The sequence below is a fragment of the Sphingobium limneticum genome, assembly GCF_008710165.1.
Lineage (GTDB): Bacteria > Pseudomonadota > Alphaproteobacteria > Sphingomonadales > Sphingomonadaceae > Sphingobium > Sphingobium limneticum.
In genome coordinates, this window is record NZ_VYQA01000008.1 from 112466 (window position 1) to 224969 (window position 112504).

112 protein-coding genes, 2 tRNA genes and 1 riboswitch (2 of these 115 cut by a window edge) are annotated in these 112504 nt (G+C 64.1%); of the genes, 65 read left to right on the plus strand and 49 right to left on the minus strand.

Annotation, left to right across the window (positions count from 1 at the left end; genetic code table 11):
- On the plus strand, window positions 1-196 hold the 3' end of the coding sequence (locus F4U95_RS12345) for a hypothetical protein (RefSeq protein WP_150425885.1). Its footprint begins 302 nt before the window's first position; 196 of the gene's 498 nt are visible here — the last part of the coding sequence; its start codon lies off the left edge, out of view; it ends in the stop codon at window positions 194-196.
- Between the two features lie 29 nt (window positions 197-225).
- On the opposite strand, the gene ggt is transcribed toward F4U95_RS12345, so the two are convergent.
- Together ggt and F4U95_RS12355 are read right to left on the minus strand one after the other, a co-directional pair.
- The gene (gene ggt, locus F4U95_RS12350; RefSeq protein WP_150425886.1) at window positions 226-1929 is read right to left on the minus strand and encodes a gamma-glutamyltransferase; all 1704 of its coding nucleotides are present in this window, start codon (window positions 1927-1929) and stop codon (window positions 226-228) included.
- A 309-nt stretch (window positions 1930-2238) separates the two neighbouring features.
- Entirely contained in the window at window positions 2239-3291 is a 1053-nt protein-coding gene (locus F4U95_RS12355) for a quinone-dependent dihydroorotate dehydrogenase (RefSeq protein ID WP_150425887.1), read from the minus strand.
- Window positions 3292-3644: 353 nt separating this feature from the next.
- Here F4U95_RS12355 and F4U95_RS12360 point away from each other — a divergent pair, with 353 nt between their 5' ends.
- From F4U95_RS12360 to F4U95_RS24795, 11 genes are all read left to right on the plus strand, one after another.
- A complete protein-coding gene (locus tag F4U95_RS12360; RefSeq protein ID WP_150425888.1) occupies window positions 3645-4586 on the plus strand; it encodes an AraC family transcriptional regulator in 942 nt (313 codons plus the stop codon).
- A gap of 118 nt (window positions 4587-4704) precedes the next feature.
- Window positions 4705-5148, plus strand: a complete 444-nt coding sequence (locus F4U95_RS12365; protein ID WP_120251063.1) for an RrF2 family transcriptional regulator — start codon at window positions 4705-4707, stop codon at window positions 5146-5148.
- A complete protein-coding gene (sufB, locus tag F4U95_RS12370; protein WP_150425889.1) occupies window positions 5145-6629 on the plus strand; it encodes a Fe-S cluster assembly protein SufB in 1485 nt (494 codons plus the stop codon). Before F4U95_RS12365 ends, sufB begins: the two co-directional genes overlap by 4 nt.
- Before the next feature lie 110 nt (window positions 6630-6739).
- Window positions 6740-7195, plus strand: a complete 456-nt coding sequence (locus tag F4U95_RS12375; RefSeq protein WP_120251061.1) for a hypothetical protein — start codon at window positions 6740-6742, stop codon at window positions 7193-7195.
- A gap of 3 nt (window positions 7196-7198) precedes the next feature.
- Entirely contained in the window at window positions 7199-7942 is a 744-nt protein-coding gene (gene sufC, locus F4U95_RS12380; protein ID WP_150425890.1) for a Fe-S cluster assembly ATPase SufC, read from the plus strand.
- A gap of 100 nt (window positions 7943-8042) precedes the next feature.
- A complete protein-coding gene (locus F4U95_RS12385; RefSeq protein WP_150425891.1) occupies window positions 8043-8795 on the plus strand; it encodes a SufD family Fe-S cluster assembly protein in 753 nt (250 codons plus the stop codon).
- A complete protein-coding gene (locus F4U95_RS12390) occupies window positions 8792-9997 on the plus strand; it encodes an aminotransferase class V-fold PLP-dependent enzyme (protein ID WP_150425892.1) in 1206 nt (401 codons plus the stop codon). The genes F4U95_RS12385 and F4U95_RS12390 overlap by 4 nt, the downstream gene beginning before the upstream one ends.
- Window positions 9994-10443, plus strand: a complete 450-nt coding sequence (locus F4U95_RS12395; protein ID WP_120251058.1) for an SUF system Fe-S cluster assembly protein — start codon at window positions 9994-9996, stop codon at window positions 10441-10443. The genes F4U95_RS12390 and F4U95_RS12395 overlap by 4 nt, the downstream gene beginning before the upstream one ends.
- Complete coding sequence (locus tag F4U95_RS12400; RefSeq protein WP_150425893.1) at window positions 10443-10805, plus strand: HesB/IscA family protein; 363 nt, start codon at window positions 10443-10445, stop codon at window positions 10803-10805. The genes F4U95_RS12395 and F4U95_RS12400 overlap by 1 nt, the downstream gene beginning before the upstream one ends.
- A gap of 84 nt (window positions 10806-10889) precedes the next feature.
- Entirely contained in the window at window positions 10890-11684 is a 795-nt protein-coding gene (locus F4U95_RS12405) for a Rossmann-fold NAD(P)-binding domain-containing protein (protein ID WP_150425894.1), read from the plus strand.
- Window positions 11685-11763: 79 nt separating this feature from the next.
- Window positions 11764-11916: a hypothetical protein gene (locus tag F4U95_RS24795; protein ID WP_170267491.1), complete on the plus strand. Its 153-nt coding sequence runs from the start codon at window positions 11764-11766 to the stop codon at window positions 11914-11916.
- Here F4U95_RS24795 and F4U95_RS12410 read toward each other — a convergent pair.
- Window positions 11913-12824, minus strand: a complete 912-nt coding sequence (locus tag F4U95_RS12410) for a DMT family transporter (RefSeq protein WP_246171585.1) — start codon at window positions 12822-12824, stop codon at window positions 11913-11915. The two genes, F4U95_RS24795 and F4U95_RS12410, sit on opposite strands and share 4 nt — an antisense overlap.
- Window positions 12817-13836, minus strand: coding sequence for a threonine aldolase family protein (locus tag F4U95_RS12415; protein ID WP_150425895.1), 1020 nt, complete (start codon window positions 13834-13836; stop codon window positions 12817-12819). Before F4U95_RS12415 ends, F4U95_RS12410 begins: the two co-directional genes overlap by 8 nt.
- Window positions 13837-13996: 160 nt before the next feature.
- Here F4U95_RS12415 and F4U95_RS12420 point away from each other — a divergent pair, with 160 nt between their 5' ends.
- Window positions 13997-15088 carry a branched-chain amino acid aminotransferase gene (locus F4U95_RS12420; RefSeq protein WP_150425896.1) on the plus strand — a complete coding sequence of 364 codons (1092 nt, stop codon included), beginning with the start codon at window positions 13997-13999 and terminating at the stop codon, window positions 15086-15088.
- A gap of 98 nt (window positions 15089-15186) precedes the next feature.
- Window positions 15187-16395 (plus strand): UbiH/UbiF/VisC/COQ6 family ubiquinone biosynthesis hydroxylase, encoded by a 1209-nt coding sequence (locus tag F4U95_RS12425; RefSeq protein WP_150425897.1) that lies wholly within the window; start codon window positions 15187-15189, stop codon window positions 16393-16395.
- A gap of 428 nt (window positions 16396-16823) precedes the next feature.
- Here F4U95_RS12425 and F4U95_RS12430 read toward each other — a convergent pair whose 3' ends face one another.
- Together F4U95_RS12430 and acs are read right to left on the minus strand one after the other, a co-directional pair.
- Window positions 16824-17336, minus strand: coding sequence for a cytochrome b (locus F4U95_RS12430; RefSeq protein ID WP_150425898.1), 513 nt, complete (start codon window positions 17334-17336; stop codon window positions 16824-16826).
- A 105-nt stretch (window positions 17337-17441) separates the two neighbouring features.
- Window positions 17442-19385, minus strand: a complete 1944-nt coding sequence (gene acs / locus F4U95_RS12435) for an acetate--CoA ligase (protein ID WP_150425899.1) — start codon at window positions 19383-19385, stop codon at window positions 17442-17444.
- A 184-nt stretch (window positions 19386-19569) separates the two neighbouring features.
- Between acs and F4U95_RS12440 the strand changes: the two genes are divergently transcribed.
- Window positions 19570-20241 (plus strand): glutathione S-transferase family protein, encoded by a 672-nt coding sequence (locus F4U95_RS12440; RefSeq protein WP_120251049.1) that lies wholly within the window; start codon window positions 19570-19572, stop codon window positions 20239-20241.
- A gap of 137 nt (window positions 20242-20378) precedes the next feature.
- Here the strand turns inward: F4U95_RS12440 and F4U95_RS12445 are convergent, their stop codons facing one another.
- Both F4U95_RS12445 and F4U95_RS12450 read right to left on the minus strand, forming a co-directional pair.
- Complete coding sequence (locus tag F4U95_RS12445; RefSeq protein ID WP_120252204.1) at window positions 20379-21539, minus strand: GGDEF domain-containing protein; 1161 nt, start codon at window positions 21537-21539, stop codon at window positions 20379-20381.
- Between the two features lie 102 nt (window positions 21540-21641).
- On the minus strand, window positions 21642-22523 hold the full coding sequence (locus tag F4U95_RS12450) for a LysR substrate-binding domain-containing protein (RefSeq protein ID WP_120251048.1): 882 nt from the start codon (window positions 22521-22523) through the stop codon (window positions 21642-21644).
- A gap of 335 nt (window positions 22524-22858) precedes the next feature.
- Here F4U95_RS12450 and F4U95_RS12455 point away from each other — a divergent pair, with 335 nt between their 5' ends.
- The 4 genes from F4U95_RS12455 (at window position 22859) to F4U95_RS12470 (ending at window position 28649) form a co-directional block, all read left to right on the plus strand.
- Window positions 22859-25153: a CDC48 family AAA ATPase gene (locus F4U95_RS12455; RefSeq protein ID WP_150425900.1), complete on the plus strand. Its 2295-nt coding sequence runs from the start codon at window positions 22859-22861 to the stop codon at window positions 25151-25153.
- A gap of 135 nt (window positions 25154-25288) precedes the next feature.
- Window positions 25289-25936 (plus strand): class I SAM-dependent methyltransferase, encoded by a 648-nt coding sequence (locus tag F4U95_RS12460; protein ID WP_150425901.1) that lies wholly within the window; start codon window positions 25289-25291, stop codon window positions 25934-25936.
- A 115-nt stretch (window positions 25937-26051) separates the two neighbouring features.
- A complete protein-coding gene (locus F4U95_RS12465) occupies window positions 26052-27152 on the plus strand; it encodes a helix-turn-helix transcriptional regulator (RefSeq protein ID WP_150425902.1) in 1101 nt (366 codons plus the stop codon).
- A gap of 231 nt (window positions 27153-27383) precedes the next feature.
- Entirely contained in the window at window positions 27384-28649 is a 1266-nt protein-coding gene (locus F4U95_RS12470; protein ID WP_150425903.1) for a glutamate-5-semialdehyde dehydrogenase, read from the plus strand.
- Between the two features lie 276 nt (window positions 28650-28925).
- On the opposite strand, the gene kdsA is transcribed toward F4U95_RS12470, so the two are convergent.
- Together kdsA and F4U95_RS12480 are read right to left on the minus strand one after the other, a co-directional pair.
- Window positions 28926-29765 carry a 3-deoxy-8-phosphooctulonate synthase gene (kdsA, locus tag F4U95_RS12475; RefSeq protein ID WP_172598787.1) on the minus strand — a complete coding sequence of 280 codons (840 nt, stop codon included), beginning with the start codon at window positions 29763-29765 and terminating at the stop codon, window positions 28926-28928.
- An 8-nt stretch (window positions 29766-29773) separates the two neighbouring features.
- Entirely contained in the window at window positions 29774-30187 is a 414-nt protein-coding gene (locus F4U95_RS12480) for a hypothetical protein (RefSeq protein ID WP_246171588.1), read from the minus strand.
- On the opposite strand from F4U95_RS12480, the gene F4U95_RS12485 reads away from it, so the two are divergent.
- Entirely contained in the window at window positions 30089-31222 is a 1134-nt protein-coding gene (locus F4U95_RS12485) for a hypothetical protein (protein ID WP_150425905.1), read from the plus strand. The two genes, F4U95_RS12480 and F4U95_RS12485, sit on opposite strands and share 99 nt — an antisense overlap.
- The gene (locus F4U95_RS12490; protein WP_150425906.1) at window positions 31219-32586 is read left to right on the plus strand and encodes a cytochrome P450; all 1368 of its coding nucleotides are present in this window, start codon (window positions 31219-31221) and stop codon (window positions 32584-32586) included. The genes F4U95_RS12485 and F4U95_RS12490 overlap by 4 nt, the downstream gene beginning before the upstream one ends.
- Here F4U95_RS12490 and F4U95_RS12495 read toward each other — a convergent pair.
- The 5 genes from F4U95_RS12495 to F4U95_RS12515 all read right to left on the minus strand — a co-directional run bounded on the left by F4U95_RS12495 (window position 32583) and on the right by F4U95_RS12515 (window position 39743).
- Window positions 32583-32765, minus strand: coding sequence for a hypothetical protein (locus F4U95_RS12495; RefSeq protein WP_120251041.1), 183 nt, complete (start codon window positions 32763-32765; stop codon window positions 32583-32585). The two genes, F4U95_RS12490 and F4U95_RS12495, sit on opposite strands and share 4 nt — an antisense overlap.
- Window positions 32762-33658 (minus strand): transglutaminase family protein, encoded by an 897-nt coding sequence (locus tag F4U95_RS12500; RefSeq protein ID WP_120251040.1) that lies wholly within the window; start codon window positions 33656-33658, stop codon window positions 32762-32764. The genes F4U95_RS12495 and F4U95_RS12500 overlap by 4 nt, the downstream gene beginning before the upstream one ends.
- Window positions 33655-36000, minus strand: coding sequence for a circularly permuted type 2 ATP-grasp protein (locus F4U95_RS12505; RefSeq protein ID WP_425505058.1), 2346 nt, complete (start codon window positions 35998-36000; stop codon window positions 33655-33657). Before F4U95_RS12505 ends, F4U95_RS12500 begins: the two co-directional genes overlap by 4 nt.
- A gap of 205 nt (window positions 36001-36205) precedes the next feature.
- On the minus strand, window positions 36206-39565 hold the full coding sequence (locus F4U95_RS12510; RefSeq protein ID WP_150425908.1) for a transglutaminase family protein: 3360 nt from the start codon (window positions 39563-39565) through the stop codon (window positions 36206-36208).
- A gap of 91 nt (window positions 39566-39656) precedes the next feature.
- Window positions 39657-39743 (minus strand) — tRNA-Leu (locus tag F4U95_RS12515).
- A gap of 160 nt (window positions 39744-39903) precedes the next feature.
- Between F4U95_RS12515 and F4U95_RS12520 the strand changes: the two genes are divergently transcribed.
- A complete protein-coding gene (locus tag F4U95_RS12520) occupies window positions 39904-40392 on the plus strand; it encodes a hypothetical protein (RefSeq protein WP_150425909.1) in 489 nt (162 codons plus the stop codon).
- Window positions 40393-40406: 14 nt separating this feature from the next.
- Here F4U95_RS12520 and gltB read toward each other — a convergent pair whose 3' ends face one another.
- The 16 genes from gltB to F4U95_RS12600 form a co-directional block, all read right to left on the minus strand.
- A complete protein-coding gene (gene gltB / locus F4U95_RS12525) occupies window positions 40407-44945 on the minus strand; it encodes a glutamate synthase large subunit (protein ID WP_150425910.1) in 4539 nt (1512 codons plus the stop codon).
- Between the two features lie 58 nt (window positions 44946-45003).
- Window positions 45004-46455, minus strand: coding sequence for an NAD(P)-dependent oxidoreductase (locus F4U95_RS12530; protein WP_150425911.1), 1452 nt, complete (start codon window positions 46453-46455; stop codon window positions 45004-45006).
- 164 nt (window positions 46456-46619) lie between these two features.
- Window positions 46620-47429, minus strand: coding sequence for an undecaprenyl-diphosphate phosphatase (locus F4U95_RS12535; protein ID WP_120251035.1), 810 nt, complete (start codon window positions 47427-47429; stop codon window positions 46620-46622).
- A 103-nt stretch (window positions 47430-47532) separates the two neighbouring features.
- Complete coding sequence (locus F4U95_RS12540; RefSeq protein ID WP_150425912.1) at window positions 47533-48459, minus strand: complex I NDUFA9 subunit family protein; 927 nt, start codon at window positions 48457-48459, stop codon at window positions 47533-47535.
- Window positions 48460-48539: 80 nt separating this feature from the next.
- Window positions 48540-49118, minus strand: a complete 579-nt coding sequence (locus F4U95_RS12545) for a TMEM165/GDT1 family protein (protein WP_120252200.1) — start codon at window positions 49116-49118, stop codon at window positions 48540-48542.
- Window positions 49119-49217: 99 nt separating this feature from the next.
- Window positions 49218-49387, minus strand: a riboswitch (yybP-ykoY riboswitch).
- Window positions 49388-49434: 47 nt separating this feature from the next.
- A complete protein-coding gene (locus F4U95_RS12550; protein ID WP_150425913.1) occupies window positions 49435-49836 on the minus strand; it encodes a hypothetical protein in 402 nt (133 codons plus the stop codon).
- A gap of 89 nt (window positions 49837-49925) precedes the next feature.
- On the minus strand, window positions 49926-50474 hold the full coding sequence (locus F4U95_RS12555) for a hypothetical protein (RefSeq protein WP_120251032.1): 549 nt from the start codon (window positions 50472-50474) through the stop codon (window positions 49926-49928).
- Window positions 50475-50504: 30 nt separating this feature from the next.
- A complete protein-coding gene (locus F4U95_RS12560; RefSeq protein WP_150425914.1) occupies window positions 50505-51059 on the minus strand; it encodes a demethoxyubiquinone hydroxylase family protein in 555 nt (184 codons plus the stop codon).
- Window positions 51056-51550 (minus strand): disulfide bond formation protein B, encoded by a 495-nt coding sequence (locus F4U95_RS12565; protein ID WP_120251030.1) that lies wholly within the window; start codon window positions 51548-51550, stop codon window positions 51056-51058. Before F4U95_RS12565 ends, F4U95_RS12560 begins: the two co-directional genes overlap by 4 nt.
- A gap of 71 nt (window positions 51551-51621) precedes the next feature.
- Window positions 51622-52971, minus strand: coding sequence for a S41 family peptidase (locus F4U95_RS12570; RefSeq protein ID WP_120251029.1), 1350 nt, complete (start codon window positions 52969-52971; stop codon window positions 51622-51624).
- A gap of 104 nt (window positions 52972-53075) precedes the next feature.
- Entirely contained in the window at window positions 53076-54293 is a 1218-nt protein-coding gene (locus F4U95_RS12575; RefSeq protein ID WP_425505056.1) for a murein hydrolase activator EnvC family protein, read from the minus strand.
- A gap of 69 nt (window positions 54294-54362) precedes the next feature.
- Complete coding sequence (locus tag F4U95_RS12580) at window positions 54363-54785, minus strand: 23S rRNA (pseudouridine(1915)-N(3))-methyltransferase RlmH (protein WP_150425916.1); 423 nt, start codon at window positions 54783-54785, stop codon at window positions 54363-54365.
- A 169-nt stretch (window positions 54786-54954) separates the two neighbouring features.
- Window positions 54955-55344 carry a ribosome silencing factor gene (gene rsfS, locus F4U95_RS12585; protein WP_120251026.1) on the minus strand — a complete coding sequence of 130 codons (390 nt, stop codon included), beginning with the start codon at window positions 55342-55344 and terminating at the stop codon, window positions 54955-54957.
- Window positions 55345-55356: 12 nt separating this feature from the next.
- A complete protein-coding gene (locus F4U95_RS12590; RefSeq protein ID WP_246171586.1) occupies window positions 55357-55986 on the minus strand; it encodes a nicotinate-nucleotide adenylyltransferase in 630 nt (209 codons plus the stop codon).
- Window positions 55987-56455: 469 nt separating this feature from the next.
- Window positions 56456-57982: a DNA recombination protein RmuC gene (locus F4U95_RS12595; RefSeq protein WP_150425918.1), complete on the minus strand. Its 1527-nt coding sequence runs from the start codon at window positions 57980-57982 to the stop codon at window positions 56456-56458.
- 97 nt (window positions 57983-58079) lie between these two features.
- Window positions 58080-59255: an aminotransferase gene (locus tag F4U95_RS12600; protein WP_150425919.1), complete on the minus strand. Its 1176-nt coding sequence runs from the start codon at window positions 59253-59255 to the stop codon at window positions 58080-58082.
- A 116-nt stretch (window positions 59256-59371) separates the two neighbouring features.
- Between F4U95_RS12600 and F4U95_RS12605 the strand changes: the two genes are divergently transcribed.
- On the plus strand, window positions 59372-59638 hold the full coding sequence (locus F4U95_RS12605; protein WP_150425920.1) for a DUF6356 family protein: 267 nt from the start codon (window positions 59372-59374) through the stop codon (window positions 59636-59638).
- A gap of 175 nt (window positions 59639-59813) precedes the next feature.
- Here F4U95_RS12605 and guaA read toward each other — a convergent pair whose 3' ends face one another.
- The 8 genes from guaA to rpsM form a co-directional block, all read right to left on the minus strand.
- Window positions 59814-61373 (minus strand): glutamine-hydrolyzing GMP synthase, encoded by a 1560-nt coding sequence (guaA, locus tag F4U95_RS12610; RefSeq protein ID WP_150425921.1) that lies wholly within the window; start codon window positions 61371-61373, stop codon window positions 59814-59816.
- Window positions 61374-61458: 85 nt separating this feature from the next.
- Complete coding sequence (locus tag F4U95_RS12615; RefSeq protein WP_150425922.1) at window positions 61459-62682, minus strand: TCR/Tet family MFS transporter; 1224 nt, start codon at window positions 62680-62682, stop codon at window positions 61459-61461.
- A gap of 48 nt (window positions 62683-62730) precedes the next feature.
- Window positions 62731-63372, minus strand: coding sequence for a hypothetical protein (locus F4U95_RS12620; RefSeq protein ID WP_211363990.1), 642 nt, complete (start codon window positions 63370-63372; stop codon window positions 62731-62733).
- Window positions 63373-63622: 250 nt separating this feature from the next.
- The gene (locus tag F4U95_RS12625) at window positions 63623-65788 is read right to left on the minus strand and encodes a prolyl oligopeptidase family serine peptidase (RefSeq protein WP_150425923.1); all 2166 of its coding nucleotides are present in this window, start codon (window positions 65786-65788) and stop codon (window positions 63623-63625) included.
- Window positions 65789-65946: 158 nt separating this feature from the next.
- Window positions 65947-66366 (minus strand): 50S ribosomal protein L17, encoded by a 420-nt coding sequence (gene rplQ / locus F4U95_RS12630; protein ID WP_120251016.1) that lies wholly within the window; start codon window positions 66364-66366, stop codon window positions 65947-65949.
- Between the two features lie 123 nt (window positions 66367-66489).
- On the minus strand, window positions 66490-67551 hold the full coding sequence (locus tag F4U95_RS12635; protein WP_120251015.1) for a DNA-directed RNA polymerase subunit alpha: 1062 nt from the start codon (window positions 67549-67551) through the stop codon (window positions 66490-66492).
- Window positions 67552-67672: 121 nt separating this feature from the next.
- Window positions 67673-68062: a 30S ribosomal protein S11 gene (rpsK, locus tag F4U95_RS12640; RefSeq protein WP_004208752.1), complete on the minus strand. Its 390-nt coding sequence runs from the start codon at window positions 68060-68062 to the stop codon at window positions 67673-67675.
- A 76-nt stretch (window positions 68063-68138) separates the two neighbouring features.
- On the minus strand, window positions 68139-68507 hold the full coding sequence (rpsM, locus tag F4U95_RS12645; protein WP_120251014.1) for a 30S ribosomal protein S13: 369 nt from the start codon (window positions 68505-68507) through the stop codon (window positions 68139-68141).
- 278 nt (window positions 68508-68785) lie between these two features.
- On the opposite strand from rpsM, the gene F4U95_RS12650 reads away from it, so the two are divergent.
- On the plus strand, window positions 68786-69343 hold the full coding sequence (locus tag F4U95_RS12650; protein ID WP_150425924.1) for a hypothetical protein: 558 nt from the start codon (window positions 68786-68788) through the stop codon (window positions 69341-69343).
- A 590-nt stretch (window positions 69344-69933) separates the two neighbouring features.
- Here F4U95_RS12650 and F4U95_RS12655 read toward each other — a convergent pair.
- Both F4U95_RS12655 and scpC read right to left on the minus strand, forming a co-directional pair.
- Entirely contained in the window at window positions 69934-70407 is a 474-nt protein-coding gene (locus F4U95_RS12655) for a hypothetical protein (RefSeq protein ID WP_150425925.1), read from the minus strand.
- A gap of 242 nt (window positions 70408-70649) precedes the next feature.
- Window positions 70650-72164, minus strand: coding sequence for a succinyl-CoA:acetate CoA-transferase ScpC (gene scpC, locus F4U95_RS12660; protein ID WP_150425926.1), 1515 nt, complete (start codon window positions 72162-72164; stop codon window positions 70650-70652).
- 123 nt (window positions 72165-72287) lie between these two features.
- Between scpC and F4U95_RS12665 the strand changes: the two genes are divergently transcribed.
- Entirely contained in the window at window positions 72288-73160 is an 873-nt protein-coding gene (locus F4U95_RS12665) for a LysR family transcriptional regulator (RefSeq protein ID WP_150425927.1), read from the plus strand.
- Between the two features lie 79 nt (window positions 73161-73239).
- Window positions 73240-74064, plus strand: a complete 825-nt coding sequence (locus F4U95_RS12670; protein ID WP_150425928.1) for a hypothetical protein — start codon at window positions 73240-73242, stop codon at window positions 74062-74064.
- 42 nt (window positions 74065-74106) lie between these two features.
- Here F4U95_RS12670 and F4U95_RS12675 read toward each other — a convergent pair whose 3' ends face one another.
- The 3 genes from F4U95_RS12675 to F4U95_RS12685 all read right to left on the minus strand — a co-directional run bounded on the left by F4U95_RS12675 (window position 74107) and on the right by F4U95_RS12685 (window position 75196).
- Window positions 74107-74376: a 3TM-type holin gene (locus F4U95_RS12675; RefSeq protein ID WP_150425929.1), complete on the minus strand. Its 270-nt coding sequence runs from the start codon at window positions 74374-74376 to the stop codon at window positions 74107-74109.
- Between the two features lie 12 nt (window positions 74377-74388).
- Complete coding sequence (locus tag F4U95_RS12680; RefSeq protein ID WP_150425930.1) at window positions 74389-74928, minus strand: glycoside hydrolase family 108 protein; 540 nt, start codon at window positions 74926-74928, stop codon at window positions 74389-74391.
- Window positions 74929-75119: 191 nt separating this feature from the next.
- A tRNA-Pro gene (locus tag F4U95_RS12685) sits at window positions 75120-75196 on the minus strand.
- 184 nt (window positions 75197-75380) lie between these two features.
- Here F4U95_RS12685 and yajC point away from each other — a divergent pair.
- From yajC to F4U95_RS12710, 5 genes are all read left to right on the plus strand, one after another.
- Window positions 75381-75716, plus strand: coding sequence for a preprotein translocase subunit YajC (gene yajC / locus F4U95_RS12690; protein ID WP_120251006.1), 336 nt, complete (start codon window positions 75381-75383; stop codon window positions 75714-75716).
- An 8-nt stretch (window positions 75717-75724) separates the two neighbouring features.
- Window positions 75725-77323: a protein translocase subunit SecD gene (gene secD, locus F4U95_RS12695; protein WP_120251005.1), complete on the plus strand. Its 1599-nt coding sequence runs from the start codon at window positions 75725-75727 to the stop codon at window positions 77321-77323.
- Between the two features lie 21 nt (window positions 77324-77344).
- Complete coding sequence (gene secF / locus F4U95_RS12700; protein WP_120251004.1) at window positions 77345-78334, plus strand: protein translocase subunit SecF; 990 nt, start codon at window positions 77345-77347, stop codon at window positions 78332-78334.
- 47 nt (window positions 78335-78381) lie between these two features.
- Complete coding sequence (locus tag F4U95_RS12705; RefSeq protein ID WP_150425931.1) at window positions 78382-78726, plus strand: Mth938-like domain-containing protein; 345 nt, start codon at window positions 78382-78384, stop codon at window positions 78724-78726.
- Between the two features lie 180 nt (window positions 78727-78906).
- Window positions 78907-80331: a M20/M25/M40 family metallo-hydrolase gene (locus tag F4U95_RS12710; RefSeq protein WP_150425932.1), complete on the plus strand. Its 1425-nt coding sequence runs from the start codon at window positions 78907-78909 to the stop codon at window positions 80329-80331.
- A 180-nt stretch (window positions 80332-80511) separates the two neighbouring features.
- Here F4U95_RS12710 and F4U95_RS12715 read toward each other — a convergent pair whose 3' ends face one another.
- Window positions 80512-84009 carry an autotransporter domain-containing protein gene (locus F4U95_RS12715; protein WP_150425933.1) on the minus strand — a complete coding sequence of 1166 codons (3498 nt, stop codon included), beginning with the start codon at window positions 84007-84009 and terminating at the stop codon, window positions 80512-80514.
- A gap of 331 nt (window positions 84010-84340) precedes the next feature.
- On the opposite strand from F4U95_RS12715, the gene F4U95_RS12720 reads away from it, so the two are divergent.
- From F4U95_RS12720 to F4U95_RS12730, 3 genes are read left to right on the plus strand one after another with little or no spacing between them, the layout of a single operon-like run.
- Complete coding sequence (locus F4U95_RS12720; protein WP_120251002.1) at window positions 84341-85462, plus strand: Ppx/GppA phosphatase family protein; 1122 nt, start codon at window positions 84341-84343, stop codon at window positions 85460-85462.
- A complete protein-coding gene (locus F4U95_RS12725; protein WP_120251001.1) occupies window positions 85459-86142 on the plus strand; it encodes an RlmE family RNA methyltransferase in 684 nt (227 codons plus the stop codon). Before F4U95_RS12720 ends, F4U95_RS12725 begins: the two co-directional genes overlap by 4 nt.
- Before the next feature lie 22 nt (window positions 86143-86164).
- Window positions 86165-87673, plus strand: a complete 1509-nt coding sequence (locus F4U95_RS12730) for a YifB family Mg chelatase-like AAA ATPase (protein ID WP_150425934.1) — start codon at window positions 86165-86167, stop codon at window positions 87671-87673.
- Window positions 87674-87794: 121 nt separating this feature from the next.
- Here the strand turns inward: F4U95_RS12730 and F4U95_RS12735 are convergent, their stop codons facing one another.
- Together F4U95_RS12735 and F4U95_RS12740 are read right to left on the minus strand one after the other, a co-directional pair.
- Complete coding sequence (locus F4U95_RS12735; protein ID WP_172598784.1) at window positions 87795-88172, minus strand: bactofilin family protein; 378 nt, start codon at window positions 88170-88172, stop codon at window positions 87795-87797.
- Window positions 88153-89322: a M23 family metallopeptidase gene (locus tag F4U95_RS12740; RefSeq protein ID WP_150425935.1), complete on the minus strand. Its 1170-nt coding sequence runs from the start codon at window positions 89320-89322 to the stop codon at window positions 88153-88155. The genes F4U95_RS12735 and F4U95_RS12740 overlap by 20 nt, the downstream gene beginning before the upstream one ends.
- A gap of 491 nt (window positions 89323-89813) precedes the next feature.
- On the opposite strand from F4U95_RS12740, the gene rpsL reads away from it, so the two are divergent.
- From rpsL to rpmD, 24 genes are all read left to right on the plus strand, one after another.
- Window positions 89814-90185 carry a 30S ribosomal protein S12 gene (gene rpsL / locus F4U95_RS12745; RefSeq protein WP_004208728.1) on the plus strand — a complete coding sequence of 124 codons (372 nt, stop codon included), beginning with the start codon at window positions 89814-89816 and terminating at the stop codon, window positions 90183-90185.
- A gap of 13 nt (window positions 90186-90198) precedes the next feature.
- On the plus strand, window positions 90199-90669 hold the full coding sequence (gene rpsG, locus F4U95_RS12750) for a 30S ribosomal protein S7 (RefSeq protein ID WP_120250997.1): 471 nt from the start codon (window positions 90199-90201) through the stop codon (window positions 90667-90669).
- Between the two features lie 158 nt (window positions 90670-90827).
- Complete coding sequence (gene fusA, locus F4U95_RS12755) at window positions 90828-92921, plus strand: elongation factor G (protein WP_120250996.1); 2094 nt, start codon at window positions 90828-90830, stop codon at window positions 92919-92921.
- Window positions 92922-93058: 137 nt separating this feature from the next.
- Window positions 93059-94249: an elongation factor Tu gene (gene tuf / locus F4U95_RS12760; RefSeq protein ID WP_120250995.1), complete on the plus strand. Its 1191-nt coding sequence runs from the start codon at window positions 93059-93061 to the stop codon at window positions 94247-94249.
- A gap of 208 nt (window positions 94250-94457) precedes the next feature.
- The gene (gene rpsJ, locus F4U95_RS12765) at window positions 94458-94766 is read left to right on the plus strand and encodes a 30S ribosomal protein S10 (protein ID WP_007686587.1); all 309 of its coding nucleotides are present in this window, start codon (window positions 94458-94460) and stop codon (window positions 94764-94766) included.
- Window positions 94767-95053: 287 nt separating this feature from the next.
- Window positions 95054-95803, plus strand: coding sequence for a 50S ribosomal protein L3 (gene rplC / locus F4U95_RS12770; RefSeq protein ID WP_120250994.1), 750 nt, complete (start codon window positions 95054-95056; stop codon window positions 95801-95803).
- 2 nt (window positions 95804-95805) lie between these two features.
- On the plus strand, window positions 95806-96429 hold the full coding sequence (gene rplD / locus F4U95_RS12775) for a 50S ribosomal protein L4 (RefSeq protein WP_120250993.1): 624 nt from the start codon (window positions 95806-95808) through the stop codon (window positions 96427-96429).
- Window positions 96422-96739: a 50S ribosomal protein L23 gene (locus F4U95_RS12780; RefSeq protein WP_120250992.1), complete on the plus strand. Its 318-nt coding sequence runs from the start codon at window positions 96422-96424 to the stop codon at window positions 96737-96739. The genes rplD and F4U95_RS12780 overlap by 8 nt, the downstream gene beginning before the upstream one ends.
- A 1-nt stretch (window position 96740) precedes the next feature.
- Window positions 96741-97577: a 50S ribosomal protein L2 gene (gene rplB, locus F4U95_RS12785; RefSeq protein ID WP_120250991.1), complete on the plus strand. Its 837-nt coding sequence runs from the start codon at window positions 96741-96743 to the stop codon at window positions 97575-97577.
- 5 nt (window positions 97578-97582) lie between these two features.
- On the plus strand, window positions 97583-97858 hold the full coding sequence (gene rpsS / locus F4U95_RS12790; protein WP_056691701.1) for a 30S ribosomal protein S19: 276 nt from the start codon (window positions 97583-97585) through the stop codon (window positions 97856-97858).
- The gene (gene rplV, locus F4U95_RS12795; RefSeq protein WP_056691698.1) at window positions 97858-98244 is read left to right on the plus strand and encodes a 50S ribosomal protein L22; all 387 of its coding nucleotides are present in this window, start codon (window positions 97858-97860) and stop codon (window positions 98242-98244) included. Before rpsS ends, rplV begins: the two co-directional genes overlap by 1 nt.
- 4 nt (window positions 98245-98248) lie before the next feature.
- Window positions 98249-98944: a 30S ribosomal protein S3 gene (rpsC, locus tag F4U95_RS12800; RefSeq protein ID WP_120250990.1), complete on the plus strand. Its 696-nt coding sequence runs from the start codon at window positions 98249-98251 to the stop codon at window positions 98942-98944.
- Between the two features lie 21 nt (window positions 98945-98965).
- On the plus strand, window positions 98966-99397 hold the full coding sequence (gene rplP / locus F4U95_RS12805) for a 50S ribosomal protein L16 (RefSeq protein WP_120250989.1): 432 nt from the start codon (window positions 98966-98968) through the stop codon (window positions 99395-99397).
- Between the two features lie 4 nt (window positions 99398-99401).
- Window positions 99402-99605: a 50S ribosomal protein L29 gene (rpmC, locus tag F4U95_RS12810; protein ID WP_056691689.1), complete on the plus strand. Its 204-nt coding sequence runs from the start codon at window positions 99402-99404 to the stop codon at window positions 99603-99605.
- 12 nt (window positions 99606-99617) lie between these two features.
- A complete protein-coding gene (gene rpsQ / locus F4U95_RS12815; protein WP_006960320.1) occupies window positions 99618-99881 on the plus strand; it encodes a 30S ribosomal protein S17 in 264 nt (87 codons plus the stop codon).
- Between the two features lie 166 nt (window positions 99882-100047).
- On the plus strand, window positions 100048-100416 hold the full coding sequence (gene rplN, locus F4U95_RS12820) for a 50S ribosomal protein L14 (protein ID WP_056691686.1): 369 nt from the start codon (window positions 100048-100050) through the stop codon (window positions 100414-100416).
- Window positions 100416-100727: a 50S ribosomal protein L24 gene (gene rplX / locus F4U95_RS12825; RefSeq protein ID WP_120250988.1), complete on the plus strand. Its 312-nt coding sequence runs from the start codon at window positions 100416-100418 to the stop codon at window positions 100725-100727. Before rplN ends, rplX begins: the two co-directional genes overlap by 1 nt.
- Complete coding sequence (rplE, locus tag F4U95_RS12830) at window positions 100727-101299, plus strand: 50S ribosomal protein L5 (protein WP_120250987.1); 573 nt, start codon at window positions 100727-100729, stop codon at window positions 101297-101299. Before rplX ends, rplE begins: the two co-directional genes overlap by 1 nt.
- Window positions 101300-101350: 51 nt before the next feature.
- Window positions 101351-101656: a 30S ribosomal protein S14 gene (rpsN, locus tag F4U95_RS12835; protein WP_007707881.1), complete on the plus strand. Its 306-nt coding sequence runs from the start codon at window positions 101351-101353 to the stop codon at window positions 101654-101656.
- 12 nt (window positions 101657-101668) lie between these two features.
- Window positions 101669-102064 (plus strand): 30S ribosomal protein S8, encoded by a 396-nt coding sequence (rpsH, locus tag F4U95_RS12840; protein ID WP_120250986.1) that lies wholly within the window; start codon window positions 101669-101671, stop codon window positions 102062-102064.
- A complete protein-coding gene (gene rplF / locus F4U95_RS12845) occupies window positions 102064-102597 on the plus strand; it encodes a 50S ribosomal protein L6 (protein ID WP_120250985.1) in 534 nt (177 codons plus the stop codon). Before rpsH ends, rplF begins: the two co-directional genes overlap by 1 nt.
- Window position 102598: 1 nt before the next feature.
- A complete protein-coding gene (rplR, locus tag F4U95_RS12850) occupies window positions 102599-102964 on the plus strand; it encodes a 50S ribosomal protein L18 (protein WP_120250984.1) in 366 nt (121 codons plus the stop codon).
- A 2-nt stretch (window positions 102965-102966) separates the two neighbouring features.
- Entirely contained in the window at window positions 102967-103689 is a 723-nt protein-coding gene (gene rpsE / locus F4U95_RS12855) for a 30S ribosomal protein S5 (protein ID WP_093020405.1), read from the plus strand.
- 5 nt (window positions 103690-103694) lie between these two features.
- Window positions 103695-103874, plus strand: coding sequence for a 50S ribosomal protein L30 (gene rpmD / locus F4U95_RS12860; RefSeq protein WP_120250983.1), 180 nt, complete (start codon window positions 103695-103697; stop codon window positions 103872-103874).
- Between the two features lie 233 nt (window positions 103875-104107).
- On the opposite strand, the gene F4U95_RS12865 is transcribed toward rpmD, so the two are convergent.
- Window positions 104108-105217, minus strand: a complete 1110-nt coding sequence (locus tag F4U95_RS12865; RefSeq protein ID WP_161600398.1) for an acyltransferase family protein — start codon at window positions 105215-105217, stop codon at window positions 104108-104110.
- 165 nt (window positions 105218-105382) lie between these two features.
- On the opposite strand from F4U95_RS12865, the gene rplO reads away from it, so the two are divergent.
- The 5 genes from rplO to F4U95_RS12890 all read left to right on the plus strand — a co-directional run bounded on the left by rplO (window position 105383) and on the right by F4U95_RS12890 (window position 109516).
- Window positions 105383-105916 carry a 50S ribosomal protein L15 gene (gene rplO / locus F4U95_RS12870; RefSeq protein ID WP_120250981.1) on the plus strand — a complete coding sequence of 178 codons (534 nt, stop codon included), beginning with the start codon at window positions 105383-105385 and terminating at the stop codon, window positions 105914-105916.
- Window positions 105917-106107: 191 nt separating this feature from the next.
- Complete coding sequence (gene secY / locus F4U95_RS12875) at window positions 106108-107472, plus strand: preprotein translocase subunit SecY (RefSeq protein WP_056691660.1); 1365 nt, start codon at window positions 106108-106110, stop codon at window positions 107470-107472.
- Window positions 107473-107524: 52 nt separating this feature from the next.
- Window positions 107525-108181: an adenylate kinase gene (locus tag F4U95_RS12880; RefSeq protein WP_120250980.1), complete on the plus strand. Its 657-nt coding sequence runs from the start codon at window positions 107525-107527 to the stop codon at window positions 108179-108181.
- 40 nt (window positions 108182-108221) lie between these two features.
- Window positions 108222-108506, plus strand: coding sequence for a hypothetical protein (locus F4U95_RS12885; RefSeq protein WP_150425937.1), 285 nt, complete (start codon window positions 108222-108224; stop codon window positions 108504-108506).
- The gene (locus tag F4U95_RS12890; RefSeq protein ID WP_150425938.1) at window positions 108479-109516 is read left to right on the plus strand and encodes an acyltransferase family protein; all 1038 of its coding nucleotides are present in this window, start codon (window positions 108479-108481) and stop codon (window positions 109514-109516) included. Before F4U95_RS12885 ends, F4U95_RS12890 begins: the two co-directional genes overlap by 28 nt.
- Before the next feature lie 58 nt (window positions 109517-109574).
- On the opposite strand, the gene F4U95_RS12895 is transcribed toward F4U95_RS12890, so the two are convergent.
- Window positions 109575-110345, minus strand: a complete 771-nt coding sequence (locus tag F4U95_RS12895) for a CsgG/HfaB family protein (RefSeq protein WP_172598783.1) — start codon at window positions 110343-110345, stop codon at window positions 109575-109577.
- Window positions 110346-110521: 176 nt separating this feature from the next.
- Here F4U95_RS12895 and lepA point away from each other — a divergent pair, with 176 nt between their 5' ends.
- Together lepA and F4U95_RS12905 are read left to right on the plus strand one after the other, a co-directional pair.
- The gene (lepA, locus tag F4U95_RS12900; RefSeq protein WP_150425939.1) at window positions 110522-112330 is read left to right on the plus strand and encodes a translation elongation factor 4; all 1809 of its coding nucleotides are present in this window, start codon (window positions 110522-110524) and stop codon (window positions 112328-112330) included.
- 80 nt (window positions 112331-112410) lie between these two features.
- Window positions 112411-112504, plus strand: the start of a protein-coding gene (locus F4U95_RS12905) for a hypothetical protein (RefSeq protein WP_150425940.1). The gene runs 308 nt beyond the window's last position; only the first 94 of its 402 coding nucleotides appear in the window; the start codon lies at window positions 112411-112413; the stop codon falls past the right edge of the window.

Here is a 112504-nt window from a genome sequence, read left to right on the forward strand (position 1 = left end):
CACTGACGACGGGAAAAAGCATGAGTGGAAGGGGCGGATGGCGACCAATGACGACGGTATCGCGATCGCGCCGTCGCAGGGCGCCTATGGCGTGATCAAGGATGCCAAGAGCGTGAAGGTCGACCTGGTGGTGGACGGCAAGAGCCAGACCGCGCCGTTCGAGTTCAACGTCGCTGGGCTGGATCTGAAGGGGTAGAGCCTCCCTCCGAACGGAAGTTGTAGCTTTTATTCCTGCAACGACACGCCGGGGCTGCGCGGGTCGGCGGCGCCCTGCCAGTGGCCGTCGGGCAGGCGTTCGGCGGCATTGGCCTTCAGACCCATCTTGTTGACGCTGACGCGGTGGCCGAGCTTCTCCAGCGGCGCCTTCATCGCTTCCAGCGACGTGCCCTGTTCCACCACCAGCCCGTTGCCGTCGAAGAAGAGCAGGCCGTGCGCGATCGAATCCTGCGCCGACAGGCCCCAGTCGAGATGGGCGATCAGCGCCTTTGCGACCTGCATGATGATGGTCTTGCCGCCGGCCGCACCCACGGTGAAGACGGGCGTGCCCTTGTCGTCATAGACGATCGTGGGGGACATGGAGGAGAGGGGGCGCTTGCCCGCTTCCACCCGGTTGGCGACCGGCTTGCCGTCCTTTTCGGGGGTGAAGCTGAAATCGGTCAGTTCGTTGTTCAGAATCACGCCGTTGGCGATCAGCTGGCTGCCGAAGAAGCTTTCGATCGTGGAGGTCCAGGCGGCGATGTCGCCATTGCGGTCCACCGCGACGAAATGGCTGGTGCCGCTTTCGGGCTGGGGCAGCGACGCGGTGCGCGGCTGCGCGCCGGGGGGCGTGCCGGGCTTATAGGCACCCAGCGCCTTGTTCAGGCGGATGAGCGAGGAGCGCTGTTTCAGATAGGCGGGGTCGATCATGCCGCTGACGGGTACCGATACGAACTCCGGGTCGCCCAGCCATGTGTCGCGATCGGCATAGGCCAGCTGCATCGCTTCGCCGATGACATGCCAGCTGCGCGGATCATCCTTGCCCCATTGGGCCAGCGGGAAGCGCTCTACCATGCCGAGAATTTCCAGCACGGTCACGCCGCCGGCCGACACCGGACCCATGCCGCACACGGTATAGGCGCGGTAATGACCGCAGACCGGCTTGCGCGGCTTGGCCTGATAGCCGGCCAGATCGGCCTCCGTCATCGGCACCGGGTTTTTGGGCGCGTTGGTGACGGCCTGGCTGATCAGGCGGGCATTTTCGCCGGTGTAGAAGGCATCCGGGCCTTCCGTCGCGATCCGCTTGAACAAAGCGGCCAGCGGCAGGTTTTTCAGGTGGGTGCCGACCGGCGGCGGGGCGCCGTCGATCCAGAAGGCTTTCTGGATTTCCGGGAAATCGGCCCAGATATTCTGGGTGGCGCGCAGGGCGGTGGCGGTGCGTTCGCCAAGGTCGAAGCCATCTTGCGCATAGCGGATCGCGGGCGCGAACAGATCAGCCCAGGGCAGTTTGCCCCATTTTTTGTGCGCATCCCACGCCATGCGCAGATTGCCCGGCACGCCGGCCGAATAGCCGCCCGGCCACGCCTGAATGAAGGGCAGGGGCTTGCCGTCCGGTCCCATGAAGCGATCCGGCCGCGCGGCGGCGGGCGCGGTTTCGCGGCCGTCGATCGATTCCAGCAGGCCGGTCTTGCCGTCATGATGCATCAGGAAGCCGCCGCCGCCGATACCGCTATTGTGCGGCTCCACCACGTTGAGGGTCAGCATCATCGCGATCGCGGCGTCGGTGGCGCTGCCGCCCTTGCGCAATATCTCCTGCCCCGCCTGCGCCGCGCGCGGATCGGCGGCGGACACGGTGGCGTTGGTCGACACCGGCTCGCGAGCGAGGACAGCGGGCGCGGGTGCAAGAGCGAGAAGGGCGAGGGGGGCCAGCAGGCCAGAAAGGCGGGATGTCATGGCCGCCACCCTAATCGTTACGTTGTGCGCTGCAACCCTTTCGGGCGGGTTTGGGACGAGTGGGAGGTGGGTAGCGAGCGGAAGCGGTCCTTCCTTCTCCCTTGGAGGGAGAAGGATACGAAGCCTTGCCGCGCAGCGGTTAGGCGGAGTTGGATGAGGGGGGCTGGCGCAAGACTGGCCTATTGCCGTGAGGTTTCTCCCCCTCACCCAGCTTCGACTAGGCAGCAAGCTGCCAAGTCTGCGCAGCCCTCTCCCTCAAGGGAGAGGGATCCCCTGCTCCCTCTTCCCCTCACTCAACCCTCAAGGCTATCAAATATCGACGCCCACGATCTCCGCGACGTTCTTCACGCCATCCCGCGTCATCAGCGCCTTGAGGCCCCGATTGATCCGCTTGGCCAGATATGGCCCTTCATAGACCAGCGCGCTGTAGAGCTGGACCAGCGAGGCACCGGCGCGGATGCGGGCATAGGCCTGTTCCGCAGTGGCGATGCCGCCGACGCCGATCAGCGGCAGGCGGGTGCCCAGCAGCCGGCGGAAGTCCCGCAGCCGTTCCAGCGACAGGTCGGTCAGCGGCGCGCCCGACAGGCCGCCTGCTTCGCCGGCATGGGCCGATCGCAGGGCTGGGCGGGTGATGGTGGTGTTGGACACGATCAGGGCGTCGACGCGGTGGTCGAGGCAGGCGGCGGCGATATCGTCCACATCGGCCGGTTCCAGATCGGGCGCGACCTTCAGGAAGATCGGAGTCGCATGGCCGCCGCGGGCCGCCATGACGGCGGACAGTAGGTCGTCCAGCGCTGCCCGACCCTGCAAGGCGCGCAGGCCCGGCGTGTTGGGGGAGGAGATGTTGACGGTCAGATAGTCGGCCAGCGGCGCCATGCAGGTCACGCCGGTGGCGTAATCGGCGATGCCGCGCCCGGCGGCCGTCGCGTCCTTGTTCGCGCCGATATTGATGCCGATGACGGGGCCTTGGCCGATCGGTCGGCGATAGCGGGCGATGCGGTCCGCCGCCGCGCCTTGGCCGCCATTGTTGAAGCCGAAGCGGTTGATGACGGCGCGATCCTCCACCAGGCGGAACAGGCGCGGCAGGGGATTGCCCGGTTGCGCCAGCGGGGTCAGCGTGCCCAGTTCCGCAAAGCCGAAGCCCAGGCCATGCATCTTGTGCGCGATCCGCCCGTCCTTGTCATAGCCCGCCGCCAGGCCGACCGGATTGGGGAAGCGGATGCCCGCCACCACCGATTCCAGCATCGGATCGGGCGCGAGCGGGGCGGGCGTCGGCATGAAGCGCAACGCTGCGATCGAAAGGTGATGGGCGCGCTCGGCATCCAGGGCGAACAGCAGGGGGCGGATCAGGCGATAGGACATGCGCCAAGCCTATGCCAGCGGACCGCCAATCCGTCGAGAGCCTGTTGCCGTGCAGCAACAGAGGCCGCTCTTGGTTATTTCATGACAAGAAACGTCATGAATGAGACCGTTTGCAGCGGAAAAATGTCCGTTTCATCCAATAAAGTTGCTGTGATTCAGGCGTAAAGCCGCCTTGCGACCCGAAGGCTCTCAGGCCTATGGCCTATGAGACCTTTTACTGACCCGGCGATGAAAATCGCCGGGTCATTTTTTTGGGTCCACGACTGCTAGATGTCGAAAAACTTTACGCTTTTCCCTTTCGAACGCTTGCACCGCCGTCGCGTTGGCGCATAGTAATCGCCAGGGGTGAAAAAATGGGGTCGCATCATAGCGAAAATGCGGTACGCGCCGTTGCGCTGCCGGATGACCGGGGGCCGCTTTCCTATGCGGTCGATGCGGCACAGGGGCCGGTGCGGTTGCGCTATTTCGCGGCGCCGCCGCATTTGCGGCCTTATTTCGGCTCGCTCTATTTCTTCACCGTGTCCGCCGATCACTATGCCGACGCCACTCGTGCCGATGTGCCGCAGTTGCGGCTGACGCTGGAGGGCGGCGGCCATTATCATTTTCAGGACGGGACGGTGATGGAATCGCCTGACGTCTGCCTGCTGGGGCCGACGATGGGGGCGACGCGATTCGTGCTGGACCGGCCGTTGCGGTTGATGGGCATTTCGCTGCTGCCGGCGGGCTGGGTGGCGCTGCATGGTGGCGAGGCCAGCGTGCTGGCCGACCGCTTGTGCGATCTGGCGGCGGAACGGGGTGAGGTTCATCGGCGCCTGCTGGACGGGCTGCGCGCGCTGGGTGACGATGCCGATGCGATGGCGGCCCTGTGCTGGGCGGAACTGGGGAAGCTGGTCCGACCGCTTCGCCCCGCGACCTGGACGTTGCTGGCGGCGATCGACGCCTGGCTGGTGGGTGAAGGGTCGCCAAAGATCGAGACGCTGGTGGAGGCGACCGACCTGTCGCCGCGCCAGCTCGCGCGGCTGGCCAATAAATATTATGGTGCCCCGCCCAAGATGCTGGCGCGCAAATATCGGGCGCTGCGCTGTTCGGCGCGAATCGCGCTGGATGGCGACAGCTGGCAGCAATTATGTGAGGAAGGCGGCTTTTACGACCAGTCGCACTTCATCCGGGAGATCAAGCATTTCATCGGCCTGACCCCGCATCAATTGCAGACCGAGCCGTCGGCGGTCGCGCAATTGACGCTGTTGCGCCGATCGCTGGGTGGCGATGTGGCGGTGCTGAACCGGTTGAGCTAGGCGTCCCCCAAGCAAAATTTCCTTGATTAAACGCCCCTGTGCGACCACATGCGCCCAATCGGATGGAATCGGTCCGATTTGAGAATGGTTCGCAACTTTGAAGGGCGCGTGACACGACATGAAACTGTCGAGCTTCGCTGACTATGCGGTCGTGCTGATGTCCGCCGCCGCGCGCCATTGTGGTGCAGGAGCGGGGTTTGACCCTGCGACCAACAGGCATCTCAAGATGAACGCGACCACTTTGTCGGCCGAAACCGGCATTCCGCTGCCCACCGCGCAGAAGCTGGTGAGTCGCCTGTCGGCCGCCGGCCTGCTCGAATCGAGCCGGGGCACCGGTGGCGGCGTACGCCTGTCGCGCCCGCCGGCCACCATCACGCTGGCCGATGTGGTGGAGGCGGTCGAAGGGCCGATCGCCATGACCGCGTGTAGCGAACAAGGGGCGCATGACTGCAATCTGGAACAGGATTGCCGCATCCGTCCGCACATGAATGTGGCGAACAATGCCATCCGCGAAGCGCTCGCGGGGGTGACGATCGCCAGTCTGACACGAGAAATGGCATGACTGAACAAGCAACCACCGTTCGCAACCAGGAAGCGCAGGACGCCGCCGATCGCGCGTCGACCTACGAACATGGCTGGTCGTCCGCCATCGAGCAGGACTTCGCGCCCAAGGGGCTGAACGAGGATACGGTCCGCTTCATTTCCGCCAAGAAGAACGAGCCGCAATGGCTGCTCGACTGGCGGCTGAAGGCGTTCGCCATGTGGCAGAAGATGGATGCGCCGGACTGGGCGAAGCTGAACGTCCCGCCGATCGACTATCAGGACGCCTATTATTACGCGGAGCCGAAAAAGAAGATCGAACTGGATTCGCTGGATCAGGTCGATCCCGAAATCCTGGCGACCTATCAGAAGCTGGGCATCCCCATCGCCGAGCAGGAAATGCTCGCCGGGGTGAAGGGCAGCCGCAAGATTGCGGTCGACGCCGTGTTCGACAGCGTCAGCGTCGCCACCACCTTCCGCAAGGAGTTGGAGGAAGCGGGCGTCATCTTCCGCTCGATCAGCGAAGCCGTGCGCGAATTTCCCGATCTGGTGAAGAAGTGGCTGGGCAAGATCGTGCCGATGCACGACAATTATTTTGCGACGCTCAACTGCGCGGTCTTTTCCGACGGCACCTTCGTCTACATCCCCAAGGGCGTGCGCTGCCCGATGGAGCTGAGCACCTATTTCCGCATCAATGCGGAGAATACCGGGCAGTTCGAACGCACGCTGATCGTCGCGGACGAGGGCAGCTATGTCTCCTATCTGGAAGGCTGCACCGCGCCGATGCGCGACGAAAATCAGCTGCATGCCGCCGTCGTGGAACTGGTCGCGCTGGACGATGCCGAGATCAAGTACAGCACCGTCCAGAACTGGTATCCCGGCGACGAGAATGGCAAGGGCGGCATCTATAATTTCGTGACCAAGCGGGCGCTGTGTCAGGGCCGCAACAGCAAGGTCAGCTGGACGCAGGTGGAAACCGGGTCGGCGATCACCTGGAAATATCCGTCCTGCGTGCTGAACGGCGAGAATAGCGTTGGCGAATTCTACTCCGTCGCGCTGACCAACAATATGCAGCAGGCCGATACCGGCACCAAGATGATCCACAATGGCAAGGGGTCGCGATCGACCATCGTGTCCAAGGGGATCAGCGCCGGGCGTTCGAACAACACCTATCGCGGCCTCGTGCGCGTGGCGCCGGGCGCGGAGGGCGTGCGCAACTTCACCCAGTGCGACAGCCTGTTGCTGGGCGACCAGTGCGGCGCGCATACCGTGCCCTATATCGAAGTGCGCAACCCCAGCGCCCAGATCGAACATGAGGCGACGACGTCGAAGATTTCCGACGATCAGTTATTCTACGCCATGCAGCGCGGACTGGATCAGGAAAGCGCGGTGTCGCTGATCGTCAACGGCTTCGCCAAGGAAGTGCTGCAACAGCTGCCGATGGAATTTGCCGTCGAGGCGCAAAAGCTGCTGGGGATTTCGCTGGAAGGTAGCGTTGGATAATTCACGCCGTCATGCCGGACTTGATCCGGCATCCCGCTCGTTTCGGAAGTAGCGGGACCCCGGATCAAGTCCGGGGTGACGAACGACATTAGATTTTGAAGGACCGAACTTTGAGCGACGAAGACGATATCCAGGATGCCCTCGCGGATTTCGCGGAGGATGTGAGCAACGGCCAGTCATGGACCGCCGCGATCCGCATCCTGACCGAGGATTATGAGCTGGAAGAGGGCGAGTTGCAGGCCCGCGCCGCCAAGGATTTTGGCGACCTCGACGCCTATGAGGCGGAGAGCCGTGCGGCGCTGGAAGCGGGTGATGTCGCCTTCACCGAGAAGCTGCGCAAGGACAAGGCGTTCCACAAGGCGAAGGCGCCCAACCTCGCCCGCATGGGGCCGGTCAGCGAATTCGTCGTCGCGCTGCTGGAAAAGGGCGCGCCGGAACCGGGTGCCGACTGGTGGCCCTATATGCCGATCAAGCGCCATATCGATACGCTGTTCCCCGCACCGGGCGATGTGCGCGACATGGCGTTCTGGACCGCGCGAACGCTCCAGCGCGCGCATGAGGGATAAGAGATGCTGACGATCGACAATCTCACCAACGAAATCGACGGCAAGGCGATCCTCAAGGGCCTGTCGCTCCAGATCAATGCGGGGGAAATCCACGCGATCATGGGGCCGAACGGCGCGGGCAAGTCCACGCTGGCCTATACGCTGGGCGGCCGTCCCAACTATGACGTGACCGGCGGCACCGCGACCTTCGAGGGCGCGGACCTGTTCGAACTGGAGCCGCATGAGCGTGCCGCAGCCGGCCTGTTCCTGGGCTTCCAATATCCGGTCGAGATTCCGGGCGTGTCCAACCTGCAATTCCTGCGCGAAAGCCTCAATTCGCAGCGCCGCGCACGGGGCGAGAAGGAGTTGAACGGCGGCGAGTTCATCAAGCTGGCCAAGGAAAAGGCCGGTCTGCTGGGCCTCGACATGGAAATGTTGAAGCGTCCGGTGAATGTCGGCTTTTCGGGCGGTGAGAAGAAGCGCGCCGAAATGGTGCAGATGGGCATTCTCGACCCCAAGCTGGCGATCCTGGACGAGACGGACAGCGGCCTCGACATCGACGCTTTGAAGATCGTGGGCGCGGGGATCAACGCGATCATGCGCAAGCCCGACAAGGCCGTGCTGCTGATCACCCATTATCAGCGCCTGCTCGATTATGTGAAGCCGGACTTCGTCCATGTTCTGGCAGCGGGCCGGATCGTCAAGTCGGGTGGTCCCGAACTGGCGCTGGAACTGGAACGCGAAGGCTATGCCGAGGTGGTGGCATAATGCGCGCCGCAGGCATCCTCCTTTCTCTCCGCGTCTCCGCGTCTCCGCGTGAGAAGATTCTGTTCACGCGGAGGCGCGGAGACGCGGAGGAGGCGTGCCTGTGACCGCTCTCGCTCTGCCTACGCGCAAACAGGAAGAATGGCGCTATAGCGATCTGGAGGCTGTCGCCTCCATCTGGCCGACGCCCGCGCCGACGCGTATCGACGTGGCGGAAGGCGAAACGGCGCGCCATCATCTGTTGCAGGATGCGGCCGATGCACAGGCGGCGGTGCATGACTATGTCATCACTGTCGCGGACGGGGCGCGGTGCGATTTCCATGTGCTCAATGTCGGCGGTAAGCTGGGGCGCGTGACGTTTGACGTCACGATCGGCAGCAATGCGCATTTCGAGCTGAACGGCGCGATCCTTGGCGGCGGCGACCAGACGCTGGAGATCATCACCAGCGTCACCCATGCCAAGCCGGATTCGACCAGCGGCCAGACGATCCGGTCGATCCTGGGTCAGCGCGCCACGGGCAGCTATCTGGGCAGCATCAACGTCGCGCGCGATGCGCAGCGCACCGATGCCTTCCAGTCGATCAAGGCGATGCTGCTGGACCGCACGGCGACGGCGAATGCCAAGCCGGAACTGGAAATCTTCGCCGACGACGTGAAATGCGCCCATGGCGCGACGGTCGGCGAACTGGACAAGGCGGCGCTCTTCTACATGGCGAGCCGTGGCATGGATCCGGCGACGGCCAAGACGTTGCTGCTGCGCTCCTTCGTCGCAGGCGTGTTCGACGATGTGGCAGACGAAGCGGTCAGGCAAGCGCTGGAAGTCGCCGCGATCGCCAAGCTGGAGGCGCTGGTATGACCGACCTCGCACAGGGTCTGCGCTTGCGGGATGATTTCCCCGGTGTGGGCGACTGGCATTATCTTGACAGCGCCGCCACCGCGCAGAAGCCCAATGCCGTCATCGATGCGATTGCGCGGGCCTATGGTCCCGATTATGCGACGGTGCATCGCGGTGTCTATGAACGGTCGGCCAATATGACGCTGGCCTATGAAGCGGCGCGGCGGAAGGTCGCCAGCTTCATCGGCGCGAAGTCGGACAGCGAGATCGTTTATGTTCGCGGCGCGACCGAGGGCATCAACCTCGTCGCCCAATGCTGGGCGGGCACGCAGTTGAAGGCGGGCGACCGCATCCTGCTGTCCACGCTGGAACATCATAGCAATATCGTGCCGTGGCAGATCGTGGCGGAGAAGGTCGGCGCTCATATCGACGTCGTGCCGCTCACCGACGATGGCCGGATCGATCTGGACGCGATGCGCGCGATGATCACGCCGCGCCATCGCATGGTCGCGCTGGCCCATGTGTCCAACGTGCTGGGCAGCGTGCTGGATTGCCGCCGCTCCGCCGACATCGCCCATATGGTCGGCGCGAAGATTTTGATCGACGGGTGCCAGGCCGTGCCGCGCCTTGCGGTGGACGTGGCTGCGCTGGATTGCGATTTCTACGTCTTTTCCGCGCATAAACTCTATGGCCCGACCGGCATCGGCGTGCTGTGGGGCCGTGCGGAACTGCTCGACGCCATGCCGCCCTATCAGGGTGGCGGGTCGATGATCGACAAGGTGACGTTCGAAAAGACGACCTACGCCCCCGCGCCGACGCGGTTCGAGGCGGGGACGCCGCATATTACCGGCGTCGTCGGCCTGTCTGCCGCGATCGATTATGTGCAGGGCATCGGGCTGGACGCGATCCATGCCCATGAATGTGCGCTGGTGGCCAAGGCCCGCACCGCATTGGAGCAGATCAACAGCGTGCGCGTCTTCGGACCGGATGACAGCGCGGGTATCCTCTCTTTTGAAGTGGAGGGGGTGCATCCGCACGATGTCGGCACCATATTGGATGAAACGGGCGTCGCGATCCGGGCCGGCCATCATTGCGCACAGCCGCTGATGCGCCATCTGGGCGTCGAGGCGACCGCACGGGCCAGCTTCGGCATCTATAGCGACGACAGCGATGTGGATGCGCTGGTCAAAGGCATCGAACGAGTGAGGAAGATCTTCGGATGAGCGAAGAGCGGAAGATTTTGGTCGAGGAAGTGGATGCTGTGAATGCACCACCCAAGGCACGCGTCGAGGAGACGCGCCAGCGCGACTATCTGGACGGGTTCCTGTCGCAGAAGCCGGTCGAGACGCCTGCGGGCGAGCCGGGCGGCGATCTGTATGATGGGATCATCGAGGCGCTCAAGGAAATTTATGACCCGGAAATTCCGGTGAATATTTATGACCTTGGACTGATCTACGGCGTGGACGTGACGACGGACGGCCATGCCGTCGTCACGATGACGCTGACCACGCCGCATTGCCCGGTCGCCGAATCCATGCCGGGCGAAGTCGAACTGCGCGTTGGCGCGGTGCCGGGCGTGGGCGATGCGCAGGTCAATCTGGTCTGGGATCCGCCATGGGATCCGCAGAAGATGAGCGACGAAGCGAAGCTCGAACTGGGGATGCTGTAATGACCGACGTACAGACCAAGACCCGCGCCCGCCCCGCCGCCGTCCTGCTGACGCCGAGCGCCGAGCAGCGCATCGCCGACCTGATGGGCCAGGCGCCCGAAGGCACGATCGGCGTCAAGCTGTCGACCCCCAAGCGCGGCTGTTCGGGCCTGGCCTATTCGGTCGATTATGTGACGACGGAAGCCAAGTTCGACGAGAAGATCGAAATGCCGGGCGGCGTCCTCTATATCGATGGCGCATCGGTTCTGTATCTGATCGGATCGACGATGAACTGGGTGGAAGATGATTTCACCGCCGGCTTCGTCTTCAACAATCCCAATGCCAAGGGCAGTTGCGGCTGCGGTGAGAGCTTTACGGTTTAAGCGCTCTTTCTGCTCCGTTCGGTTCGAGCTTGTCGAGAACATCGCGCGGGGTTCTCGACAAGCTCGAACCGAACGGGAGGAATAATGGCATATATGCTGATCCTCGGCATGGGCTATACCGCCTCTCGTCTGGCCGCTCGTCTGCGCGGCGATGGATGGCAAGTCACCGGCGTTCGGCGCAGCGCTGACGCCGACAGCCTTGCCTTTGATGACGACAATGCCGTCCGCGCCGCCATCGCACAGACGACCTATATCCTCTCCTCCGTCCCGCCAGAGGGCGATGCCGATCCGGTGCTGGCCCGCTATGGCGATGCCATTGCTGCCGCGCCGGCGATCTGGACAGGCTATCTCTCCTCTACCGGCGTCTATGGCGATGCGGCGGGTGCTTGGGTGGATGAAGCCAGCCCGGTCGGGCAGGGGCGCCGGACCGCGCGGGCGGCGGCGGACATGGCATGGGGGGCGTTACGCGCCGACATGCGCCGTTTTCGCCTGCCCGGCATCTATGGTCCCGGCCGGTCAGCGCTGGAGCGGGTGCGGGAGGGGAAAGCGCATCGCATCGCCCTGCCCGATCAGGTTTTCAGCCGAGTCCATGTGGACGACATTGTCGCGGGCGTGGTCGCATCGTTCGATGGTCCGGCGGGCGTCTATAATCTGGCCGACGACCTGCCCTGCGCGCAGAACGACGTGATAGAGGCCGCCTGCGCGCTCCTGGGCCAGCCGGTGCCGCCGCTCCTGACATTGGAGGAAGCGCAACTGTCGCCCATGGCGCGGGCCTTTTATGCGGAAAATCGCCGGGTGGCCAATGGCCGGGCGAAGCGGCTGCTGGGCTGGTCGCCGCTCCATCCGACCTACAAGGAAGGGCTGCGTGCCTGCCTTTGAGGCGATCCGTCGCATGGTTTACGCCTTGTTAACCCAGGCGATCGACAAGCGGGGCAGCACTGCATAAAGGCACGCCCCCATGACCCGGATCGACAAGACTTTCTCCAAACTCAGCCACCGGATGAACGACCTGACCATGCCTGCGCGCTCGGGCGCGGCGGTGCCGTCGATCGCCAGCCTGCTGGACAAGGTCAACGCCGCCAAATTGCGCTATCAGCCGGGCGCGCGTTAAGCCGCCTTCGATCGCAGGGCGATGCCCATGCCGGCGATCGCCAGCAGCGCGCCGATGATGGACAAAGCCGACCAGCGATAACCCTCCGCGAGCGTCGAGATCAGCATCGCGATGACCGGGATGAGGACGCTGGTATAGGCCGCCCGGCCCGCGCCCATGCGCTGGATCAGGGTGAAATAGAGCGGGAAGGTCACGACCGACCCGGCCAGGCCCAGCCAGCCGACGCCCAACATATAGCCCGGCCGCATGTCGAAGGTCGGCGGGCCGATCGTCGCCCAGGCATAGAGCGCATCCACCCCAGCGCCGATCAGCATGGCCCAGGCCAGCACCGCCACCATCGGCAGGCGGCGGGCGATCTCCATCCCCTGCATCACATTGGCGGCCGACGCGCTGATCAGGCCGGCGAAAGCAAAGCCCGCGCCCAGCAGCACCATGTCGGGATTGACCCCTCCGGCTTCCGATAGCGCGGCATGATATTCGTGCAGCAGCATCAGGACGATGCCAGTTACCGCCACCACCGATCCACCGATGAAGGTGCGGCTGACCGGTTGGCGGAAAATGAGGAAGGACAGGATCGAATTGGGGATGAGAAGCATCGCATAGACGACCGCGACCAGCCCCGATGTCAGATAATGTTCGGCGCGATAGACGAAGTTGAAATTCAGCACGAACTGCGCGACGCCCAGCAGCGCAGCGTAGAGCAGTCCGCTGCGTCCGATGGCGAGCGACACGCCGCGCCACCGTGCAAAGGCGGCCATGGCGACGCCGGCCAGCGCGAACCGATAGCAGACCGACCAGCTGGCCGGCACCGATCCGATCTGGTCGCGAATGACGATCCAGGTCGAACTCCAGATCAGGACGACCAGAATGAAGGGGATGATGATCCCCCCCTTGGCCCCGTCATTCACGGTCGAGCGCCCGCAGCGCATCCGCCAGCGGCGCAACGCTGTGCGCATCCTGCGACCAGTTGGTGACGAGCCGCGCCGCGCCTTCGCCCCAGTCGTAGAAATCGAAACCCTGCGCGCGCAGGCGGGCGGCTTCATCGGCGGTGAGGCGGATGAACAGCTCGTTCGCCTGGACCGGGTGCATCAGTCGTCCGGAGGCGCCTTCCGCCAGCGTCTGTGCCGCGCCATTCGCGGCGCGGGCGTTGGCCAGCCACAGATCGTCCTCGATCATCGCCAATATCTGCGCGGCGAGATAGCGCCCCTTGGAGAAGAGATGGCCCGAGCGCTTGCGCCAGCGCTTGGCTTCCGCTGCGCGCGCAGGCGCCGCCTCGCCGAAGAAGAGCAGGGCTTCCCCCACCATGCCGCCATTTTTGACGCAGCCGAAGGAGAGGGCGTCCAAGCCCGCGCGCCAGGTGACGTCGGCGGGCGCGCAGCCCAGATGCGCGACGGCATTGGCGAAACGGGCGCCGTCCATGTGGAAGCCAAGGCCATTGGCTTTGGCGACATCGCCCAGCGCGGCGACCTCGTCCGGACTGTAGGTCAGCCCATATTCGGTCGCGTTGGTGATGCTGATGGCGCGCGCCGGCACCTGATGCACGTCGGGGCGGATCGTCTTCAGCCGGTCGGTCACGGCGCCCGGCGTCAGCTTCGCGCCGTCGCCGGGCAGCGGCATCAAGGTCGCGCCATGGGTGAAGAAGCCCGGTGCGCCGCATTCGTCGACCGCGATATGCGCTTCCTCATGGCAGACCACGCCGCCATAGGGCGGGCAGAGGGTCGCCAGCGCGATGCAATTGGCCGCCGTGCCGGTCGATACCCACAGCGCGCTGACCGGCGTGTCGAACAGGTCGGAAAAGGCGCCGTCCAGTCGCGCGCTCCAGCCATCGCCATCATAGCCATGATCGGCCCGGTCGGCACCGGCGATGGCGGCCATGATCTGCGGGGAGAGCGGCGTGGCGTTGTCGGAGAAAAAATGCATGGCGCAGCGATAACCGGACGGCGGCCAGGCGGGAAGAGGCCAGCGATGGCCAGCTGGCCTTTTTCCGATCATGGAATATGTCAGTATATATGACACATTGTTTCGCTGGCCGCTCTGTGACATAGGCGGCCTCGTCCGAGCCAGAACAAGGAGACTCACCATGGCCGCCGAGCAGACGTCGCGTTTCACCGTCACCCGCAACAGCCAGGCTGTGCCGGCGGACAAGCGCGCTGTATTGCTCGAAGATCCGGGCTTTGGTCGGCTATTTACCGACCATATGGTGACGATCCGCTATACCGAGGGTCAGGGCTGGCACAGCCACAAGGTGGAGGCGCGCGCGCCCTTCATGCTCGATCCCGCCTGCGCCGTGCTGCATTATGCGCAGGAAATCTTCGAAGGGATGAAGGCCTATCGGCTGGAGGATGGCAGCGTCGCCATGTTCCGCCCGGAGGAAAATGCCCGCCGCTTCGCCGAATCGGCCGAGCGGATGGCGATGCCCGCCATTCCGCAGGATCTGTTCCTGGAAGCGGTCGAGGAACTGGTGAAGATCGACGCCGACTGGATCCCGACCGGTGAAGGCAGCCTGTATCTGCGCCCCTTCCTGTTCGCGAGCGAAGCCTTTCTGGGCGTGCGCCCGTCGAACGAATATATTTTCTGCGTCATCGCTTCGCCCGCCGGCGCCTATTTCAAGGGTGGCAAGAAGGCCGTGACCCTGTGGGTGTCGGAACATTATACCCGCGCTGCACGCGGCGGCACGGGTGCGGCCAAGTGCGGCGGCAATTATGCCGCGTCGCTGGTCGCGCAGAAGGAAGCGATCGGCCATGGCTGCGATCAGGTCGTCTTCCTGGACGCCGCCGAAAATAAGTGGGTCGAGGAGCTGGGCGGCATGAACGTCTTCTTCGTGATGGACGACGGGTCGATCGTCACGCCGCCGCTGACCGGCACGATCCTGCCCGGTATCACGCGCAATTCGATCATCTCGCTAGCCCGCGCCAAGGGGCATGAGGTACGCGAAGAGCCCTACAGCTTCGCCCAGTGGCGCGCGGACGCGGCCAGCGGCAAGCTGCGCGAGGCCTTCGCCTGCGGCACGGCGGCGGTCGTCACCGCGATCGGCATGGTCAAGAGCAGCACCGGCGATTTCACCGTCGGCAATGGCGATGGCGGGCTGGTGACGGAAACGCTGCGCGCCGAACTGACCGGCATCCAGCGCGGCGTGGTGGCGGACCCGGCCGATTGGGTGCGCACGCTTTAAGTTTTTAATTTCGTCATTCCCGCCTCCGCGGGGATGACGTCCTTTTATGGAAATGCCACCGCTTCCCAATCCCTTCCCAAGCGCCTAGACACAGGGTCATGGAACGCTTCGACGTCGTGATTTTGGGGGGTGGGCTTGTCGGCCTTACCCTGGGCATCGCTCTTTCGGGCCATGGCGTGAAGACCGCCGTGATCGACCCGGCCGACCCGGTAGGCGTGACCGCCGCCGGGTTCGACGGTCGGGTGTCGGCGATCAGCTCCACCAGCTATGCCATGATGAACGCCATTGGCGTGGGCAGGCATCTGGAGGGCAAGGGCTGTCCGATCGACCGGATCTGGGTCAGCGACGGGCTGGAACCGGGCGCGCTGGATTTCGCGCCGGATGCCGATGACGGCGTGATGGGGACGATGGTCCCCAATCGTGAGTTGCGCATCGCGCTGGCAAAGACGGCCGACGAAGCGGCGAACCTCACCCGCTACCAGCCCGATCTGGCGACCCATGTGGATCGCAATGTCGATGGCGTCACGCTGACGCTGGCGAGCGGGGCCACCATCCAGGGCGCGCTGCTGGTCGCGGCGGAGGGGCGCAACAGCCCCACGCGCGATGCGGCAGGGATCAACACCACCCGCTGGCAATATAAGCATAGCGCCATGGTCACGGCGATCGATCATGAGGTGCCGCACGCCAATACGGCGTACGAGATTTTCTATGTTGGCGGCCCCTTCGCGCTGTTGCCGATGCTGCCGGGTACCCGGTCCGCCGTGGTGTGGACGGTGCCGACGGAGCAGGCGCCGGCGATGATGAAACTGTCCGAACGCGCCTGGCTCGCCGAAGCGCAGAAGCGGATCGGTGGCTTTCTGGGCGAGATCAAGCTGGCGGGGCCGCGCTCCTCCTACCCCCTGGGCTTCCATCATGCGGCGCGGATCACCGACACGCGGCTCGCGCTGGTGGGGGACAGCGCGCACGCCATCCACCCGATCGCAGGGCAGGGCGTCAATCTCGGCTTCCGCGACGTCGCTGCGCTGGTAGAAGTGCTGGTGGACGGGATGCGGCTTGGCCTCGATCCGGGCGATGCGCAGTTGCTGGCGCGCTATCAGCGCTGGCGCGGACTGGATTCGATGATGACCAGCGTGGCGATGGACGGGCTGGTGCGGCTGTTCGACGTACCGGGCAAAATCCCGTCGCTGGTGCGCCGCGCGGGGCTGGCGGCAGTGCAGCGCAGCGGGGCGCTCAAGGGCCGCTTCATGGCCGAAGCGCGTGGCCAGTCGGGCGCGCTGCCGAAATTGCTGTCGGGCGAGTTGGTTTAGATCGTCCACACACCCCGCAGGTTAGGCGCTTTGTGGAATTGCGAGTAATCAGCGGGCTTTGCTTACTTAGCTATTGGCGTCTTAGATCGAACGCTTGCTGTATACTGCACCTAAGATGCTTGGCATCCGCAATATTCTGCTCTTACATCATTAGGCAGCAATCGTGCTGCATAGCGAAAGGAGTAGAAAATTGTCTTTTGCTGATGCGTGCATCGCCCTTGGGGTGATGATCGCCTTCGCAACCTTGATCCTCAAGATCGTGGAGGTTTCGCGCTCCAAATAAGGTGTGCGACGGGCAGAGGGCGGGCGGCAACCTGCCCTCTGAACGAGTGAACCCCCGCCACGGCAATGACGGGGGTTCTGTAACGAAGGACGAAAAAGCGTCTTTTGCTTCAGGCCATATAGCCCAAGCGAACGGAAATTTCAACTCACAGCATCCGCCGCAACACATCGTCCTTCAGCGCGAAATGATGGCGCAGCGCGGCGCCGATGTGCAGGATGATCAGCGCGACCCAGAGCCAGGGCAGAAGTTCGTGCGCGCCGCGCGACAGGCCGACGATTGCGTCTTCCTTGCCCACCGCGAATTTGGGCACGTCGAACAGGAAGAACCAGTTCAGGGGCCGTGTCCCCGCCGACGACATGATCCAGCCCGATAGCGGCAGGATCAGCATCAGCGCATAGAAGACGAGGTGGGTCGCATGCGCCGCGCCCCTTTCCCATGCGGGCATGGCGGCGGGCAGCGGCGGGGCCGGGTGGGTCAGTCGCCAGACGATCCGCACCAGCGTCAGCGCCAGCACGGTCAGGCCGATCGACTTGTGGACCGGCATCACCGCCCAGTCCTTGGGCAGGGCATCATGCGCGAAGCCGAAGAAGAGGTTCCCCAAAATCAGGATCGCGATGATCCAGTGCAGGGCACGGGCGACGGTCGTGTAACGGGCCATGGGTTCTCCTTTTCGGATATGTCCCTTGAGATAGCCATGACCGTCCTACCCGATGGCCATGACCCTAAGTCCAAGGGGATCGCGCTGCGGTGCGATCCCTTGGATCTACTTCTGACGGTTGGCGACCAGATTATCCACTACCGAAGGGTCAGCCAATGTGCTGGTGTCGCCCAGCGCCTGTGCCGATACGTCGCCCTCGGCGATCTTGCGCAGGATGCGGCGCATGATCTTGCCCGACCGCGTCTTGGGCAGGCCGGGCGCGAACTGGATGACGTCGGGCGTGGCGATCGGGCCGATTTCCGTCCGCACCCATTTCACCAGGGTCGCGCGCAGATCGTCGGTCGCCTCCTCACCGCTGTTGAGCGTCACATAGGCGTAGATGCCCTGGCCCTTGATATCATGCGGGAAGCCGACGACCGCTGCCTCCGCCACGCTCTCGTGCAGCACCAGCGCGCTTTCGACCTCCGCCGTGCCCATGCGATGGCCCGACACGTTGATGACGTCGTCCACCCGCCCGGTGATCCAATAATAGCCGTCCGCGTCGCGCCGCGCGCCGTCGCCGGTCGTATATTTGCCGGGGAAAGTGGTGAAATAGGTCTGGAAGAAACGCTCATGATCGCCCCAGACGGTGCGCATCTGCCCCGGCCAGCTTTGCGCGATGACCAGATTGCCCTCGGTCGCGCCGTCCAGCACCTGGCCTTCGCCATCGACGATCTGCGGCACGACGCCCGGCATGGGGAAGGTGGCGGAACCGGGCTTGAGGTCCGTGGCGCCGGGCGTCGGCGCGATCATCGCGCCGCCCGTCTCCGTCTGCCACCAGGTGTCGATGATCGGGCAACGGCCTTCGCCGACCACGCCATGATACCAGCGCCAGGCCTCCGGATTGATCGGCTCCCCCACCGTGCCGAGCAGGCGGAGCGAGGCGCGGCTGGTGCGGGTGACGAAGTCGTCGCCCTCCTTCATCAACGCGCGCAGCGCCGTGGGGGCGGTGAAGAGGGTCTGGACCTGATGCCGGTCGACCACGTCCCAGATGCGGCTGGCGGTCGGGTAATTGGGGACGCCTTCATACATCAAAGTCGTCGCGCCGTTCGCCAGTGGGCCATAGACGATATAGCTGTGGCCCGTGACCCAGCCGATATCGGCCGCGCACCAATAGATGTCGCCGGGGCGATAATCGAAACAGAGTTCGTGCGTGAGCGCCGCCCAGAGGAGATAGCCGCCGGTCGTGTGCAGCACCCCCTTGGGCTTGCCGGTGGAGCCGGAGGTGTAGAGGATGAAGAGCGGGTCTTCGGCGTTCATCGGTTCGGGCGGGCAATCGGCCGATACCTTTGCCGTTTCCTCATGCAGCCACAAATCCCGACCGTCCTGCATCATGACTGCGCCGCCGGTGGCCTTGACCACGACGACTTTCTTCACGCTGGGGCAATGGGCAAGGGCCGCGTCAACATTGACCTTGAGCGGCACCGTCTTGCCGCCGCGGCGCCCTTCGTCGGCAGTGATGACGATGTTGGAATCGCAATCCTGAATGCGGCCGGCGAGCGCGTCGGGCGAAAAGCCGCCGAACACGACGCTATGGACCGCGCCGATCCGCGCGCAGGCAAGCAGGGCGAAGGCGGCCTCCGGGATCATCGGCATGTAGACAGTGATGCGGTCGCCTTTCTTCGCGCCGGCGGCCTTCAGCACATTGGCGAAGCGGCTGACTTCCGCATGCAATTGCGCATAGCTGTACCGGCGCGGCTGTGCATCGGGCGAATCGGGTTCCCACAGGATCGCGGTCTGGTCTGCCCGCTGCGCCAGATGCCGGTCCACGCAATTGACGCTGACGTTCAGCACGCCGTCGGCAAACCACTTCACGCCGAAATCCGCTTCGGCAAAGCTGCTTTCGTTGGTCAGGGTCGGCGGCGTGATCCAGTCCAGCCGCTGCGCCCGCTCCAGCCAATAGTCATGGGGCGTTTCGATCGAGCGCGCATAATCTGCGTCGCGCGTCGCCCGGTCCATCAGCGATCCCGTGGCCCATGCCTCCGGCACGGGGAAGAAATCGTCAGACATCGGGCATCCTTTCCATCACGAAATCATTATTGCCCTCTCTTCTATCGCCCGATGCGGGGGACCGGAAGGCCGGACCATGCCGTTTCTTGCCCTCCTTTTGGCCAATATCGCCGTATCGAATGAATATCGTGGCGGCATTTTGCCGCTTTCCCCGGCGCGCGCCCGCGCCTAACAGATATCACTTATGTGGTTGCTTTATCAATTTCCGCTCTGCCCCTTTTCCCGCAAGGTCCGGCTCCTCCTGGGTGAGAAGGGGATCGGCTATGATCTGGTGCGTGAATCGCCCTGGGCGATGCGCGACGAATTTCTGGATCTGAATCCGGCCGGCACCACGCCGGTCATGGCGGACGCGGAAAAGGGCGTGACGCTGATCGACAGCCAGGCGATCTGCGAATATTTCGAAGAGACGGTGGAGAAATTCGCGCTGATCTCCGGCACCGCTGCCGGGCGGGCGGAGGTGCGACGGCTGACCGCCTTTTTCGATCAGAATTTCTACGGCGACGTGGTCGGTCCGCTGCTGCACGAGCGGATGAAGAAGCGTTTGGTCGAGCGGGCATCGCCCGACGCCCGTGTGCTGCGCGAGGCGATGAAGCGCGCCAATGTCCATATGGACTATATGGACTATCTGCTCGACCATCGCAGCTGGATGGCGGGCGCGACGCTGAGCCTGGCCGATATCGCGGCGGCGGCGCATCTGTCCGTGGCGGATTATCTGGGCGGGATCGACTGGGCGGGCCATGAGCCAGTGAAGCGCTGGTATGCGGGCTTCAAATCGCGTCCGTCCTTCCGGCCCTTATTGTCGGAGCGGATGGAGGTCATCACCCCGCCGGCCCATTATGAAAAGCCGGATTTCTGAAGGCGGTGTAGGTGACGTGCGGACGGCTTGAGATGATGAGCCCCGCCTGACTTATTCCTGTTCCCCGGCGCAGGCCGGGGGCCAGTTCCGCCGCTTCGACTGGACCCCGGCCTGCGCCGGGGAACGGCCTTCGTAAATCAATCCGTTTCGGCCGCCAGGTAGACGCGGTTGCGGCCATGTTCCTTGGCGAGATACAGGGCGCGGTCGGCGGCCTTGAGCGCGCCGCGCGGATCGTCATAGGCCAGCACATTGGCGACGCCGGCGGAAAAGCTGACCCGGTCCATCCGCTCGCCATTGGTGCGGTTGACGAGGCTGCGATTGGCCAGATCCTCGCGTACGCTGTCCACCGCTTCGCAGGCTTCGGCGGCCGTCTTGCCGCGGAACAGCATCACGAATTCCTCGCCGCCATGCCGCGCCACATGGCAGCGATCGTTGGACGCCTTGGCCAGCAGCCCGGCAACGAATTTCAACACCCGATCGCCGGTGTCATGGCCATGGGTGTCGTTGATATGTTTGAAATGGTCGATGTCGCAAAAGGCGACCGACAGGGTTTCGCCATTGCCCTGGGCCTGTTCCATTTCCTCGCGCAGCACGCTTTCGAAGGCGCGGCGGTTGGGCAGGCCGGTCAGATGGTCGTGCTCGGCGGCGCGGCGGGCATTTTCCAGGCTCGATTTGAGCGCCTGCGTCTGTTTCTGATTTTCGCGCAGCTGGCTTTCGACCTGGCGGGTCTTTTCCACCATGGATCGCGTCAGGCCGACCAGACGCGCCAGCACCGGCTCATTGTCGCGCCCTTCGCCCAGATCTTTCGCCTGTTCCTGCAGGGCCGCGCCATAATCCTTCGCGCTGTTGCGCGATTCGTGCATCAGGCCGGTGAACTGGGTGAGATTTTCCTCCACCTTGTCCAGCATGGAGGCGAGCGATTCGGGCGTCACCTCGTCGGCGCGCTGTTCCGCCGCGATCGTCTCGATCCAGCCGTTGGTGATCTTGCCGCGCTCCATCATCACGGCCTTGATCGCCTTTTCGACGCCGATATTCGCGCCGGTCAGATAGTCCAGCGCGACGCTGAAATTGATGGGCGTCAGGTCGAGATCATGGGCGAAGAGAAAATCGCCGATGTCGCTGTAAAGCTGTTTGCGGCGGTTGATCTCGCGATTGAGAGCGGTGCCGCTGCGCGGTCGCTGTTCATCCTCTTCGACGCTATCCTCCTCGGATTTGCCGGAAAACCCCCTGGCCCAGCGTGCCAGACGGTCGGTCAGCCCATGTTGCGGGCTCGCGGAAGATGGTTGTGCCCCGTTCATGCTCTCCATAACGGACGACATGAAACAAGGTTAAGGGATCGGCAGCGAAATAATCGGAGTCAGAGCCGGAATGCGCCGGATGGCGCATTCTCAAACAGTCTCTCAAATATCCGCGCTGACCAGCCAGTCGCGGAAGATGCGCACGGCGCGGGTCTGGAGCGCGCGCGGGCGGCAGACGAAGAAGTAGCGATAGGGGCTGTCGACATGGATCGGGAACAGCCGCACCAGCCGCGGATCATGCGACTGTTCATAATGGCTGGCGTGCATCACGGCGACGCCCAGCCCTTGCGCGGCGGCTTCCAGCATCAACTGGCCCGAATCATAATTGTCCACGGCCAGTGGCTGAAGATCGGGCAGGCCGGCCGCTTCCTTCCACGCGTCGAAGGATAATGCCATGTCGCGATGGAGCAGCACGGTCTGCTGCGCCAGTTCTTCGGGTGAGGTCAGGGCCTGCGGCCCCTCCAGCAACTCGCGCCGGCCGATCAGATAGACCTGCTCATGGTCCAGCTCATGGGCATAAAGGGCGGAATCGATATCCTTGGCCATCAGCACGATCGCCGCGTCCAGCCCTTCGCCCAGCCGCGCGACGGCGTGGGGGGTGGTTTCGATGTCGATATGCAGCTGGGGATGTTGTTTGCGCAGGTTGCCCAGATGCGGGAAGAGGCGCTGCGTCGCGAACAGCGGCATCACCGCCAGGCGCAGGCGCAGCTGATTGCCGCCGCTCTGGATATTTTCCAGCGCCTGGCTGAGCGAATCCAGCGCAGGCGCGATATCGTCCAGCAGCCTTTGCCCTTCGGCGTTGATTTCCAGCGCCTGATGCTTGCGGTCGAACAGGGGGCGGCCGATGAAGCGCTCCAGCGCCTGGACCCGGCGGCTGAGCGCCGGAGTCGACAGGGCGAGTTCCTCCGCCGCCGCCTTGACGGATCCCAGGCGGGCAACCTGAACAAAGGCCTCCAGGGCCGTAAGGGGCGGCAATCTGCGCATATCTCGTCAATGTTTAGGCCGGTGCGCTGCGCCGCGTCATGGCTTATTGTCGTGCGCCGCGCGAACCGGGGTTCAAGCATCCTCTCCCTACTGAGCAGGAAATTGGACCAAATGGCAAGATGCAAATTTTGCAACCTGACGATTCTTTTCGCACTTGCAATATATCATGTCGCACTGCACATAGGAGGTGCCTTTCAGGCATCCTCTCCTAAAACTTTCAGGGCTGGTTTTGCGACCGGCCCTTTTTTTTGGTCGCGCGGTCTGATCGCTTGCCCCTTTTTCCCGGCCACTGTGTTTCCTACATCGTTACGGAACGACAAAGACGGGGATGCCGCGTGGCTGATCAGGAACAGGAAGGACGCCGGATTCAGGTCGCCAATGCGCGGCCGGAGGATGCGGGCCGCGGTTTGGCGCGCTTGCCGCTGACCGTCATGGCGCAATTGCAGCTGGCCGAAGGCGATGTGGTCGAGATCGTCGGCAAGCGCGCGACGCCCGCGCGGGTGGTGCGCCCGTACAAGGAGGATGAAGGGCTGGACGTGCTTCGCCTCGACGGGTTGCAGCGCGCCAATGCCGGGGTGGGGTCGGGCGACTTCGTCCAGATCATGAAGGCGGAACCGCGTGCCGCGCAGCGGGTCGTGTTCGCACCTGCACAAAATAATCTACGACTACAGGGCAACCCCGATGCGTTGAAGCGGGTCTTCTACCAACGGCCGCTGACGTCCGGCGATGTCGTCGCGACGGCCGGGCAGCAGCAGGTGCCCCCCAACGACATGCCGCCGCAACTGCGCCAGATGCTGGCGGCGCCGGCCTATGCCTTGCAGGAAATCCGGCTGGTCGTCGTATCCACCGTGCCCAAGGGCATCGTCCATATCGACGCGGACACCGAAGTCGAACTGCGCGCCGAATATGAGGAGCCGCGCGAATCGCGCCGCGCCGATGTGACCTATGACGATGTCGGCGGCATGGCCGATGCGATCGACCAGCTGCGCGAGATGGTGGAGCTGCCGCTGCGCTATCCCGAACTCTTCACGCGGCTGGGCGTCGATCCGCCCAAGGGCGTGTTGCTGCATGGCCCGCCGGGCACGGGCAAGACGCGCCTGGCTCGCGCGGTCGCCAATGAATCGGACGCGGAATTTTTCCTGATCAACGGTCCCGAAATCATGGGATCGGCCTATGGCGAGTCGGAAAAGCAGCTGCGCGAGATATTCGAGGCAGCGGCGAAAGCGGCACCCTCGATCCTGTTCATCGACGAGATCGATTCGATTGCGCCCAAGCGAGGCCAAGTGACCGGCGAGACGGAAAAGCGGCTCGTCGCGCAACTGCTGACGCTGATGGATGGGCTGGAGCCGCGCACCAATCTGGTCGTCATCGCTGCCACCAACCGGCCCGAAGCGATCGACGAAGCGCTGCGGCGGCCCGGCCGCTTCGACCGCGAGATCATCGTCGGCGTCCCCGACGAGCGCGGCCGGCGTGAGATATTGGGCATCCATACGCGCGGAATGCCGCTGGGCGACCGGGTCGACCTCGCCGAACTGGCACGCATGACCTACGGTTTCGTCGGTGCGGATCTTGCTGCGCTGACGCGGGAGGCCGCGATCGAGACGGTGCGCCGTTTCATGCCGCGCCTCAATCTGGAGGACGGCACGATCCCGCCCGACGTGCTGGAGGAATTGTCCGTCACGCGGGAGGATTTCCTCTCGGCGATCAAGCGCGTCCAGCCGTCCGCCATGCGTGAGGTGATGGTGCAGGCGCCCAATATCGGCTGGTCCGATATCGGGGGGCTGGACGACGCGCAGATGCGCCTGAAGGAAGGGGTCGAGCTGCCGCTGAAAGACCCAGACGCCTTTCGCCGTATCGGTATCCGCCCGGCCAAGGGCTTCCTGCTCTACGGCCCGCCCGGCACCGGCAAGACCTTGCTGGCCAAGGCGGTGGCGCGCGAGGCGCAGGCCAATTTCATCGCGACCAAATCGAGCGATCTCCTGTCCAAATGGTATGGGGAAAGCGAGCAGCAGATCGCCCGCCTCTTCGCCCGCGCGCGGCAGGTGGCGCCTACGGTCATCTTCATCGACGAACTGGACAGTCTGGTCCCCGCGCGCGGCGGGGGGCTTGGCGAGCCGGCGGTGACGGAGCGGGTGGTGAACACGATCCTCGCCGAAATGGACGGGCTGGAGGAATTGCAGTCGGTGGTCGTGATCGGCGCCACCAACCGCCCGACATTGATCGATCCGGCGCTGCTGCGACCGGGCCGGTTCGATGAGCTGATCTATGTGCCGGTGCCAGACGAAGCGGGCCGCCGTCGCATATTGGGCATCCATACGGCCAAGATGCCGCTGGCCGACGATGTCGATCTGGATCGGCTGGCGGTGCAGACGGAGCGGTTCACCGGCGCCGATCTGGAAGACCTCGTCCGCCGCGCCGGCCTGTTCGCGCTGCGCCAGTCGCTTTCGGTCGACAAGGTGACGCAGGCCCATTTCGAAAGCGGGCTGGAGGACACACGCGCCTCCGTCACGCCCGAAATGGAGCGCGAATATGAGCAGATCCAGGCACAATTGAAGCAGCGGGCGATGCAGGTCGATCCCATCGGCTTCATCGCGCCGGGCATGGTGCGATCGCGCGATCGCAGCGATTGACGCGGACCTGCAGCGGGGGCGGCGGATTGAACCCATCCGCCGCCCCCGCGTTCATGACAGACATGTTGCAAAGCCGCTTGCCAGAAAGGCCCGGATTTGCAAGGCGTTCTGGATGACTCACACAGGCGGAAGTTGATGGCCTCCATTCCATTGAAGAAGACCAAGAAGGCCAAGGCCGGTAAAGGAAAGTCCGGATCTTTTTTAAGCCAGTGGGGCATGTTCTTTCGCCAGTTCATCAAGCATCCCGGCATGATCGGGTCGGTCATCCCCTCCTCTGCGACGCTGGTGGACCGGATGCTGGACCAGGTGGATTGGCGCAATACGCGCCTGTTCGTGGAATTTGGTCCGGGTGTCGGCACCTTCACCCGCCCTATTCTCGACCGGCTGCCCGCCGACGGGATGTTGCTGGCGATCGACCTCAACCTGGATTTCGTCGCCTATCTGGAGGCCGAAATCGACGATCCGCGCTTGCGCGTCGTGCATGGATCGGCCGCCGACGTGCGACGGTTCATCAAGGAAGCGGGCCATTATCAGGCCGACTATGTGCTGTCGGGCATCCCCTTTTCCACCCTGCCCGACGGTGTCGGCGCGGCGATCTGTGCCGAGACGCGGCGGGCGCTGCGGCCGGGCGGTGCTTTCCTCATCTATCAATATTCGCGCTATGTGCTGCGTTTCCTCAATCCCGTTTTCGGCGATGTCAGCGACGCGCTGGAATGGCGGAACATCCCGCCCTGCCGCATGATCCGTGCGGTACGGGAGGAGGATATGGCGCAGGCCGCCTGACAGGGCCCTGATCGATATCGATAATGTTCCGATATTGATCACCGCTTCCCTTCTGCTCATTTGACTTCGCTTGCGCTTTGGCTAACGCGAAATCGGGGCATTTGGGGGGAATTCTATGGCGACTCGCGCCAAGGATGATGATGGGTGGGCAGACATGTTTCTGTCCGCCGCGCTGGAGCCGGAAAAATGGGAGCCGGCCATTGCGGCGATGGCGCGGGCTACCGGGTCCGGCCATGGCCAGTTGATCGGCTTCGGGCCCGGCGCCTGGGGCTTCAACTGGATCAGCGATATCGACACCAGCATCGTGTCGCGCGGCGCGGCGATCGACCAGGCCAAGCCCGACCTCAATTTCCGCGTTGCCGCCGATCGCCTGCCCGACCGCCCGGTCGTGGTGCATGAAGCGCATTATGACATGGCCCGCCCGACGTTGCGATCGGACGATTATCTGGACCTGTGTTCGGACTTCGACATTTTCGATGGTTGCCAGACCCGGCTAGTCGGCAATGCGGACCAGATGGTCGGCCTGGCATTGCTGCGTAATGGCAAGGATGGGCGGACCACCCAGGACCAACGGAACCTGTTCAGCCAGATTTCCGGCCACGCCCGTTCGGCCGTCCTGTTGCAGCAGGCGATAGAGGCACAGGGCTTCGCGCTGCTGTCTGGCACGTTCGAATCGATGGATCGGGCCTGCTGGCTGCTCGACGCGACCGGTCAGGTGGGCGGCATGACGGCGCGTGCGGAGGCGCTCTTGTCCTCCAGCCGCATCAATATCAGCGACGGCTGGCTGGCCAGCAACCGCGCGGACGAAACCCGCGCCATATTGCGGGCGATGCGCAGCGTCATCGAACCGCCAGTCCGTACAGCCGATCCGGTCGCGCTGGCGGACGATGCCGGCGGCGTTGCGATCATGCTGGAATTTCATCCGCTGCCTGCGCGCCCCTGGGCGCTGCCCTTCGCACCGCGCGCGATCGTCGTCGCGCGGGTGGGGCAGCCGACCGAGCGGCATGTGCAATTGCTGACCCGTACTTTCCGCCTGACCCCGGCGGAGGCGGATATTTCCATCCGCCTGGCGGCGGGCCAGTCGCGGCAGGACATTGCGGCGGCGCGCGGCGTGTCGGTCGAGACGCTCAAGGTGCAACTGCGCAGCATCTACGACAAGACCGGCTGCAATCGCGAATCGCAGCTGGTGCGGATCGTCGGCCTGATCAGCCATTAATTTTTTGCGTTTCCTGCGGTCTTACCCCGGTTGGGGTATGTGGCCGCCATACCGAATCGCTACACGGAAGGGGGAGGCAGGCTGAGCCTGCCCGCCGACGGCCGGGTCATATGCGACCCATGATCCGGCCGTCGGCACTCTCATCCTTCATGGTTCCGGCGATGGTGGCCCTGCCTTTCGTTACGGCGCGCTTTCATGCTAAGGCGCGGCCAAATCCGGCCGAGAGTGTCCATGAACGACCTGACCCAGACCCCCGAAATGCTGATCGCGACGATGGGCGCGCGTGCCCGCCATGCCGCCGCCGTGATCGCGCAGGCGAGCGACGCGCAAAAGGCGGATGCGCTGCGCCGCGCCGCCCAGGCGCTGCGGGACCAGGCGCCAGCCATCATCGCGGCCAATGCGCGCGACATGGACAATGCGACCGCGAACGGCCTGTCGTCGGCTCTGCTCGATCGGCTGAAGCTGAACGAGGATCGCATCGCCGCCACCGCCGATGGGGTGGCGCAGGTCGCCGCGCTCGCCAATCCGCTGGGCAGCGTGATCGATATGTCTGTGCGCCCCAATGGCCTGGAGCTGAGCCGCGTGCGCGTACCGCTGGGCGTGATCGGCATCATCTATGAAAGCCGGCCCAATGTGACGGCGGACGCCGCCGCTTTGTGCCTGCGTGCGGGCAATGCCGTGATCCTCCGTGGCGGCAGCGAGGCGAAGGAAAGCAACCGAGCCATTCACGCCGCCATCGTTGAGGGGATCGTCGCCGCCGGCCTGCCGGCCGAAGTGGTGCAACTGGTCCCCACCACCGACCGTGCGGCGGTTGGTGCTTTGCTCAAGGCGTCGGAATTTGTCGACCTGATCGTGCCGCGCGGCGGCAAGAGCCTGGTCGCGCGCGTGCAGGAAGAAGCGCGGGTGCCCGTGCTCGCCCATCTGGACGGCATCAACCACAGCTATGTCGATGGCGCGGCCGATCCCGCAATGGCGCAGGCGCTGGTCGTCAATGCCAAGATGCGCCGCACCGGCGTGTGCGGATCTACCGAAACGGTGCTGATCGACCGGGCCTATGGCGAGGCACCGGCGCTGATCGCGGCTTTGCTCGACGCGCAATGCGAAGTGCGCGGCGACGCTGCGGTGCAGGCGATGGATTCGCGTGTCGCGGCGGCAAGCGACGAGGATTGGGATACGGAATATCTCGACGCCATAGTCTCGATCCGGCTGGTCGATGGCGTGGACGATGCGATCGCCCATATCGCTGCCCATGCCAGCCATCATACCGATGCGATCATCACCGAAGACGCGGCGACGGCGGAGCGCTTCCTGAACGCCGTCGACAGCGCGATCGTGATGTGGAATGCCTCCACCCAGTTTGCCGATGGCGGCGAATTCGGGCTGGGCGCGGAAATCGGCATTTCGACTGGCCGGCTGCATGCGCGCGGGCCGGTGGCGCTGGAAGGGTTGACCACCTATAAATGGATCGTGCGCGGCCGGGGGCAGACGCGACCCTGACATTGCTGTCCTATCTGGTCGGATCGTGCGATGATCCGGCCGGTCGTTCGCGAGCGTGACTTTCCGATAGGAACAGGCCCGCGCAACGAAATTTCACGATCTGCGGGAAAAGTGCGAAGTTAAGCGTGGGGGCGGTAGGGAAGTTCCGGCGGTCGATCGGTCAGTTTGGTTCATCGCAATCACGTTCCCCGGCGTAGGCCGGGGTCCAGTTGGCAGCCGTGGATCTGGACCCCGGCCTGCGCCGGGGAACGATATTTAGATCGACAGTTTCCGTTCTTACCCCTTCACCACCCCGTCGATCGCGACCAGCTTTTCCAGCATCGGGCCGACCCAGTCGAGCGGCAGCATGACCGGGCCGTCGGACGGGGCATTGTCCGGGTCTTCATGCGCTTCGGCGAAGATTGCCGCGACCCCGGCCGCCACCGCGCTGCGCGCCAGCAGCGGCGCGAATTCGCGCTGGCCGCCCGATGCCGAACCCAGGCCGCCGGGCTGCTGCACCGAATGAGTGGCGTCGAACACCACCGGATAGCCTGTTTCTGCCATCGTCGGCAGTGCCCGCATGTCGCTGACCAATGTGTTGTAGCCAAAACTCGCGCCACGCTCGGTCAGCAATATGCGCTCGTTACCGGTGGAGGCGACCTTCTGCGCCACCGCTGCCATGTCCCAGGGGGCAAGGAACTGCCCCTTCTTGACGTTGATGACCGCGCCGGTCTGGCCCGCCGCGATCAGCAGGTCGGTCTGGCGGCACAGAAAGGCGGGGATCTGGAGGATATCGACGGCCTGCGCCGCCGCGACCACCTGCTCGGGGCCATGGATGTCGGTCAGGACCGGGCAGCCCAGCGCCGCCTTCACCTCCGCCAGGATCGCCAGTCCCGCGTCTATGCCGACCCCGCGCCGGCCCGATACCGACGTGCGATTGGCCTTGTCGAAGCTGCTCTTGAAGATGAAGGGCACGCCGGCCTTGCCCGCCGCCTTCGCCAGCGCATCGGCCATGAACAGCGCATGGTCGCGGCTTTCGATCTGGCAGGGGCCGGAGATCAGAACGAAGGGCAGGTCGTTGCCGAAGCTGATCGGGCCGACGGTGACATGCTTGGGCTGGGTGATGCTGTTGCTCATAAGGGCGCTCATTTGGGCGCTTTGGCGAAGCGGCGCAACAGCTGACCGCGCCACAGCCCCTTGCCGGGATGATAGTTCCAGCAGAACCAGCCGAACGCCAGGCAGGCGATCAGCGATGGCAGCGCCATCGGATCGCCATTGCCCTTCATATGGCGGTAAAAGATCATGTCGGCCCGCCACCGGTCGCGCTCGCTGCCGCCGCCGTTGATGCCGTACATATTATCATGTTTCCGACAGCCGACATTGCGGTTGTATTTGCGGTGGTCGATGAAATAGCAGTAGTCGCGTTCGGGCATGTTCATGCCGCGATTAGGGCGATGCTGTTGGAAAAGTTCAAGCGTAAAGTCTTCTACCTCGGCGGTTTCGATCCTCGCGGCGTGCGTTTCTACCACCAGCTCTATCGCGAGCAGGCGGCGCGCCATGCCGCGTTGACCGGCGAACCGCTGGATGTGGGCGGTCGGCAGACGGGCGCGGCCGGGTCGATCGTCTCGGCGCGCTGGACCGTGAGCAACCCGCAGGCCGGCGTAGAAACCGACTATGAATATTGCCGCTGGGAGGATCTGGTGGGGAAGGTGTGGATTCGCAATCCGCTCAGCCTCGCCTTGCGCGGCGCGCGCGCCTATGCCGGCCATCTTCGCCAGATGGATTTCCTGCGTATGCGCCGACTGCGCAAGGGGCCGGTCATCACCATCCTCTACCCGCCGGTGCTGGCGATATTGATCCCGCTGTTGCTGGCGCTGGTGCCTGCGCTGCTCCTGTCGCTGCTGCTGCCATTCTGGGCCGGGGCGATCATCGGCATCGCGATCAGCGCCTTTCTGTCGGGTCGTATCCTCGCCAAGCTGGTCGTGCCCTGGCTGCTGCGGTTCATGACCTATCATGGCGCGCTGGCGGAACAGGGACCGGGCGATGCGCTGGATGAGCGGCTCGACCAGTTTGCCGCGCGGATCGCGCAGGAGCTGGATGGCGATTGGGACGAGGTGCAGTTCGTGACCCACAGCGCCGGCACGATTTTGGGCATGCGCGTGATGCGCCGCCTGATCGCGTTGCGCGGCGGGCCGCTGCCGGACCATTTCGTGATGGTCGGCATGGGGCAGGTGGTCCCCGTCATCGCCCTGCGCCGCGACGCGGCCTGGTATCATGACGATCTGCGCGCGCTGGCCGACAAACGCTTCCGCTATGTCGACATCAGCTCCCCGCCGGACGGTGCCGCTTATTACAACGTCAATCCGTTTCAGCTTGTCGCGGATCAATATGCCGCGCGGGTCGACATGCTATCGCCGCGCTTCCACCTCTTTTATGAGCCGGAAAATTATCATGGCGGCTGGTCCAACAAATATGAGGCGCATTTCGACTATCTGCGCGTGGGCGACCGCCTGTCCCCGCTCGACTTCATCAGCCTGACCGCAGGCCGCAGCCCCGTGGACGACGCCGTCGCCGCCTTCAGGACGATCCCGTGACCGATCTTTTTACGCCGCCTTATCCCCAGCCGCCCAAGACGAAGCGCGGTCTGCTCAAGCGCTTCCTCAGCGGTTGGCACAGCTGGATCCATGTGCTCTTCGACAAAAGCTATACGATGAAGATGGGCGAGATCCGCCTGCCCAGCCGCACCATGTATATCGCCAACGAACTGAGCCTGGTCGACCAGATATTGAAGGGCGGCACCGCCTATCCCAAGCATAGCGAACTGGTCCGCAACCTCGACCCGCTGATCGGCAATTCGGTCTTTTCCGCCAATGGGGCGGATTGGGAAAGCCAGCGAGCGATGGTGAACCCGGCCTTCGCCCATACCGCGCTCGGGCGCTCCATGCCGCTGATGGTCGCGGCGGCGGACGATCTGCTGGCGCGACTGGATGCGGCGGACCGGAACAGGCCGGTCGATATCGACCCGATGATGACCCATGTGGCGGCCGACATCATCTTCCGCACCTTATTCAGCCAGACGCTGGATGAGCAGCGGTCGAACATTATCCACACCGCCTTCGGCAAATTCCAGCGGCTGGCCCACAGCGCGTCGATGCTGCGCCTTTATGGTGTTCCTGCCGGCTGGTTCGAGAAGCGGTCGAAGACGCCTGCGCGGGCCATCCATGACGTATTCCGTCCGATCGTCGAGGCGCGTTACGAAGCTTTTCATGCGCGGGGAGAGGCGCAGCAGCGCGATATTCTCCAGTCGCTGATCGAGGTGAAGCATCCCGAAACCGGTGTGCATTTCACCTGCGATCAGGTGATGGAGCAGGTATCGACGATCTTCCTGGCGGGGCATGAGACGTCTGCCAGCACCATGACCTGGGCGCTCTATATGCTGGCCGAATGCGCCCATATTCAGGACCGCGTTCGTGCCGAAGTGGCGGGCCTGGCGGGTGGCGAGACACTGACCGGCGCGATGCTGAAAGAGATGGGGCAGGTCCGCAATATCTTCAAGGAAACGCTGCGCCTCTATCCGCCCGTCTCCTTCCTGCCGCGCGAAGTCACCTGCCCGATGCCGATGCGCGACAAGCAGCTGGAGGCGGGCGCGATGCTGGTCGTCGCCCCGTGGCTGACGCAGCGGAACAAGGATAATTGGGCCTGCCCCCATAGTTTCGATCCCGACCGGTTCGACGATCCGGCCAATGCCGACATGGCGAAACAGGCCTGGTTCCCCTTCGGCCGGGGGCCGCGCGTGTGCGTCGGCGCGGGCTTTGCGCAGCAGGAGGTGATGACGGTTATCGCCTCGGTCATCCGCCGCTATCGGTTGACGGTGCCGGTGGGGTTCAAGCCCGAGCCGATCAGCCGCCTGACCATTCGCCCGAGGACGGGCATGCCTTTGATGTTCGAGCGGGTTTAGCGCGGGGCGTCATTGGGCGCAGGCAGGGTGACTTGCACTTGCGTTGGAACCGGCGCGGCCATGACCGCCATGCCGCTGATGAGGCCCAGCGCGCCCCAGACCCAGCGCTTCGCGCGCAAATCCATCACGCCGCGCGCCAGGCAATAGAGGCCGACCAAAACGATGATGATGGCGGTCATGCAGGTTCCTTTTCGTCTTCCGGCGCGACATCGACCATCACTGACAGGCTTTGTCCCGCGCCGCCGACGAACAGGCCGTCCATCGGTGCGACGTCGGCATAGTCGCGGCCCATGGCGACGAACAGATGATCGTCGCCGGTAATGACGCCATTGGTCGGATCGAAGCCGATCCAGCCTCGCGTCGGCCCGCACCACAGCATCGCCCAGGCATGCATGGCGTCCGCGCCGACGAGGCGCGGCATGCCCGGCGGCGGCAGGGTGCGCAGATAGCCGCTGACATAGGCGGCGGGCAGGCCGGCAAGGCGCAGCGCCACCACCATGACATGGGCGAAATCCTGACACACGCCATGACGCGCGGCAAAGGCATCGGCGACCGGGGTGGCGGCCGTGGTGGCGCCGGGCTGATAGGCGAACTCCGCCTTGATGCGCAGCGCCAGATCGAGCGCCGCTGCAACGATCGGCCGGTCCGGCGCCAGCGTGTCGCCCACCCACGCGCCGATCGCCGCCAGCAACGGCGCGCGGGGTGAGGCGAAGAGATAATGGGCGGGGGCGGACGGCCCCATGTCGCGATCGCGCAGCGCCGCCTGCGCGACCGTGGCGACGGTCGGGTCGCCGGCATCGGGCACGATCGGCGCGCCATGCTGAACGCCCGCGCGAAAGCTGCTTTCGATCGTCAATTGGCGGATGGGGCTTTCTATCACCAGCCGGGCGACATGGACGGGCCAGGCGGCGGGGCGCGATTCGATGATGGAAGGGGCAGGATCGACGCGCAGCGCATAGTCGGACGTCCACTGCCCCATCCATGGCGCGGGCCGCAGCCGCAGGTTGAAGCGGGCGAGCCGCATCGGGCTAGCATAGCGCAATATGGTGCGGTGGCGGACATGGTAGATCATGACAATATGTCCGCATCCTGCGTCTTGTGCAGTTGCAGGAAGTAGCGCTGGCCGATCGCTTCGGACAGGCGCAGCAGGCGGTTTTCCACATCGGCGATGTCGGCCATCGTCAACGTGTCGCCGGTCAGCGGGGCAAGCCGGGCGGCCAGTGCATCGGCCAGCCGCCGGGGTTCTTCCGGCATACCGTCGGCGCGCAGGGTGGGGAGCGCGGCGACATGGTCGGCCAGCCGCAATGCCTGCCAGGCGATGGCTCGCGGATTATGCGGCTCCAGCGCGACCAGATCGCGCACCGGCGGCAGGGCCGGGCCGGTCAGATAACGGGTGCGATAGCTGATCTGGCTGTCCATCAGGTCGAGCAACAGCATCAGGTCGTCGGCCGAGGCATTATCCCCACCGAACAGGGCGATGAGGCGACAGCCATTGACCGCCCGCTCCATGCGGCGGCCCATATCGTGAAAGCGCCAGCCCTCCGTCCGGCCCATATTTTCCGCTGCGAGTCCCGACAGCGCCGACATCCGCTCGATCATGCGGGAGGAGGCGTCGAGCAGGGTTTCGGTGACGGCGGGGTCGAAGCCGGGCAGGGGCAGGCGAACGAGGCGCCAGACGTCGCTGGACAGGCGATCGCGCAGACCTTCGCCGATATTGGCGACCGTCGCCATCAGTGCGCGGACGCTGCCCGACTGGCGCGCATCGCCCAGCGCCGTGGCACAAAGCGAGCCGACCGCGCCACCCCGGCCGGGCACGGCGCCCCACAGCGCCAGCTGATCGACCAGCCGCGCCATGGTGGGGGATGCAAGCGAAGGGCCAAGATCGGCCTCGATCGAGCCGCCGACGATGGCGCGGATCAGGCGCAACGTCATTTCCGTCCGCTCGATATAGCGGCCCAGCCAATAGAGATTGTCCGCCGCCTTGGCCGGCAGCATGCCGCCGATCCGGCGGATGGCGGGTGCGCCGCCCAGCAGGCTGTCGGGGGGGACCGGGCTGCTGTCGACCACGCACAGGTCGGCGGACATGTCGCCTTGGCCCATCAGCGCGGCGCGAATGTCGCCATGGCCCGCCAGCCGGGCGAAACCGCCGGGCATCACCCGCCAGCGGCCGGTGGCATCGCGCGCCACGAAGATGCGCAGGGTGAAGGGCAGGGGGATCAGTTGCCCGTCGATGACCGCGGGCGTGGTGGAGAGTTTCACCACTTCCTGCCCGACATAATCCATCGGTCGGCGGGCCATGGCGTCGAACAGAGCGGCGCGCTGATCCCGGTCGAGCGTGGCGCCGGGCGTGAAAGGGGCGTCCGCCAGGAAAGCGGAGCCGACTACCAGATCGCCGATCCGTGCCCGGACATGATCGCACTCGCGCGGCTGGCCGCACCACCAGGTCGCGATGTTGGGCAGGATCAGGTCGGTGCCCAGCATCGCCTGCGCCAGCTGCGGCAGGAAGGCGGCGAAGGCGCGCGATTCGATCACGCCCGCCCCCGGCCAATTGCTGACCATCAGGCCGCCACGCGCGCAGGCATCGTACAGGTCGGGCACGCCGATGCGCGATTGGCCGTCGAACGCCAGCGGATCGAGGAAGCGGCTGTCCATCCAGCGCCACAGGCCGTCGATGCGCTTCAACCCCTGAATGGTGCGTACGAACAGGCGGCCATCCGACACGATCAGGTCGTCGCCTTCTACCAGCAACAGGCCGAGATAGCGGGCAAGATGGGCCTGCTCGGCATAGCTCTGGTTGAAGCGGCCCGGCGTCAGCAGGCCGATACGTGGATCGGTGCGCTCGCAATCGGCGGCCAGGCCCCGGCGCAATTCGTCAAAGAAGGGCGCAAGCCGACGGGTATTCATCGTGCCCAGCAAGTCGCCGGTCGCGCGCGACAGAGCGAGCCGGTTTTCCAGCGCATAGCCCACGCCCACGGGCGTGCGCACCCGATCGGCCAGCACACGCCATTCGCCGGTCGGACCCCGGCCGATATCGGCGGCGTAGAAATGGAGATGATGGCCGCGCGGTGGCGGCGTGCCGGTCATCACCCGCCAATAATGGGGGCTGCCGGTGACGATGCTGGCGGGCAGCTTGCCGTCGCGCACCAGCGATTGGGTGGAGTAGATGTCGCTGACGACCCGCTCCAGCAGGTCGGCGCGCTGAATCAGCCCGCGTTCGATATGCGCCCATTCCGCCGCATCGACCAGCAGCGGCACCGGGCCGAGCGGCCAGGACCGCTCTTCCTCGTCCCCGGTGTGGCGGAAGGCCATGCCAAGGTCGATCGCCTGCCGTGCGACATGATCGGCCAAAATGGCGGGATCGGCCTGCGCCTGGGTGGACAGCTGGTCCAGCATGGCGCGCCAGCGCATGGCCATGGTTGGCGATGCGCCCGCAAACAGGTCGCCCACCGGGGCCTGCGCCAGATAGGCGTCCGCCCAGCCTAGTTGAACATCGATGCCCACAGGATCGCCCTTGTCCTTGCCACGCCGCTATGCGGCGCGGACCCCTTCCCTCGCGCGACGGCAGAGGGGAGGGGGCCGCATGCACCGATAAGGGTGAAGGGGAAAGGGCGAAATCATCCTACAGCCCGTGATGCCGGAAACGCAGGTCGAGCGTCATCGGGAATTCGGCGGCCGGCTCGGCAGCGGGCATGTCGACCTGACCCGGCGTGTGGCCATAATCCTGGAAGCGCGCCTTGCGACGCGCTTCGGCCTCATAGCCGTTGACCGGCAACGTGTCGTAGTTGCGTCCGCCCGGATGCGCGACATGATAGACGCAGCCGCCCAGCGACCGGCCACTCCAGCTGTCCAGCACGTCGAAGGTGAGCGGCGCATTGGTCGGCAGATTGGGATGCAGGCAGTTGGCCGGCGCCCATGCCTTGTAGCGCACGCCGCCCACGCCCTCGCCCGGCACCGACGTCGCCGTCATCGGCACCTGCCGACCGTTGCAGGCGATGATGTGCCGCCCGGCGACGAGGCCGGTGGCGCGGACCTGCAACCGTTCGGTCGATGAGTCGACATAGCGTACCGTGCCGCCGATCGCCCCGGTTTCGCCCATCACGTTCCAGGGTTCAAGCGCATGGGTGATTTCGAGGCCCACGCCGCCCGCATCGACCGCGCCATGGATCGGGAAACGGAACTGGCGTTGCGCTTCGAACCAGTTGGGGTCGAAATCATAGCCAGCGCCTCGAAGATCGCCCAGCACCTCCAGGAAATCGGCCCAGACGAAATGTGGCAGCATGAAACGATCATGCAGCGTCGTGCCCCAGCGCACCAGACTACCCTGTTGCGGCTGACGCCAGAACCAAGCCGCCAGCGCGCGAATCAGCAATTGCTGGGCCAGGCTCATCCGCGCTTCGGGCGGCATTTCGAAACCGCGAAATTCCAGCAGGCCCAGGCGCCCGGTCGGGCCGTCGGGCGAGAACATCTTGTCGATGCAGATTTCGGTGCGGTGGGTGTTGCCGGTCACATCGACCAGCAGATTGCGGAACAGGCGATCGACCAGCCATGGGGGCGGCGCATCGCCGTTCCCCGCAAAGGGATTGGGCACCTGCGCCAGCGCGATTTCCAGCTCGTACAAGCCGTCATGCCGGGCCTCGTCGATGCGCGGGGCCTGACTCGTCGGGCCGATGCAGAGGCCCGAGAAGAGGTAGGATAGCGACGGGTGGCGCTGCCAGTAGAGGACGAAGCTTTTCAGCAGATCCGGCCGGCGGATGAACGGGGAATCGTTCAGCGTCGCCCCGCCCAGCACGATATGATTGCCACCGCCGGTGCCGACCGATCGGCCGTCGACCATGAATTTATCGGCAGTCAGCTGGCATTCGCGGGCGAGCGCATAGAGGCGTTCGGTGATCGCCACCGTCTCGTCCCAGCTGGCGGCAGGCTGGACATTCACTTCGATCACGCCGGGATCGGGCGTGGCCTTCAGCACGTCGATGCGCGGGTCCGGCGGCGGGGCATAGCCCTCGATACGCACGGGGATGCGCAGCGCTTCGGCGGCGGATTCCACCTCTGCGATCAGTTCCAGATAATCTTCCAGCGCCTGCACCGGCGGCAGGAAGACCGACAGATAATGGCCGCGCGGTTCGACGGTGACAGCGGTGCGGACCGCGCCTTCGATAAAGACCTGCTCGACGCGATCCTGCGCGGCGACGCCGCCATCCGGCCCGGCAACGCGCTGCGATTGCTGGGCGCGGACTTCCTCCACGCTGGCTTGGCTGACCACCTGTGCCCGGAAATCGGCAAGCGGCTCGCGCGGTTCGCTGGTGTCGCGGGGATGGATGTAGGGGAAGTCGGACGGCGGCACATAGGGCAGCGACCCGAGCGGCAGGCGATAACCGAGCGCCGAATCGCCGGGCACCGCGAACAGCTTGCCGCGCCGCAACTGCCAGATTTCGCTCTGCCAGCGGGGCGTCGTGGCCTGTGTCTGCCAGCGCTGCACCGGCAGGACATAGCCGACCGGCTGGTCGAGGCCGCGTTCGAACGTCTTGACCATGCGCGCGCGCGCTTCGGGATCGCTGATCTTGGGGTCTTCGGGGCTGGCATTGAGCGGCAGGTCGGCTTCCTTCACCGCCCACACCGCCGGATCTTCATAGACGGGATGGGTATAGTCCGCCGAAAAACCCATATTGCCGGCCATATGCGCCAGAAAAGCCTGCGCATCCGCCGCCGTCACCGTCGCCGCGCCTTCGGGCGCATCGTCCGGCGCGATCAGGCTTTCGTCGCGCCACAGCGGTACGCCATCCTTGCGCCAATAGACCGCATAGGCCCAGCGCGGCAGGCTTTCGCCCGGATACCATTTGCCCTGCCCATGATGCAGCAGGCCGCCGGGTGCGAATTCCGCCCGCAGCTTGCGGATCAGCCGGTCGGCATAGGCGGCCTTGGTCGGGCCGACCGCGTCACCATTCCATTCGCCTGCATCGCCGCCATCCTCGGCCACGAAAGTCGGTTCGCCGCCGGTGGTCAGGCGCACATCCTGCGCGGCAAGATCTGCGTCCACCTGCGCGCCGAGCGCCATCACGGCGTCCCACCGTGTGTCGGTGAAGGGCTTGGTGATCCGCACCGCCTCGGCGATGCGGCTGACGCTCATTTCGAAATTGAAATCGACTTCGGCCGGTTCGGCCATGCCGCTGATGGGGGCTGCGGAGCGATAATGGGGCGTGGCGCAGAGCGGAATATGCCCTTCGCCCGCGAACATGCCGCTGGTCGCGTCCAGCGCCACCCATCCGGCGCCGGGCACATAGGCCTCCGCCCAGGCGTGAAGATCGACCACGTCCTGCGTAACGCCCTTCGGCCCCTCGATCGGTTCGACATCGGCGACCAGCTGGATCGAATAGCCCGACACGAAGCGTGCGGCAAAGCCGAGGCGGCGCAGCAATTGCACCAGCAGCCAGGCCGAATCGCGGCAGGAGCCGGTGCCGACGTCCAGCGTCTCTTCCGGCGTCTGGACCCCGGCCTCCATGCGGATGACATAGCCGACCTGTTGTTGCAGGCGGCGATTGACCTCGACCAGGAAATCGACCGTCCGGCTTTGATAGCCGTCATATTGGGCGACCATCGTTTCGAACTTCGGTCCCTGCGGTTCGATATCGAAATAGGCGGCCAGGTCGGTCTTCAGCTGATCGTCATAGGCGAACGGATAAGTCTCCGCATAGGGCTCCACGAAGAAGTCGAACGGATTGATGATGTCGAGGTCGGCAAGCAGGTCGACCTCGATCGAGAAATGATCGACCGGATCGGGGAAGACGATCCGCGCCAGCCAGTTGCCGTGTGGATCCTGCTGCCAATTGAGGAAGTGGTTCGCCGGTTCGATCTTCAGCGCATAGTTCGGCACCTTCGTCCGACTATGTGGCGCGGGGCGCAATCGAACCACCTGCGGTCCCAGCCGGATCGGGCGGTTGTAACGATAGGCGGTGAGGTGGTGCAGGGCGGCCTTGAGCATGGCGCGATCAAACGCCAGCCCTTGTTGCAATGCAACAGCCAATCGTTCCGAGGGGGGAGTTATCTGCCGGGCCATAGGCCCGGCGGGGTGATGGTGCGGTCAAGAAGACTCGAACTTCCACGGCCTTTCGGCCACAACGACCTCAACGTTGCGCGTCTACCAATTCCGCCATGACCGCACATCAAATAGGAAACCGGCGGGGCCGGTGACTTGGTAGGAGGCGGCCCTTAGCAAAGGCTTTTGGGTCATGCAACAAGTGATCTGCATCTGCGTTGTGATTGATTGGAGAAGGTGAGGCCGGCCCGGCGCAGCGGCGTCGCCGGCATGGGAGAAGACACATGCTCTCGGCACATTTCTGGATGGGCACCGGCGTGACGCTGGGCGCGGCGGCGGTCATGGGCCTTGGCCTCGGCAGCTTTGTCACCAGCCCGCAGGCGCCCGCGCGGTCCGCGAGCGAGACGATCGACACGGCGGTCGATGATCAGACCATGGAAGAAGCGCGCTTCACAGCCGATGAGGGGCCTGGCGCCATCCACTGCACCGGTTGCGGCCCGACGCTTGCCGATCGGCGCTGGAAGGCGGATATGGCAGGGTTGGATGCGGATGCGCCGATCGACACCGGCTATGACCCCCTGCCGGAAGAGGGTGCAACGGATGTCGTCGTCGACCCGCCAGTACGGATCCATCCGTTGCCACCGCAGGTCGCACGATTCGCGTCTGGCGATGGCTCGCCGCAGCCTGCGGCGATGACGCGAGAAAGGCAGGGCGCCGCTGCGCCGCCGCAGATAATATTACCCACGGCGGCGGAGAGCATCCTGCCCCAATGATGGTGCGGCTTTGATTATTCGGCCGCGACCGTTTCTGCCGGTGCGTCGCTCAGCGGATGGGAGAGCCGGCCCAGCATTTCCTTAGGGCAGACCTGCCAGATGTACCGGCGCCAGCGATCCCAATCGTCCAGGATGGTGTTGGACCATTTGCTGTCGGTAGCCACCGCATGTTCGGCGATCAGCGCTTTCACCTGCGTTTCCCAATAGGCGCTGTCCAGCCGCTGCCAGACGATGCCTTCCGGGTTGGCCTGCGTCGGGAAGCTGCCATCCTCGTCCAGGATGAAGGCCATGCCGCCGGTCATGCCCGCGCCGAAATTGGCGCCGGTCTTGCCCAGAATGACCGCCGTGCCGCCGGTCATATATTCGCAGCCGTTCGCGCCGCAGCCTTCGACCACGACCTGCGCGCCCGAGTTGCGGACCGCGAAGCGCTCGCCGGCCTGACCTGCCGCGAACAGCTTGCCGCTGGTCGCGCCGTAGAGGACGGTGTTGCCGAGGATGGTGTTATCCTTGGACGAGAGCGGGCTGGAGACGGTCGTGCGCACCTTGATGATGCCGCCCGAAAGCCCCTTGCCGACATAGTCGTTGGCGTCGCCGAACACTTCAAGGGTGATGCCCTTGCAGAGGAAAGCGCCGAGCGATTGACCAGCGGACCCGCGCAGGCGCACGGTCAGGTGGCCATCGGCCAGCGTGGACATGCCGAACCGGTCGGTCACGGCGGAGGAGAGGCGGGTGCCGACCGCACGATGCGTGTTGCGCACCGTATAGGTCAGTTGCATCTTCTCGCCGCGCTCGAACACCGCCTTGGCATCGCGCATCATCTGCGCGTCCAGGCTGTCGGGTACTTCGTTGCGCCACGCGGTCAGGCTGAAGCGGCGCTGATCGTCGGGCGCATCCACCTTGGCCAGGATCGGGTTCAGGTCGAGATCGTCCAGATGTTCGGCGCCGCGATTGACCTGCTTGAGCAGTTCGGTCCGCCCGATCACCTCGTCCAGGCTGCGGAAGCCAAGGCGGGCGAGGACTTCGCGCACTTCCTCGGCGATAAAGGTCATCAGGTTGATGACCTTCTCCGGCGTGCCGGTGAACTTCTGGCGTAGCTTTTCATCCTGAACGCACACGCCGACGGGGCAGGTGTTGCTGTGGCACTGACGCACCATGATGCAGCCCATGGCGACCAGCGACAATGTGCCGATGCCATATTCCTCGGCGCCCAGGATCGCGGCGATCACGATGTCGCGTCCGGTCTTGAGGCCGCCGTCGGTGCGCAGCTTCACGCGATGGCGCAGACCGTTCAGGGTCAGCACCTGATTGGCTTCGGACAGGCCCATTTCCCATGGCGTGCCGGCATATTTGATCGACGTCTGGGGCGATGCGCCCGTGCCGCCGACATGGCCCGCAATCAGGATGACGTCTGCGTGGGCTTTTGCCACGCCCGCCGCGACCGTGCCGATGCCGGCCTGGCTGACCAGCTTCACGCACACGCGGGCGCGCGGGTTGATCATCTTGCAGTCGTAGATGAGCTGCGCCAGATCCTCGATCGAATAGATATCGTGGTGCGGCGGCGGCGAGATGAGCGTCACGCCTGGCGTCGAATGGCGCAGCTTGGCGATGAATTCGGTCACCTTGAAGCCGGGCAGCTGCCCACCTTCGCCGGGCTTGGCGCCCTGCGCGACCTTGATCTCGATTTCCTCGGCCGATGCCAGATATTCGGCATGGACGCCGAAGCGGCCCGACGCGATCTGCTTGATCACCGAATTGGCGTTGTCGCCATTTTCATAGGGCTTGAAGCGGTTCGCATCCTCGCCGCCTTCGCCCGACACGGCCTTGGCACCGATGCGGTTCATGGCGATCGCCAGCGTCTCATGCGCTTCGGGGCTGAGCGCGCCCAGCGACATGCCCGGCGTCACGAAGCGCTTGCGGATCTCGGTGGTCGCTTCGACCTCATCGATCGGCACCGCTTCGCGGGCGAAGTTGAACTCCATCAGGTCACGCAGATAGACTGGCGGCAAATCGCGCACGCCGCGCGAAAATTGCAGATAGGTGGAATAGCTGTCGGTCGCCACGGCGGTTTGCAACAGGTGCATCAGCTGCGCGGAATAGGCATGGCTCTCACCACCCTGACGCTGGCGATAGAAGCCGCCGATCGGCAGGCGCACGGCCGTCGCGTCGAACGCCTGCTCATGGCGCAGCATCGCGCTGTAATGGAGCGAGGCATAGCCTTCGCCCGAAATCTTCGCCGGCATGCCGGGGAAGAGATCGTTGACCAGCGCGCGCGACAGGCCGACCGCTTCGAAATTATAGCCACCACGATAGGAGCTGATGACCGCGATGCCCATTTTGGACATGATCTTCAGCAGGCCTTCGTTGATCGCCGTGCGATAACGCTCGATGCAGGCGTCCAGCGACAGGTCGCCGAACAGGCCACGGCCATGGCGGTCCGCGATGCTGGCTTCGGCCAGATAGGCGTTCACCGTCGTCGCGCCGACGCCGATCAGCACCGCGAAATAATGGGTGTCTAGCGCTTCGGACGAGCGCACGTTGATCGACGCGTAGCTGCGCAGCCCCTTGCGGACCAGATGCGTATGCACCGCCGCTGCTGCCAATACGCCGGCAATGGCCGCACGATCGGCGCTGACGGCTTCGTCGGTCAGGAAGATTTCGGTGCGACCTTCACGCACGGCCTGCTCTGCTTCCTCACGGATGCGGGCGATGGCGGCGCGCAGTTGCTCCTGCCCGCCCGAGGAAGGGAAGGTGCAGTCGATTTCCGCCACGGCAGGGCCGAAATAGGCCCTGAGCCGCGACCATTCGCCGCTCGTCACCACCGGCGATTCCAGCACCAGAACATGGCTGTTCTGCGCGCCTTCCTCCAGAATATTGTGGAGGTTGGAGAAGCGCGTCTTGAGGCTCATGACGTGCCGTTCGCGCAGCGGATCGATCGGCGGGTTGGTGACCTGGCTGAAATTCTGACGGAAGAAATGGCTGATCGTGCGCGGCTTGTCGGAAATGACGGCGAGCGGCGTGTCGTCGCCCATCGACCCGATCGCTTCCTTCGCATCCTCGACCATGGGGGACAGGATCAGCTCCATATCCTCCAGCGTCAGGTTGGCGGCCACCTGACGGCGGGTCAGTTCCGCCTTGTCCCAGGTCGGCAATGCGCTGGGCGCATCGGCCAGATCGTCGACGGTCAGGAAGTCCTTGATCAGGTCGCCATAGGGGCGTTCGCCGGCGATCTGGTCCTTGATCGCCCGGTCGTCATAGATTTCGCCTTCCTGAAGATCGACGGCGATCATCTGGCCGGGGCCCATGCGGCCCTTCTTGACGATGGTGGTTTCCGGCACGACGACCATGCCGGTTTCGGACCCGACGATCAGCAGATTGTCGCCGGTCAGCGTGTAGCGCAGCGGGCGCAGCGCGTTGCGGTCCACGCCGGCCACGACCCAGCGGCCATCGGTCATCGCCAGAGCGGCGGGGCCGTCCCACGGCTCCATCACGGAGGCGAGATATTCGTACATGTCCGCATGCGGCTTGGGCAGATCGGCGCTGTCGGCCTGCCATGCTTCGGGCACCAGCATCAGCTTGGCGGTCGGCGCGTCGCGGCCCGAGCGGCAGATCGCTTCGAACACGGCGTCGAGCGCGGCGGTATCCGACGCGCCGGCCGGGATCACCGGCTTGATATCCTCCGACTGCTCGCCAAAGGCGAGGGAGGCCATCTTGATCTCGTGGCTCTTCATCCAATTCTTGTTGCCGCGGATCGTGTTGATCTCGCCATTATGCGCCAAGGTGCGGAAGGGCTGGGCCAGCCACCATTGCGGGAAGGTGTTGGTCGAATAGCGCTGGTGGAAGATGGCCACGCGGCTTTCGAACCGCTCATCCTGCAGGTCGGGGAAGAAGACCGACAGCGATTCCGCCAGGAACAGCCCCTTGTAGATGATCGAGCGGCAGGACAGCGAGCAGATGTAGAAATCCTGGATCTGCGCGGCGATGACCTTCTTCTCGATCCGGCGACGGATGAGGTAGAGATCCTTTTCGAACTCGGCCTGATCGCGTTCTTCCGGCATCGGGCCGGCGATCATGATCTGCTCGATTTCGGGACGGGTCGCCTGCGCCTTCTGGCCGATGACGGACACGTCGACCGGCACCTGGCGCCAGCCATAGATGGTGTAGCCCGCCTCGATGATTTCGCTTTCGACGATGGTGCGGCAGGCTTCCTGCGCGCCAAGATCGGTGCGCGGCAGGAAGATCATGCCGACGGCAAGGCGGTTGGGCAGCGGCTTGTGACCCGAATCGGCGATGGCGTCATCGAAGAAGCGCACGGGCAGGTCGACATGGATGCCGGCGCCATCGCCGGTCTTGCCATCGGCGTCCACGGCACCACGGTGCCACACGGCCTTGAGCGCGTCGATCGCGCTGGCAACCACGCGGCGGCTCGGCCGGCCATCGGTCGCGGCGACCAGGCCCACGCCACAGGCGTCGCCTTCCAGATCGGGGTGATACATGCCCTGGGCAGCGATGCGTGCGCGCTCTTCCGGGCTGGCCATGAAATTGGTGTCGGTCATGATCGGGCCTTCCTTCCGATGATGATGAGATGAGGCAGGGGTGAGGCGGGGCGGCAGTTTATGCCGCGACCCGCTCGCCCGCCGCTGCCTTGGCCTTCGCCTTCAAATAGCGGTGCATATGGTCGGTCACGTCGCGGCCATCGCGGATCGCCCAGACGACCAGAGACGCGCCGCGCACGATGTCGCCGGCCGCAAACACGCCGTCCACGCTGGTCATCATCGTCTTGTGATCGACGCGCAGCGTGCCCCAGCGGGTGACGGACAGATCGTCCGCACCGAACAGCTTGGGCAGCTCTTCGGGATCATAGCCCAGCGCCTTGATGACGAGGTCCGCTTCCAGCGTATGCTCGCTGCCCGGATCGGCTTCCGGTGCGCGGCGACCCGAAGCGTCGGGCTGACCCAGACGCATCTTGGTGACCTTGACGCCGGTGACATGCTCCGTGCCTTCAAAGGCGATCGGCGCGGTCAGCCAGACGAATTCGACGCCTTCTTCCTCGGCATTGGCGACTTCGCGCTGCGATCCGGGCATATTGTCGCGGTCGCGGCGATAGAGGCACTTCACCGACTTGGCGCCCTGGCGAATGGCGGTGCGGACGCAGTCCATCGCCGTGTCGCCGCCGCCGATGACGACGACATTCTTGCCCGTCGCCAACAGCGTGCCATCTTCATGTTCGGGCACGGCGTCGCCGAACCCGGCCTTGTTGGAAGCGGTGAGATAATCGAGCGCCTTGACCACGCCCGCCGCACCCACGCCAGGCGCCTTGATGTCGCGCGGCTTGTAGACGCCCGTCGCGATCAGGATCGCGTCATGCTTTTGGCGCAACTGTTCCAGCGTGGCGTCGCGGCCGATCTCAAAGCTGTCGTGGAAGACGATGCCACCGTCCTTGAGGCGCTGGATGCGGCGCATGACCACGTCCTTCTCCAGCTTGAAGCCGGGGATGCCATAGGTCAGCAGACCGCCGGCGCGGTCGTGCCGGTCGTAGACATGCACATCATAGCCGGCCACGCGCAGATATTCGGCGGTGGTCAGGCCGGCCGGACCCGCGCCGATGACGCCGATCGACTGGCCGCGCGGCTGACCGGGGACGAGTGCTTCGACCCAGCCTTCCTTCCAGGCGGTGTCGGTGATGTATTTTTCGACGCTGCCGATGGTCACGGCGCCATGGCCGGAAAATTCGATGACGCAATTGCCTTCGCACAGGCGATCCTGCGGGCAGATGCGACCACAGATTTCCGGCATGGTGCTGGTCAGGTTCGACAGCTCATAGGCTTCGCGAAGACGCCCCTCGGCGGTCAGGCGCAGCCAGTCCGGGATATGATTGTGCAGCGGGCAATGGGTCGAACAATAAGGCACGCCACATTGCGAGCAGCGCGAGGCCTGCTCTTCAGCCTTGTCCAGAATGAACGACTTGCTGATTTCCAGAAAATCGTCGGCGCGATCATCGGCCGCGCGTTTTTCCGGGTAGGATTGCACCTTACCCACGAATTTCAGCATCGGATTGTCGGCCATACCCTAGTCCCTACTATGTTGCTGAAGTGCGCATAGCAGGAAAACCGACGGAGTCACGTCGATTCTGAGAGTTAAGTAAGCAAAGCTTACCTATTATTTAGGCAATTTCGTCGTTGTTGAGAATGGGTCGCAAATATTGGGCCGTAATTGGGACCGATCCGGACCTACCTCGCTGCGAGCCAGATAAGGGCAGCCACGCCGGCAATGATTCGATACCAGGCGAAGGGGGCGAAACCATGTTTCGACACAAGCCCGACGAACCATTTGATGACCAGCAAAGCGACGATGAAGGAGACGATGAAGCCCAGTGCGATACTGTCCCATCCCACGGCGGCGCTGGTGATCTGATCACCCTTTTTGAGCAGCTCCAGCGTCGTCGCGCCCAACATGGTGGGGATGGCAAGGAAGAAGCTGAATTCTGCGGCAGTGCGGCGTTCGACGCCCAGCGTCAGCGCGCCCATGATCGTCGCGCCCGAACGGCTGACGCCGGGGATCATCGCGATACATTGGATCAGGCCGATACCGATCACGCGGACGACAGGAATGTCTGCGATGCCGTGGAAGCGATGCTCCTTCACCGCGCGTTCGATCAGCAGGATCGCAACGCCGCCGGCGATCAGTGCCCAGGCGACGACCTTGGGTGCGCCCAACAGCATCTCGACATAGTCGTGGACGGCCAGGCCGATGATGGCGGCAGGGATGAAGGCGATGATGAGGTTGCGCAGGAAGCGCCAACTGACCGGCTCGCGGCGCAGCAGGCCCATGCCCACCGCCCAGAAGGTGCGCCAGTAGAGCACCACCACCGCCAGGATCGCGCCCAGCTGGATGATGACGTTGAACATCGCCCAGGTGGAACTGTCATAGCCCAGCAATTCGCTCGCCAGGATCAGGTGGCCGGTCGAGGACACGGGCAGAAATTCGGTCAGCCCCTCGACGATGCCCAGCAGGATGACGGTCAGATAATGGAGGTCCATGGCAAAGCCCTATGTGCTTGGCATAAAAAATCCTCCCCGGTTTCGGGGAGGAGCATTGTTGGCGAGGCTATCCGAACGATTGCCCCGCCTCCTTCTCTAAAGTTCAGGCGCTGACCCGGCCGGCGAAGCGGCCATGGCGGCGATAACGGACCATCCACTTGCCGGCGACGGCGGTCAGCGGCGTCGCGTCGATGCCCAGCGCGGCCAATCCTTCGCTGCCCGGAGCGGCGACATTGTCGCGGCCCAGCATGGCGAGTTGGTCGCGGGTGATCGGCCCGCCGGGCAGCAGCGCCAGCAGAGAGGCGAAGCCATTGGGGACGTCCACTAGCGGCTTGTCGCGGCCGATCGCCTTGGCGATCCAGGCGTTGATTTCCTTCATGCTCATCACCTGCGGACCGGCGACCTCGAAGGTCTTGCCACCGAAGATGCCGGGCTGCTCGGCTGCATTGGCGATCGCCTGTGCGACGTCGGCCACATAGACGGGCTGGAACTTGGTCGCAGCGCTGATCACCGGGATCACCGGCGCGGAGCCGATGAGTTGCGCGAAGCGGTTGAGGAACTGGTCTTCCGCACCGAAGATGATCGAGGGACGGATGATGGTCGCGGTCGGGAAGGCGGCCTTGACCGCGTCTTCGCCTGCTGCCTTCGACCGGCCATAGGCGCTGGGGCTGTTAGCGTCCGCGCCGATGGCGGAGATATGGACCAGCGCCCTGACGCCTGCTGCCGCAGCGGCCTGAGCCACATTGGCCGCGCCGTCACGATGGAAGGCGTCGAAATCGCCGGACAGGACCCCGACCAGGTTGATGACGATGTCGCTGCCATGAATGGCGCGATCGACCGTTGCGCGCTTGCGGATGTCGGCCGCGACGAACTGGGACTGGCCCAGATTGCCGAGTGCCTTTATCTTGACCGCGCTGGCCAGGTCGCGCTGCGCAATCCGCACGCGCGCGCCGCGCGCCATCAGCGCCTGCGCGACCTGTCGGCCCAGAAAGCCGCCGCCGCCGAAGATCGTTACCAGACTGTCCTTCATCACGCGCGTCCCATATCCATGTTTAGGGGAATGACTCTGCCATTCCCCTTGCAACAGCCACCGCGCGCTGACAACCGGCTTTAGCTCAGCCAGCCCTGCAAATCGGCCAGCATCCAAAGGCCCAGACCCAGGAACAGCAGTGCCGCGCCGACCTGCAACGCACGCATCGGCACCTTCTTGGCCAGCGCTTCGCCAAACAGCACGGCCGGCACATTGGCGACCATCATGCCCAGCGTCGTGCCCATGGTGACGGCGATCAGATTGTCGAAACGGGCACCCAACGCCACGGTGGCGACCTGCGTCTTGTCGCCCATCTCGACCAGAAAGAAAGCGACCAGGGTGGTGACGAACACGCCCGCCTTGGACGGAGCCTTTAGCGGTGCGTCCTCGTCGATCTTGTCAGGCACCAACGTCCAGGCGGCCATGGCGATGAAGGAGGCGGCGACGGCGTAGCGGAACCAGGGTTGGGTCAACACGCCGGCGATCGAATGGCCGACCAGCGCGGCGAGGAAATGATTGGCCACGGTAGCGGCGAAAATGCCCAGGATGATCGGCACCGGCTTTCTGAAGCGGGTGGCAAGCAGCATGGCGAGCAATTGCGTCTTGTCGCCCATTTCGGCGAGCGCGACCAGCGCGGCGGAGGTAAGGAGAGCTTCCATCGTCATGTTTCCGGGCCGGGCGTAGGTTAAGCAGACACAATGCCATCGTCGCTTTTCGCCCGGCCGGACAGGAAAGCGTCGATGCCATTGGTCTCGCCCGATGCGGAACATCATTGAAGCATCGCTGCGAGCGTAAAACCGGTGCCCACTTTTACGCGCGATGCTTTCGTATCCGCATCCCATACGCCATGGCCTCTCGACCAAATATGTTGACGCATGGCCCGTCCGCTTGACGCGGAACGGCTGGCTACTCCCCAGATGACGAGTGCGCGTTACGGGAAGCGGAGGCAGATGGCAAGCCTGACTCCCGCTGCGGTCAGGGTTCGCCGGCGCTTTGCTGCATCCGCCGTTCGGCGAACCATTGTTGCAGCATCTGCGCGGTGCAGCCGGTAAAGCCGTTGCTGCCGATCACCGAACAGCTGTTGGGCAGGTTCTGCCGCTGCACCTGTTCCATGTTCGCGACCTGGCTGCCCCAGCCGGGGCCACCAGCGACGGCCGGCTTTTCGCGCAGCTTCTTGGGGATGCGATAGCGTTCCGATTCGGGCTTGCGCGCGCATACGACGATTTCGTCGCCCTTGCTTTGCGGGCAGGGATCGTCGCCATAGACCAGCAGGTTGATGATCCGTTCGGGCGGCGGTTCTGCTTGTGCGGCGGCCGTTGCGGGCAGCATCGGGACCAGCAGCAGGCCGATCAGGGGGAGCAGGACAGGGTGGCGCATCAACAAAATCCTTCACACCCCTGTCACATGCCGGACGTGCCCATGGCCCGGCGGTTCATGGTCGGGACGCCGCCGGCGCCCCGAAACCGTTATTTCTGCGGCGGCGTTTGCTGTGCCGCCGCCTTTTCTTCCGCCTTCACGCGCGCTTCGATAGCATCGCTGTCGGAATCGATCGTCGACAGGCGCTTGGCGCGCTCGGCCGCGACCAGATCCTTCCAGCTGGCATTGTCCAGCGCCTGTCGCTCGGCCTTGGCCAGACGCGACAATTGCGCGAAACAGCCGGTCGCGCCGCCGCCGCCCACCGGCGAGCAGCTTTCCGTGCCGGACCGGCCGACATATTCCATCGATCGCACGCGCTCGCCCCAGGCCTGATTGCTCGGCTTGTTCGGGTCGCCGCGCAGCGGTTCGGGAATGCGATAGCGTTCCTCTTCCCCCTTGCGCGCGCATACGACGATGTCGTTACCGGCACTTTGCGGGCAGGCATCATCGCCATAGACGATCACGATATTGACCTTTTCCGACGCCGGATCGGTCACGGCGGTCGGAGCGGACGCGGGTTGGGCCAGCGCGGGGACGGACGCGCCCAGCATCAGCAGCCCGAGGGTCAAAGCCTTGGCGATCATCGGGGTCTTCATCATCAGTCCGTCCTTTTCAGATGCGCTTGGGCGTCATATTCTTTTCGATAGGGCGATGGCGGCCCGACATCCCAAACGGATGGCGCCCGACAGGAGGGGGTAAGCTGGGGCCTGTTCGGCGCCATGGGCGATGGCGGCCTCGCGATGCTCGACCTCCTCCGCCTGAAAATCCGCGATGGCGGTCGAGAGTTCCGGATCTTCTTCGCCCAGAGCCTCCAGTTGATCCGCATAATGTTTGTCGATTTCGGTTTCGACCGCAGCGGTGCAGGCCATGGCGGCTTTCGGCCCCATTGCGGCGGTCACCGCGCCCAGCGCGAAGCCGGCGACATGCCAGAAGGGGGAGAGGATGGTCGGCCGCACGCCGCGCCGCGCGATCATCGCGTCGAAAGCGGCGCGATGCCGTTCTTCCTGCGCCGCCATGCCGGCGATCAGCCGGCCATAGGGATGACGATCGCCCATCACGGCCAGTTGCCCGCCATAGATGCGCACCGCGCCGAACTCACCGGCTTGGTCGACCCGCACCATGGAGGCGCGATCGGCGTCGCTCAAACGCTTGCCCGGCCGGGGGAAATCCTTGGCAACGCTCATGCTTTCCTCGCTTTTAGCAGCAGGGCCAAGATGGCGAGTGCGACCGCGCTGGACAAGAGGCCGTTATAGCCAGCCATCGAAATGCCGGCCATCTTCCATGCGGCAACGTCGCAGCGGGTGATGGGGCTGGCCATGATCTGGTTCAATATGTCGGCGCCGCTGCCGCCGGCGGGCGAGGTGGAGCAGGTGGTGAGGCCTTCCCACCAGCCATATTCGACGCCGGCATGGAACAGGCCGATGAGGCCGCTAATGCCGACGGCAATGCCCGCAAGGCCAGCGAAGAGACCGCTGATGCAGGCGCGCCCGCGCGCAGCATAGGCGACCAGTGCCAACGGGATGGCGGCGAAATGGGCATAACGTTGCCACCAGCACATTTCGCACGGATGCAGGCCGCCTACATATTGAAAGGCATAAGCACCGGCCAGCATGACGAGCGGCGCGAGCAGCGCCAGCGCGCGGGCCTTGGCAAGGGAGGGAGACAGGCTGTTCATATCAGCCGCTTAAACCCTCGCCATGCTTTCGTCATGCTGAACTTGCAGCGGCCTGTCTGCCGGGCGGCGGATTATTTCGCGCCCGGCTTCCGTGCAGCCTGTGCCTGGGCGATGGTCGCGCCCGGCGTGCCGGCAAGACGCGAGATGGTCTTGAGCGCATAGTCGAGCTGGAAATCCTCCACGCCCTTCTTCTTCAGATCCTCGGCCGACATCGCAAAGCGCGGATCGTCCTTCGAATCTTCTTCCAGCACCTTGTCGTCGGTCTTGATCTCGTTGATCAGGTGACGGCGCAGGTCGCTTTCGCGATATTTCGGTCGGTTCTTATAATCGGGATCGGACAGTTGCGGCACGCGGATGTCGGGCTGGATGCCGCCTTCCTGCACGCTGCGGCCCGATGGCGTGTAATAGCGCGCGGTCGTGAGCTTGAGCGCCGTCGTGTTGGACAGCGGCAGCATCGTCTGGACGCTGCCCTTGCCGAAGCTGCGTTCGCCCATCACCAGCGCGCGATGCTGGTCCTGCAACGCGCCAGCCACGATTTCGGAGGCCGAGGCGGAACCGGCATCGACCAGCACGATGACCGGCAGGCCCTTCGCATCGTCGCCCGGCTTGGCATAATAGCGTTCGACATCGCCCTTGGCCCGGCCGCGCTGCGATACGATCTCGCCGCGTTCCAGGAAGGCGTCGCTGACGTTCACCGCTTCATCCAGCAGCCCGCCGGGGTTGGAGCGCAGGTCGAGGATATAGCCGGTGGGCTTGTGGCCCAGGCTCTTGTCGATGCTGCGGATCGCCGACCGCACGTCCGCCCCGGTATTGGCCGAGAAGCTGACGATGTTGATCACGCCGATATTATTCTTCACTTCCCATTTGACGGGCTTGAGCTGGATGATCTCGCGCGTCAGGGTCAGTTCGATCGGCTTGTCGCGGCCGGCGCGGACGAGGGTGAGCTTGAGCGACGTACCCGGCGCGCCGCGCATCTTTTCCACCGCTTCGTCCAGCGTGCCGCCATAGATCAGTTGGCCGTCGATATGGGTGATATAGTCGCCCGCCTTGATCCCCGCGCGCCACGCCGGGGTGTCCTGCGTCGGCGCGATCACCTTGACCGCGCCATCCTCCTGCGTGACCGAGAGTCCGAGGCCGCCATAGCTGCCCTCCGTCTGGGTGCGCAGATTCTGGAAATCGCGCGCGTCCAGGAAGCTGCTGTGCGGATCGAGGCTGGCCAGCATGCCGTCGATCGCGCCCTTGATCAGCTTTTCGTCGTCGACCTTTTCGACATAGTCGCTGCGCACTTTCTGGAACACGTCCATGAATTCGTCGAGCGCCTTGTAGCTCGACGCCTCCCCATCGGCGAGCGCTGCGGTGGTAGCCGGAATGAGCGCAAGCGCCCCGAGCGCAACCGCGCCCTGGAGGAAAGTGGATTTCATGGCTGTCCTAGGAGTGTGCATCAATGCTCCGATATAGGCCGATTCGTGCCGCAACGCAAAAGCGCGCTTCGATGGAGTGTCGCGCGGGATCGATGAGCGTAAGGTTAACCCAGCCCCACCAGCGGCACGATATCCACCGGCCGGCCGTTGCGGCGCAGTTCGACGGTGATATTCGGGCGTTCGGGGCCGGTAATGCCGACCGGTTCGCCTTGGCGCACGGTGTCCCCGACCTGCGCGGTGACGCGGTGCAGGCCGGTGATGAGCGTGGTCCAGCCCTGGCCATGGTCGATGATCAATATCTGGCCATAATCGCGATAGGGACCGGCAAAGGCGATGCGGCCGGCCGTCGGCGCGATCGCCTGCGCGCCGGGTTGCGTCACCAGCGTCAGGCCACGCGAGCGGACGCCGCCGTCATTGACCTCTCCCATGCCGGTGACGAGTTGGCCGATCACCGGCAGGCGATAGGGCGGCGGTCCGCTGGCGGAAGCCTCGCGCTCCGGGGCGGCGGCGCCGGCCTGATCGGGGCGGGCGGGGCGGAGCAGCGGGCCGGACAGGGCGGCCAGCCGCTCGCGTAGATCGCCCGCTTCCTCCAGCCGGTCCATCAGGTCGACGATGTCGCGGGCGCGTTCGCCCAGCGCGAGGGCGCGTTCGCTCTCCATGCCGGCATTGGCGCGATAGTCGCGGGCGGCGACGCGCTTTTGCGCTTCCAATGCGGCAAGGGCGGTTTGCCGGTCCTTGCGGTCGGTTTGCGCCTGGGTGAGGGCGTCGGATGCCTGCTGCGCGGTGGCGCGCAGGGCGCGGCTCTTGTCCAGTTCCTGCCGCAGGCCGGCGGTCCGCTGTTCGATGACGGGCAGCACCTGGCCTAGCACCGCGCGCATATGCACGGCGTCGGCGACCGATCCCGGTTGCACCAGCGCCAAGGTTAGCGGACGGCGGGACATCATCTGGAGCGCGGCGGTCAGGCGGACGACCGGCTCTTGCTTGGCGGCGAGGCGGGCGGCCTGGGCGCGTTGCAGCCGGTTGATGATGGCGATGCGGGCTTGGGCGGCCTGAATATCGGCCTCCGCCTGCTGGATGCGGGCGGCGAGTGCGGCGGCGCGACGGCGGGCCTGTTCGGCTTCGTCGCGGGCGGCGCCGGCCTGCTGGTCGAGGCGGGCGGAGCGGTCGCGTGCCTCGTCCGACTGGCGGCGAGCGTTTTTGAGCGCCTGCTGCTCCTGCGCCAGCGTGGTGCCGGCGGTGCCGGACAGGATGATGGCGCTGTCGTCCGCAGCGGGCAGGCGCGTTGCGGCCAGGGCCAACAGGCCCGTCAGTCCGCTTGCCATGAGGATGCTACGCTTCACCTGGTGCCCTGCCCTCTATCGTCCCTGACTAGGCGGAAATTGCAGGCGGTTCTAGCCTTCGCGATGATAGGGGTGGTTGGCTAGGATGGAGCAGGCGCGCCAGAGCTGTTCGGCCAGCATCGCGCGGGCCATCATATGCGGCCAGGTCATGGCGCCGAAGGCGATCAGCAGGTCGGCGTTCGCCCGGTCGGCATCGTCGAAACCGTCCGCCGCGCCGATCAGGAAGCGGCATTCGCGGCTGCCCGCGTCGCGCCAGCCCTCGATCCGGCGGGCGAAGTCCATGGAGCCGAGCTGCTTGCCCTTTTCATCCAGCATGACCGTCACCGTGCCGGGACCGGCGGGGGGCAGTTTGCCGCCCCGGTCCGGCATTTCGGTGATCTTGTGCGGCATGGTCAATCGCTTGGTATAGCGATCGACCAGCTCGGCTTCGGGCGAGCGCCCGATCTTGCCGCGTGCGATGATGTGGAGGAGCAAACCCTACCCCGTTCATGCTGAGTAGGGGCGCAGCCCCGTATCGAAGCATCCACGCAGTCCTTCGATACGCCGCTTCGACTTCACCTCCGGTGAAGTTTACCCTGAGCGCCTGCTGCAAGCAGGCAGTCGAAGGGCTCGGCAGCTACTCAGGACGAACGGACGGACAGATTCAGGCGTTGCCCGCGACCGGTGCGTCGACGAAGCCCCACATCCGTTCCAGATTGTAGAAGCTGCGCACTTCCGGCTTGAACAGGTGGACGATCACGTCGCCGGCATCGATCAGCACCCAGTCGGCGACCGGCAGGCCTTCGACACGGGCGGAGCGGCCGGTTTCCTTCTTGATCCGTTCGGCCAGATGCTGGGCGATCGCTGCGACCTGACGCGACGAACGGCCGCTGGCGATCACCATATAATCGGCGATGCTGCTCTTGCCTTCCAGCGGGATCGAGATGGTTTCCTGTGCCTGATCGTCGTCGAGCGACTGCATGACGAGGGCATGGAGAGCGGCCACGGAATCGGCGGCGAAGGCCGGATCGTTGGCAGGGGCGAGGTTAGACAATGAAACTCCAATCTAGATGACGTACCGACGCGTGAGCGGATCGCGCGCACACGTTGCTTCATATTCGCGATGCCAGAGGGGGTCCGCCTGCCGCAACAGGGTCGCCGATCTTGGATCAGGGCGAAAGCGCAATAGCACGAGCGCCGGTGGTCTCCAATTCGTCCAGTCTGCACTCTGGCGCGCGGACCGGACGAAGCGCCGCAGCCAGCTCATGGCCACAGAGCCACGGGCGACGCTATCATAGCCCGGACGGGCGATAACGGCAATGGGCATTTGCCGGGCGATGCCGCGCCAATCGCGCCATTGGCCAAATTGCGCCAGATTATCGGCGCCCATCAGCCAGATGAAGCGGTTGCGGGGGTAGCGCAGGGTCAGCGCGCGGAGGGTGTCGACGGTGTAGCGGGTGCGCAGGTGGCGCTCGATCGCGGTGGCGCGAATCGGAGCGCGGCGGGCGATATGCTGAGCTTGCACGAGGCGTGCGGGGAGCGGGGCCATGCCTTTGGTGGGCTTGAGCGGGTTCCCGGGGGACACGAGCCACCACACTTCGTCGAGGCCGAGGGCTTCCTTGGCAAAGAGGGAAATGGCGCGATGGCCGCCATGGGCCGGGTTGAAGGAGCCGCCGAGCAGGCCGATCTTTTTCATGGGTCTGCCATGCCAGCGCGAAGGCTGGGCGGCAATGGGCCGCGGTTGAAGCGGGGTGTGGGCGATAGGAAAAGCGCGCTTAACTTCGCACATTTCCCGCTAATTGCGACATTTACGAAGCGAAGTAGGACATTATCTTACGTGAAAGGCACCCGCCTCGGGGCCACAATCCTGCTATCATGGAAGGTGGGAATAGGACAGCGTGGTGCCACTCAATGCCCCGGCGCGCGTTTCCATTGGCGCCGATAGGGAATGCGGTCCAACTTCTCCATCAGATCGGCAAAGGGACCGTCGGCGACGGATGGCGCCTTGCGAGACGGTGCGATCTTCTCCGTCCTGTCTTCGTGCCGCCGCAATGGGCGACGGAATAATATAGCCTTCCACATAACACTCTCCGGCCCGCGACTGCGATGCGCTGCGTCGCTTCTGCATAAGATACGCGGGGCGGAGAGGCTTGTTCCTGCTTTATTTATTCGGCCGCCGGCAGCGCCTTGGCCTCATCGGCCTGCGCGTCGCGGGCGAGGACGTCGAGCGGCTCCATCGCCTCGATCTCCTTGCCGCCGGTTTCGATGTCGAGGTCGCGGAATTTGCGGCCGGTGGACAGGACGCGGCTTTCGAAGCTGCCGATGAAGCTGTTATAATTGGAAACGGCGCTGTTGAGACCGGAACCGAGGCGCTTCAAATGGGTCGCGGCGACGGACAGGCGTTCATATAGTTCCTTGCCCAATTGGCCGACCTGCTGCGCCTGTTCCTGCATCTTGGCCTGACGCCAATGGCCCGCCAGCGTGCGGGCGAGGGGGAGGAAAGTGGCGGGGCCGCAGATGATGACGCGATTTTTGGCCGCGCGCTCCCACAGGTCCATGTCCGCTTCCAAAGCGGCGGTGACGAAATTGTCGCCCGGCACATACATGATGACGAAGTCGGGCGCCTTGTCGAACTGCTCCCAATAGGCCTTGCGCCCCAGCGCGTCGGCATGGGTGCGCATGGCGCGGGCATGGTCGAGCATATGCGCGTCGCGCAGCGCGGGGTCGACCTGATCCACGGCGTTCAGATAGGCAACGAGCGAGCATTTGACGTCCACCACCATCTGCTGGTCGCCCGGCAGGTTGATGACGAAATCGGGCCGCATCCGGGTTTCAGAGCCATTGGCCTCCACGGCGACCGACACTTCCTCCTTGAAATCCACGAAGGGAGAGAGGCCGGCGGTTTCGATCAGATTCTTGAACTGCTGCTCGCCCCAGCGGCCGCGGGTCTTGGGCGCGGCGCGCAGGGCGTTGACCAGCTTGGCGGTTTCCTCACGCACCTGACCCTGGCCCAGATGGACCTGCTGCACCGCTTCGCGCAGTTCGGCATAGCTGCCGACGCGATCCTTCTCGACGCGGGCAAGGCCCTCCTCATAGCGTTTGAGGGTGGTTTCCACCGGGTTGAGCAGCGTCTTCAATTGCGCTTCGCTCTTCTCGTTTGCCTGGGCGAAGCGCTGGTCGGCGCGGGTGAGGAACTGGGTTTGGGCCTGATCCAGCAGCTTGCCGCCAATCTCGCTGAACTGGGCGGAAAGCTGTTCCTTGGCGTCCCTGAGCGCGGCGATCTGCTGCTCGAAGGCCTGGGTGCGGGCCTGGGTGTCGGATTTGAGCGCGGCCAGTTCGCGCAGCGCCGCCTCGCGGTCGGCCTGAATGGAGTCGATGCGCTGGGCGGCGGCGGCTTGCAGCGCTTCATGCTTTTGCGTGGCGGCGATCTGGATCGCGTCCAGCCGCTGGTCGGCGGCCTGCTGGGCGGTTTCGAGCCGGGCGATCTGGGTGGTGGCCTGATGGACGCGCTCCTGTTCGACCGCCAGTTCGGCGATCGCGCCGTTACGCTGGCTGGTGGCGAGGTCCAGCTTGCCGGCGAGGTCCGCCTTTTCGGCGGCCAGCGGGGCAAGCGCCTTGCCCCGGAGCAGCCAGCCGACGGCGAGGCCGATCAGCAGGGCGATGACGATCAGAAGGGCGGCCAGGCTGTCCATTGTATATCCTTGTCTGGAACGAAACGGGAACCTAGCGGGCGCTGGCGAAGGCCGCAAGAGAGACGGCGCGTTGGACAGTCAAATCGCGGCCTTTGCGTCAGCCCAGCGTGGCGCGGAAGGCGGCCAGTCGTTCGATCGCCCGATCCAGCGTCGCGTCCGTCTTGGCAAAGCAGAGGCGGACGAGATGGGTGGCCGGATCGGTCGGGTAGAAGGCGGAAAGGGGGATGGCCGCAACCCCGGCTTCGTCGATGAGCCGCTCGCAGAAGCTGACGTCGTCCAATGCGATGCCGGATGCCGGCAGATCGATGGAAAGGAACCAGGTCGCGCCGCTGGACAGGACGGCATAGCCGGCCTTTTCGAGGCCAGCCGCCAGCCGGTCGCGCGAGGCCTGATAGGTGGCGCGCTGGTCCACCAGCCAGTCGTCGGGCCAGCCAAGCCCCTCCGCCACCGCCCATTGCAGGTTGGGCGGGGTGGTGAAGGTCAGATATTGATGCGCGCGGGCGAGCAGGGTGGCGAGCGCGGGCGCGGCGCACATCCAGCCGACCTTCCAGCCGGTGACCGAGAAGATCTTCCCCGCCGAGCCGATCTTGACCGTGCGGTCGCGCATGCCGGGAAAGCCGATCAGCGGGCGATGGGGCTGGCCGTCATAGACGGTTTCCTCCCACACCTCGTCGCAGATGGCGGTCAGGTCGTGGGCGACGCACAGGTCGGCGAGCAGCGCCAGTTCTGTCGGCCGCATGACGACGCCGGTCGGATTGACCGGGTTGTTGATCAGCAGGATGCGGGTGCGCGGCGTGATGGCCGCCTCCAGTGCGGCACGGGTGATATGCCATTCGGGCGCCGTCAGCGTGACGATTTTCGGGATGCCGCCTGCGCGCTCCACCAATGGGACATAGGCGTCGTAGAGCGGGGCGAGCATCAGCACCTCGTCACCCGGCCGGACCAGTGCGAGCAGGCTGGCGGACAGGGCCTCGGTCGCGCCGGAGGTGACGATGATGTCCTGCGGGCTGAGGTTGAGCCCCTGATGGCGGGCATAATGACCGGCGAGCGCGGTGCGCAGTTCGATAAGGCCCGGCATGGGCGGATATTGGCTGGATTGATTCAGCAGCGCGGCGGCGGCGGCTTGCAACACGTCGCGCGGGCCGGGGCCTTCGGGGAAACCCTGTCCCAGATTGATCGCGCCCGTTTCCCGCGCGCGGGCGGACATTTTTTCGAAAATGGTGGTCGGCATGTCCCGGTAGACGGGATGGCCAATGGAATGCGCGTCGGTCATGCGTCGGGATGTTCCCGATGGAGGGAGGCGGGTCAAGCGATGATCCCTCATGATAAGGCATGACGGAGGGACCAATGGGCGGATAAGGGCGTTGATCCGATAGGAAGAGGTTTGTGATGATCGGTCGCCTATTCTTGAAGCACCCCCGCGACGTGGGAGAAAGCTATCCCCAGCATATGGGCGTGGCGATGCGCTTCGGCTTTCTGATGGTGCGGTCGGGGCTGGCCTGCATGATCCATGGCATAGTGCCGGCGCTGTTCACGCGGACCGGGAGCGGCATGGTCAAGCGCCTCTATGGCGAGATGCGCGAGCGGCAGCCGGATCTGGAAGAGCAGAAGCCCGCCTATCTCAGCCCGCAATGGCGCCCGGAATATGAGATTTGAGGGGCAAGAAAAAAGCCGCCCTGTGGGGCGGCTTTTTTCTTGGGGTTGCGACCGCTTGCGCGGCCGCATAAACCGGATGACCGTTGTCCGGACGGCGATTTGATCCGATACCCGCGGTCGCTTACGCGACCGAATAAAGCCGGCGAATGTCCCCCGGACATTCGCTATTTCGGCTTTATTCCCACTCGATCGTGCCGGGCGGCTTCGACGTGTAATCATACACCACGCGGTTGATGCCCTTCACCTCATTGATGATGCGGGTCGCGACGCGGCTGAGGAAGGCGGCGTCGAACGGGTAGATGTCGGCGGTCATGCCGTCGGTGGAGGTGACGGCGCGCACGGCGCAGACGCTGTCATAGGTGCGATGATCGCCCATCACGCCCACGGTACGGACCGGGAGCAGAACCGCAAACGCCTGCCAGATCGCGTCGTAGAGGCCCGCGTTGCGGATTTCCTCCAGATAGATGAAGTCCGCCTTGCGCAGGATGTCGCAGCGTTCCTTGGTCACTTCACCGGGGATGCGGATGGCGAGGCCGGGTCCGGGGAAAGGGTGGCGACCGACGAAGATGTCGGGCAGGCCCAGTTCCTTGCCCAGCACGCGCACTTCGTCCTTGAACAATTCGCGTAAGGGTTCGACCAGCTTCATGTTCATGCGTTCGGGCAGGCCGCCGACATTATGGTGCGACTTGATCGTCACCGAAGGCCCGCCGGTGAAGCTGACCGATTCGATGACGTCGGGATAGAGGGTGCCCTGCGCCAGATAATCGGCGCCGCCGATCTTGGCGGCTTCCTCCTCGAACACGGCGATGAATTCGCCGCCGATGAACTTGCGCTTCTTTTCCGGGTCGGTGAGGCCGGCGAGGCCGCCCAGGAAGCGGTCCTCTGCGTTCACATGGACCAGCTTGATGCCATAATGTTCGCGGAACAGGCTGACCACCTGCTCGGCTTCGCCCAGGCGCATCAGGCCATGGTCGACGAACACGCAAGTCAGCTGATCGCCGATCGCTTCGTGGATGAGGACGGCGGCCACGGCGGAATCGACGCCACCCGACAGGCCGCAGATCACCCGGCCTTCGCCCACCTGCGCGCGGATTTCGGCGATCTTGGTCGCGCGGAATTCGGCCATGGTCCAGTCGCCGGCCAGACCACAGACATGGCGGACGAAATTGGCGAGCAGCTTGGCGCCGTCGGGCGTGTGGACGACTTCGGGATGGAATTGGGTGGCGTAGAAGCGCTTGGCTTCGTTCGCGGTGATGGCATAGGGCGCGCCTTCGCTGGTCGCAACGACCTCGAAACCGGGGGCCAGCTGCGTCACCTTGTCGCCATGGCTCATCCAGACCTGGTGATTTTCACCGCTGGTCCACAGGCCGTCGAACAGGGCGCAATCCTTCTTCACCTCAATGAAGGCACGGCCGAATTCGCCGCTCTCGCCGCCTTCGACATTGCCGCCCAGCTGCTGCATCATCGTCTGCTGGCCGTAGCAGATGCCAAGGATCGGAATGCCCGCGTCGAAGAAATGCTGCGGCGCGCGGGGGCTGTCCTCCCACATGACCGAAGAAGGGCCGCCAGAGAGGATGATGCCCTTGGGCTTCATGCGCTCGAATGCTTCGGCCGCGGCGTTGAAGGGGGCGATCTCGGAATAGACGCCGGCTTCGCGGACGCGCCGGGCGATGAGCTGAGTCACCTGGCTGCCGAAGTCCACGATGAGGATGGAATCCTGAAGGGGCAGCGTCATCGAATCGCCTTTATATCGAGCGTGGGAAGGGATTCGCGCCCGGTTAGAGGCCCCGTCCCCATATGTCCAGTTATGCCTTGAAACGCTATGATTGGAATTGGCGCCCCGCCCGCCAGCCGATCAGCGCCGCGCCGGCCAGGATGGCGGCCGCGATCAGGAAAGCGGTGCCGATATAGGGCAGGGTCGGCTTGGGGCCGACGGACAGCGAATAGATTGCGCCGAAGAAGAGCGGGGAAATGACCCCGGCGATCGCGCCGACGCTGTTGTTCGCGCCCTGCAACTGGCCCTGTTCGGATTCGGAGACATGGCGTGTCATCAGCGACTGGATGGTCGGCATGGCCAGGCCCCAGAGCGCGTTGGGGAAGATGGCGGCGATGAAAAGCGTGGCGGTGGCGGCAAGGCCCATGGATGCGATGCCGATCGCGCCGAAGCACAGGCCCACGACCATGGTGGTGCGATCGCCCAGCCGCTTGACCACCGGGCCGACCAGCAACCCCTGCACCCCCATGTCGAGCAGGCCGACCAGCGCGAGCAGGCTGCCCACCTGCCATGCGCTCCAGCCGTAGCGGTCGCCGGCATAGAGGACGAAGATGGCCGAAAAGATATGATGGGCGAAATAGAGCAGGAAATTGCCGACCGCGAGGCTGGAGAGTTCCGGGTGGGATTGCAGCAGCTTGAGCGCCCCGAACGGATTGGCGCGGCGCCAGCTGAAGGCCATGCGCTTTTCGATGCTGAGCGATTCGGGCAGCACGATGAGGCCATAGAGGAAGGCAAGGGCGGAGAGGGCGGCAGCAGCCCAGAAGGGCGCGCGGTGCGATATTTCGCCGAGCAGACCGCCGATCAGCGGTCCGGCGACGAAGCCGGCGCTGAAGGCCGCGCCGATCAGGCCATAGCCCTTCGCCCGGCCCTCCGGCGGGGTGATGTCGGCCATATAGGCGAAGGTGGAGGTGAAGCTGGACGAGGTGACGCCCGCCAGGATGCGGCCCAATGCCAGCCACCAGAGATTGGGCGCCAGCGCCATCAGCACATAGTCAAGCGCGAGGCCGGCGACGGAGATGAGGATCACCGGACGGCGGCCGAACCGGTCGGACAGGGAACCGATCAGGGGTGAGCAGATGAATTGCATGCCCGCCCAGAGCGCGACGAAAAGACCATTCCACATACCCGCCGCAGCATCCGAGCCGGACAGCGTCTCGATGAGCTGCGGCAGGACCGGGATGACGATCCCCATCGACATGACGTCGAGCAGCGCCGTGATGAGGATGAAGATGATCGCAGCGGTGCGACGCGGGGAGGCAGGTGCGGTCATGGCGGTTGGCCTAACCGGCCATGACCGCCATGCCAAGCGGGATGCGTGTTACCGTGCCACCAGATCGCGGCTGATGTAGACGTTCGCCACGCGGCCGTTCTTCATGGCGCAGGTGAAGCGGCGGCTGGTGCCGTCATTGGCGCGATAGCTGGTGCGGCTTTCGACATAGCCGTCAATATTATAGCCGTCCGCCGTGGCGATGGGCGTTTCCATGTGGCGCACTTCGGCATAGCCGCCATGGTCCTGTTCCGCTTCGTCGCGGGCGGCAACGGCGCAGGCGTCGGTCATGGCGTCGTCGGGGCCGTTGGTGCCCGCCACGTCGGAGAAGTCGGCGTCGTCTCGCGGGCGCGGGTCGTTGCGGACGTCGCTGCCATAGTCGGTGCCGGTGCGGGGTGGGGGTGCGTCATATTCGCCGCCGGTGTTGGGATCGCGGACCTTCTTGTCCTTCGACATGGAATTGGCGACGATGGCGACCGCGCCGATGATGGCGGCGACGCCGATCGCATCGCCCACGCCGAATCCGTCGCCGCGCCGATGATGCCGGTCCCAGCCGCCCTGATGGCCCCAGCCATTGCCGTAACCCCCACCATAACCATAGCGCGGGCGGGCCTCGGCCGCGCTGACGCTACCCAGCAGCAGTCCTGCGCCGACCATTGCGCCTGTCATCCAGCGGGTCTTGGGTCCGATCATTGTCCTACGCCTCCTGCGATGAAGAGAGGCATAGACGAGGTAGGCTGTCGGGAGGGTGAACGGGGGAGCATTGCATGATGCCCAATGGCAAATCGCCATGAAGCTAATTGATATGGAGCGTTCCCCGGCGCAGGCCGGGGTCCAGCTCAGGGCGTAGAACTGGACCCCGGCCTGCGCCGGGGAACGCAAAGCCCTAAGTTCACGTCATTGCTTGCTGATATGATACACTTTCCCTCGCAGGGGAGGATCATCAGTTCGGTTTTGCCCTGATCTTCAGTCCCGTGAAGTAAGCCGCTAAGCTGTAGCTGTCGGCATATTCCTCGATCAGCTTGTCGACCGGCTTGCCGGAGCCATGGCCGGCGCGGGTTTCGACGCGGAGCAGGCGGGGGCGGGCGCCGAGGTCGGCGGCCTGGAGCGCGGCGGCATATTTGAAGCTATGGGCGGGGACCACCCGGTCGTCGGTGTCGGCGGTGGAGACGAGGATGGCGGGATAGGCCTTGCCGCCCAAGATGTTGTGATAGGGGGAGTAGCCGTAGAGCAGCGGGAAATCGGTCGCTTTTTCGGGCGATCCATAGTCGTCGACCCAGTAGCGGCCCGCCGTGAAGCGATCGAAGCGCAGCATGTCCATGACGCCCACGGCCGGCAGGGCGGCGGCGAACAGGTCGGGGCGCTGGTTGACGACCGCGCCGACCAGAAGGCCGCCATTGGAGCGCCCCTCGATCGCAAGGCCGTCCTTGGTCGTGAAGCCATTGGCCTTCAGATATTCGGCCGCCGCGATGAAATCGTCGAACACATTCTGCTTGTTCGCGCCGCGTCCGGCCTCATGCCAGGCCTTGCCATATTCGCCGCCGCCGCGAAGATTGGCGATGGCATAGACGCCGCCCTGTTCCAGCCAGGCCATGCGCGTGGCCGAATAGCCGGGCGTGAGGCTGATGTTGAAGCCGCCATAGCCGTAGAGGATGGTCGGCGCGGCGATGGCGCTGTCGGCCAGCGTCTTGCGCCGGATGACCGTCATCGGGATCAGCGTGCCGTCCCTGGACGGGTAGAGCCGCTGTTCGACGCCGAAATCGTCCGGGTTGAAGGGCAGGTCTGGCTGGGCGAACAACTCGCTCTTCAGGCTGGTCGTGTCGAAGCGATAGATGCTGGCCGGGGTGACGAAGCCGGAGAAGCTGAAAAAGGTTTCGGGATCGCCATCCCGCCCGCCAAAGCCGGCCGCCGTGCCCATGCCGGGGAGCGGCACGTCCGTCACCTTGCGCCCGTCCAGCTCGACCAGTTCGGCGACGGTTTGCGCATCGCTCATATAGGCCAGGATCATGCGGTTGCCGACCAGCGAGCCGCCGGCCAGCGTTTCGGGGCGCTCGCCGACCACTTCCTTGGGCCGACTGCGTGGGCGGGTAGCGTCCAGCGTCACCACCCGCATATGGGCGGCATGATCGTCGGTCAGGAAATAGAGGCTGGCGCCCCGGCTGCCGATCAGGCGCCAGTCATGGGCCGGGCCCTTGACCAGCAGGCGCGGCTTGACCGGGCCGCCGGTCAGTTCGGCGACATGGAGTTCGCGGCGTGGATCTATGCCCTGGAAGCTGCTGATCAGCAGCCAGCGGCCGTCGCTCGTCACCTGCGCCTGATGGCTGAGTGCGGGGCGGTCGGGCGTGTCGTAGATCAGCTGGTCCTGCGCCTGATCCGTGCCGACGCGGTGGTAATAGAGCTGCTGGTTCTGGTTCGCCGATTGATAGGCCTCGCCATCCTGCGGCGCGGCGAAGCGGGAGTAGAAGAAGCCCTCTGCCCGGCCGTCCCAGGCGATCTGGGAGAATTTCACCCACTCGACCCGGTCGTCCAGCGGCTTGCCGCTGTCGACGTCGATCAGTTGGAGCGTGCGCCAGTCGCTGCCCGCCTCTTGCACGGCATAGGCGAGAGTGCGGCCATCGGGGGAGGGCACCCATTCGGCAAGCGCGCTGGCGCCGTCCTTCGCCCAGCCATTGGGGTCGAGCAGCAGCCGTTGTTTGCCGGCCAGCCCTTCGCGGACATAGAGCGGGGTCTGGTTTTCCAGGCCCCGGTTATAGCCGTAGAAATAGCGGCCGCCGGCCTTGCGCGGGACGGTGAAGCGGCCATGCGACAGCAGCGCCTGTATCCGGCCCTTGAGCGCGTCGCGACCGGGCAGGTCGTCCAGATAGCGGCGGGTGAGGCTGTTTTCCCGATCGACCCAGTCGCGGACCGCAGGATCGGCGCGCAGGTCGTTTTCCAGCCAGCGATAGGGATCGGCGACCTTCACGCCGAAATGATCCTCGACCAGGTCCAGCCGTTTCGTGACGGGGTAGCGTAGCGTCGCGTCGCCCGCATCGATGGCGGCGCCCTCCGGCCCGGCAAGCGCAGGGACCGCCGCAAGCAGCAGCGGCAGGATCAGGGCAGCGGCGCGCATCCTCTCTTTCGACTCTTCTTTCCAAACGACAACAGGCCGTGGCTCCTAGAGAGCCACGGCCTGTCGGTAAAGCATTAGTCCTTTTCGCATTCTGCGAGCCGTTGGCTGTTCCAGCCGACTTCAGAATGCTCCGGTCCTGCAGAACAGGACCGGTTAGATCAGGCTTCTTCCAGCTCGTCGCTGCTGAAGACCGGACCGGAGTCCTGGCCCTTGGCATCGACGTCGCGGTCGACCAGCTCGATGATCGCCATCGGCGCCGCGTCCGAGGCGCGGAAACCGGCCTTGATCACGCGGGTATAGCCGCCGTTGCGGTCCTTGTAACGCTCGGCCAGGATGTCGAACAGCTTGATCAGCTGTGCGTCGTCCTTCAGGCGGGCGTCGGCCAGACGACGGTTGGACAGGCCACCCTTTTTGGCGAGGGTGATCAGCTTTTCGACGTAGGGACGCAGTTCCTTGGCCTTGGCAGTGCCGGTCAGGATCTGCTCATGCTTGATCAGCGAGGCGGCGAGGTTGCGAAGCAGGGCGGTACGATGACCGGTGCTGCGCTGAAGCTTACGATGACCAACTTTATGACGCATGTTTCATTCCTTCGTTCGTTAAGGGGCCGTTTGAGGTACCCCAGACCAGGCGGTGTTTGCGGGGACCGCCCCGTGCCCCATCAAGGAACCGGGCCGGAACATCTGTCCCGGCCCCGTACCTTTTTAGCCCAGCAGCTCTTGTTCGAGCTTCTTGGCCATTTCTTCGATATTCTCCGGCGGCCAGCCGGGGATGTCCATGCCCAGGCGCAGGCCCATGGACGACAGCACTTCCTTGATTTCGTTCAGCGACTTGCGGCCGAAATTGGGGGTGCGCAGCATCTCGGCTTCGGTCTTCTGGACCAGATCGCCGATATAGATGATGTTGTCGTTCTTGAGGCAGTTGGCCGAGCGGACCGACAGTTCCAGTTCGTCCACCTTCTTGAGAAGATAGCGGTTGATCTGGTTCGTGTCGCTTTCGCCTTCCGACGCGGCGGCGGCGGTGTGACCCGCAGCAGGAGCGGCGGCAGGCAGCGCGTCTTCGAAGTGGACGAACAGCTGGAGCTGGTCCTGAAGGATGCGGGCGGCATAGGCCACTGCATCTTCCGGCGTCACGGTGCCGTCGGTTTCGAGCGTCAGCGACAGCTTGTCATAGTCCAGTTCCTGGCCGACGCGGGTGTTGTCCACCTTGTAGGCGACCTGGCGGACCGGCGAGTAGAGCGCGTCGATCGGGATAAGGCCGATCGGTGCGTCTGCCGGACGGTTGGCGACGGCGGGGACATAGCCCTTGCCGACGTCAGCGGTCAGTTCCATGTTGAGCGTCGCGCCCTGGTCCAGATGGCAGATGATCAGGTCCGGGTTCATCACTTCGATGTCGCCGACAACGCTGATGTCGCCAGCCTTGACCACGGCCGGGCCGGTGGCGGACAGCTGAAGACGCTTGGGGCCTTCGCCTTCCATGCGCAGCGCGACCTGCTTGATGTTCAGGACGATGTCGGTGACGTCTTCACGCACGCCGGCGAGCGACGAGAATTCGTGCAGGACGTTCTCGATCTTGATCGAGGTGACCGCCGCGCCCTGAAGCGAGGACAGAAGAACCCGACGCAGCGCGTTGCCGAGCGTCAGGCCGAAGCCGCGCTCCAGCGGTTCGGCAACGAAGGTCGCCTTACGCTTGCCGTCGCCCGACGCCTTGATCTCAAGGCTGCTGGGCTTCTTCAATTCCTGCCAGTTCTTCATGTTGACAGTCATGTATTTCCCCTGGGGATGGGCCGAAACGCTTGTGAAATCCTGCACCCGACAGGACGTTTCGGCGATGCAAACGGGTAAACGGGCGACGCGTCCGCCGCCCGCATGTCATGCAGCGCTGCGTTTAGACGCGGCGACGCTTGGACGGACGCACGCCATTGTGCGGGATCGGCGTGACGTCGCGGATCGAGGTGATGTGGAAGCCAACGGCCTGCAGCGCGCGCAGAGCCGATTCACGGCCCGAACCCGGACCCTTGACTTCGACTTCCAGGGTACGGACGCCATGTTCGGCGGCCTTGCGGCCGGCGTCTTCGGCGCACACCTGAGCGGCGTACGGGGTCGACTTGCGGCTGCCCTTGAAGCCCATCATGCCGGCCGAGGACCACGAAATCGCGTTGCCCTGTGCGTCGGTGATGGTCACCATGGTGTTGTTGAAGCTGGCGTTGACGTGCGCGACGCCGGCCGAGATGTTTTTGCGTTCGCGGCGCTTAATGCGCTGGGGTTCGCGTGCCATTTTGCTCTTATCCTACTGAAATCGTTCAAAAGTAGAAGTCGTCGGAGGGTCATGCCGAAGCGATGACCCTCAACGATTACTTCTTCTTGCCAGCGATCGGCTTCGCCTTGCCCTTGCGGGTGCGCGCATTGGTGTGCGTGCGCTGACCGCGGACCGGCAGGCCCTTGCGATGACGCAGGCCGCGATAGCAGGCCAGATCCATCAGGCGCTTGATGTTCATCGCGGTGTCGCGACGCAGATCGCCTTCCACGGTCAGGTCGGCGTCGATCGTTTCACGGATCTGGAGCACTTCGGCGTCCGAAAGATCCTGCACGCGACGGCTGTGGTCGATGCCCAGCTTGTCGGCGATATCGACGGCCGTCTTGCGACCGATACCGTGAATGTAGGTGAGCGCGATGATCACGCGCTTGTTGGTCGGGATATTTACACCCGCAATACGTGCCATGGTAATAGTTTCTCCTGCTCCACAGGGCGGCTTGCGCTACCCTATCTCAAAGCGTCCGAGCCGGATTTCCCTGGCGAGGAAAAGCGGCCAATTACAAGACCCCTAGACGCACAAAAGACGGCCAGTGCCAAAAGCACCGCCGCTCGCCGCATGTAGGGGAAGGGGGCCTTTAGCGATTCGGTGGAAAATAGTCAATTGCCGTGCGGCCGGACGCAAGGGTTTGGCGCTTCGCCCCTTTTCCGGTTGAGTGGGGGGACGGGGTCCGGCATGGAAGGGGGATGCGTGCCATTCCCTCTTTTGTCGTCTTCCTCCCCTCGCTGGTGCTGCTGGCGTCTTGCGTCGGTCCCGGTTCCGGTCCGGCGCGTCCGGTCCCGGCGCCGACCCCTGCGCCCGCGCGGCCGGGTCCGGCCCCGGTGCCGCCGGCCCAGCCCGCACCTGTGACGACGGAGTGGCAATATCGTCCGGCGACGCTGGGCAACTGGAGCTATCGCGCAGAAGCGGCAGGCGCCGTGGCGGTCTTCGGGACGAGCGCTGCCGATCCGCGTCTGACCCTGCGCTGCGACCGGGCGAGCCGGCGGGTCAGCCTGGCCCGTGCCGGCGCTGGCGGCGCGAGCGCGATCATCGTGCGCACCAGCTATGGCGCGACCAGCTGGCCGGCAGCGGTGTCGAGCGGTGCGGTACCACAGACCGTCGCCTTCCGCGCGGCATCGGACACGGTGCTGGATCAGCTTGCCTATAGCCGGGGCAAGTTTGCGGTCGAGGTGGCCGGGCAGGAGGCGCTGATCGTGCCCGCCTGGGCCGAGGTGTCGCGGGTGATCGAGGATTGCCGCGGCTGACCCGTGCGGCGCGTTTCAGGCCGAAACGCGGACGGGAAAGTATGATTCGAAAAAAGAAAATTACAAGTCTTGATCCTGCGCCCCGTCTGATTCACAGTCCGTCTCGTGGCCGATCAGAGGTTACAAGCGAAGTCGGTCACGCGGGCTTCAACATAGCGAAAGGAGGTGATCCGATGTCTCATGGTTCAGCAATGGGGTCGGTTCAGTCCATTCGGGAAACGCGCCGCTGAGCGACGCCTTTAGCGTCGATCCATCACCTGCAAGCATCAAGAGCGCCGACACACAGGCCGTGTCTGCGGGTGAGCGATAGCGCGATCAACCGTTTTCCTTGGGCGGTGCTTCCGGCCGCTGACCATGTCAATGATGGGCCGTCGGGGCGCAAGCACCCGGCGGCCCCTCTCATGCGTGGGGCATGGTGCAAAAGAGTGGAGATGATGGGGGCGGACGACACGCGTTCTTGCTGTCCCTGAATTGTCGTGCATGCGAACGCAGGGCCGGGCAATGGCCTTCATTCCACCAACCTGTCTGGCGGAGCGTGGCAGGCGGCCTCACGGCAATGGGCGACCGCGCGGCATGACTCAGCCTTGTCTTTACGGGTTGATGCCTCGAACGCCCGATATAATGGCTTTTGTCGCTATGCAGAGGTCGCCGGTGAAGCTTGTGCCCGGCGCCATCTGAAATGCGGGGCGCTGTCCCGGCCTTCTCTCGCGATGCAGCGCTATTGTCTGCAAGGCGTGGATGATGCCGCCTTGTTCATACCATATCACCCAGTAATTTCCGCTGTGATAAGCCCGAATGAATCGTCGTTGCGGAACCGTGCCTTCAACGACGTCGGTGCTGTTGAAGGGCTCACCAACGTCGGCCATCCCGTATCCGTCGTGAAAGAAGCGGGCCAGTTCAGCCGACACTGCGTCGGGCAGCGCCTTGATCGAATGGACGAGTGTTGCGCCATTGCCCGGTTCGCACGGGGGAAGGACGGGCATGTCTGGCTGATTGCGCTCCTTCCATGCTCTGGACGGGACAGGGGCCGTTTGAACCATTGCAAGCAAGATGGTGGCGATCATCCGGCATCCTCCACTGGTCAAGGGCTGGCAATCTAGGGCCGCTGGTTTCGATTGCAATGCAGCATGTTGTACGCCGTGCCGCCGGTGTGCGACCTGCCATATATAAAAAGGCGGGCCTGCATGTGCGCTTGCAGGCCCGCCAGGCATGATGCGGTCCGGAACCGGTAAGAGGGGCACCGACTCCGCTCCTTCTTAGGTTATACGATGGCGGGCGGGATGGTCGATCCGACCTGCCGTCGCGCCTACCCCCGCATCGTGCCTGTCTCCATGTAACGCTGGTGCCAGGCGAATGCTTCGCCCGGCAGCATCGGCGATTGCAGGCCGAAACTGCCCTTTTGCGCCCGCGCATAATAATCCGCCAGCATCGGCCGGTAATCGGGATGGGCGCAGCGGGCGATGATCTGCGTCGCGCGCTGGCGCGGGGCGAGGCCGCGCAGGTCGGCAATACCCTGTTCGGTGACGATGACCTGCACATCCTGATTGATATGATCGACATGGCTGCAATGCGGCACGATGGCGGAAATCTTGCCGCCCTTGGCGGTCGAGGGGGTCATGAAGATCGACAGATAGGCGTTGCGCGCAAAGTCGCCCGATCCGCCGATGCCGTTCTGAATGCGCGATCCCATCAGGTGCGTGCTGTTGACGTTGCCGTAAATGTCCGCTTCGATCAGGCCGTTCATCGCGATGCAGCCCAGCCGCCGGACCAGTTCGGGATGGTTGCTGATCTCCTGCGGGCGCAGCAGCATCTTGTCGCGATAGCGGCCCATATCGGCATTGAGCCGGGTGGCGGCCTCCGGGCTGAGGGAGAAGGCGGTGGCGCTCGCCATGCGCAGCTTGCCGGAATCCAGCAGGTCCAGCATGCCGTCCTGAATCACTTCGGTGTAAGCGACCATGTCGTGGAAGGGCGCGTCGATCAGGCCGGTCAGCACCGCATTGGCGATATTGCCGACGCCCGATTGCAGCGGAAGGAGCGAGGCGGGCAGGCGGCCCTGACGCACTTCATGGCTGAGGAAATCGAGCAGATGACCGGCGATCGCATGGGCCGTCGCATCCGGCGGGGAGAAGGGGGCGTTGCGGTCCGGCGCGTCGGTTTCGACCACCGCGATCACCTTGGCGGGGTCGCAGCGGAAGGTCGGCTGGCCGATGCGCTGGTCGGCGCGGATCAGCGGAATGGGCTGGCGATGGGGCGGCAGGGCGGTGCCGTAATAAATGTCGTGCATCCCCTCCAACGCGGGATTCTGCCAGCTGTTGACCTCCAGGATCACGCCCTTGGCCCGATCGATCCAGGTCTTGTTGTTGCCGACCGAGGCGGAGGGGATGAGGTCGCCATCGGCGGTGATGCCGGTGACTTCCACGACAGCGACGTCGAGTTCGCCCAGAAAGCCTTGCCACGCCATCGGCGCGACCTGGCTCAGATGCATGTCGAAATAATGCATCTGCCCGGCGTTGATCCGTTCGCGGGCGATGGGATCGCTGTTGTAAGGGAGGCGATATTCGATGCCGTCCGCCTTCGCCAATGCGCCGTCCAGTTCGGGGCCGGTCGATGCGCCGGTCCAGATCTTTACGCGAAAGGAATCGCCGGCGGCATGGGCGGTGGTGATGCGGTCGGCCAGCGCCAGCGGCACCGCCTTGGGATAGCCCGATCCGGTAAAGCCGCTCATCCCCACGGTCATGCCGTCATGGATCAGCGCGGCGGCCTCTGCGGCGGACCGGCTTTTGGCGGCCAGCCCGGTGTGAGCGATACGGTTTACGGACATCCTCTCATCCTCCTTCCGCCCGTTGTGTTGCTGTAGCAATTGGGCGTGGCGATGCAGGTGTGGCCTTTTGGTTCCCGGGACAATAAGGATCGGCCGCACAATATTTGTGCGTGAGTCGTGCATATGTCCGATCTGTTGATCGCGTTGCGAACATTTATCCGACTGGTCGAAGTACCCAGCTTTTCGCGCGTGGCGAGGGAAATCCATGCCAGCCACACGACCGTTGCCCGGCGGCTGGACCTGGTGGAGGCGCATTTTGGCGTGCGGCTATTTCATCGCACGACCCGGCGGCTGGTGCCGACGGCGGACGCCGACCAGCTGCTGGTCCATGCCCGGACCATGCTGGATGCGCTCGACCTGGCGGAGGCGGATTTCGGGCCGGAGCGGGACCAGCCGCATGGTCTGGTACGGATCGGGCTGACGACGGCGCTGGGCCTCCATTATGTGGAGCGGTTGGGGGAATTGGCGCGGCGCTATCCCGGCTTGCAGATCGACTGCGCCATGACCGATTGGCAGCGCGACGTGGTGGAGGACCGGCTGGACCTGGCGGTGCGGGTCGGACCGATCGGCGACGATAGTCTGGTCGCGCATCCGCTGGGGCGGTTGGCGCGGCGGCTGGTGGCGCATCCCGCCTATCTGGCCGCGCATGGCGTGCCGGCGTCGGCCGACGCGCTGACGGGGCATCAGTGCATCGCCTACGCCTATGGCGACATGCCCGCGCGCTGGACGATCGACGGGCGGGAACGGCTGGTGAAGGGGCTGGTCCGGTCGGACAATAGCGAGGCGGTGCATCGTGCGGCGTTGAGCGGCCTTGGCATCGCGTTGCTGCCGGCGATCCGGGTGGCGGGGGACATGGCTGCGGGGCGACTGGTCCCGGTGTTGCCGGACAGCGTCATCGCCCCGCTGGATATTTTCGCGGTGCACCCATCGCGCCGTCGCCTGCCGCCCCGCGCCCGGATCGTGCTGGACTTCATCAAGGCGCATTTCCCGGTATGAACCGGCAATCTGGACTTGCGTTCATCGCGCCGTCTTGATCCTCTGCGATCATGGTCCCTTATCGTGAAGGAGCATCGACATGTCCCGCGTCCCTTTGCTTGCCCTGATATCGTGCCTTCTGGCTCCACCTGCTCTGGCGGAGACACCAACCGATGTTCGCGATCTGGTAGGCGCGAAGGGTGCGGGCGGCCAGACGCAATTGCAGGCGCGGGGCTATCGGTTCGTGCGTGTGCAAAGCGGCGACGATCGCAAATGGAGCTATTGGTGGCACGCCGAGCGGCATCAATGTCTGAGCGTGGTGACCTTCGACGGCCGATATCAATCCATCGTCGCGACCCCTGCGCCCGATTGCGAGCAGGCGGCGCCGGCGCACCAGGATGGCGGCTATCATCCCGATCTGGGTCATGCCGGCGCACGGCCGCAACGGAGCGACCCCAGCATGGTCGTAGCCGGGGAGGGCGCAGCGATGGTCGATGGGCGCGCGATAGAGCTGGGCCTGGTCTGTTTTGGCGATGGCCAGCGCCCGACCGTGGCCAATAATCCCGGCTGGACCTGGGACCATGATCGCAAACGCTATGTCTATGACAATCGCGTCGAATTGTCGGCGCAGCAGTTCGATGCGTCGGTGATGCTGCAATTCTGGCCGGGCGGCGGGCGGATCAAGCTGCCGCGCAAGCTGGTGCCGCCGATTCATTCGCGCGGCAGCGAGGATGGCTGGTGGGATATCTATAATGTCTCCATGCAGCCGGACCGGATCAGCGGCGAATATCGGCTGAACGGCCTGAACAAGCCGCGCCTGACGGTCGATCGGATTGGCGGCCGGATCAGCATAGCGGGGACCGGCGACTATGGGTTTCGCGGGCTGTGCGACACGGTGGACGCGGCGGCGCATCGCCGCTTCTGATGCAGGCCGGGCGGAGGGGCTGCGTCCTCCGCCCGGTCGTGCCTAGCGTTCCGCGCCCTTCGCCTTCCCCCAGGCGCGCGCAGCGGTATAGCCCAGATAGCCGGTGCCGAAGAGCGCATAGAGCGGTTCGGGCAGGGCGTTCAGATAGGCGCGCATCCCGGCCGTGATCGCCGCCGCCATGTCTGGCCGCACCCCGGCGATCAGCCCCATGGGCAGCGACCAGAGTAACAGCGCGTACATGACATAGAGGAAGGCGGGACGGGCCCGCCGCGTCCAGATGTCGGCCGATTCGGCATCGCTATCCTGTTGCATGAAGCGTCTCCATTAACCGATCCGGTTGGCGAGCCAGCCATAGAGGAAGGCTTCGTTCGCCGGACGCTGTTCCGCCAGCGCGACATAGCGTTCGCCTTGAAGCGCTTCGAGCGCCTTGAGCAGTATCTTGTCCCCGCTCGCGCCGCGCAGGGCGCGAAAGGCGGTCAATGCCGCGAAGGTGCGTGCGCCGGCCTGACGATCCACCTTGAGGTCGGGATAATCCTTCTGGTTGCGATTGAGGGCGTTCAGCGCGCGCTGCAGAAAGCCGGTCGCGGTCGCGACGCCCATGTTGATGCCGGTGTCGAACAGTTCGGCGGCGATCGGCCAGCTCATTTCGGCGATGAAGGCGTAGCCTGGCCGTTCCCAGTAAAGGCGGCGGTAGATGGCTTCCGCGACGCTGCGCGGCAGCAGCTTCATATCGCCCATATAGCCGTTGGCGCGGGCGACCTTCAGGGTGATGCCCATATTGGTGGGGCCGCCGCGGTCGGCGGGATGATCGCTGTAACCGCCTTCGCGGGCGATGACCTCTTCGATCAGGTCGTGAATGTCCATGGGTCGCCTCCATATCGGGAATGAGGCGAATCATTTATCCCATATGGTTCGCTGTAGGACAGGCATTTTTGCCCGAACCACTGAGACACATGATGACGGAAAGGATATTGCTGAAAACAGCGGATCCCGCGCTTGCGCTCGGGATATTTTCCCGCGTCCGTCCCCCGGGCGGCCGCTATTTCGGAAAATCTTGGTCGGGACGAGAGGATTCGAACCTCCGACCCCCACACCCCCAGTGTGATGCGCTACCAGGCTGCGCTACGTCCCGACCGGAGGGCGCCCAATAGGGGGCGGAAAAGAAAAGCGCAAGCGCTCAATCGCACCTCTTTTCACACTTTGCCCGAATCCCTAATCATATTGCCTCTTGCCCCCCATCTATGTTAGCCGCCCGCCCTTGATCCGTGCATGCCGACAGGGCGTGTGCGACCGATAGAGACAAGGCAGTCCCACCCATGTTCATTACCCCAGCCTTTGCCCAGACCGCGGGCGGGCAAGCCTCCGGCGCCGGAATCCTGGTGCAGATGGCGCCGCTGGTCCTGATCTTCGTGGTCTTCTATTTCCTGCTGATCCGTCCGCAGCAAAAGAAGATGAAGGAGCATAAGGCCAAGATCGACGCCGTGAAGAAGGGCGATCAGGTCATCACCGGTGGCGGCCTGGTCGGCAAGGTCGTGCGCGTGGACGACATCTACGCGGACATCGAACTGGCACCGGGCATGAAGGTCAAGGCGGTCAAGTCGACCCTGACCGAAGTGATCGACCCGACCGCCGCCAAGCCTGCGAACGACTGAGTCCCTCCATGCTGAACTTCTCGCGCTGGGCGATCGCCGCGATCATCCTGCCGCTGGCGATCGGCGTCTTGTGCGCCATCCCCAGCTTCCTGCCCGACGCCACCGTCGCGCACCTGCCCCGCTTCATGCAGACGCGCGTGAATCTTGGCCTCGACCTGTCGGGCGGCAGCCATCTGCTGCTCGAAGCGTCGACCCAGGATGTCGCCAAGCAGCGCCTGACCAACATGGAAGAGCAGGTTCGCACCGAGTTGCGCCGGGGCGATCCCAAGATCGCGATCGGTGACATTTCGAGCCGCGACGGGAAGCTCAGCTTCATGGTCCGCGAGCCGAGCCAGGTGGACGCCGCCGTCGAGCGCATCCGCCCGTTGACGCAGGGTGCGGGCCTGACCGGCCAGCGCGACTTCAATGTCGAGGTGGTGAACAGCTCCACCATCACCATCACGCCGACCGATGCCGGCATCAAGAATGCGGTCAAGAGCGCGATGGAGGTGTCTACCGAAGTCATCCGCCGCCGCATCGACGAAATGGGTACGCGCGAACCCACGATCCAGCAGCAGGGCGACAATCGTATCGTCGTGCAGGTGCCGGGGCTGCAAGATCCCAAGGCGCTGAAGGCGCTGCTGGGCCAGACCGCCAAGCTGGAATTCAAGCTGGTCGATACGACCGCCAACCCGGCCGAAGTGGCACAGGGCCGTGCGCCGGTAGGCAGCGAAGTGCTGCCCTATGTCAACAACCCGTCGGGCGTGCCGTTCATCGCGGTCAAGCGTCAGGTGATGGTGTCGGGCGAGGATCTGAGCGACGCGACCCAGGGTTATGACCAGAGCAACCAGGCGATCGTCAACATCCGTTTCAACAGTTCGGGTGGCCGCAAATTCGGACAGGTGACGTCGCAGAACGTCAACCGCCCCTTCGCCATCATCCTGGACGGCAAGGTGCTGTCGGCGCCCAATATCAACGAGCCGATCCTGGGCGGCAGTGCGCAGGTCAGCGGCAGCTTCACCGTGGAAAGCGCCAACCAGCTCGCCATCGCGCTGCGCTCGGGCAAGCTGCCCGTCAATTTCGTCGTCGTGGAAGAGCGCACCGTCGGGCCGGGCCTGGGCGCCGACTCGATCCGCGCGGGCCTGATCGCTTCGGTGGTCGCCGTGGTCGCCGTGGCTGTGTTCATGTTCGTGAGCTATGGCCGCTTCGGCATGTATGCGAACCTGGCCGTCGCCATCAACGTGCTGGTCATTCTGGGCGTGATGGGCATGCTGGGCGCTACGCTGACATTGCCCGGTATCGCCGGTTTCGTGCTGACCATCGGTACGGCCGTCGACGCGAACGTGCTGATCTACGAACGTATCCGCGAGGAACGGCGGCGTGGACGCAATGTCGTGGCGTCGATCGAACATGGTTACAAGGAAGCCAGCCGCACCATTTTCGAGGCGAACGTGACCCACGCCATCGCTGGCGGCATCATGCTCGCGCTCGGCTCCGGGCCGGTCAAGGGCTTCGCCATCGTGCTGCTGATCGGCATCGCGACCAGCGTGTTCACCGCCGTCACCTTCACCCGCATGGTCGTCGCGAACTGGGTGCGCCGCACCCGTCCGACCGACATTCATATTTAAGAGGGGCGGGAGGATACACCCATGAAACTTCTCAAGCTCGTCCCCGACAACACCAATATCGGCTTCGTCGCCGTGCGGAAATGGGCCTTTGCCCTCACTGCGCTGCTGACGGTGCTGGCGGTCGGCGCGACCCTGCACAAGGGCCTGAACCTTGGCGTCGATTTCGTCGGCGGCCTGATGATCGAGGCGAAATTCCCGCAGGCGGTGGAAACCGACAAGGTGCGCTCCACCATCGGATCGCTGGGCGTGGGCGAAAGCTCGCTCCAGCAGTTCGGCGATCCCAAGACGGTGCAGATCCGCCTGCCGCTGCCCGAACAGGGCGGTGCCGGTGCGGCCAATGCCGTCGTGGAAAAGACCCGCAAGGCGATGGTTGCCGAATTCCCCGGCGTCACCTTCTCCCGCTACGACACGGTGTCGGGCAAGGTGTCGGGTGAGCTGATCCAGAATGGCGTTCTGGCCGTCGTGCTGGCGATCCTGGGCATCGCGGTGTTCAGCTGGTTCCGGTACGAATGGCAGTTCGGCGTGTCGACCTTCGTCGCGATCGTCCACGACGTGCTGATGACGCTGGGCTTCTTTGCCATCACCCAGCTGGAATTCGACCTCAACATCATCGCGGCCGTGCTGACGATCGTGGGCTATTCGATCAACGACAAGATGGTGATCGACGACCGTATCCGCGAAAATATGCGCAAATATCGCAAGATGGACATGAAGTCGCTGATCGACCTGTCTGTCAACGAAACGCTGCCGCGCACGGTGATGACGTCGGTGACGATCCTGCTGGCGCTGGGGGCGCTTCTGTTGCTGGGTGGCCATGTGCTGCGCGGCTTCACCGCCGCCATGATGCTGGGCATTATCGTGGGCACTTACTCGTCGGTCTATGTGTCGTCTTCGCTCCTCATCTCGCTGGGCCTTAGCCCGCAGACGTCGGAGAAGAAGGCAGCCAAGAAGGGCGACTATGCCGGTACCGCCGAGCGGGTCGGCCCCCGCGACGACGGGGCCAAGCCCTGAGCGATTCCGGGATAAAGCTCCGCCGCGACGATAGCGGGCAGGGGCCGATCGTCACCGGCTTTCAGGGCCGGGGCTTCCGGGTGCGCGACGATGTGTTTCCCGGCGGCCTGCTGCTCAGTCCGGTGCGGGCGCTGGCCTGGGCCGATGCGCCGACGTCAGTCGATGCACTGACGATCGAGGCGCTGGGCGACCTGTTTGGCACCGATCCCCGACCGGAATTTCTGTTGCTGGGCACCGGCGCGGGATTGCGCCAGCCGCCGCGTCCCTTCGCCCGCGCGGTCGAGGCGTTGGGGCTGGGCGTGGAGGCGATGGACAGCCGCGCCGCCGCCCGCGCCTGGGGCGTATTGCGCGCCGAAGAGCGGCAGATCGTGGCGGCTTTGCTGCCGCTGTAACGCAGGTGCGGCTGTTACGACGCTGTTCCCTGGCGCAAGCCGGGGTCCAGTATTCAAGGTCTGATCTGGACCCCGACCTGCGCCGGGGAACATGAAGGCACTATTCTGTCGGGCAGTGCTTGCCCTCTTCCCCTGCTTTGATCAAAGTCGCCCCCTTGCTGAACCCAAGGGGGCTTTTTCATGGCATTTCACCGTCCCGCCGCCGCGCTCATCGCTGCGCTTTTTGCCACCACCAGCGCCCATGCGGCGACGCCCGATGCGCAGGCGCGGGGGGACGAGCCGGCCTTCCGCGCGCTTTACAAGGAATTGGTGGAAACTGATTCGAGCTGGCCGGATGGCAGCTGCACGGTCGCGGCGGAGCGGATGGGCGCCCGGTTGAAGGCGGCGGGCTATGCCGATAGCGACATCGCGATCGTCACCGATCCGGCGCACCCCAAGGAAGGCAATCTGACTGCGATCCTGCGCGGCAGCAATGCCAAGCTGCCGGCCGTCCTGCTGCTTGCCCATATCGACGTGGTCGCGGCCAAGCGCGCCGATTGGGAGCGCGATCCCTTCACCCTGATCGAGGAGGGCGGCTATTTTTACGGTCGCGGTACGTCGGACGACAAGGCGATGGCGGCGGCCTTCACCGATCAGATGATCCGTTACAAGACCGAAGGCTATAAACCCAAGCGCACGATCAAGCTGGCGCTGACCTGCGGCGAGGAGACGGAGAAGGCGCTGAACGGCGTCGAATATCTGCTGAAGAACCGGCCCGATGCGCTGAAGGCGGGTTGGGCGCTGAACGAAGGCGGCGGCGGGTCGCTGGACGAAGCGGGCAAGCCGGTCAGCCAGGGCGTGCAGGCCGGCGAGAAGGTCTATCAGGACTTCACCCTGACCGCGACCGCGCCGGGTGGGCATAGCTCGCGCCAGACCCCGCGTTTCAATGCGATCGGCTGGATGGCGGCGGCGCTGGCCCGGATCAACGATTATGATTTTCCGGTCGATCTGACCCCCGCGGCCAAAGCCTATTTCGGCGCGTCGGCGTCGCTCTATCCCACCAAAGTGTTGGCGGCGATGGCGGCGATCGGTACGGGTAAGGCGACAGACGCCGATTATGCGACCGTGTCGGCGGAGAGCGGCAGCTGGAATGCGACTTTGCGCACCACCTGCATCCCGACGCTGATCAATGGCGGGCATGCGCCCAATGCCCAGCCGCAATCGGTGACGGCGAACGTCAATTGCCGCATCATCCCTGGCGAAAGCGTCGAGTCCGTGCTGGCGCGCCTCAGCGACGTCGCTGCCGATCCGAAAGTCAAAGTGACGCTGGCCGATCCGCCGCAGCCCAAATCGTCCGCGCCGGAACTGACGCCGCAGATCATGGGGCCGATCGAGACGCTGACGAAGGAGATGTGGCCGGGCGTGCCGGTGATCCCGCGTCTGGCGACCGGCGCGACCGACGGGCGCTTCACCAATGCGGCGGGCATCCCGACCTATGGCGTGTCGGGCATGTTTGCCGACCCGGACGGGCAGGGCGTCCATGGCCTCAACGAACGTATCCGCGTCAAATCGCTGCTGGACGGGCGGGCGTTCCTCTACCGACTGGTGAAGCTGTACACGCAGTAGAACCAAGACGCCTTGAAGCTAGGTGATATGGGGCGTTTCCCGGCGCAGGCCGGGGTCCAGCTCAGAGCTTAGGACTGGCGCCGGGGAATGCAGAGCCATCGATTCCCATCATGGCTTGTCGATATAAGAAAAAGGGCCGCCCCATCGGGCGGCCCTTTCCTTTTTGCTGGATGCTGGGAATCAGAAGCGGAACTTCACCCCGGCGCGATAGCTCTGATATTTCACGTCCTGGCGCCAGACGGTGGTGTCGGCCGAGAGAGTGAGGTCGATGGTGCCGGTGGTGAGCGTGATGCCACCGCCGACTTCGCCCCAATTCTTGTCCGAACCGCCGAGCGCAAAGGGCGCCGGGCCGCCGGTGCCGCCGACCAGATTGGCCAGCAGGAAGGCCGGCTGGTCGTTGAATTCATGCACGAAGTTGGCGGTCAGGTAAGGCTTGAAGCCGCCGCTGTCCGCCTTCACCGTGGCGCCCAGGCGACCCTGTGCGCTGCGGATGGCGTGGCGCTTGATGACCAGGGCCGCATCGCCGCCGGTTTCAGCCAGGTTGCCCGAGCTGATATAGGCGCCACGGATAGAGGCGCGCGGCACGATGCCGAACGTTTCGCTGCCCAGCGCCTTGCTGAGGCCCATTTCACCCGACAGCGCCAGTTCCTGGTCGTTGCCGTAGAGGGTGTAGGGGTTCACCCCGACCGCGAACGACCGACGCGACCGCGTGGCCAGCGTACCGGCGCTGCCTACCGCATCCAGCTTCAACCCGCCAAGGTCGAAGGCCCCATAGACGGTGCCCTGATAAAGGCGTGCGCGTGCCCAGTCATTGGCGCCGGTATTGCCCTTCAATTCGCTGAAGGAGGCGGCAAGGCCGATGACACCATTGTCGCCGAACGCCTTTTCGACGCCCAGCGCGCCGTACCAGCCGTTAAACTGGTCGCTGCCCAGCGGCACGGCGGTGCGCATCGGCGCCGCCTTGCCGTCGATATAGCCACCGGCCAGGAAGGCGCTCATATCGTCGGGCAACACACCTTCGCGCGTCGTCGTGTCGCTATTGCCGCTCTGGTCCATGCCCAAGTCGATATTGTTGAGGCTTGCGGCGGCCAGCTGGATCGGCTGACCGGTCATGGTCAGCGTGCCGCCGAGCGAACCGCCGTCCAGCTTGGTCAGGCGATCACGATAGAAGCGCGCCATATTGTCGTTGAGCACTTCGGCCATCGACGTCTTGAGCGTTTCGGTGCGCGGCGCCATCGCTTCGAAGCTTGCCTGAATGCCCGCGACGCTCAGCAGGTCCGCCTCGCCATAGAGAGAGGCATATTTGGCATAAAGCGGACGATTCTGGTCGAGCAGCTGGGCAAAGCTGGTCTGGTTCGGCGCGGCGCGATTGACCACGTCGGCATAGCGGCCGGCGTCGATCCGCACGCTGACGCTGTTGTCGCCATAGATCAGCACCGGCTTCAGGATCGCCGACAATTGGGCCGGGGCGGTGAAGCTGCCGTCGATGCCGCCTTGGGCCGTCACGAACGTATATCGGTTGCCATAGCGAAGCTTCGTGCCGGTGGCTGCGCCGAACACGACGCGACCGCCGACGGCGGCGATACCGTCGATCGGATCGCCGATAGCAAGGCGTGACAGGTCGCCGTCGGCCTGCGCCGCGGTGATGGCCGCTGCGGACAGTTGTTCCTGACGCTGCTGCTGGCCGCCACTCTGGCCGCCGGTGGTCGGGGTTCCGGCAGCGCTCTGGCTATCTGCGCCGACGAACTGCGTCGCCTTGACCGCCAGAACGTCGGACACGCCATTGGCGCCCAGGTCGATATGCAGCGTGCTGCCCGAAGCGAGCAGGGCGTTGCCCTCTACGCTGAGCGTACCGACCGTGCCGATGCCGCCGGGGGCCACGGTGCCCAGGACGTTGGTGAAGAAGGGCGCGCGCAGCGTACCCTTGCCCGACAACAGGCCGGACAGCAGGAAATAGTCCCCCTGGGTTTGGACCTTGCCGTCGATATTCACCACGCCGGCCAGATGGGTAATATCCATCAGGCTGGTCAGCGATCCGGCGGCGGTGACATCCAGAGTCGATCCAGCGCCCGAAATGGTGAAGCGATCGACGGTCGCGACGGTATCCAGCGTGGTCTTGCCGGCCGCGCGCAGCGTCACGTCATAATAGCGACCCACGACACCCCGCGAGGCGGCCGGGTCGATATTGTTGGGGATGAACCCCGTCGCGCCGGGCAGGCCGTTGGCCAGCGTCGCGCTGGGCAGGGCAGCGGCCGTCACATCGCCCACGGCCTGCGCGTCACGAATGGCGCCGCTGGTCAGCGTTGCGCCTTCCGCATTGGGGCTGCGCTCGGCGATTTCGACCTTGCCTTTGCTGTTGGACACGGTCGTGGTGCCGGCGGCCGTCGCGGTGGCCGGGGTGGTCCTGCTGGCGGCACCCTCGACCGGCACGCCATCGACGGTGATCGTGCCGGTGCCGACATCATAGCAGATGCCATCGGGCTGGTAGCATAGCTGGCCGAATTTCTGCGTGCCATCCTCGCCAAAGGCACCGGCGCCCGCTGTCGTCGGCACGCCGTTCACCAGCCGGCCGCTATTGTCGATAATCCGGTAATTGGGGTCGAGTGCGGTGAGCCAATGGCTGGCGTCGCTCCATTTGCCGTCGCCGGCCTTGGCGGTGGCATAGCGATAGGGATTGTTTTCGGCGATCCAGTCCCAGAAGAGATAGAGCGGCTGGTAGAAGGACGAGCCGCCATAGGAACTGGCGGGCTGTTCGAGGAAATAGCGGCTGCCGCCCGACAGGACGCCGATCACCGTCTTTTCGTTGAAAGCCTGGTCCAGGATCAGCGGACCGCCCGAATCGCCACCGGCGGTGGCGCCTTCATTGGGCAAGGCGTCATCCTTGAACAGGTTGAAGTCGAAGGGGTTCTCTCGCTTCGGATCGTCGAAATCGGTGTGATAGAGATTTTGCGAATAGCCGCCGGCTTCGCCGAACAGGAACGCATCGACATCGTCGAGCGAGCCGAGCAGGCCGAGGAAATTTTCGGCTGTCTTGCGGCGGAAGTCGATGCCGAAGCTGTTGCCGGTGGTGCCGCTGCCGCTGCGGCCATAGCCGGTTATGGTCACATGATAGCCGGTGCCGCTCGTCTCGCTGATCGAGGAAGGGGTGGGCAGGGCCGAGAAGAGGACGGCCCAGGTCGGCACGTCGGCGGCCGGTGTGTCCAGCGTCGCCATCGCGACGTCGCCATAGAGGAAACTGAGTGCCGGCGGGTCGAGCGAGTCCGGATTATAGGCGATGTTGTTGACATTATAGACGCTGAGCGCCGTGTTGGTGCGGTAATTGTTCGAAATCCAGTCGATCACGCCGGGGCGGGCATTCGCTTCGAAGGCGAAGGCCACCGGTATGCCGCCATTGACGGTGCTATAGTCGGCCGATGTGTAATCATTGACGCAATGGGCAGCGAAGATGACGGTGCGCGGGTTGATGAGCGTTCCGGTGCAAACGAACCCATCGTCGCGATACATGATGCCGACACCGTTCACGCCACTGTCGAGAATGTCCGCGGGAGTCTTGTCGTCGGCCGGCACGACGGCCTGTGCGACAGGTGCGATGCTGAGAGCCGCTATGGCTGCGGAAGCGAGAAGGGCCGAGCGACCGGCGCGCGCCAACAGGCCCGCGCCATTCTTGCGAATGTGCATGTTATAAACTCCCCAAAGACCAAGGGGGAGGCTAGTCAACTGAAATGCCCAAGACAATCAGTCGCACGAAGAAAGTCTGGACTTGTTTCAAAAAGGTCACATTCCTGACTGATTTGTACGATATTAATGCATTACTAACGATGATTGTCATTCGTTATCGGTTCGTAACGAAATTTGCTCCGCGCATCTGATGTCTTTGGACGAAGGTCGGTCGTTACGCCGGACCACCCGGCCGGCGGGTCGCTTGCGTATCGCGGCATATCTGCCTAAGCATGGAGTCAAGTTCCGGCTCCGCTTTGGGGGCTGGCGATAAGCAGAAGTGAGTTACGGCATGGTGCAGCAGAGCCGCCCATCGCCGCAGAGTTCCGGCCCGGCCGGCCGTTATGCGGGCAAGCGCGCCCGTTCCGGTCCGGGCAATGGGAGCAAGGCTGCGGCCATTCCGCCCCCGCCGGTACAGCGGGGCCTTTCGCCCCATGGTGCGCGCGACCGTCGATCCTATGCCGCGATTGACCTGGGCACCAATAATTGCCGCCTGCTGATCGCCAAGCCGTCCGCCGACGGCTTCATCGTCGTCGATGCCTTTTCGCGGATCGTGCGTCTGGGCGAGGGGCTGGCCGCCACTGGCCGGATCAGCGACGCGGCGATCGACCGGGCCATTGCGGCGCTCTCCGTCTGTGCCGACAAGCTGCGCCGCCGTCATGTCACGCTGGCGCGATCGGTTGCGACCGAGGCCTGCCGCCGCGCGTCCAACGGCGCGGAATTCATCCAGCGGGTGTATAAGGAAACCGGCATCGCGCTCGACATCATCAGCGCGCAGGAAGAAGCGCGGCTGGCGGTGCTGGGCTGCCATGCGCTGCTGGAGCCGGGCGAAGGGCCGGCGCTGATCTTCGACATTGGCGGGGGATCGACCGAGCTGGTGCTGGTCGATTCGCACGGCACGACCGGCGCGCCGCGTATCGTCGATTGGGTGAGCGCGCCCTGGGGCGTGGTGTCGCTGACGGAGAGCGAAGCGTTCGACCATGGCAATGCCGCCGACCGGCTGGCTGCCTATGAACGAATGCGCGCGCGCGTGGCGGAGGCTTTTTCGCCCTTGGCCCGTCGCCTGCCCAAGGATGCGCAGGATATTCGGCTGCTCGGCACGTCGGGGACGGTGACGACGCTGGCCAGCCTGCATCTGGGCCTGCCGCGGTACGACCGGCAGGCGATCGACGGCCTGATCGTGCCGTGCGAATCGATGCGGGCGATTTCGGATCGCTTGTCCGGCATGAACCTGGCGGAACGGCAGAAACTGCCCTGCATCGGGACCGAACGGGCCGATCTGGTGGTGGCGGGCTGCGCCATTTTGGAATCGATCCTCGATATCTGGCCGGCGGAGCGACTTGGCGTCGCTGACCGCGGTATCAGAGAGGGTATTTTACGCGGGCTGATGGACCGCGACGGGAGAGTGATGTGAGAGGGTCTGGTGTCGGCAAGGTGCGGGTCAAGACCGCCAAGGGCCGTACGGCGCAGTCGGTGCGCTGGCTGGAGCGGCATCTGAACGATCCCTATGTCCGCAAGGCGAAGGCGGAAGGATGGCGCAGCCGCGCCGCATTCAAACTGATCGAGCTGGACGAGAAATTCCATTTCGTGAAGGGATCGAAGGCGGTCGTCGACCTTGGCGTCGCGCCGGGCGGATGGGCGCAGGTGGTGCGGAAAATGGCGCCGAAGGCTGCCGTGGTCGGCATCGACCTGCTGCCGGTCGATCCGATTGCGGGCGTCACTTTGTTCGAAATGGACTTCATGGACGACAAGGCGCCCGATGTGCTGCGTGAGGCGCTGGGGCAGGAGCCGGACCTGATCATTTCCGACATGGCGGCCAATACGGTCGGCCATGCCGCGACCGATCACCTGCGCACCATGGGGCTGGTCGAGGCGGCCGCCTGGTTCGCGGTGGAAAATCTGCGCAAGGGCGGCACCTTCGTCGCCAAGGTGTTTGCGGGCGGCACGGACGGCGAATTGCTGGTGCTGCTCAAGAAGAATTTCACGACGATCAAGCATGCCAAGCCGCCGGCCAGCCGCAAGGGCAGCGTCGAATGGTATGTCGTGGCACAGGGGTTCAAGGGGCGACCGGACGAAGGTACCGATCCAACCTGAGAAGAGCATAGCGGGGGGGCATTTGGTCGCAACGGTTTCGACGGTCGCCTATCTGGGGCTGGAGGCGCGCGCCGTGGAGGTGCAGTGCCAGCTGGTCCCCGGCCTCCCTAACTTCATTCTGGTCGGCCTGCCCGACAAGGCGGTAGCCGAAAGTCGCGAGCGGGTGCGCAATGCCATCGCCGCGATCGGCCTGTCGCTGCCGCCCAAGCGCATCACGATAAACCTTTCGCCCGCCGACCTGCCCAAGGAAGGATCGCATTTCGACCTGCCCATAGCGCTGGCCTTGCTGGGTGTGATGGGCGTGATCGATGCCGAGACGCTGTCGGGCTATGTGGTCGTGGGCGAACTGGGGCTGGACGGGCGGACCGCGCCGTCACCCGGCGTGCTGCTGGCCGCGCTCCATGCCGGCGAACAGGACAAGGGCCTGGTCTGTCCGGTGGCCCAAGGGGCAGAAGCCGCCTGGGCGGGCGAAGTGGAAGTGGTCGCCGCGCCGGATCTGCTGAGCCTGCTCAATCATTTCAAGGGGACGTCGGCGCTGTCGCCGCCGCAGCCGGGCGCGGTCGATGCGCCGGTGCGCACAGTGGATCTGAAACAGGTGAAGGGCCAGGAGGTCGCCAAGCGCGCGCTGGAGATTGCGGCAGCGGGTGGCCATAATTTGCTGATGGTCGGGCCGCCCGGCGCGGGCAAGTCGCTGATGGCGAGTTGCCTGCCGGGTATCCTCCCCGACATGACGCCGTCCGAGGCGCTGGAAAGCTCCATGGTGGCGAGCGTCGCCGGGACGCTGGAGGGCGGGCGGATCAGCCGGGCACGGCCCTATCGCAGCCCGCATCATAGTGCGTCGATGGCGGCGTTGGTCGGCGGGGGCCTGAAGGCGCGACCGGGCGAGGTCAGCATGGCGCATCTGGGCGTGCTGTTTCTGGATGAATTGCCGGAATTTCAGCGCACGGTGCTCGATTCGCTGCGCCAGCCGCTGGAGACGGGCGAAGTGACGGTGGCGCGGGCCAATGCGCATGTGACCTTCCCGGCGCGGGTGCAGTTGATCGCGGCGATGAATCCGTGCCGTTGCGGGCATCTCAGCGATCCGGCGCTGGCCTGTTCGCGCGCGCCGCGCTGTGCGGCGGATTATCAGGCGAAGGTGTCGGGGCCATTATTGGATCGTATCGACCTGCATGTCGAGGTGCAGGCGGTGACGGCCGCCGATCTGGTGCTGCCGCCGCCCGCCGAAGGATCGGCCGAGGTTGCAGCGCGGGTCGCGGCGGCGCGGAGCGTTCAGACGGCGCGCTATGCCGGGAGCAAGACGCGCACCAACGCCGAGGTGGATGGCGAACGGCTGGAGGAAGTCGCCGGGCCGGACGAGGCCGGACGGCAATTGCTGGCACAGGCGGCCGCCGCGATGAAGCTGTCGGCGCGCGGCTATACCCGCGTGCTGCGGGTGGCGCGCACGATCGCCGATCTCGCCGGGGCCGAGCGGGTGGGGCGCGTGCATGTGGCCGAGGCGTTGAGTTATCGGCGGAGGCCCCCGGTCAATTGAGGAGGGGCGGTTGCCGAGCAGGTTTGGTCTGCTTATCTTTAGCCCTCTCCCGTGAAAAACGGGAGAGGGCTAAAGATAAGCAGACCGTCGCATATCCACCCATGCCCGCCATTATGTCCGTTCAGCTGTCGCTGGTGATCAGCTTCAACTCGGTCGCGGGTGCATCGCTGTCCTTGGGGCGGAAGCGGCCTTCTACGCGGCTGCCCGGTTCGATCGTGATCCGTTCGTAGACGACGTCGCCGGTGATCCGGGCGCTGCTTTCCACCACCAGTTCGCCCGCCGTTATCGACCCATCGACCAGCCCCGCAAGGCGGGCGCTCTGCGCCGTCACATGGCCGGTGATTCGGCTGTCCGGTCCCTGCACCAATGCGGCGCAGCTGATATCGCCCTCGATCGCGCCATCGACATGGAGGTCAACGCTCGCGGTCAGATTGCCCGCGATGGTGACGTCACCGCCGATCAGCGAGAAGGGGATGGACTTACCCCCGGTCGCGGACATCGGCGAAACGGGCCGTGGCGATTTGCTGGACTTGGAGAACATCTTTGCGGGCCTCCAGAAAGGGGCGGGGATTGACGGCCTGGCCGTTCAGCCGAACCTCGAAATGCAGATGGGTGCCGGTCGATCGGCCAGTCGAGCCCATGCGGCCGATCGTGTCGCCGCGCGAAATCTTCTGGCCGACGCGGCTGGCGAAACCGGACAGGTGCGCATAGCGGGTCATGATGCCATTGCCATGCTCCACCTCGACCACATTGCCATAGCCCTGACGCTGGCCGACATAGCTGACCTTGCCATCGGCGGCGGCGTTGATCGGCTGGCCGTAGCGACCGGGAAAGTCGAGGCCGGCATGGAAAGCGGCATGGCCGTTGAACGGGTCGCGGCGATAGCCGTAGCTGCTGGTCAGCATCGGTGAACCGGTGGGCTGGCCCGAGGGAATGGTGAGCAGGCTGCGTTCCAGAAATTCCATGCGCGACATGGCGTCGGCAAGATCTTCCAGTTCGCCGGTCATCGCGCCCTTGTCGCCCTTCCAGGGGACGAAGGGACCACCTTGCGCGCGGGCGGCGCTGCGGGCGAGCGTGTCAGGATTGAGGCCGAAGCTGCGGATGGCGGCGGCGGCCTTGTCGGCGCGGCGCTCGACCGCATGGGTCAGCAGCAGGGCGAAGCGGCGCTGGCGCTGCTCCAGCTTCACCAGCGGCGCGGCTTCGGGCGCCATGCTGATCTTGGTGTTGAGCTGCTCCGCTTTGTCGCTTTTGTCCGCGTTCTTCTCTTCCCCGACCAGATCGGCGCCGGCGGCATTGCCGTCCTCAGCCCCGAAATGCGTCTTGTAGAGATCGTCCATGAAATCCTGGCGGGTCTTCAGATCCTGCGCCAGTTCCTCGACCGACTGGCGATAGCCTTCCACCTTGCTGGCGGCGCTGGCGACCGACTTTCCTTGCCGGGCGAGCGCGGCGCGCTGCTGCTCGACCGAGGCGCTGCTGGCGAACATGGAGACGGTGACGCCGGCCCAGCCGATCAGCGCGGCGGACAGCAGGCCCGCTGCGGCCAATTGCGCGCGGCGGGAGATACGGATGAATTTGACCTGGCCACCGGAGCGCAGGAAAATCTCCCGCTCAGGGCAGAGGGCGCTGATCCGGTCCCGGAGGCCGGCCATTCCCGTCTTCTTCTGATGCGACAATGCGACCCCGCGACTCTAAACCATGCTTCTTTTGCCCGCCGGGGCCGGTAGCAAAGCTTTGCACTGCGCGCGAATCCGCCATTGCGGACTCGTGACGAGTCGAAGTTCGAATGGGACGAAACGAGGATCGCGTGCATTGGTTCCGTCCGAATGACAGTATTTTTCACTTCCCGGAGCGTTTCGAGCGACAGGAATGAAGGTGCTGCGCCGATGGGCCAGGCGGCTTGCTTGACCGGATCGGTGCGCATCGCTATAGGCGCGGCTGCCCAGCGGCCCGGACGTGGGGAGACTCGCTCTCTTTCCGTCCTTTCTCTGGGCACTTTTTAGAGCTGAACATTGCCGGGTGCTCTTGCGGCTCCAGGGGCTTATGCCCACCGGGGCCTTTGCCGTTTGGTCGAATCTTTCGTCCGGACGGTGCAAAACGCGGGGACGTCCAGGTAAAGTAACTGAAAAAGGTGAAGGGCTTCATGCCAACAATCAACCAGCTGGTCCGCAAGGGCCGCGAGCTGCAGAAGACCAAGTCCAAGGTCCCTGCAATGGATGCGAACCCGCAAAAGCGCGGCGTTTGCACCCGCGTCTACACGACGACCCCGAAGAAGCCGAACTCGGCGCTTCGTAAGGTGGCGAAGGTGCGTCTGGTCAATCAGCGCGAAGTCATCACCTACATTCCGGGTGAAGGCCACAACCTTCAGGAGCACAGCGTTGTGCTGATCCGTGGCGGCCGCGTACGCGATCTTCCCGGTGTGCGTTACCACGTACTGCGCGGCGTTCTGGATACCCAGGGCGTCAAGGATCGTAAGCAGAGCCGTTCGAAGTACGGCGCGAAGCGTCCGAAGTAAGGGAGACTAGAATATGTCACGTCGTCGTCGCCCCGAAAAGCGCATCATCCTGCCCGATCCCAAGTTCGGTGATATCGTGCTGTCGAAGTTCATGAACAGCATCATGCAGGACGGCAAGAAGGCCGTTGCGGAATCGATCGTCTATGGTGCCCTCGACACTGTCGAGACCCGCGCCAAAAAGGATCCGATCGGTCTGTTCCATGATGCGCTGAACAACATCAAGCCCGGCATCGAAGTCCGCAGCCGCCGTGTCGGCGGTGCGACCTATCAGGTGCCTGTCGAAGTTCGTCCCGAACGTTCGCAGGCCCTGGCGATTCGCTGGCTGATCACCGCCGCGCGCAACCGCAGCGAAACCACGATGGCCGCGCGCCTTTCGGGTGAGCTGCTGGACGCCGCCAACAACCGCGGCAATGCCGTGAAGAAGCGCGAAGACACGCACCGCATGGCGGAAGCGAACCGCGCCTTCTCGCACTACCGCTGGTAATATCGGACGGGCGCCGCAAGGTGCCCGTTTCGACATTCGGCACTCAAAATCGGTCCGTTCGCCATGGGTGGCTACCCATGGCGAACGGATTGGTTTAGGGGCCACGCGCAGAAAAACGAATCCCCTCACCGCCGGTGCGCCGGCAACGGAGAAGCATCATGGCCCGCAGCCATCCGCTCGAACATTATCGTAACTTCGGTATCATGGCGCATATCGACGCCGGCAAGACCACCACGACCGAGCGTATCCTTTACTATACCGGCAAGTCCTACAAGATCGGCGAAGTCCATGACGGCGCCGCGACCATGGACTGGATGGAGCAGGAGCAGGAGCGTGGTATCACCATCACGTCGGCTGCGACGACGTGCGTGTGGAAGGCCGCAGAGGGCAAGGGCCCCGAGCATCGCCTGAACATCATCGACACCCCCGGCCACGTCGACTTCACCATCGAAGTCGAACGTTCGCTGCGCGTGCTCGACGGCGCGGTCGCCGCGTTCGACGGCGTTGCCGGCGTTGAGCCGCAGTCGGAAACCGTGTGGCGCCAGGCGGACAAGTACAAGGTTCCGCGGATGTGCTTCATCAACAAGCTCGACCGCACCGGTGCCAACTTCTATTATTGCGTACAGACGATCATCGATCGCCTGGGCGCGACCCCGGCCGTCCTGTACCTGCCCATCGGCGCCGAAGCCGATTTCAAGGGCCTGGTCGATCTGGTCGAAAACCGTGCGATCATCTGGAAGGATGAAAGCCTGGGCGCCGAATTCTCCTATGAAGAGATTCCGGCCGACCTGGCTGACAAGGCTGCCGAATATCGCGAAAAGCTGATCGAGCTCGCCGTCGAACAGGACGACGAGGCGATGGAAGCCTATCTGGAAGGCAATGAGCCGGATGTCGCGACCCTCAAGAAGCTGATCCGCAAGGGTACGCTGGGTCAGGCCTTCGTGCCGGTGCTGTGTGGTTCGGCGTTCAAGAACAAGGGCGTTCAGCCCCTGCTCGACGCGGTCGTCGATTATCTGCCTTCGCCGCTCGACATCGAAGACGTGCAGGGCATCAACCCCGACACCGACGAACCTGATAGCCGTGCGACCGCGGACGACGCACCCTTCTCGGGCCTGGCGTTCAAGATCATGAACGATCCCTTCGTCGGCTCGCTGACCTTCCTGCGCGTCTATTCGGGCACCCTGACCAAGGGCACGTACCTGAACTCGGTCAAGGACAAGAAGGAAAAGATCGGCCGCATGCTGCTGATGCATGCCAACAGCCGTGAAGATATCGATGCGGCCTATGCCGGCGACATCGTCGCGCTGGCCGGCATGAAGGAAACCACCACCGGTGATACGCTGTGCGCCGAGCGCCAGCCGATCATTCTGGAGCGGATGGAATTCCCCGAGCCGGTCATCGAGCTGTCGGTGGAACCCAAGACCAAGGCCGACCAGGAAAAGATGGGCGTCGCGCTCAACCGCCTGGCCGCCGAAGATCCCTCGTTCCGTGTGTCGACCGATCACGAATCGGGCCAGACCATCATCAAGGGCATGGGCGAACTTCACCTCGAAATCCTGGTCGACCGCATGAAGCGCGAGTTCAAGGTCGAGGCGAATGTCGGTGCGCCGCAGGTGGCCTATCGCGAATATCTCAAGAAGCCGGTCGACATCGACTACACCCACAAGAAGCAGTCGGGTGGCACCGGCCAGTTCGGCCGCGTCAAGGTGAAGCTGACGCCGGGCGAGCGCGGTGCGGGCATCCTGTTCAAGGATGAGATCAAGGGCGGCAATATTCCCAAGGAATATATCCCCGCGATCGAAAAGGGCTTCCGCGAAACGGCAGCGACCGGTTCGCTGATCGGCTTCCCGATCATCGACTTCGAGATCGTGCTGTATGACGGCGCCTATCATGACGTCGACTCGTCGGCGCTGGCGTTCGAAATCTGTGCCCGCGCCGCGATGCGCGAAGCGGCGCAGAAGTCGGGCATCACCCTGCTCGAACCGGTCATGAAGGTCGAAGTCGTGACCCCGGAAGAATATCTGGGCGACGTCATCGGCGACATGAACAGCCGTCGTGGCCAGATCCAGGGCACCGACACGCGCGGCAACGCACAGATCGTCGAGGCCATGGTGCCGCTGGCGAACATGTTCGGCTATGTGAACTCGCTGCGTTCCTTCACCCAGGGGCGTGCGAATTACTCGATGACCTTCTCGCACTATGACGAAGTGCCGCAGAATGTGGCGGATGAAGTCAAGGCGAAGATGGCCTGATGATTTTCCCGGGCCGAGCCGTGCAAGCGGCTCGGTTAGGGGCTGGTAATCTGTAAATTTGCTGCTATGGACGCGCCTTCGCGAGGCGCGGCCGAGCGGTCAGACCCAAGCTGATTTTGATTAGAAGGTAGGATAAAATGGCTAAGGCTAAGTTTGAGCGGAATAAGCCGCACTGCAACATCGGCACCATCGGTCACGTTGACCATGGCAAGACCTCGCTGACCGCAGCGATCACCAAGGTGCTGGCCGAAACCGGCGGCGCGACCTTTACGTCGTACGACAACATCGACAAGGCTCCCGAAGAGCGCGAGCGCGGCATCACCATTTCGACCGCCCACGTCGAATATGAAACCGAAGCCCGCCACTACGCGCACGTCGATTGCCCGGGTCACGCTGACTATGTGAAGAACATGATCACCGGTGCCGCCCAGATGGACGGCGCGATCCTGGTCGTTTCGGCCACCGACGGCCCGATGCCCCAGACCCGTGAGCACATCCTGCTCGCCCGTCAGGTTGGCGTTCCGCAGCTCGTCGTGTTCATGAACAAGGTCGACCTGGTCGACGACGCCGAAATCCTCGAGCTGGTCGAGCTGGAAATCCGTGAGCTGCTCAGCAGCTACGATTTCGACGGCGACAACATCCCCGTCATCCCGGGTTCGGCTGTTGCTGCCCTTCAGGACAAGACCCCTGAAATCGGCCACGACGCTGTTCTCAAGCTGATGGCTGCCGTCGACAGCTTCATCCCGCAGCCCGAGCGTCCGGTTGACAAGCCCTTCCTGATGCCGATCGAAGACGTGTTCTCGATCTCGGGTCGTGGTACCGTCGTGACCGGCCGCGTCGAAACCGGCATCATCAAGGTTGGTGAAGAAGTCGAAATCGTCGGCCTCAAGGACACCAGCAAGACCACCGTCACCGGCGTGGAAATGTTCCGCAAGCTGCTCGACGAAGGTCGTGCAGGCGACAACATCGGCGCCCTGGTGCGCGGCACGAAGCGTGAAGAAGTTGAGCGTGGTCAGGTTCTGGCCAAGCCCGGCACCATCACCCCGCACACCGAATTCGACGCCGAAGTGTACGTGCTGTCGAAGGAAGAAGGCGGTCGCCACACCCCGTTCTTCGCGAACTATCGTCCGCAGTTCTACTTCCGCACCACCGACGTGACCGGCGAAGTGATCCTGCCCGAAGGCACCGAAATGGTCATGCCTGGCGACAACGTGAAGCTCGGCATCAAGCTGATCGCCCCGATCGCTATGGATCCGGGTCTGCGCTTCGCCATCCGTGAAGGCGGTCGTACCGTCGGCGCAGGGGTTGTCGGCACGATCTCGAAGTAATATAGGACCGCAGCGGCGCGAATCGTCCGATTCGCGCCGCTGAGGATTTTAACCGCCCCGGATCGCCTTTCTCCGGCTCGCAAGAGCTAGAAGGGCAGTTTACGGGGCGGATATTTTTTGTTGGCGCATTTTTACAAATCATCGGCTGCTCCGGCTGATTTTTGAAAATGCTCTACGTTTTTGGCTCTTTCGCATCGGTACAGGAACTATGGACAGCAACATCCGCATTCGCCTCAAGGCGTTCGATCATCGCGTGCTCGATCAGGCGACCGGCGACATCGCCGACACCGCCCGCCGCACCGGCGCCCTTATTCGCGGTCCGATTCCCCTTCCGACGCGCATCGAAAAGTTCACGGTCAACCGTGGTCCGCACATCGACAAGAAGTCGCGCGAGCAGTTCGAAGTCCGCACCTACAAGCGTATGCTTGACATTGTGCAGCCGACGCCGCAGACGGTCGACGCGCTGATGAAGCTGGACCTGGCTGCCGGCGTGAACGTCGAAATCAAGCTGGCCTAAACGCCGGCAAGTCCCTGCCTTCCTTTTGGAGGGCAGGGTATCGGGTATTCTGGACCTCTGATTTTCAAGAGGGGCGGAAGCTCAAACGACACAAGGGATACCGCGCGACGCCAGTAAGCTGGAGAGGTCGCGGTTCTGGTCCCCCGTCGCTGTTCCCGAGAGGGGGTGGCATCCAACCCGGACGGGGTGATCTAAACATTGGGTTGGGCCGCGAAGCAGAGATGCTGAGCGGTTTTTTCGTTGGATACGCCCGCTGCTAAGGCGGGCCTCTATGGGAGTAACAAGTGATGCGCACAGGCGTGATCGCTAAGAAAGTCGGGATGACCCGTCTGTTCCAGGAGGACGGACGTCACATTCCAGTTACGGTTCTGGCCCTCGAGGGCAACCAGGTCGTGGCACGCAAGGATGTCGACAGCGATGGCTATGTGGCCGTTCAGCTCGGTGCTGGCGTTGCCAAGGTGAAGAATGTTGCCAAGCCGCAGCGTGGCCACTTCGCCAAGGCCGAAGTCGAGCCCAAGGCTCGCCTGGTCGAATTCCGCGTCGCCGAGGATGCTCTCCTCGATGTCGGCGTTGAAATCGCCGCTGACCATTTCATCGCCGGCCAGCTGGTCGACGTTGCAGGGCACACCCAGGGTAAGGGTTTTGCCGGTGCCATGAAGCGTTGGGGCTTCGGCGGTATGCGCGCCACGCACGGCGTGTCGATCAGCCATCGTGCCCATGGTTCGACTGGTAACCGTCAGGATCCGGGTCGCGTCTTCAAGAACAAGAAGATGGCCGGCCACATGGGTGACCGCGAGCGCACGCAGCAGAACCTCGAAATCGTCCGCACGGACGTCGAGCGTGGCCTGCTGTTCGTCAAGGGTTCGGTCCCCGGTGCCAAGGGCACCTGGTTGACCGTGAGCGACGCCGTCAAGGTGAAGCGCCCGGCTGACGCTCCCTATCCGGCCAGCCTGAAGGCTGCCGCCAACAGCAACACCGCTGCCGAGACGCCTGCTGAAGCAGTCGCTCCCGAAGCGACCGAAGGCCAGGAGGGCTAATCATGAAGGTCAATGTACAGACCCTCGACGCGCAGGCCGCCGGCGAACTGGAGCTGAATGACGACGTGTTCGGTCTGGAACCGCGCGCCGACATCCTGCACCGCGTCGTCACCTGGCAGCTCGAAAAGCGTCGTGGCACCGCCCGCGGTACCCGCGAGCGTTCCGACGTCGCCCGTACCGGCAAGAAGTTCGGTCGCCAGAAGGGCGGCGGTACCGCTCGTCACGGCGATCGCCGCGCGCCGATCTTCATCGGTGGTGGTAAGGCTCACGGTGCCCGCGTTCGCGACTTCAACCCCTCGCTGAACAAGAAGGTTCGCGCGCTGGGTCTGAAGATGGCGCTGTCTTCGAAGGTCAAGGCGGGAACGCTGACGATCATCGACAGCCTGGACGTGGCTGAAGGCAAGACCAAGGCGCTGGTCGCCAACCTTGCCAAGCTGAACCTGACCAAGGTGCTGTTCATCGACGGCGACGCCGTGAACATCAGCTTCGCGAAGGCTTCGGCGAACATCATCGGCGTGGACCTGCTCCCTGCCGTTGGCGCCAATGTCTATGACATCCTGAAGGCCGACTCGCTGGTGCTCACCCGCGCCGCGGTCGAAAAGCTGGAGGCCCGTTTCAATGGCTAAAAAAGAAGCCGCGGCCGTCGCCAACCGTCACTATGACGTCGTTGTCGCCCCGCACATCACCGAGAAGTCGACTCTTCTCTCCGAGAACAACGCCGTGGTCTTCAAGGTCGCTGGCGATGCGTCGAAGCCGGAGATCAAGGCTGCCGTCGAGGCGATCTGGGGCGTCGAAGTCAAGAGCGTCAACACGCTGGTGACCAAGGGCAAGACGAAGCGCTGGAAGGGCAAGCCCTACACGCGTTCGGACGTGAAGAAGGCGATCGTCCGCCTGGCCGAAGGCCAGTCGATCGATATCACCGAGGGAGTCCGCTAAGATGGCTCTTAAGCATTATAACCCGACCAGCCCGGCCCGCCGCGGCCTGATCCTGGTCGACAAGTCGAGCCTGCATAAGGGTAAGCCCGTCAAGGCGCTGACCGAAGGCAAGCGCAAGACCGGTGGCCGTAACAACAAGGGTCATGTGACCTCGCGTGGTATCGGTGGCGGTCACAAGCAGCGCTATCGTATCATCGACTTCAAGCGTCGCTTGTGGGATGTCGAAGGTACGGTCGAGCGTCTGGAATATGACCCCAACCGCACCGCCTTCATCGCGCTGGTCAACTATCCTGACGGTACGCAGTCCTACATCATCGCGCCGCAGCGTCTTGCGCCCGGTGACAAGGTCATCGCCGGCAAGAAGACCGACGTGAAGCCGGGCAACGCGATGGAACTGGGTCAGATGCCGGTCGGCACGATCATCCACAACATCGAAATGAAGCCGGGCAAGGGCGCGCAGCTCTGCCGTTCGGCGGGCACCTATGCCCAGCTGGTCGGTCGTGATCGCGGCATGGTGATGGTGCGTTTGTCCTCGGGGGAACAGCGCTACATCCGTTCGGACTGCATGGGCACCATCGGCGCCGTTTCGAACCCCGACAATGGCAACACCAATCTTGCCAAGGCTGGCCGCAACCGTTGGAACGGCATCCGCCCGCTGACGCGCGGTGTCGCCAAGAACCCGGTCGATCACCCGCATGGTGGTGGTGAAGGCCGCACCTCGGGCGGCCGTCATCCGGTTACCCCGTGGGGCAAGCCGACCAAGGGTGCTCGCACCCGCCACAACAAGGCGACGGACAAGTTCATCATCCGTAGCCGCCACGCGAAGAAGAAGAGGTAAGCGAGATGGCTCGTTCCGTCTGGAAAGGTCCGTTCGTGGACCTCAGCCTTCTGAAGAAGGCGGAAGCCGCGCAGGACGCGGGTGGCCGTGCGCCGATCAAGACCTGGTCGCGTCGTTCCACCATCCTGCCGCAGTTCGTCGGCCTGACGTTCAGCGTCTATAATGGTCGTAAGCATGTTCCGGTTTCCGTGAACGAGGATATGGTGGGTCACAAGCTGGGCGAATTCGCCCCGACCCGCTTCTTCCCCGGCCACGCCGCCGACAAGAAGGGCAAGCGCTAATGAGCAAGCCTAAGGCTCCCCGTCGCGTCGCCGACAATGAGGCTCTGGCCGTCGGCACGCAGATCCGCGGTTCGGCCCAGAAGCTGAACCTGGTTGCCACGCTGATCCGCGGCCGCAAGGTCGAAGAGGCGCTGAACATCCTCGCTTTCTCCAAGAAGGCGATGGCTGTCGACGTGCGCAAGGTGCTGGCTTCGGCCATCGCCAATGCGGAAAACAACCACAATCTCGACGTCGACTCGCTGGTCGTCGCGGAAGCATCGGTCGGCAAGGCGTTCACGCTGAAGCGCTTCCATGCTCGCGGCCGCGGCAAGTCGACCCGGATCCTCAAGCCCTACAGCCGCGTGCGCATCGTCGTGCGTGAAGCTGGCGAAGAAGCGGAGGCGTAAGCACATGGGTCACAAGAGCAATCCGATCGGTCTGCGTCTCCAGATCAACCGTACCTGGGACAGCCGCTGGTTCGCCGAAGGTGCCGACTATGGTCGCCTGCTGCTGGAAGATCTCAAGATCCGCCAGTTCATCTTCAAGAACCTGCCGCAGGCAGCGATCTCGAAGGTGGTCATCGAGCGTCCGGCCAAGCTGTGCCGCGTGTCGATCTATGCCGCTCGTCCGGGCGTCATCATCGGCAAGAAGGGCGCGGACATCGAAAAGCTGCGCCGCAAGCTGGGTGCGCTGACCTCGTCCGACGTGTCGCTGAACATCGTCGAAATCCGCAAGCCGGAAATCGATTCGAAGCTCGTCGCTCAGGGTATCGCCGATCAGCTGGAACGCCGCGTTGCTTTCCGTCGCGCCATGAAGCGTGCGGTGCAGTCGGCCCTGCGTCTGGGTGCCGAAGGCATCAAGATCACCTGCGGCGGCCGTCTGGGCGGCGCGGAGATCGCGCGCGTCGAATGGTATCGCGAAGGCCGCGTTCCGCTGCACACGCTGCGTGCGAACGTCGACTATGCCGAAGCCACGGCGCACACCGCCTATGGCGTTTGCGGCATCAAGGTCTGGATCTTCAAGGGCGAAATCCTTGGTCACGATCCGTTCGCGACCGACCGGCTGATGCTGGAGGCTCAGACCTCCGGCGTGCGCCCGGCGCGCTGAAGATAAGAAGGTAATAGCGTCATGCTGCAACCGAAGAAAATGAAGTTCCGCAAGACCTTCAAGGGTCGGATCAAGGGCGATGCCAAGGGTGGCTCGGCTTTGAATTTCGGCGCTTATGGTCTCAAGGCCATGGAACCTGAGCGCGTCACTGCCCGCCAGATCGAAGCGGCTCGCCGCGCGATCCAGCGTCACCTTCGCCGTCAGGGCCGTCTGTGGATCCGCGTATTCCCCGACGTGCCGGTTTCCAAGAAGCCTGCCGAAGTCCGTCAGGGTAAGGGTAAGGGTTCGGTCGAATATTGGGCTGCTCGCGTCAAGCCGGGCCGCATCCTGTTCGAACTGGACGGCGTACCCGGTCCGCTCGCAGCAGAGGCCTTCTCGCGCGCCGCGATGAAGCTGCCCATCAAGACGAAGGTTGTCGCCCGCCTCGGCGACACCTCGCATCTGGAGGGTTAAGCACATGGCGAATGTCGCAGACCTGAAGACCAAGACGGACGACGAACTGTCGACCGAACTCAACAACCTGAAGCGCGAGCAGTTCAATCTGCGTTTCCAGGCGGCCACCAACCAGCTGGAAAAGCCCAGCCGCGTCAAGGAAGTCCGTCGGTCGATCGCGCAGATCAAGACCCTGCAGACGGAGCGTAACAGCTCCGCTGCCAAGTAAAGGAACCACACGATGCCCAAGCGCGTGCTGACGGGAACTGTGGTTTCCGACAAGACCGACAAGACGGTGGTCGTTCGCGTGGAGCGCAAGGTAAAGCATGCGCTCTACGGCAAGATCATCCGCCGTTCGAAGAAGTACCATGCCCATGATGAGGGCAATGTCTACAAGGAAGGCGAAACGGTCCGAATCGAAGAGACCGCTCCGATTTCCAAGCTCAAGACCTGGAAGGTCATCGAGCGCGTGGACACCCACAAGTCGCCGGAAACGGCGGCCTGAGGGCAGGCTCGCTGAGCCTTTGGTGAAAAATGCGGCGCGGGGCTGGCCTTTTCCTTCGGAAAGGGTTACAGGCCCGCGCTTCGCGTAGAGTCACCGGGCTTTAGGCTGATGAATTCGGAACCGCCGGGAATTGCCCCGGTAGGCCAAATAAGAAGGAACCGGATCTATGATCCAGATGCAATCCAATCTTGACGTCGCTGACAACAGCGGCGCCAAGCGCGTCCAGTGCATCAAGGTGCTGGGCGGCTCGAAGCGTCGCTTCGCTGGCGTAGGCGACATCATCGTCGTCTCGATCAAGGAAGCTGCGCCTCGTGGTAAGGTGAAGAAGGGTGACGTGCATCGTGCCGTCATCGTGCGTACCGCCAAGGATATCCGCCGTGCAGACGGTTCGGTCATCCGTTTCGATGGCAACGCCGCCGTGCTGATCAACAAGAACGAGGAGCCGATCGGCACCCGTATCTTTGGCCCCGTGGTTCGTGAACTGCGTGCCAAGAAGCACATGAAGATCATCAGCCTTGCTCCCGAGGTGCTGTAATGAGCGCTGCTAAGATCAAGAAGGGCGACAAGGTCGTCATCCTGGCCGGCAAGGACAAGGGCCGTACCGGCGCTGTTCTGGCCGTGATGCCCAAGGACGACAAGGTCCTGGTGGAAGGCATCAACGTGCATGCCAAGCATCGCAAGCCCGACCAGGCGAACCCGCAGGGTGGCATCGAGCGCAAGCCTGCGCCGCTCCACATTTCGAACGTCGCTGTCGCCGATACGGATGGCAAGCCGACCCGCGTCCGTTTCGAGGATCGCGACGGCAAGAAGGTCCGCGTCGCCGTCAAGTCCGGTGAGGTGCTGTAATGGCCGAGAAGTTTACGCCGCGCTCGAAGGCGCAGTATGACGCCGAAATCGTCAAGGCGATGACCGAGAAGTTCGGTTACAAGAACGTCATGGAAATCCCCCGGATCGAAAAGATCACGCTCAACATGGGCGTGGGCGAAGCGACCCAGGACAAGAAGAAGGTCACCTCGGCCGCCGAAGAGATGGAGCTGATCGCTGGTCAGAAGCCCGTCATCACCAAGGCGAAGAAGTCGATCGCGCAGTTCAAGCTGCGTGAAGGCATGCCGATCGGTGCGAAGGTCACGCTGCGTCGTGAACGCATGTACGAGTTCGTTGATCGCCTGATCAACATCGCTCTGCCCCGCGTGCGCGACTTCCGTGGTCTGAACCCGAAGAGCTTCGATGGCCGTGGCAACTATGCCTTTGGTATCAAAGAGCAGATCATCTTCCCGGAGATCAGCTATGACCGCGTCGACAAGGTGCGCGGCATGGATATCATCGTGACCACCTCCGCGAAGACGGACGATGAAGCGCGCGAACTGCTGCGCCTCTTCGGCTTCCCCTTCCCGATTGAAGAGAAGCAGGCGGCCTGATCAGGCCCCGCTTCTCTCCCAACGCTTAAGCTAAGGAAGAGAACTTAAGTCATGGCGAAACTGAGTTCGATCAACAAGAACGAGCGCCGCAAGAAGCTGGTTAAGAAATATGCCGGCCGTTATGCAAAGCTCAAGGCGATCGCGAATGATACCGCGGCCGATGACAGCGATCGTCTGATCGCGCGTCTGAAGATGGCGGAGATCCCCCGCAACGGCAATCCGACCCGCGTTCGGAACCGCTGCGAACTGACGGGGCGTCCCCGCGCTTATTACCGCAAATTCCGCCTCTGCCGCGTGCAGCTGCGTGATCTGGCCAACAAGGGCCTGATCCCCGGCGTCACCAAGTCGAGCTGGTAAGGATCATTTGAGATGGCATTGACCGATCCCCTGGGTGATATGCTCACCCGCATCCGCAACGGGCAGCAGGCGAAGAAGGACAGCGTTGTGTCCCCCGCTTCCAAGCTGCGCGCTCGCGTTCTCGACGTGCTCCAGCGTGAAGGCTACATCCGTGGCTATTCCGAAGAAGCCCTGGGTAACCACCCTGGCCTGCGCATCGAGCTGAAATATTTCGAAGGTCAGCCGGCGATCAAGCATGTCGCCCGCGTGTCCAAGCCTGGCCGCCGCGTTTACTCGGGTTCCAAGGAACTTCCGGTGATCCGCAACGGCCTGGGCATCACCATTGTCTCGACGCCGCGTGGCGTTCTGTCCGACGCCGAAGCGCGCGAACAGAATGTCGGTGGCGAAGTCCTGGCGGAGGTGTTCTGATGAGCCGCACTGGCAAAAAGCCGGTCACCGTGCCTTCGGGCGTGACCGCGTCCATCGCCGACGGTCAGCTGTCGGTGAAGGGCCCCAAGGGTACCCTTTCGCTGCCGCTGGCTAACGAAGTCACCTACAGCATCGAAGACGGTTCGATCGCGGTGAAGCCTGCCAACGACAGCAAGCGCGCTCGCGCTTTCTGGGGCATGCAGCGCACCCTGATCGCCAACCTGATCACTGGCGTGACCGAAGGTTACACCAAGAAGCTGCTGATCACCGGTGTCGGTTATCGCGCGGATTCGAAGGGCAAGGTTCTGAACCTGAAGCTCGGCTATTCGCACGATGTCGATTTCGCGATCCCGGAAGGTATCGAGATCAAGACCCCGGATAACACCACGGTCGAGATCAGCGGTATCGACAAGCAGCAGGTCGGTCAGGTCGCTGCCGAGATCCGTCGCTGGCGCAAGCCCGAACCCTATAAGGGCAAGGGTATCAAGTACGCCGGCGAGTTCATCTTCCGCAAGGAAGGGAAGAAGAAGTAAGATGGCAAAGCTTTCCCTCTTCGCGCGGCGTCGTCGCCGCGTTCGCACCGCGCTCAAGGCCGTGTCGGGCACCCGTCCGCGCCTCAGCGTCCACCGTTCGGGCCAGCACATCTACGCCCAGGTCATCGACGACGTCGCCGGCAAGACCGTCGCCGCCGCTTCGACCCTGGACAAGGATGTCGGTTCCAAGGCTCTGGGCAAGACCGGCGCCTCGGCCGAAGCGGCTGCCGATGTCGGCAAGCGCGTCGCCGCAGCGGCGACCGCCGCTGGCGTCACCCAGGTCGTATTCGACCGTGGTGGCTTCCTGTTCCATGGCCGCGTCAAGGCGCTGGCCGATGCGGCCCGTGAAGCCGGGCTGGAGTTCTGATCATGGCTGACGAAAACACCAACGAAGTCGTCGCACCCGTCGAGGGCGCCGAAGCGACTGCACCGACCGAAGGTCGTGGCCCCGGCCGTGGCCGTGGCAACCGTGGCGGTGGCGATCGCAACCGTGGCGAGCGTGGCGGCCGTGGTCGTCGCGACGATCGTCGCGGTGGCAACCGTGACGAGGAGCAGGGCGAAGAGCTGATCGAGAAGCTGGTTCACATCAACCGCGTCTCGAAGACCGTCAAGGGCGGTAAGCGCTTCGGTTTCGCAGCCCTCGTCGTCGTCGGCGATGGCAAGGGTCGTGCGGGCTTCGGCCATGGCAAGGCGCGCGAAGTGCCTGAAGCCATCAGCAAGGCGACCGCCGCTGCCAAGAAGGCAATGGTTCGCGTTCCGCTGAAGGAAGGCCGCACCCTGCATCATGACGGTCTCGGCCACTTCGGTGCCGGCAAGGTGACTGTCCGTTCGGCTCCGGCCGGTACGGGTATCATCGCCGGTGGTCCGATGCGCGCCGTGTTCGAAAGCCTCGGCGTCGCTGACGTCGTGACCAAGTCGAACGGTACGTCGAACCCCTACAACATGATCCGTGCGACCTTCGCGGCTCTGGTCGAACAGACCAGCCCGAAGTCGGTGGCGCAGCGCCGTGGCAAGAAGGTCGCCGACCTTCTGCGTCGTGGTGGTGCTTCGGCCGACGTCGCGCAGGCTGATGCCGAAGCGATTGCGGAGTAACTGACATGGCGAAGATCAAGATCAAGCAGATCGGTTCGCCGATCCGTCGCCCCGAAGCCCAGAAGAAGATTCTGATCGGCCTGGGCCTTGGCAAGATGCACCGCGTTGTGGAGCTGGAAGACACTGCGGAAGTCCGCGGCGCCATCAAGAAGCTCCCCCACATGGTGGCAGTGGTCGAAGGCTGAGCCTTCTTCCCAAAACGATAGAGATGGAGGCACGCGGAACTTAGGTTCTGCGTGCCTTTTCTTTTGTCCTCAAGATCGCCCAACCCGCGGGGAGAAGGCCACATCTGGCGGCACGGAGAGTTTGATGACGCGAGACGGACCCACTGCGTGATCGCGACGCTTCGCTAGCGGTGACGATTTAATCCAAAATCGTCTTGCTCCATGCACTCAGGGCGAGCGCGACCGGATAGCGATCAGCCGCTATGTTCCGCTGCCAGCGTAGAGACAGTGTCGAGCGATGGAGAGGCAGATAGCGGTGCGACCGGCTTTTTCGCGCTTTTGATGCCGAGCAATAATCGGCTCGAGAGCGGATGGTGGGCCGCGACCAGATGAATGGCGGCGGGGAGCATCAGCCCGGCGATCACGCCCAACAAGAGATGCACGGGCAGCATGTCGATGCCGACCTTGTTCAGTGCGATGCGCACCGCGGCGGTGCCGAGGACATGGTAGAGATAGATGGTGAAGGTTATTCGGCCGATCGACTTGGCCCATGGATGTGTCGGCAGGTAGAAGATCAGCAAGGTGCATAATGCAGCACCCATCGCGAGCGTCTCGATATCGCGCCGATCGAGGTCGATCATGCCCGTCTGCGTGTAGCTCCATGATTTCCAGCACAGACAGATCAGCATGACCATAAGAGCGGTCAGGGTGAGGGGGCGTCGATGGGCATCGACCCAGGCAGCGCCGCGATGAACGCATATTCCCAGTATGAAGAAGGGCGCCAGGCCGGCAGCCTGATCGAGCGAGAAATAAGGTGGCAGCTTCAGTCCGGACAGGGCGAGCAGGGTGGCTGTCGCCAGCAGCCAGAGATGCCGCCTGTACCCTGTTGCGGCATCCATCAGGCCTACGACCGCAAACAGCGACAATATGGCCTGCAGGAACCAGAAATGGATGTAGGGGAATATCAGGAGCCGCCAGATCTGGTCCGGGGGAATCATCCATCCGAACGTCATCCCCATGGAATCGAGAAACAGGGCGATGGTTTCGAAGCCGAACGCCGCGATAAGGCCGGGAACGGCGATGCGGCGCAATTTGCCCGCATAGAAGGCGCCAAGACCGGTTAGGCGCGGCGGACGCAATGCGTAGACGAAGCCGGCTACGAACGCGAAGGCAGGCATGCGGAAATCCGCGAGCATGTCCGCAAAAATGCGCAAGGGATGCGGATAGGATAGGGCAAGGCCGGTGCCTTCGCCCCCGATCACATGATAGATGACGAGAAGCAGGGTCGCGAGAACCCGAATCTCCTCGATCGGTTGATGACTGGTCCGGTCGGCGATAGGCCGATCATTTCCCCCGCTGTCCATGCTCCGTCCCCCCGGCATGCCCTGCTGGCGAGCGTAATTTGCACCCCTGCCATGTCAATGGCGCGGCGTGGCCTTTGCAGTAAAAGGAGGGGTGACAAGGGGGGCAGGAAAGGCTATGGGCCCCGCTTCCATTCAGCGCGAACCAAGCGAAAGCGAGTGCACATCATGAAGCTCAACGAAATCAACGACAATGCCGGCGCCCGCAAGGGCCGTATGCGCGTAGGCCGCGGCATCGGCTCGGGCAAGGGCAAGACCGCCGGTCGCGGTCAGAAGGGTGCCAAGGCGCGTTCGGGCGTCAGCATCAACGGCTTCGAGGGTGGCCAGATGCCGCTCCACATGCGTATCCCGAAGCGCGGCTTCAACAACATCTTCGCGAGCGACTATGCGATCGTGAACCTGGGCGCCGTGCAGAAGGCGATCGACGAGGGCAAGCTGGACGCCAACGCGACCATCGACCAGGCCGCTCTGAACGCTGCCAACCTGACCCGCGGTGGCAAGGACGGCGTCCGTCTGCTCGCCAAGGGTGAACTGACCGCCAAGGTCAGCTTCCTGGTCGCAGGTGCGTCGAAGAGCGCCATCGACGCCGTCGCAAAGACCGGTGGCAAGGTCGACGTGATCGAAGTCGTTCCGGCTGCCGAGAAGGCCAAGGCGAAGAAGGGCACGACCCTGGCCGCCAAGAAGGCCGCAGCGAAGGCCTGATTTCGGTCTGACAGTCTTGCAAGCATGACCCCGCTGCCCGATATGGGTCGGCGGGGTCTTGTGCATCGGGGGACGCTGTTTACCGCATCCACGGTAATTCCCGGTTCGACAGCGCCCCATGTCCCCGTTAAGGGGATTTCCGATTCCGGCCCGGCTTTATCCGGGTAAGAGTGATTTGAAGGGCAGCCACCATGGCATCGAGAGCCGACCAGCTCGCATCCAATCTCAGCCTCGCGAAGTTCAGCCAGGCGACCGACCTCAAGAAGCGCCTGTGGTTTACGCTGGGCGCCTTGATCGTGTTCCGCTTCCTCAGCTTCGTGCCGCTGCCCGGCGTCGATCCGACCGCCCTGTCGCAGCTGTATAGCCAGACCAATGGCGGCATCCTCGATATCTTCAACACCTTCTCGGGTGGGTCGCTGTCGCGCATGAGCCTGATTGCGCTGGGCGTCATGCCCTATATCACCGCGTCGATCGTGGTGCAGCTCGCCTCCAGCCTGTCGCCGCAGCTTGCGGCGATCAAGAAGGAAGGCGAAAGCGGCCGCAAGAAGATGAATCAGTGGACGCGCTACGGCACCGTCGGCCTGACCGCGGTGCAGGGCTATTTCATCGCCGTGGGCCTGGAGGGCTTCGGTGCCCAGCAGGGCATGCAGGCGGTGATCGAACCCGGTCTGCTGTTCCGCCTGACCGCCGTCGTCTCGCTGATCGGTGGCACCATGTTCCTGATGTGGCTGGGTGAGCAGATCACCTCGCGCGGCATCGGCAACGGCGTGTCGCTCATCATCATGGCGGGCATCGTCGCCCAGTTGCCGGTGACGCTCAGCAACCTGTTCAAGTCGGGCAGCGAAGGTTCGATCTCGGGCCTGCTGATCTTCCTGGTCATGGTGATGGCCGTCGGCCTCGTCCTTCTGATCTGTTTCATGGAGCGCGCCCAGCGTCGCGTCCTGATCCAATATCCCAAGCGCCAGACGCGCCAGGGCCTGATGCAGGCCGATCGCAGCCATCTGCCGCTCAAGGTCAATACGGCCGGCGTCATCCCGCCGATCTTCGCCAGCTCGCTGCTGCTGATGCCGCTGACCATCTCGCAGTTCGCCGGTCAGACGGTCGCAGGTGAAAGCAAGTGGGGCGATTTCGTCCTGACGCTGAACCAGTATCTGTCGCATGGCAGCCCGGTCTATATGGGCCTTTATGGCCTGGGCATCGTCTTCTTCTGCTTCTTCTACACCGCCGTGGTGTTCAATCCGGAAGAGACGGCCGACAATCTGAAGCGCAATGGCGGCTTCATCCCCGGTATCCGTCCGGGCAAGAATACCGAAAATTACCTGGATTATGTGCTGACGCGCATCACCGTCATCGGCGCGGCCTATCTGGCCTTCATCTGCCTGGTGCCGGAATTCGCCATCGCGCGGGCGGGCATTCCCTTCTACCTTGGTGGGACTAGCCTGTTGATCGTCGTCAATGTTACGGTCGATACCGTGACCCAGATTCAGAGCCATCTGCTCGCCCATCAATATGGCGATCTGATCAAAAAGGCGAAGCTCAAGGGTCGACTGCGCTGAGGGGCGTTTCGAGACTCTGATTCAGCGCAACGAACAGGGGAGTATGCGCGCAATGAATATCATTCTGCTTGGCCCTCCGGGGGCCGGCAAGGGCACCCAGGCGACTCGCCTGGTTGACGATCGTGGCATGGTGCAGCTGTCGACGGGGGACATGCTGCGCGCGGCGGTGAAGGCGGGAACGCCTGTGGGCCTTCAGGCCAAGGCGCTGATGGAATCGGGCGCGCTGGTGCCCGACGAAGTGGTGTCGGGCATTATCGGCGAAGCGCTCGACGCGCTGGCACCGGACACGGGCGTCATTTTCGATGGCTATCCGCGGACCGAGGCGCAGGCCCATTCGCTCGATACCATATTGGGCGACCGCAATCGCACGCTGGATCATGTGATCGAGCTGGAAGTGAATGAGGACGCGCTGGTCGAGCGCATCACCGGCCGCTTTACCTGCGCCACCTGCGGCGCGGGCTATCATGACAGCTTCAAGCAGCCCAAGGTCGAGGGCGAGTGCGACAAGTGCCATGGGCATGAGTTCAAGCGCCGTCCCGACGACAATGAGGAAACGGTGCGCACCCGCATGGCCGAATATCGCGCCAAGACCGCGCCGATCCTGCCGATCTACGAAGCGCGCGATATCGTGTCGCGCGTGGACGGCATGGCCGACATGAACGACGTGACCGTCGCGATTGCCGCCATCCTGGACGGCAAAACGGCCTGATCTTCTCCCTTCCCCTGGCGGGGAGGGGCGGGACATGCACATGAGCGGATTTCTGGCATGGGCTGGTACGGCGAAGGCTGTGCCGGCCCATTCTGCTATGATGGCCAATGGCCATGCGGGCTTTTTGGTCGAATGTCGCATCAAGGCCGGTGCGGGCGCACCTGCCTGCGCAGCGGGCTGCCGCGACGGCCTCGAGAACGCAGCTGGGAAAGAAAGCAGCAAAAGAAAAGCAGGTCTGGATGCGGCGTTAACCACGATCTTAACGGATTCGTTGCTCTGTTGTTGCTATGAAGCGCCATGGTTGGATCATCCCGGGGCCGCTTGACGGAATTGGACGCGCTGCGCGGAATCGGCGCCCTGTGCGTGTTGACCTTCCATTATTCGACCCGTTTCCATGAACTGTTCCCGCAGGCCAGCCATGTGCCTTTCAGCTTTCCGGGCGGCAATTATCGCGTCCTGCTCTTCTTCACCATTTCCGGCTTCGCGATCTTCTTCACGCTGGACCGAATCCGCACGGTGGCGGATTTCGTGGTCAATCGCTTCGCGCGCCTTTATCCCGCCTATCTGGTGGCGATGCTGCTGACGCTGTCGATCGAATATGTGGCCCATGCGACGCAATTGCTGATCGGGCCGGTCGATATCCTGGCCAATATCACCATGCTTCAGGGCTTTGCTTTCATCCCGGAGGTGGATGGCGCCTATTGGACGCTGACGGTGGAGATCGCCTTTTACTTCTGCATGATCGCCATATGGAAGTTTGTCGGCATACGGCGACTGGAACCGATATTGGCTTTGTGGCTGGCCGTGCGTTCGGTTTATTGGTTCTGGCCGGACATGCCCGAACGGATCGTGATGCTGCTGGTGCTGCGTTACACGCCCTTCTTCGTCATCGGCATGCTCGCCTATCGCATATGGTCGGGGCAGCGGACCATGCGGCAACAAATGCCCTATGCGGCGATGGCGTTGCTCTCGATCGCGACGATCGAAACATGGGACGTCACCATTGTGGGGTGCGTGCTGGTCGCGGCGTTCGTGGCGCTGATCCATGGCCATATGCGCTTCCTCAGCTTGCGGCCGCTCGTTTGGTTGGGCGGGATCAGCTATAGTTTCTATCTGATCCACCAACATGTCGGCTTCGTCGTGATGCTGGAATTTGCCAAGGCAGGCTATAGCCCCTGGATCGGCTTTGCCGCCGCATTCCTGGTAGCGTTGACCCTGGGTACGGCCATCAATCGCGCAGTTGAGCGTCCGGCCGGCGAAGCGATCATCGCCTGGTGGAAGCGCCGTCGCGAAGCGCAGCCAGTGGCGGCCGACGCCGCGCCCAGCCGAAGCTGACGCGAAAAGGGCGCCGCCGTCGCCGGCCGCGCCCGTTCCTCATTCGATAGAGACGAGTTTACTGCGCGACGGGCGCCGCAGCGGCCGCATTGACGGGCAGGCCGCCCATCTGCGTGACCATTTTCGTGTAGGCGTCCAGATAGGCGAGGACGATCACCTGGCCGATGGCGGTATTCTGATAGCCGCCGCCGCCTACGGCCGCGAGGCCGCCCATCCAGCCAAGGCCGCCGCCACCGCCGAAGCTTAGGTCCGACTTGCGGAAATAGCCCTCGGCCATCACTTCTTCTTCGGTCGTGCGGGCGTTGACGACGGAGAGCATGACATTGGCCTCGCTCTTCTTGACCGAGATGCCGCCGGCGAGCGCGCCCAGCGTGCGTCCACCCAGGAAGCCGCCGACCAGGCCGCCAATGGCATTGCCGCCGCTATTATTGTTGGTGGTCACGATGTCGGGCTGGATGAAATAGTCCGCCGCCTTCACCTGCCCCTTGCCAAGATTCGATCCGGCCTGCAATTCGCCCGAATCCGCCATCGCGCGTTCCATGTTGCGGCTGGCCATCGATCGGCCGCGATTGACGATGCCGAAACAGCCGGACTGCTGCACGAACAGCTTGATGATCGCTTCCGGGCTGCCCAGGTTCAGTTCCCGCCACCACTGATTGTCGGGTTCGACGATCGCGACGGTGCCAAGGCGCTTGGTGCAGCGGGGGATTTCCATCTGCTTTTGGGTCTGGGCCTGACGACCCGACGAACCCTTGTCCGCCGCCATCGCCTGCGGTGCAACCATGGCCAGGCACGTAGCCGCCATGGTCAGCTTCTTCATTCCACGCATTTCAAGAACCCCGTTTGTTGCTTGAGTTTGAAAATGTTGCCCCGTTCCTGCGAATACTTATCACAGGGGTCAATCGCTTCCAAGCAAAGCGGTGCGCAAATGACGGGCTTTGTCATTGAATCCCGCCTGTGCGTGATCCTGCTGACAGCGCGTTAAATCGCTGCTATCGGGCGCCGATGACCGACCTCAGCCATATCCGTAATTTTTCGATCATCGCCCATATCGACCATGGCAAATCCACGCTGGCCGATCGCCTGATCCAGCGCACCGGCGGCCTGACCGACCGTGAGATGAGCGCCCAGGTTCTTGACAATATGGACATCGAAAAGGAGCGCGGCATCACCATCAAGGCGCAGACGGTGCGCCTCGATTATACGGCCAAAAATGGCGAGACTTATGAGCTGAACCTCATGGACACGCCGGGCCATGTCGACTTTGCCTATGAAGTGTCGCGCAGCTTGGCCGCGTGCGAGGGTGCGTTGCTGGTCGTAGATGCCGCGCAGGGCGTGGAAGCGCAGACGCTGGCGAACGTCTATCAGTCGATCGAGCATGATCATGAGATCGTGCCGGTGCTCAACAAGATCGATCTGCCCGCCGCCGAGCCGGAGAAGGTGCGCAAGGAAATCGAGGACGTGATCGGCCTCGATGCATCCGAAGCGGTGCTGGCCAGCGCCAAGTCCGGCATCGGCATCGACGATATCCTGGAAGCCATCGTCACCAAGATCCCGCCGCCCAAGGGCGACCGTAACGCGCCGCTGGAGGCGATGCTGGTCGACAGCTGGTACGACCCCTATCTGGGCGTCGTTATTCTGGTGCGCGTCGTCAACGGCGTCATCAAGAAGGGGCAGGCGGTCAAGTTCATGATCGGCGGCACGGAACATCTGATTGACCGCGTCGGCTGCATGCGTCCCAAGATCGAGGCGCTGCCCGAACTGGCCGCCGGCGAGATTGGCTTCATCACCGCGCAGATCAAGGAAATCGCCCAGACCCGCGTCGGTGACACCATCACCACGGTGAAGAACGGCGCGACCAAACCGCTGCCGGGCTTCAAGGAAGTGCAGCCGGTGGTGTTCTGCGGCCTGTTCCCGGTCGATGCGAACGATTTCGACAAGCTGCGCGACAGCATCAGCAAGCTGCGCCTGAACGACGCCAGCTTCTCCTTCGAGATGGAAAGCAGTGCGGCGCTGGGCTTCGGTTTCCGCTGTGGCTTCCTGGGGCTGCTGCATCTGGAAATCATCCAGGAGCGGCTGACGCGCGAATATGATTTGGACCTGATCACCACCGCGCCGTCGGTGGTCTACAAGATCCAGCTGACCTATGACGCGGGCGAGATCGAACTGCACAATCCGGCCGACATGCCCGATCCCACCAAGATCGATGAGATCGAAGAGCCGTGGATCGAGGCGATCATCTATTGCCCCGACGAATATCTCGGCTCGATCCTGAAACTGTGTCAGGACCGGCGCGGCATCCAGAAGAACCTGACCTATGTCGGCGGCCGCGCGCAGGTGACGTACGAACTGCCGCTCAACGAAGTGGTGTTCGATTTCTACGATCGCCTCAAGAGCATCAGCCGCGGTTACGCCAGCTTCGACTATCATCAGATCGGCTATCGCGAGGGCGACCTCGTCAAGATGAGCATCATGGTCAACAGCGAGCCGGTCGATGCGCTGAGCATGATCGTCCATCGCGGCACCGCCGAATCGCGCGGTCGCGGCATGTGCGAGCGGTTGAAGGATCTGATCCCCCGCCATCTGTTCAAGATCCCGATTCAGGCGGCGATCGGCGGCAAGGTGATCGCGCGCGAGACGATCGCGGCGATGCGCAAGGACGTGACCGCCAAATGCTATGGCGGCGACATCAGCCGCAAGAAGAAGCTGCTCGACAAGCAGAAGGAAGGCAAGAAGCGGATGCGCGAATATGGCAGCGTCCAGATTCCGCAGGAAGCCTTCATCGCCGCGCTGCGCATGGGCGACGAAAACTGATCGGGGAGAGCGACCGCTGCGCCAGTCTGGCCGGCCAGGTCGCTCATCTCCAGCGCGCCGCGGCCTTTCTGGCCAATGGCATGTCGATCGGGCAATGCCAGCGGGCCGCCGGGCGACGGCGCGATGCCATGCCAGCGAAGCTGATCGGCAACGGCCTGCGCGAACTGGACCTGT

Excerpts from the sequence above, each read along its gene's own strand:
- secD (WP_120251005.1), top strand. The coding sequence starts at position 75,725 with ATGCTGAACTTCTCGCGCTGGGCGATCGCCGCGATCATCCTGCCGCTG.
- rpsH (WP_120250986.1), top strand. The coding sequence starts at position 101,669 with ATGGCATTGACCGATCCCCTGGGTGATATGCTCACCCGCATCCGCAAC.
- rplD (WP_120250993.1), top strand. The coding sequence starts at position 95,806 with ATGAAGGTCAATGTACAGACCCTCGACGCGCAGGCCGCCGGCGAACTG.
- acs (WP_150425899.1), bottom strand. The coding sequence starts at position 19,385 with ATGTCTGACGATTTCTTCCCCGTGCCGGAGGCATGGGCCACGGGATCG.
- rplP (WP_120250989.1), top strand. The coding sequence starts at position 98,966 with ATGCTGCAACCGAAGAAAATGAAGTTCCGCAAGACCTTCAAGGGTCGG.
- rplO (WP_120250981.1), top strand. The coding sequence starts at position 105,383 with ATGAAGCTCAACGAAATCAACGACAATGCCGGCGCCCGCAAGGGCCGT.
- F4U95_RS12540 (WP_150425912.1), bottom strand. The coding sequence starts at position 48,459 with ATGAAGGACAGTCTGGTAACGATCTTCGGCGGCGGCGGCTTTCTGGGC.
- sufB (WP_150425889.1), top strand. The coding sequence starts at position 5,145 with ATGACTGAACAAGCAACCACCGTTCGCAACCAGGAAGCGCAGGACGCC.
- F4U95_RS12360 (WP_150425888.1), top strand. The coding sequence starts at position 3,645 with ATGGGGTCGCATCATAGCGAAAATGCGGTACGCGCCGTTGCGCTGCCG.
- F4U95_RS12650 (WP_150425924.1), top strand. The coding sequence starts at position 68,786 with ATGCGTGCCATTCCCTCTTTTGTCGTCTTCCTCCCCTCGCTGGTGCTG.
- F4U95_RS12600 (WP_150425919.1), bottom strand. The coding sequence starts at position 59,255 with ATGACCGACGCGCATTCCATTGGCCATCCCGTCTACCGGGACATGCCG.
- F4U95_RS12420 (WP_150425896.1), top strand. The coding sequence starts at position 13,997 with ATGGCCGCCGAGCAGACGTCGCGTTTCACCGTCACCCGCAACAGCCAG.
- rplC (WP_120250994.1), top strand. The coding sequence starts at position 95,054 with ATGCGCACAGGCGTGATCGCTAAGAAAGTCGGGATGACCCGTCTGTTC.
- F4U95_RS12680 (WP_150425930.1), bottom strand. The coding sequence starts at position 74,928 with ATGGACATTCACGACCTGATCGAAGAGGTCATCGCCCGCGAAGGCGGT.
- lepA (WP_150425939.1), top strand. The coding sequence starts at position 110,522 with ATGACCGACCTCAGCCATATCCGTAATTTTTCGATCATCGCCCATATC.
- rplX (WP_120250988.1), top strand. The coding sequence starts at position 100,416 with ATGAGCGCTGCTAAGATCAAGAAGGGCGACAAGGTCGTCATCCTGGCC.
- rpsM (WP_120251014.1), bottom strand. The coding sequence starts at position 68,507 with ATGGCACGTATTGCGGGTGTAAATATCCCGACCAACAAGCGCGTGATC.
- F4U95_RS12365 (WP_120251063.1), top strand. The coding sequence starts at position 4,705 with ATGAAACTGTCGAGCTTCGCTGACTATGCGGTCGTGCTGATGTCCGCC.
- F4U95_RS12605 (WP_150425920.1), top strand. The coding sequence starts at position 59,372 with ATGATCGGTCGCCTATTCTTGAAGCACCCCCGCGACGTGGGAGAAAGC.
- F4U95_RS12450 (WP_120251048.1), bottom strand. The coding sequence starts at position 22,523 with ATGCGCAGATTGCCGCCCCTTACGGCCCTGGAGGCCTTTGTTCAGGTT.
- F4U95_RS12715 (WP_150425933.1), bottom strand. The coding sequence starts at position 84,009 with ATGCACATTCGCAAGAATGGCGCGGGCCTGTTGGCGCGCGCCGGTCGC.
- F4U95_RS12710 (WP_150425932.1), top strand. The coding sequence starts at position 78,907 with ATGGCATTTCACCGTCCCGCCGCCGCGCTCATCGCTGCGCTTTTTGCC.
- F4U95_RS12865 (WP_161600398.1), bottom strand. The coding sequence starts at position 105,217 with ATGGACAGCGGGGGAAATGATCGGCCTATCGCCGACCGGACCAGTCAT.
- F4U95_RS12405 (WP_150425894.1), top strand. The coding sequence starts at position 10,890 with ATGGCATATATGCTGATCCTCGGCATGGGCTATACCGCCTCTCGTCTG.
- F4U95_RS12575 (WP_425505056.1), bottom strand. The coding sequence starts at position 54,293 with ATGGCAAGCGGACTGACGGGCCTGTTGGCCCTGGCCGCAACGCGCCTG.
- scpC (WP_150425926.1), bottom strand. The coding sequence starts at position 72,164 with ATGTCCGTAAACCGTATCGCTCACACCGGGCTGGCCGCCAAAAGCCGG.
- rplV (WP_056691698.1), top strand. The coding sequence starts at position 97,858 with ATGAGCAAGCCTAAGGCTCCCCGTCGCGTCGCCGACAATGAGGCTCTG.
- ggt (WP_150425886.1), bottom strand. The coding sequence starts at position 1,929 with ATGACATCCCGCCTTTCTGGCCTGCTGGCCCCCCTCGCCCTTCTCGCT.
- F4U95_RS12480 (WP_246171588.1), bottom strand. The coding sequence starts at position 30,187 with ATGGCGCGCCGCCTGCTCGCGATAGAGCTGGTGGTAGAAACGCACGCC.
- F4U95_RS12625 (WP_150425923.1), bottom strand. The coding sequence starts at position 65,788 with ATGCGCGCCGCTGCCCTGATCCTGCCGCTGCTGCTTGCGGCGGTCCCT.
- tuf (WP_120250995.1), top strand. The coding sequence starts at position 93,059 with ATGGCTAAGGCTAAGTTTGAGCGGAATAAGCCGCACTGCAACATCGGC.
- rpsE (WP_093020405.1), top strand. The coding sequence starts at position 102,967 with ATGGCTGACGAAAACACCAACGAAGTCGTCGCACCCGTCGAGGGCGCC.
- F4U95_RS12655 (WP_150425925.1), bottom strand. The coding sequence starts at position 70,407 with ATGATCGCCACCATCTTGCTTGCAATGGTTCAAACGGCCCCTGTCCCG.
- F4U95_RS12565 (WP_120251030.1), bottom strand. The coding sequence starts at position 51,550 with ATGAACAGCCTGTCTCCCTCCCTTGCCAAGGCCCGCGCGCTGGCGCTG.
- F4U95_RS12620 (WP_211363990.1), bottom strand. The coding sequence starts at position 63,372 with ATGATCGGACCCAAGACCCGCTGGATGACAGGCGCAATGGTCGGCGCA.
- F4U95_RS24795 (WP_170267491.1), top strand. The coding sequence starts at position 11,764 with ATGACCCGGATCGACAAGACTTTCTCCAAACTCAGCCACCGGATGAAC.
- rpsS (WP_056691701.1), top strand. The coding sequence starts at position 97,583 with ATGGCTCGTTCCGTCTGGAAAGGTCCGTTCGTGGACCTCAGCCTTCTG.
- F4U95_RS12720 (WP_120251002.1), top strand. The coding sequence starts at position 84,341 with ATGGTGCAGCAGAGCCGCCCATCGCCGCAGAGTTCCGGCCCGGCCGGC.
- F4U95_RS12555 (WP_120251032.1), bottom strand. The coding sequence starts at position 50,474 with ATGATGAAGACCCCGATGATCGCCAAGGCTTTGACCCTCGGGCTGCTG.
- rpsQ (WP_006960320.1), top strand. The coding sequence starts at position 99,618 with ATGCCCAAGCGCGTGCTGACGGGAACTGTGGTTTCCGACAAGACCGAC.
- F4U95_RS12590 (WP_246171586.1), bottom strand. The coding sequence starts at position 55,986 with ATGAAAAAGATCGGCCTGCTCGGCGGCTCCTTCAACCCGGCCCATGGC.
- F4U95_RS12570 (WP_120251029.1), bottom strand. The coding sequence starts at position 52,971 with ATGAAATCCACTTTCCTCCAGGGCGCGGTTGCGCTCGGGGCGCTTGCG.
- F4U95_RS12425 (WP_150425897.1), top strand. The coding sequence starts at position 15,187 with ATGGAACGCTTCGACGTCGTGATTTTGGGGGGTGGGCTTGTCGGCCTT.
- F4U95_RS12390 (WP_150425892.1), top strand. The coding sequence starts at position 8,792 with ATGACCGACCTCGCACAGGGTCTGCGCTTGCGGGATGATTTCCCCGGT.
- yajC (WP_120251006.1), top strand. The coding sequence starts at position 75,381 with ATGTTCATTACCCCAGCCTTTGCCCAGACCGCGGGCGGGCAAGCCTCC.
- F4U95_RS12595 (WP_150425918.1), bottom strand. The coding sequence starts at position 57,982 with ATGGACAGCCTGGCCGCCCTTCTGATCGTCATCGCCCTGCTGATCGGC.
- rpsL (WP_004208728.1), top strand. The coding sequence starts at position 89,814 with ATGCCAACAATCAACCAGCTGGTCCGCAAGGGCCGCGAGCTGCAGAAG.
- F4U95_RS12880 (WP_120250980.1), top strand. The coding sequence starts at position 107,525 with ATGAATATCATTCTGCTTGGCCCTCCGGGGGCCGGCAAGGGCACCCAG.
- rpsN (WP_007707881.1), top strand. The coding sequence starts at position 101,351 with ATGGCGAAACTGAGTTCGATCAACAAGAACGAGCGCCGCAAGAAGCTG.
- rplQ (WP_120251016.1), bottom strand. The coding sequence starts at position 66,366 with ATGCGTCATAAAGTTGGTCATCGTAAGCTTCAGCGCAGCACCGGTCAT.
- rpmC (WP_056691689.1), top strand. The coding sequence starts at position 99,402 with ATGGCGAATGTCGCAGACCTGAAGACCAAGACGGACGACGAACTGTCG.
- rpmD (WP_120250983.1), top strand. The coding sequence starts at position 103,695 with ATGGCGAAGATCAAGATCAAGCAGATCGGTTCGCCGATCCGTCGCCCC.
- rplR (WP_120250984.1), top strand. The coding sequence starts at position 102,599 with ATGGCAAAGCTTTCCCTCTTCGCGCGGCGTCGTCGCCGCGTTCGCACC.
- kdsA (WP_172598787.1), bottom strand. The coding sequence starts at position 29,765 with ATGAGCAACAGCATCACCCAGCCCAAGCATGTCACCGTCGGCCCGATC.
- F4U95_RS12460 (WP_150425901.1), top strand. The coding sequence starts at position 25,289 with ATGGCCTCCATTCCATTGAAGAAGACCAAGAAGGCCAAGGCCGGTAAA.
- rplE (WP_120250987.1), top strand. The coding sequence starts at position 100,727 with ATGGCCGAGAAGTTTACGCCGCGCTCGAAGGCGCAGTATGACGCCGAA.
- F4U95_RS12445 (WP_120252204.1), bottom strand. The coding sequence starts at position 21,539 with ATGAACGGGGCACAACCATCTTCCGCGAGCCCGCAACATGGGCTGACC.
- F4U95_RS12780 (WP_120250992.1), top strand. The coding sequence starts at position 96,422 with ATGGCTAAAAAAGAAGCCGCGGCCGTCGCCAACCGTCACTATGACGTC.
- F4U95_RS12635 (WP_120251015.1), bottom strand. The coding sequence starts at position 67,551 with ATGACTGTCAACATGAAGAACTGGCAGGAATTGAAGAAGCCCAGCAGC.
- rpsC (WP_120250990.1), top strand. The coding sequence starts at position 98,249 with ATGGGTCACAAGAGCAATCCGATCGGTCTGCGTCTCCAGATCAACCGT.
- F4U95_RS12495 (WP_120251041.1), bottom strand. The coding sequence starts at position 32,765 with ATGACCGCCATCATCATCGTTTTGGTCGGCCTCTATTGCCTGGCGCGC.
- F4U95_RS12395 (WP_120251058.1), top strand. The coding sequence starts at position 9,994 with ATGAGCGAAGAGCGGAAGATTTTGGTCGAGGAAGTGGATGCTGTGAAT.
- F4U95_RS12530 (WP_150425911.1), bottom strand. The coding sequence starts at position 46,455 with ATGGCCGACAATCCGATGCTGAAATTCGTGGGTAAGGTGCAATCCTAC.
- F4U95_RS12400 (WP_150425893.1), top strand. The coding sequence starts at position 10,443 with ATGACCGACGTACAGACCAAGACCCGCGCCCGCCCCGCCGCCGTCCTG.
- F4U95_RS12885 (WP_150425937.1), top strand. The coding sequence starts at position 108,222 with ATGAGCGGATTTCTGGCATGGGCTGGTACGGCGAAGGCTGTGCCGGCC.
- F4U95_RS12430 (WP_150425898.1), bottom strand. The coding sequence starts at position 17,336 with ATGGCCCGTTACACGACCGTCGCCCGTGCCCTGCACTGGATCATCGCG.
- F4U95_RS12535 (WP_120251035.1), bottom strand. The coding sequence starts at position 47,429 with ATGGACCTCCATTATCTGACCGTCATCCTGCTGGGCATCGTCGAGGGG.
- F4U95_RS12560 (WP_150425914.1), bottom strand. The coding sequence starts at position 51,059 with ATGAGCGTTGCCAAGGATTTCCCCCGGCCGGGCAAGCGTTTGAGCGAC.
- rplF (WP_120250985.1), top strand. The coding sequence starts at position 102,064 with ATGAGCCGCACTGGCAAAAAGCCGGTCACCGTGCCTTCGGGCGTGACC.
- F4U95_RS12675 (WP_150425929.1), bottom strand. The coding sequence starts at position 74,376 with ATGCAACAGGATAGCGATGCCGAATCGGCCGACATCTGGACGCGGCGG.
- F4U95_RS12735 (WP_172598784.1), bottom strand. The coding sequence starts at position 88,172 with ATGTCCGCGACCGGGGGTAAGTCCATCCCCTTCTCGCTGATCGGCGGT.
- rpsK (WP_004208752.1), bottom strand. The coding sequence starts at position 68,062 with ATGGCACGCGAACCCCAGCGCATTAAGCGCCGCGAACGCAAAAACATC.
- rpsJ (WP_007686587.1), top strand. The coding sequence starts at position 94,458 with ATGGACAGCAACATCCGCATTCGCCTCAAGGCGTTCGATCATCGCGTG.
- F4U95_RS12415 (WP_150425895.1), bottom strand. The coding sequence starts at position 13,836 with ATGCATTTTTTCTCCGACAACGCCACGCCGCTCTCCCCGCAGATCATG.
- rplN (WP_056691686.1), top strand. The coding sequence starts at position 100,048 with ATGATCCAGATGCAATCCAATCTTGACGTCGCTGACAACAGCGGCGCC.
- F4U95_RS12895 (WP_172598783.1), bottom strand. The coding sequence starts at position 110,345 with ATGCGTGGAATGAAGAAGCTGACCATGGCGGCTACGTGCCTGGCCATG.
- F4U95_RS12670 (WP_150425928.1), top strand. The coding sequence starts at position 73,240 with ATGTCCCGCGTCCCTTTGCTTGCCCTGATATCGTGCCTTCTGGCTCCA.
- secY (WP_056691660.1), top strand. The coding sequence starts at position 106,108 with ATGGCATCGAGAGCCGACCAGCTCGCATCCAATCTCAGCCTCGCGAAG.
- F4U95_RS12470 (WP_150425903.1), top strand. The coding sequence starts at position 27,384 with ATGAACGACCTGACCCAGACCCCCGAAATGCTGATCGCGACGATGGGC.
- F4U95_RS12665 (WP_150425927.1), top strand. The coding sequence starts at position 72,288 with ATGTCCGATCTGTTGATCGCGTTGCGAACATTTATCCGACTGGTCGAA.
- F4U95_RS12465 (WP_150425902.1), top strand. The coding sequence starts at position 26,052 with ATGGCGACTCGCGCCAAGGATGATGATGGGTGGGCAGACATGTTTCTG.
- guaA (WP_150425921.1), bottom strand. The coding sequence starts at position 61,373 with ATGACGCTGCCCCTTCAGGATTCCATCCTCATCGTGGACTTCGGCAGC.
- F4U95_RS12505 (WP_425505058.1), bottom strand. The coding sequence starts at position 36,000 with ATGGCCATGCGCTGGCGCGCCATGCTGGACCAGCTGTCCACCCAGGCG.
- rplB (WP_120250991.1), top strand. The coding sequence starts at position 96,741 with ATGGCTCTTAAGCATTATAACCCGACCAGCCCGGCCCGCCGCGGCCTG.
- F4U95_RS12520 (WP_150425909.1), top strand. The coding sequence starts at position 39,904 with ATGCTCTCGGCACATTTCTGGATGGGCACCGGCGTGACGCTGGGCGCG.
- F4U95_RS12550 (WP_150425913.1), bottom strand. The coding sequence starts at position 49,836 with ATGCGCCACCCTGTCCTGCTCCCCCTGATCGGCCTGCTGCTGGTCCCG.
- F4U95_RS12615 (WP_150425922.1), bottom strand. The coding sequence starts at position 62,682 with ATGACCGCACCTGCCTCCCCGCGTCGCACCGCTGCGATCATCTTCATC.
- F4U95_RS12510 (WP_150425908.1), bottom strand. The coding sequence starts at position 39,565 with ATGCTCAAGGCCGCCCTGCACCACCTCACCGCCTATCGTTACAACCGC.
- gltB (WP_150425910.1), bottom strand. The coding sequence starts at position 44,945 with ATGACCGACACCAATTTCATGGCCAGCCCGGAAGAGCGCGCACGCATC.
- F4U95_RS12740 (WP_150425935.1), bottom strand. The coding sequence starts at position 89,322 with ATGGCCGGCCTCCGGGACCGGATCAGCGCCCTCTGCCCTGAGCGGGAG.
- fusA (WP_120250996.1), top strand. The coding sequence starts at position 90,828 with ATGGCCCGCAGCCATCCGCTCGAACATTATCGTAACTTCGGTATCATG.
- rpsG (WP_120250997.1), top strand. The coding sequence starts at position 90,199 with ATGTCACGTCGTCGTCGCCCCGAAAAGCGCATCATCCTGCCCGATCCC.
- sufC (WP_150425890.1), top strand. The coding sequence starts at position 7,199 with ATGCTGACGATCGACAATCTCACCAACGAAATCGACGGCAAGGCGATC.
- F4U95_RS12355 (WP_150425887.1), bottom strand. The coding sequence starts at position 3,291 with ATGTCCTATCGCCTGATCCGCCCCCTGCTGTTCGCCCTGGATGCCGAG.
- secF (WP_120251004.1), top strand. The coding sequence starts at position 77,345 with ATGAAACTTCTCAAGCTCGTCCCCGACAACACCAATATCGGCTTCGTC.
- F4U95_RS12545 (WP_120252200.1), bottom strand. The coding sequence starts at position 49,118 with ATGGAAGCTCTCCTTACCTCCGCCGCGCTGGTCGCGCTCGCCGAAATG.
- F4U95_RS12890 (WP_150425938.1), top strand. The coding sequence starts at position 108,479 with ATGGTTGGATCATCCCGGGGCCGCTTGACGGAATTGGACGCGCTGCGC.
- F4U95_RS12500 (WP_120251040.1), bottom strand. The coding sequence starts at position 33,658 with ATGATCTACCATGTCCGCCACCGCACCATATTGCGCTATGCTAGCCCG.
- F4U95_RS12440 (WP_120251049.1), top strand. The coding sequence starts at position 19,570 with ATGTGGTTGCTTTATCAATTTCCGCTCTGCCCCTTTTCCCGCAAGGTC.